This is a genomic window from Halopseudomonas pertucinogena, assembly GCF_014646575.1.
Classification (GTDB): Bacteria; Pseudomonadota; Gammaproteobacteria; order Pseudomonadales; family Pseudomonadaceae; genus Halopseudomonas; species Halopseudomonas pertucinogena.
The window spans coordinates 169829-281727 of the sequence record NZ_BMNN01000004.1 but is presented as its reverse complement, the minus strand read 5'-3'; the positions used below and the strand labels follow the sequence as shown (position 1 = coordinate 281727).

Here is a 111899-nt window from a genome sequence, read left to right as displayed (position 1 = left end):
CCTGCCCGCCGAGCTACCCGACCTGCCCGGCCTCACTGCGTGGCAGCGGGCGCTGGACGCCGAGTACGAGCCGGGTCCGTTGACCGCCGGGCCGGACGACCTCTGTGTAATCCCCTACAGTTCAGGCACCACCGGCAACCCCAAGGGCTGCGCGCACACCCATCACAGCGCCATGGCCACCACGGTCTATCCCTCGGTCTGGGGCAACAGCCAGCACAACGGTGTGCAGTTGGTGTCCGTGCCCATGTTTCACGTCACCGGCATGCAGGTATGCATGAACGCGGCCATCTATCTGGGCGCCACCCAGGTGATCATGACCCGCTGGGACCGGCGCACCGCCGCGCAGCTGATCGAGCGGCACGGCGTGACCGCCTGGCGCAATATCCCGACCATGGTGGTGGACCTGCTGTCCGACCCCGACATCGAACGCTACAACCTGAGCAGTCTGCGGGCGATCGGCGGTGGCGGAGCTGCCATGCCGGCGGCCATTGCCGCGAAGCTCGAGGGCAAGTTGGGTCTGCGTTATTCCGAAGGCTACGGCCTGTCGGAGACCCTCAGCGCCACCCACATGAACCCGCCGCAAGCACCCAAGCCCCAGTGCCTGGGCATCCCTATCATCGGGGTGGACTCCCGGGTGGTCGATGTGGACAGTCTGCGCGAACTGGATGTTGGCGAAGTGGGCGAGATCGTCCTGCAGGGCGAGCAGCTGTTCCAGGGTTATTGGCGCCGCCCGGAAGCGACCGCCGAAGCCTTCATCGAACTGGACGGCAAGCGCTTCTTCCGCACCGGCGATCTGGGTTACTACGACGAGGAGGGTTACTTCTTCCTGGTCGACCGGGTCAAGCGCATGATCAATGCCTCCGGCTACAAGGTCTGGCCGGCGGAGGTGGAGTCACTGCTCTACGGCCATCCGGCGGTGCAGGAGGTGTGCGTCATCTCGGTGCCCGACGAGCGACGCGGCGAGACGGTCAAGGCAGTGATCGTGCCGGCGGCTGGCCACGAAGACGCGGCCGAAGAGGACATCCTCAGCTGGTGCCAGGCCAACATGTCCGCCTACAAGTGTCCGAAACTGGTGGAGTTCGTCGACAGCCTGCCCAAGTCACCGGCGGGCAAGATCATGTGGCGGGCCCTGCAGGAGCAGGAGTGGGCAAAAACCTGACCCTTGGAAGGTCGAGTTCCACCTCGACCAACGAAGGTACTGGCAACCCCAGATGGCCGGGATGGAACCCGGCCCTCCATGAAGTCATGCTCCCTGCATCGAAGGTGCACCTTGGAAGGTCGAGTTCCATCTCGACCAACGCAGGTACTGCCAACCCCGTATGGCCGTGATGGAACCCGGCTCTCCATGAAGTGCTCCCTGCATCGAAGGTGCAACCTGGAAGGTCGAGTTCCATCTCGGCCAGCGCGGGTGCTGGCTACCTCAGATGGCCGGGATGGAACCCGGCCCTCCATGAAGTGCTCCCTGCATCGAAGATGCAACTGGAAGGTCGAGTTCCACCTCGACCAACGAAGGTACTGGCAACCCCAGATGGCCGGGATGGAACCCGGCCCCCATGGGTCAGTCGGCGATGTGCACCAGCTGCTTGCCGAAGTTTCTGCCCTTGAGCATGCCCTTGAAGGCCTCGACAGCATTTTCCAGCCCTTCGGCGACCGTCTCGCGGTACTTGAGGTTGCCGCTGGCCACTTGCTCGGCCAGCAACCTGGTAATCTCCTGGTGGCGGTCCTGCCACTCGGTCACCAGGAAGAAGCGGTGTTCGGGCTTGTTCTCGCCCATGGCGCCGAACACGTGGAAAGGCGTCTCCACCTTGCTGGCATCCTCGGCGTTGTAGGCAGATACATAACCGCAGATAGGCACCCGCGAGCCCTTGTTCAGCAGTTTGGCCACCGCCCGGGTCACCTCGCCGCCGACGTTCTCGAAGTACACATCGATGCCATCCGGGCAGGCAGCAGCCAGGTCGGCCTCCAGGTTCCCGGCCTTGTAGTCGACGCAAGCGTCAAAGCCCAGCACGTCTACCACGAAGCGGCACTTCTCCTCTCCCCCGGCGATGCCCACCACGCGGCAGCCGAGCTGCTTCGCCGTCTGGCCCACCACACTGCCCACCGGACCGGACGCCGCCGACACCACCACGGTTTCGCCGGCCTGGGGCTTGCCGACATAGGTCAGACCACAGTAACCGGTGCGTCCGGGCATGCCGGCGACGCCCAGGTAGGCCTGCAGCGGGACACCGCGAGGCTCGATCTTGTATACCATCGGCGCGTCGCCGGGAATGATGCAGTACTCCTGCCAGCCGGAGTAGCAGGTCACCAGATCCCCTTCGCTGTAATTCGGTGAGTTCGATTCAATGACCCGGCCAACACTTTCGCCGACGATGACCTCGCCGATGCCGATGGGGTCCATGTAGCCCTTGGCATCGTTCATCCGCGGACGCATGTAGGGGTCCAGCGACAGCCACAGGGTGCGGATCAGTACTTCACCGTCGCGCAGTTCGCGCACCGGCTCCTCGACCATCACCAGGTCACCGTCACGGATCTCGCCCTGGGGACGCTGCTGAAGAATGATCTTTCTGTTGTTATAGGCAGACATGGGTGCCTCGCAAGATAGGTGGATTCCCCGGGCTCCGCCCGGCGTGACCCTGATCATAGTCCAGCCCGGCGGGAGTGCGGCCCGTTATTCATGGCAATGATCAGGCGCCAGCAACGCCATGCAGACTAGTGTCCCTGTTGCAGATAGCTGTCCTTCAGCCGCACGTAGTTGGCGGCGGTGTAGGTGAAGAAGGACCGCTCCTTCTCGCTCAGCGGCCTTACCTCCTTCGCCGGGCTGCCCATGTAGAGATAGCCGCTGCGCAGAACCTTATTCGCCGGCACCAGGCTCCCGGCACCGATCACCACTTCATCCTCTACCACCACGCCATCCATGACGATGCTGCCCATGCCGACGAGAATGCGGCTGCCGAGGGTGCAGCCATGCAGAATCACCTTGTGACCGATGGTGACATCGTCACCGATGGTCAGCGGGTAGCCGTCCGGATTGAACGGGCCCGCATGGGTGATATGCAGCACGCTGCCATCCTGAACACTGGTGCGCGCGCCGATACGGATGCGGTGCATGTCACCACGGATGACGGTCGCCGGCCATACCGAGCAGTCATCACCCAGCTGCACATCGCCCAACACCACCGCGCTGGCATCCACGAAAACCCGCTCGCCCAGCTGCGGTGTATGGCCGTCGAATGGACGTATATTCATCAGTTACCCCTTGAATTAAGCGGCCCAAGCCTGCATCTATTGGTTAATGTATGTATTCACGCTATTCAGGAAAGCCCGCCATGTCCAATCCGCTGTTGCAACCCTACGACCTGCCGCCCTTCAGTCAGATCAAGCCCGAGCAGGTAAAGCCCGCCATCGAGCAGATCATCGCCGAGAGCCGGGCGCAGCTGGAAGAGTTGCTCGCCAACCCGCCGGCGCAGTGGAGCTGGAGTACCCTGATCGAGCCGCTGGATGAGCTGGGCGAACGCCTCAGCCAGGCCTGGTCACCGGTCAGCCACCTTAACGCGGTGATGAACACGCCCGAGCTGCGCGATGCCTACAACAGCTGCCTGCCGCTGCTGAGCCAGTTCTCTACCGAGATGGGGCAGAACCAGAAACTCTATGAGGCCTATCGGCAACTGCGCGACAGCGAGGGTTTTGATGCACTGGACCCGGCCCAGCAGACCATCATCGAACATGCCTTGCGCGACTTCCGCCTGTCCGGCATCGCCCTGCCGCCGGCGCAGCAGAAACGCTACGGCGAGCTGAAGATGCGCCTGTCCGAGCTGCAGAGCCGCTTTTCGAACCAGTTGATGGATGCCACACAGGCCTGGACCAAGCATGTCATTGACGCCCGCCAGCTCGACGGACTGCCGGAATCCGCCCTCGCTCAAGCCAGACAGGCGGCCGAGGCGCGCGACCTGGACGGCTGGCTGATCACCCTGGAATTTCCCAGCTACTATGCGGTGATGACCTATGCCAACGACCGCGCGCTGCGGGAAGAGGTATACACCGCCTACTCCACCCGCGCCTCGGACCAGGGCCCCCATGCCGGAGAGAATGATAACGGCCCGCTGATTGCCGAGATTCTGCAGCTGCGTCAGGAGCTGGCCGAGCTGCTGGGCTACGCCAATTATGCCGAGCTGTCGCTGGCGACCAAGATGGCCGAGAGCACCGACCAGGTGCTGGGTTTCCTGCGCGATCTGGCCAGCCGCAGCCGTCCGTACGCCGAAGCCGACCTGCAGGCCCTGCACGACTTTGCCGCCACCAAAGGCTGCACTGACCTGCAGAGCTGGGACACCGGCTACTACGCCGAGCAGCTGCGCCAGCACCGCTACGCCATCTCCCAGGAGGAACTGCGACCCTGGTTCCCGGTGGACAGGGTGCTGCAGGGCATGTTCGAAACCGCCAGCCGACTGTTCGGCATCACCCTTCGCGAAGTCGACGAGTTCGACCGCTGGCACCCGGATGCCCGTCTGTTCGAAGTGCTCGAAGGCGGCGACGTCATCGGCCGCTTCTTCCTTGACCTGTACGCACGCAGCAACAAGCGCGGCGGTGCCTGGATGGACGGCGCCCGTGACCGCCGCCGCCTGCCCGGCGGCGAGCTGCAGCGCCCGGTGGCCTATCTGGTGGGCAATTTCACCCCGGCGGTCGGCGACCAGCCGGCCCTGCTGACCCATGATGAAGTCACCACCCTGTTCCACGAGTTCGGCCATGGCCTGCATCACCTGCTGACCCGGGTCGATTACCCGGCCGCCTCCGGTATCAATGGCGTGGCCTGGGATGCGGTGGAGCTGCCCAGCCAGTTCATGGAGAACTGGTGCTGGGAGCCCGAAGGTCTGGCGCTGATTTCCGGTCACCACGAAACCGGCGAGCCGCTGCCCGCGGACCTGCTGGAGAAGATGCTGGCAGCGAAGAACTTCCAGTCCGGCCTCGGCATGCTGCGCCAGATCGAGTTCTCGCTGTTCGACTTCGAGCTGCACGCCCAGTCGGAACGAGGCGCCCGCGAGGTGCTGCAGGCCGTGCGTGATGAGGTGTCGGTCATGCCGCCGCCCGCCTTCAACCGCTTCGAGAACGGCTTCGCCCACATCTTTGCCGGGGGCTATGCGGCGGGCTATTACAGCTATAAATGGGCAGAGGTACTGTCCGCCGATGCCTTCTCCCGCTTCGAGGAAGAGGGCATCTTCAACAGCGAGACGGGCCAGTCCTTCCGCGATCATATCCTTGCCCGTGGCGGCAGCCGTGAGCCCATGGAGCTGTTCGTGGCCTTCCGTGGCCGTGAGCCCTCCGTGGAAGCGCTGTTGCGCCACAGTGGCCTGACCGAGGAGCAGGCAGCATGAACCAGACCCCAGAACAGCCGATCAAGCGCTTCATTGCCGGGGCGGTATGCCCGGCATGCAGCAAGATGGATACCATCCGCATGTATCAGCAGGACGGCACCATGCACCGCGACTGTGTGGAGTGCGGCTTTGCCGATACCCTGGATGAACGGGGCAACTCGGTGCCCCGGGAGATCCCGACCCGGGTGACGGTGCAGCCGGCGAGCAAGCCCTCACCGACCTCGCATGTGGCGCAGTTCTACCCGAATCCGAAACTGAAGAAAAAGGACAGCTGATGGCGGCGGGGCAATCCGCTCAGAGATTGTCCCTCCAGCTGAGCCCCAGCCCGAGCTCTTCGGCCATGTTCGGCCAGCGGCGCCAGACCTCGTGCCGGTCCTGCTCGCCGATGCCCTCCTTGTAGGCCAGGAACGCGGGGCTGCTGAATACCCCCTCGGGGAGCAGCCCGGCCACGGCCTCGTCCACCGCCCGGTCCAGCCGGCTGGCGTATTCCTCACCCAGCAGGTCGTTGACTATCAGGTTGGCCCGGGTGTTGTTCATCGGGATCAGTGATTCCCCACCGTGCGCAACGTAGCGGTCATTGACCTCCTCTACCAGCCGATGGGCCAGATAGGCCTCGTCCAGCAATACCAGCATGCCCCGGTCCAGCTCCGGGTCCTCCCCCGGTTGCAGGAAGAACTCCTCGGCGACCTTGAGCACTGGGATCAGCTGCGGGCGCATGTTGGCGTGGTTGGCCACCGACTGTGCCGCTTCCAGCATATCCGGCACCCGTTCGATATAGGCCTGCACGAAATTGAACAGGGTGGTGGCGGCGTCCTCCCGTATCCGTATCGTGCGGTGCAGCTTCGGCAGCTTCTGCTCCAGCCACTGGCGCAGCGCACGGTCACTGTCTTCGTGCTCTCGTGCGATCCTTACACGCTCGCGTAACTCCGCAATTTTCATTCGGCAACTCCGATGATGGCGAGCCGGCAGCTCACCTAATGCTCTGGATTGACGGGATTCCAAGCTAGCAGAGTGCCTGCATATCGTCAAAGTGACCCGCAGGCGTGGGGAATGAATATTCTGTCACTTTGCTTTTGCTTACATATTGGAATCTTGACGATCTTGACAATTGATAAAAAAAGCGACTCAAGGGAATTGCCATGATCGCCTTCAGGTCTATACTGCTTTCTGACTGAAGTGGCCCCAGCGGCCCCTGCCGTCGCGATAAAAACAAGAATACAAGGGGAAACCGGGATGTTGCGACATGCACGCACCTGGCTGTATGGCATGCTCCTCATGGCTCTGGCCGGGAATGCCAGCGCCGATTGGACGGTAAACATGAGTCCGGGGGCAACGGAAGTCAGCCGTTCAGTATTCAACCTGCACATGACCATCTTCTGGATCTCGGTGATCATCGGCGCCATGGTGTTTGCCGTGATGCTCTGGTCGATGATCATGCACCGACGCTCCAGGGGCGCGGTGCCGGCCAAGTTCCATGAAAACCTCACCGTCGAGATTCTCTGGACGGTCATCCCTCTGCTGATCCTGGTGGGCATGGCGATCCCGGCGACCAAGACGCTGATCGAGATCTATGACACCGAGGATGCCGACCTGGACATCCTCGTCACCGGTTATCAGTGGCGCTGGCAGTACAACTATATGGGCGAGGACGTGAGCTTCATGAGCAACATGTCCACCCCGCGGGAACAGATCAGCAACCAGCAGGCCAAGGGCGAACATTATCTGCTCGAGGTGGACGAGCCGCTGGTGGTGCCCACCGGGCAGAAGATCCGCTTCCTGATCACCGCTGCCGACGTCATCCACTCCTGGTGGGTACCCGCCCTGGCGGTGAAGAAGGACGCCATCCCCGGTTTCATCAACGAGTCCTGGACCCGCATCGAGGAGCCGGGGATCTACCGCGGTCAGTGCACCGAGCTCTGTGGTCGCGACCATGCTTTCATGCCCATCGTGGTTGACGCCCGCAGCCCCGAGGACTTCGCCGCCTGGCTGGCCGACAAGAAGGCCACCGCCGCTGCCGAGGCCGAGCTCACCGGCAAGGACTGGACGCCTGAAGAGCTGATGGAGCGCGGCGAGCGGGTATATACCGCCAGCTGCGGCGCCTGCCACCAGCCCGGTGGTGAAGGCCTGCCGCCGATGTTCCCGGCGCTCAAGGGCAGCGACATCGTGCTCAACGACGTGACCGCGCATATCGACGTGGTGGTCAACGGGGTGCCCGGCACCTCCATGGCCGCCTTCGGTGCGCAACTGTCGGAAACCGACCTGGCTGCGGTCATCACCTACGAACGCAACGCCTGGGGCAACGATACCGGCGAGGTAGTGACGCCCATGGACATCCTCGACTTCAAGAACGGCCAATAGGAGACCTGTCATGAGTGCAGTGATCGATAATCACGCCGACCATGCCCACGGTCCGGCCAGGGGCCCGATGCGCTGGGTACTGACTACCAACCACAAGGACATCGGCTCGATGTATCTGTGGTTCAGCTTCGCCATGTTCCTGATCGGCGGTACGCTGGCCATGGTCATCCGCGCCGAACTGTTCCAGCCGGGGCTGCAGCTGGTCGACCCCAACTTCTTCAACCAGATGACCACCATGCACGGCCTGATCATGGTGTTCGGCGCGGTGATGCCGGCCTTTGTCGGGCTGGCCAACTGGATGGTGCCGCTGATGATCGGTGCGCCGGACATGGCCCTGCCGCGGATGAACAACTTCAGCTTCTGGCTGCTGCCGGCGGCCTTCGGCCTGCTGCTGTCGACCCTGTTCATGGAGGGCGGCGCACCGAACTTCGGCTGGACCTTCTACGCCCCGCTGTCCACGACCTACGGGCCGGAAAGCACCACCTTCTTCATCTTCGCCATTCACCTGGCGGGTATCAGTTCGATCATGGGGGCGATCAACATCATCGCCACCATCCTCAACATGCGCGCGCCGGGCATGACCCTGATGAAGATGCCGATGTTTGCCTGGACCTGGCTGATCACCGCCTTCCTGCTGATTGCGGTGATGCCGGTGCTGGCGGGTGCGGTAACCATGATGCTGATGGACATCCACTTCGGCACCAGTTTCTTCAATGCCGCCGGCGGCGGGGACCCGGTGCTGTTCCAGCACGTGTTCTGGTTCTTCGGCCACCCCGAGGTGTACATCATGATCCTGCCCGCCTTCGGCGCGGTGAGCATGATCATCCCGGCATTCAGTCGCAAGCCGCTGTTCGGCTACACCTCCATGGTCTATGCCACCGGCGCCATTGCCTTCCTGTCCTTCGCGGTATGGGCGCACCACATGTTCACCGTCGGCATCCCGCTGACCGGCCAGCTGTTCTTCATGTACGCCACCATGCTGATTGCAGTACCCACCGGGGTGAAGGTGTTCAACTGGGCAACCACCATGTTCCGTGGCTCGCTGAGCTTCGAGGCGCCCATGCTGTTCGCCGTGGCCTTCGTCATCCTGTTCACCATCGGCGGCTTCTCCGGGCTGATGCTGGCGATCGCCCCGGCCGATTACCAGTACCACGACACCTATTTCGTGGTGGCGCACTTCCATTATGTGCTGGTACCCGGCGCCATCTTCGGCATCTTCGCCTCGGCCTACTACTGGCTGCCCAAGTGGACCGGGCACATGTATGACGAGGTGCTGGCCAAGACCCATTTCTGGATGAGCTTCATCGGCATGAACCTGGCGTTCTTCCCGATGCACTTCGTCGGCCTGGCCGGCATGCCGCGGCGGATTCCGGACTACAACATGATGTTCGCCAACTTCAACATGGTGTCCTCGATCGGCGCCTTCATGTTCGGCGCCACCCAGCTGCTGTTCCTGTTCATCGTCATCAAGTGCATCCGCGGCGGTCGGCCCGCCCCGGCCAAGCCGTGGGACGGGGCCGAGGGGCTGGAGTGGACGGTGCCATCACCTGCGCCCTACCACACCTTCAGCACGCCGCCGGAAGTGAAATAGGAGTCTGTCATGAGTGAAGAAGGTCTGAGTACCCGCGGTCTGGTCAAGCGACTGATGCTGCTGGTTGTCGGCATGTTCGGCTTCGGCTTCCTGCTGGTGCCGATCTACGACGTGATGTGCCAGGCCTTCGGCATCAACGGCAAGACCACCGGGGTCGCCTGGCAGGGCACCGAGCAGACCGTGGACATGGCCCGGGAGATACGCGTGCAGTTCATCTCCAGCAATGCCGAGGGCATGCGCTGGTCGTTCGGACCGCAGGATAGGGAGATCTTCCTGCACCCCGGCGAGACGCGCACGGTCAACTTCCTGGCGCACAACCCGACCGACCGGGTGATGGTCGCCCAGGCCATCCCCAGCGTGGCGCCTTCCCGTGCCGCCGCCTTCTTCCACAAGACCGAATGCTTCTGCTTTACCCAGCAGGTGCTGCAGCCGGGCGAGAGCATCGAAATGCCGGTGCGCTTCATTGTCGATCCGGCACTGCCCCGCGATGTACACCGTCTGACCCTGGCCTACACGCTGTTTGATGTGACCGAACGCATGGCGCCCAGCCTCGGCCTGGCTGCGGTGCACAGCAACTGAACCGCGACTGCCGATAAGGAGAACAACAGATGGCAAGTCCAGAAAAGCACGAAGTCTACTATGTACCCGAGCAGAGCAAATGGCCCATTGTCGGCTCAATTGCCCTGCTGGTTTCGGTGTTCGGTGCCGGCACCCTGATGAACGGCCTGAGCAGTGGTACGGGTGCAGCCCCGGGCAAGTACATCCTCTATGTTGGCCTGCTGTTGCTGGCCTGGATGTTCTTCGGCTGGTTCGGCAACGTCATCAGGGAAAGCCGCCAGGGACTCTACAGCAAGCAGATGGACCGCTCCTTCCGCATGGGCATGACCTGGTTCATCTTCTCCGAAGTGATGTTCTTCGCTGCCTTTTTCGGTGCACTGTTCTACGTTCGTATCCTGGCCGGTCCGTGGCTGGACGGCGTGGGCGAGAAGGGCTCCTCCAGTCTGTTGTGGCCGGAATTCAACTTCTCCTGGCCGCTGGTGAACAACCCCGACCCCAGTGCCTTCCCGGGGCCCACTGAAACCATCAGCCCCTGGCAGCTGCCGCTGATCAACACCCTGCTGCTGATCAGCTCCAGCGTTACCCTGACCCTCGCCCACCATGCCCTGCGGGCGAACAAACGCACGGCCCTGAAGAACTGGCTGTTGCTGACAGTGGTCCTGGGGGTGATCTTCCTGGGCCTGCAACTCGCTGAATACGTCCACGCATACAACGACCTGGGGCTCACCCTGGCCTCGGGCATCTACGGCTCGACCTTCTTCATGCTGACCGGTTTTCACGGCTTCCACGTGACCATGGGCGCGATCATCCTCACGGTGATGCTGATCCGGGTGCACAGGGGCCACTTCACCCCGGAGAACCATTTCGGCTTCGAGGCGGCGGCCTGGTACTGGCACTTCGTGGACGTGGTCTGGGTGGCGCTGTTCGTGTTCGTCTATGTGCTCTGACCCTAGGGCCGTCAGTGCAGCCAGGGCGCGCCCCACTGCAACTGGCCCGACCACAGCCCCCAGGCAACCAGCAGTACCAGCAGCACGGTGAGCGAGATGCGCACGGACAGAGCGGTGAACAGCCGGCCACCGGAGCTGGCGTTACGGAGAAAGAACGCACCGCTGAACAGGCTGAGAAGGATGGCGGCAAGCAGCAGTACAATGATGGCTTTCAACCACATAAGCGACGGTCCATGGTCAGTAGAGTGAGCACCAGTATAGACCGCAGCAACCGGCGCCGTCGCTTTGCTCCCGGCTGGCCATTGTGGCTGTTTACCCTGACGTTTCTCCCGCTGCTGCTGAGCCTCGGCATGTGGCAGCTCGATCGGGCCGAACAGAAGCGCGCCCTCGCCGCCCAGATGGAACAGCAGCGGCAGTTGCCCGCCGCACCACTGGGTGAGCTGCCTGCGGATACTGCGCTGACGTGGCGCGCTCTGCAGCTGACCGGCCAGTTCGACCCGCAGCATATCTGGCTGCTGGACAACCGCACCCGCAACGGCCAGGCGGGCGTCGAAATCCTGCAGCTGTTCCACGATCAGCCGGGTGACCGCCCGCTTATCATCAATCGCGGCTGGCTGGCCTGGCCTGACCGGCGGCACCTGCCTGCCGTGCCGGTGGCCGAGGGCGAGCTACAACTGCGGGCCGAGGTGCTGCCGCCACCGGGAGAAGGCTTCCGCCTGCAGGGGGGCAGCACCAGCGGCTGGCCGAAGCTGATCACCCATGCGGACCCCGAGGTCCTCGCCAACCAGGCCGTCCTGCCGGACCTGCCGTTGATGGCCCGCCTGCAGCCGGGCAGCCCGGGTGCGCTGCGACTCGACTGGCCAGCGATGCCGATGACCGCCACCAAACACACAGGGTATGCCGTGCAGTGGTTCACGCTGGCGGCCGCTCTGCTGATTCTCTTCATCTGGGCCGGTCTGCGGCCCGCGCATCCGGAAAGCAACCAACATGATGAGCATGACTGAAAGCCACCCGAACAAACCCCGCGGCCAGCTCAAGCTGCTGGGAATCATCGCCATTGTCGTAGGTCCGATATTCATCGCCTGGCTGATGGTGAAATTGCAGATCGGCATTCCCCAGACCCAGACCAACCAGTCCTCCATTGTCGAGCCAGCGCTGGCCGTGACAGACTGGCACCTGCCGTTGGGGCCAATCGGCTATGGCGCCCCCTGGCGGCTGCTGGTCACCGCTCCGGCGGGCTGCGACGACGCTTGCCTGAAGCTGGTGCACGAGGCGCGTCAGATCCACGTGGCAACCGGCCGGGAGGCGGACCGGGTGGAGCACGTGCTGGCGCTGGCCGCACCACTCACCCAGGAGCAGACCGAGCGCATGCAACAGGACTTTCCGAAGCTGAAACAGGTCCCTCTGCCAGTGCATGATTACCAACGCAGCCTGGAAGCACGGCATGCCGACTGGCAGGATGGTCCCCAGCTGTGGGTCATCGACCCGCTCGGTCGGGTCGTCCTGCACCGGGACGCGGACAATCCCGGCAAGCATCTGCTGGACGACCTGCGCCGCTTGTTGAAACTGTCAAAGATAGGCTGATGAGTATGCGTAAACCGGGTTTTCTGTTCGCTGTCGGTGCCCTGGCGCTGGGCTTTGTGGTGGTCATTCTCGGGGCTTATACCCGCCTGGTCCATGCCGGGCTGGGCTGCCCCGACTGGCCGGGCTGCTACGGCTTTCTCAGCGTGCCGCGCAGCGACGCGGCCCTGGAGCTGGCGCAGGCACGCTTCCCTGACTCACCCGTGGAGACGTTCAAGGCCTGGGCGGAAATGATCCATCGCTATGCCGCAGGACTGCTGGGTCTGGCCATTCTCGGCCTGGCCCTGATGGCACTGAAATACCGCGACCGGCAGGGCTACCCACTGAAACTGCCACTGGGCCTGCTGGCGCTGGTCATCTGCCAGGCACTGTTCGGCATGTGGACGGTTACCCTCAAGCTGTGGCCCCAGGTGGTGACCGCTCACCTGCTCGGCGGCTTCGCCACCCTCAGCCTGCTGTTCATCCTGTGCCTGCGCCTGTCCGGTCGCTTCCCTGCCGACGTCGGGCTTACTGCCCTGCGGCCACTGGCCCGCGCGGTGCTGGTGGTGGTCATCATCCAGATCACCCTGGGCGGCTGGGTCAGCAGCAACTATGCCGCGGTCGCCTGCATTGATCTGCCCACCTGCCATGGTGAATGGTGGCCGGACATGGACTTTGCCGCCGGCTTCAATATCTTCCAGGAGATCGGCCCCAATTACCTGGGGGGCATGCTGTACGGCGAAGGTCGCACAGCCATCCACATGACCCACCGTATGGGCGCGCTGGTCACCCTGCTGGCGGTGCTCTGGCTGGCGTGGCGGCTGTACCGGGCAGGCCTGACTGCCACCGCCGCCGCACTGGCCGCCGCGCTGTTCATCCAGCTGGGCCTCGGTATCACCAACATTCTGGCGCAGCTGCCGCTGGCCGTGGCGGTAGCTCACAACGCCTTCGGTGCCGTGCTGCTGCTTACTCTGGTATTCGTGAACTATCAGCTGCGGCCGGTGGCGATCGAAATGAACAGACCCAGCCGCAATGCTGTCGGACACTGGACACCCGGTTGAGCGATGCGGGCGCATTCCCTCGATCGGAGCCATACTGAGGTCAGCCGGACGGCGTGACCAATAAGAACAAGCGCCAGGAGCGCAGGGGGCAGGCATGACAACCTTGATCAGAACCGCAGCAGCCAGCGCAAGCTGGAAGGATTATCTGGAGCTGACCAAACCGAAGGTCGTGGCCCTGATGATCATCACATCGGCCATCGGCATGCTGCTGTCCACACCGGGGGCCATTTCCTGGCAGGTACTGCTGCTGGGCAATATCGGCATCGCCCTGTGCGCCGGCTCGGCAGCTGCGATCAACCATGTGGTGGACCGGCGCATCGACGTGCACATGGCCCGCACCCAGCGTCGACCGCTGGCCCAGGGCCGGGTCAACCCGCTGCACGCCCTGCTGTTTGCGCTGGTGCTGGGCGTGCTCGGCATGGGCATCCTGCTGCTGTGGATCAACCCGCTCACCGCCTGGCTGACCCTCGGCTCCCTGCTGGGCTATGCGGTCATCTACACCTCCTTCCTCAAGCGCGCCACACCGCAGAACATCGTCATCGGCGGGCTCGCAGGCGCAGCGCCACCGCTGTTGGGCTGGACGGCGGTAACCGGCAGGATCGACGCCGAGGCCCTGCTGCTGGTGCTGATCATCTTTGCCTGGACGCCACCGCACTTCTGGGCGCTGGCCATCCACCGCAAGGCGGAATATGCCAAGGTCGCGATTCCCATGCTGCCGGTGACACACGGCGAGCAGTACACCAAGTTGCATATCCTGCTGTATACCTTCATGTTGTTCGCGGTCAGTCTGTTGCCCTATGTGATTCACATGAGTGGCATGCTGTATCTGGTCGCAGCTGTGGGGCTGGGCCTGCGCTTTATCGACTGGGCCTGGGCTCTGTATCGCGACAGCCGAAAACATGCGGCGATCAAGACCTTCAAGTTTTCACTGTGGTACCTGCTGTGGCTGTTCGTTGCCCTGCTGGTGGATCATTACGCGGGAGTAATCGGATGGCTCTGAGTGGAGTGCAGAAGACCGTACTGGTGACGGTGGCTGCCATTGCGCTGGTAGTGGGGTTGACGGTAAACAAGGCGCTGCGCCCGGCGCCGCTGAACGAGGCCGAGCTGCAGGCAGCCGGGGTCTATCTCTTCGACGCGCCACGGCCGGTGCCGGATATCCGCCTCACCTCCTCCACCGGCGCCGATTGGGGCCGCGGCGACCTCGAGGGCCAGTGGAACCTGCTGTTCTTCGGCTATACCTTCTGTCCGGATATCTGCCCGACCACCATGGCCGAGCTGCGCCAGCTGACCCTTTCCCTCCCCGAGGAAGATCGTCGGCAACTGCAGGTCACCATGATCAGCGTCGACCCGAACCGGGACACCCCGCAACAGCTGCACAGCTATCTGAGCTTCTTCGATGCCGGGTTCAACGGCGCCACCGGCGACCCCGGGGAGCTGGCGCGCCTTGCCCAGGCCCTGTCGGTGGCCTATATCGAGCCCGATACCAGTGAGGAGAATTACCTGGTGGATCACAGCGGCCAGGTCATCATGACCGACCCACAGGGGCGCTACGTCGGCTTCATCCGGCCGCCCCTGCGCCCCGCCGAGCTGAGCCAGCTGTTGCCGAGGATCATGGCAAAAGCCGATTGAGAATTGCTCTGGTTACGCTTTACGGCTGCGACAGACTCTCATGCAAGCTGTTGATATTACTGACATTTCTGTCCTCCAAGGTAGCATTCGACGACCCCTTTGGGCACAATGTCATGCATCATCGCTTATCGAATTCTGAGGTAGCACCATGCAGGGCCATCCGGACGTCATCAATTATCTCAACGAACTGCTGCGCGGCGAGCTGGGCGCCCGCGATCAGTACTTCCTGCACTCGCGGCTGTACGAGGATCAGGGCTACAGCAAACTGTACGAACGCATCAACCACGAGATGGAAGAGGAAACCGAGCACGCCGATGCGCTGCTGCGCCGTATCCTGTTCCTCGGCGGCAAGCCGGACATGCGCCCGTCCCCCATCAACCCGGGGTACACCGTGCCGGATATGCTGGCGGCCGACCTCAAACTGGAGTACGAAGTGCGCGAGGCGCTGGCCAAGGGCGTCGCGCTGTGCGAACAGCACCGCGACTACATCAGCCGCGATGTGCTGGTTGCCCAGCTCAGGGACACCGAGGAAGATCACGCCTACTGGCTGGAGAAGCAGCTGGGCCTGATCAAGCTCATGGGGCTGGAAAACTACCTGCAGTCACAGGTCTGACTCAGAAAGGGCCGAGCTCCCTCTCGGCCATTCCGGTTGTGACCCCATCGGACGAAATGGAACTCGTCGCTCCGATCCCGCTGGTTATTGCCGCCTCGGCACCAGCAGCGACAGCATGAACAGCACCGCCGCACTGACCACGATCGAGGGCCCTGCCGGGGTGTCCAGATTCCATGACAGCGCCAGACCACCCAGCACGGCGACACACCCCAGGCAGCTGGCACCGAAGGCCATCTGCTCCGGAGTCCGGGCGTGGCGCTGCGCCGCCGCCGGGGGAATGATCAGCAGCGACGTGATCAGCAGCACCCCGACCACCTTCATCGCCACGGCAATCACGATCGCGATCAGCAGCATCAGCGCCAGCCGTATGCCGCTTACCGGCAGCCCCTCCACCCGTGCCAGCTCCTCGTGCACGGTGACTGACAGCAACGGACGCCACAGGCAGGCCAGCAGTGCTGCCACCACTGCCAGACCGCCGAGCATCCAGCCCAGGTCATGCCGGGTAATGGCCAGCAGATCCCCGAACAGATAGGCCAGCAGGTCGACCCTCACGCTCTCGGTCAGCGCCAGCACCACCAGCCCCAGCGACAAGGTGCTGTGAGCGAGAATGCCCAGCAGCGTATCGCTGGCCAGCCATTTGCGGTTCTGCATGGCCACCAGCAGCACGGCCAGCAGCACGCAGCCCGCCGTTACCGCCAGCGTCAGGTTGATCTGCAGCAGCATGCCCAGGGCGACGCCGAGCAGCGCCGAATGAGCGAGCGTGTCACCGAAATAGGCCATGCGCCGCCAGACCACGAAGGATCCGAGCGGGCCCGCGACCAGTGCCAGCCCGAGGCCGGCAATCAATGCATAGAGAAGAAAGTCAGCCATGGTTGCAGGGTGTTCCGTCCGGGTGCTGGTGAGTGCTGTCGATGATTTCGCCATGCATGTCATGGCTGTGATCGTGCTGGTGGTTGTATACCGCCAGGGCGCTGGCCTGCTCACCGAACAGGGCCACGAAGGCCGGGTCGGTACTCACCTGCTCCGGGCGTCCCGAGCAGCATATGTGACGGTTCAGACAGACCACGGTGTTGGTGGTGGCCATCACCAGATGCAGGTCGTGGGACACCATCAGCACCCCGCAACCGTAACGGTCCCGCAGCCGGGTGATCAGCTGGTAGAGCTCGATCTGACCGTTCACATCGACCCCCTGCACCGGCTCGTCCAGTACCAGCAGGTCCGGTTTGCGCAGCAGCGCCCGGGCCAGCAGGATGCGCTGCAGTTCTCCTCCCGACACCTGCTGCAGCGGTCGCTGGGCCAGATGCGTCGCACCCACTTCGCCCAGTGCCTGCAGCGCCCCCGAACGGTTGACCCCGGGCGCCAGCAGCAGAAAGCGCAGCACATCGAGCGGCAGGGTCGCGTCGATCTGCAGCTTCTGCGGCATGTAGCCGATACGCAGGCGCGGATTGCTGTGAACCTCCCCGCTGTCCGCCCGCAGCAGCCCCAGCACGATGCGCACCAGACTGGTCTTGCCCGCGCCATTGGGGCCGATCAGCGTGACGATCTCACCGCGGCGCACCTGCAGGCTGATGTTCTCCAGAATCCCATTGCCATGCCGCCGAAGGCCGACATCGGTCAGGCTGAGCAGGATGTCGCTCATGCAGCCTCCCGGCAGTGAGCACAGATGCCGGTGATTTCCACGGTTTCAGCCTCCACGCTGAAACCGCGCTGCCTGGCCACCTTGCTGATGGCAGGCTGGATCAGCGACTGATCCAGCTCAAAGGCCACCCGACAGTGGCGGCAGATGAGGAAATGCCCCTGATGGTTGTGCTCCGGACTGGGGCAGCCGATGAAGGCATTCAGCGAGGCGATGCGGTGCACCAGCCCGTGCTCCTGCAGAAAATCCAGCGCCCGGTACACTGTCGGCGGCGCCGGACGGCGGTCGTCCTCCCGGGCCAGGGTGTCGAGCAGATCATAGGCGCCCATGGGCCGGTGACTCTGCCAGACGAGCTCCAGCACTCGTTTGCGCAGCGGCGTCAGCCGCGCACCACTGCGCTCGCAGACCTGCTCGGCGGCGGCCAGCGCATCGCTGACGCACTGCTCGTGGTCGTGCGGGCAATGGGGCGTATCCGAGATTGTCGAATCGTTCATCAGGCACCTTTTTCCAATCCAAGAATGACTGTTATCATATAACACTTCCGTTCCAGAGTATCCGCCATGTTTCCACGATTTCTGCCTGCGCTGCTGTGCGGGCTGCTGCTGTCCTTTCCGATCGCTGCCGCCACGCCCGCAGTGGTTACCACCATCAAGCCCCTGCAGCTGATCGCCGCGGCGGTTCTGGAGGATATCGCCGAGCCCGAGGTGCTGTTGCCACCGGCGGCGTCTCCGCACAACTACGCTCTGCGTCCATCCGACCGTCGCCAGCTGGCTGATGCCGACAGGGTGTACTGGGTCGGCCCGGACCTGGAGCGGTTCCTGCAACGCCTGCTGGAAGACCACAGCAACGCACGCCGGGTTGATCAGGCCACGGGCGTCACTCTGCGCTATTTCACTGAGGATCATGCCCATAACGACCATGGTCATGGCAGCCACGAGCACCACGAGCATGCTCCCGGAACGCTGGATGCGCACATCTGGCTGTCGGTGGCGAACGCCAGGCACATCGCCCGCTGGATGGCCGATGACCTCGGGCAGCTCTACCCCGAGCACCAGCCGCGCCTGCAGGAGAATACGGAGGCCTTCGTGCAGCGCCTGGAGCAGCTCGATGCCCGGCTGCAACAGCGGTTGCGCCCGTTGGCCGGCAAGCCCTACTTCGTGTTCCACGATGCCTATGGTTATCTCGAAGAGCACCTCGGCCTGCAGCCACAGGGAATCTTCACCCTGTCAGCGGAGATCCAGCCGGGGGCCCGCCATCTGCAGGGCCTGCGCAACAAGCTGGTGGAAGCCGGGCCCAGCTGCGTTTTCCGCGAGCCACAATTTCCTGCCGACCGGGTGCGCACGCTGAGCGAAGGCCTGCCGGTACATATTGCCGAACTCGATCCGCTGGGTATCGAAGCCCCGGTCGGGCCTCGTGGTTACGAACAGCTGCTGGCTACGCTCGGGGATGAGCTGGCAGGCTGCCTCGAGCGATTGTGAGCCGACGAAAAACAGATGTTACTCTGCCAGGGTGATGGCTGATGCAGGCGCGGAGCCGCCTACAGAGCCAGCGGTAGCCCCACAGTGATCCGGCGATGCCTCTCCAGCAGCTCCCGGAAGTGCGCCGGGGCCTTGATCAGCACGCCGCCCTGCTCCGCGTAGCGGTCGGCGGCCAGCTGGCGCGACAGCCAGAAACGCAGCGCAGCCACCCGCAGCAGGTCCGGCCAGTTCTCCGCTTCCAGCGGAGTGAAACGGCGCCGGCTAGCGTAGCCGGCCAGTAACGCCTCGGCGAGACGCGCATCGAGTGCACCCTCCGCTGTCAGGCACCAGTCGTTCACGCAGATGGCCAGATCATAGAGCGCCCAGCCGCTGAAGGCGTTGTGGAAATCGATGATTCCGGCCAGATGGTGGCCCTCGAACAGCACATTGTCGCGGAACAGATCACCATGCAGCACCGCCTCCGGTAGTGCCGGGCGCTGGCTGTGCAGGCGCTCCAGCACCGGCACCATTTCCTCCAGCAGCTGCCGCGCCCTGGTATCGCTGCGCTGGCGCAGGCGCTCTGTCTGCTGCAGCATCCAGTCCAGGCCACGATCGCTGCGCCGCTGGAGTCCGCTGCCGACGCTGGCTTCATGCAACTGCGCCAGCGCCCGGCCTACCGCGTGGCAATGGCTGGCATCTGCCGCCCCTACATGTGTGCCGAACAGTCTCGGCTGCAGCAGCGCCGGACGGCCGTTGAGCTGGTGCAGCGCCCGGCCCTGCCGGTCGCGTATCGCGTAGGGCACCGGCAAACCGGCCTGGTGTAGCCGGTCGAGCAGCTCAACCAGAAAAGGCAGGTCGGCAGTCGGGCCGCGCTCGATCAGGGTCAGTACGTATTCGCCCCGCTCGGTCGCCACGAAGAAGTTGCTGTTCTCCGTACCTCCCAGGATATCGCGATGATCGATCAGCCGGCCCAGCTCGAACGCGCTCAGAAACCCGCTCAGCTGCTCAGGGCTTACCGGCGTGAATACGGACACAGCCGGTCTACCATTCGAAGATCTTCCACGACGGGATGCGCATGCCGCTGGGGCTGTCGGCCCGGGCAAAGTTGCCGTCGTCGTCAACCGCTACCAGGAAGTAGGGCGCGCCGTTCTTCGGGGTGATCTTGATCGCGTAGAGAAAGCCGTTGATGCGGTACTCCTCCACCGTCTTGTCCCCCTCGTGACGGATGGTCACCTCCGGCTCGCCGGTCAGTGGCGGCTCCTGTGCCGATACATTCATGCTGCCCAGCAGTAACAGTGCAGCCAATCCGCAGCCTATCAAGCGTGTCATGTTAACCTTGTCCCTAGTGGAATGACGTTGACCCCATTCTAGCCCTTTTACTCTGGATACGCTGAACTGACGCATGACTGATTCGATCGCCCCCCTGGTTCTTGTTGATGGCTCCTCCTATCTGTACCGGGCCTTCCACGCGCTGCCACCGCTGACCACCTCCACCGGCAAGCCGACCGGCGCGGTCAAGGGCGTGCTGAACATGCTGCTGGCCCTGCGCAGGCAGTATCCGGACAGCCCCTTCGCAGTAGTATTCGACGCCAAGGGGCCGACCTTCCGCGACACCCTGTTCGAGAACTACAAGTCCCACCGCCCGCCCATGCCCGATGACCTGCGCAGCCAGGTGGATCCGCTGCATGCCTGCGTTCGCGCGCTGGGGCTGCCGCTGCTGTGCGTCGACAATGTGGAAGCCGACGACGTGATCGGCACCCTGGCCCGGCACAGCGCCGCCGCCGGCTGCCCGGTAGTGATCTCCACCGGTGACAAGGACATGGCCCAGCTGGTCAACCCCTTCGTCACCCTGGTCAACACCATGACCGGCACCAGCATGGATGTGGAGGGCGTGCGCGAGAAGTTCGGCGTGGGGCCCGAACTGATCATCGACTACCTGGCGCTGATGGGCGACAAGGTGGACAACATCCCCGGTGTACCGGGGGTCGGCGAGAAGACCGCGCTGGGCCTGCTGACCGGCCTGGGCGGCGGCATGGATGTGATCTACGCAAATCTGGATAAAATCCCCGAGCTGCCCATCCGCGGCGCGAAGAAACTGCCGGAAAAGCTGCAGGAACACCGGGACATGGCCTACCTGTCCCGCGAGCTCGCCACCATCAAGCTGGATGTCGAACTGGACGTTCAGGTCAGCGAACTGCACCCCGGCGAACCCGATCGCGACGCGCTGATCGAACTGTACCGCGACCTCGAGTTCAAGACCTGGCTGGATGACCTGCTGCGTGAAGCCAGGGCTGCCGGTGACGCCCCGCAGGCCCCCGGCCAGCCGGAAGCGGTGAACACCGAGTACGAAACCATCCTTGACCCGGCACGCCTCGAACACTGGGTGCAGCTGCTGGAGGCGGCACCGCTGTTCGCCTTCGATACCGAGACCACCAGCATAAACGCCCAGCAGGCCGAACTGGTCGGCCTGTCCTTTGCCGTCACCGCACATCAGGCTGCCTATGTGCCGGTAGGCCACAGTTACATGGGCGTGCCGGAACAGCTGGACCGGGATCTGGTGCTGAACAGACTCAAGCCGCTGCTGGAAGACCCGGCCAGACCCAAGCTGGCGCAGAACGCCAAGTACGACATCAACGTGCTCGCCCGTTACGGTGTCGAGGTGCGTGGCGTGGCCTTCGACAGCATGCTCGAATCCTATGTGCTGGACTCCACCGCCACCCGCCATGACATGGACAGCCTTGCCCTCAAGTATCTGGGCATCGGCACCACCCGTTTCGAGGATATCGCCGGCAAGGGCGCCAAGCAGCTGACCTTCGACCAGATCGCCCTGGAGCAGGCCGCGCCCTATGCCGCCGAGGATGCGGACATTACCCTGCGCCTGCACCAGAACCTGTGGCCCCGACTGCAGGAGATCGCGCCCCTGGCGAAGGTGCTGGAAGAGATCGAGATGCCGCTGATGCCGGTGCTGGCACGCATCGAACGGACCGGCACCATGGTCGACGCGAAGCTGCTCGGCGAGCACAGCCGTGAGCTGAGCGACAAGCTGAACGCGCTGGAACGCGAGGCCTTCGAACTGGCCGGCGAAGAATTCAACCTCGGCTCGCCCAAGCAGCTGTGCGCCATCCTCTATGAAAAACAGGGCCTGCCGGTATTGCAGAAAACCGCCAAGGGGCAGCCGTCGACGGCCGAGTCGGTACTTGCCGAGCTGGCCGACCAGGGCCACGAACTGCCCCAGGTGATCATGCAGCACCGTTCACTGAGCAAGCTCAAGAGCACCTATACCGACCGCCTGCCGGAGCAGATCAATCCGCGTACGGGGCGCATCCACACCAGTTACCACCAGGCGGTGACCGCGACCGGCAGACTGTCCTCCTCGGACCCGAACCTGCAGAACATCCCGATCCGCACCGCCGAGGGCCGGCGCATCCGTCAGGCCTTCATCGCCCCGGACGGCTACCGCATCATGGCCGCGGACTATTCCCAGATCGAGCTGCGCATCATGGCCCATCTGGCACAGGACGAAGGGCTGCTGGAAGCCTTCCGCCAGGGGCTCGACGTGCACCGCGCCACTGCGGCCGAGGTCTTCGGTGTACCGCTGGAGGAGGTGACAGCCGATCAGCGACGCAGCGCCAAGGCGATCAACTTCGGCCTGATCTACGGCATGAGCGCCTTCGGCCTGGCCAAGCAGATCGGTGTGGACCGCAAGCAGTCCCAGGCCTATATCGACCGTTACTTCACCCGTTATCCCGGGGTGCTGCGCTACATGGAGGACACCCGCAGGCAGGCCGCCGAGCAGGGCTACGTAGAGACCCTGTTCGGGCGCCGGCTGTACCTGCCGGAGATCCACTCCAGGAACCAGGCCATGCGCAAGGGTGCCGAGCGCACCGCCATCAACGCGCCCATGCAAGGGACCGCCGCGGACATCATCAAGCGGGCAATGGTAACGGTTGACCAATGGCTGCAGGACTCCGGGCTGGATGCACGGGTAGTGATGCAGGTGCATGACGAACTGGTACTGGAAGTGCGGGAAGATCTGATCGAACAGGTCAGCGCCGGCCTGCAGGAACGCATGAGCGCCGCAGCCAGCCTTGACGTGCCCTTGCTGGTAGAGACTGGCGTAGGCGCCAACTGGGATGAGGCACACTGACTTTTCCGTATTTTACCGCTCCGGCTGTTGACGGCGGCATGTCCGGAGCGCCCTGCGCCCGGTGAGAGCTGCCTGTGACACGCCGCGAGCACGTCCCTGTAACCCATGTGACCGGTCTATACAATTGATGCCATCCATGGCATCAAACGGTCACAGTCAGTTCTCCCCGAGCAAAGGAGTACGACCATCGCAGCCGCTGCTTTGAGGAAGACCTTCAGCAGCGCATTACTCGCAGGCGGGGGTGGTCAGTGTCCCTTGCCGGACCGTCTGCGGCCAGGGACGGCCGTAGACGAGCGCCATGGATGGCGGGGTGCGAGTCCGGCGAGGGACACTGACCGCCTCCGCCGGACCACCAATCTCACCGCCATGATCCCACATTCACCGCAAGAAAATACCGAAACACAGCCAACAAAAAACCCGCCAATCAGGGCGGGTTCCTTGTCAGAAAGGGCAGATCTTACTTGATCTTGCCTTCCTTGTAGATCACGTGCTTGCGTACAACCGGATCGTATTTCTTGATTTCGATCTTGTCGGGAGTAGTACGCTTGTTCTTGTCGGTAGTGTAGAAGTGACCAGTACCGGCAGAGGAGATCAGACGAATCAATTCACGCATGGTGCTGCTCCTTAAACCTTGATGCCGCGACCGCGGATATCAGCCAGAACGGCGTCGATACCACGCTTGTCGATGATGCGCATGCCCTTGGCGGAAGTGCGCAGGCGGACAAAACGCTTTTCGGATTCTACCCAGAAGCGATGGTACTGCAGGTTAGGCAGAAAACGACGTTTGGTTTTGTTGTTAGCGTGGGAAACATTGTTCCCAGTCACCGGGCCTTTGCCGGTCACTTGACATACTCGAGCCATGATTAACCCTCTCCAACCACTTGCCCAACCCGAACTGGTTGGAAGTCGTAAAAAATAGAAACTGTAGTCCAGTCGGGGCAACCATAAATGCCTCGCCGTAATGCATGATTACGGGCGCAGCCCCGAGAAGAGCGGAGCTTTATATCAAAAACCGCCCGCCCGATCAATTATTTTTCAGGAAAATCCGCTACAGCAATCCCCGCTCGGCAAAGGAAACCGGTTCCCCGTCACCGACCACCAGGTGGTCCAGCACCCGTATGTCCACCAGCGCCAGCGACTCCTTGAGCCGACGGGTCAGCAGCAGGTCTGCCTGGCTGGGCTCGGAAACCCCCGACGGGTGGTTGTGGGTCAGGATCAGCGCCGCAGCATTGTGCGCCAAAGCGCGCTTGATGACCTCCCGCGGGTAGACGCTGGCACTGTCCAGCGTACCGCGGAACAGCTCCTCGAAGGCGATCACCCGGTGCTGGTTGTCCAGATACAGGCAGGCGAAGACCTCGTGGGGCAGCGCTGCCAGCTGACTGCGCAGGAAATCCCGCACCGCACCCGGAGAAGTCAGGGCATCGCCCCGTTTGAGCTCTTCGAACAGATGCCGCCTGGCCATTTCCATCACCGCCTGCAGCTGGGCGTACTTGGCCGGCCCCAGCCCCGGATGGGCACAGAATTCCTGCTGATCCGCCTGCAGCAGCGCACGCAGGCTGCCGAACCCGGATAACAGTCGTCGGGCAAGATCTACCGCGCTGCACCCCGGAACCCCGGTACGCAGGAAGATCGCCAGCAGCTCGGCATCCGAGAGGCTCGGCGCGCCCTGCAGCAGCAGTTTTTCCCGGGGGCGTTCGGCCGCCGGCCAGTCGGTGATGGGCATGTAGCGGGCTCCCTGTCATGCGCAGAGGGGGCACGTACTTCCCCGCCCGTGCCGACCAGGCGCGGATTATAGGTTTGCCGGTTCGCCGCAGGCCAGCTGCATATCCCAGGGGCGTGACGGGGTCGGCATATGGTATCGTTAACGCCATTTGCCAGGCGCGCTGATGGGCAGCGCGGCGCCGGCCGGAGTTGAAGATGCAGCGGTTGCTCAACAAGCAGATTGTTCTGGGTGTCAGCGGCGGTATCGCCGCCTACAAAAGTGCCGAGCTGGTTCGCCGGCTGAAGGATGCCGGAGCCCAGGTGCGGGTGGTGATGACCCGTGCGGCCCACGAATTCATCACACCGCTGACGCTGCAGGCGCTGTCCGGCAACCCGGTGCATGGCGACCTGCTGGACCCGGCCGCCGAAGCGGCCATGGGGCATATCGAACTGGCCCGCTGGGCAGACATGGTGCTGATCGCACCGGCCACCGCCGATCTGATGGCGCGCCTGGCGACCGGCCGTGGCGACGACCTGCTCACTACCCTGGTGCTGGCCACCGACGCCCGGATCGTGCTGGCACCGGCGATGAATCAGGCCATGTGGCGCGACCCGGCTACCCAGGACAATCTGCGGACCCTGCTGGATCGCGACATGACGGTGATCGGTCCGGCGGCCGGCGAGCAGGCCTGCGGCGATATCGGCCCCGGCCGCATGCTGGAGCCGACCGACATCGCCCAGCGCTGTGCCGACTGCTTCGAGCGCGGCCTGCTGACCGGCCGACATGTGCTGATCAATGCCGGCCCCACCCGCGAAGCGATAGACCCGGTCCGCTACATTTCCAATCACAGCTCCGGGAAGATGGGCTTCGCCCTGGCCGAAGCGGCCGCCGAGGCCGGGGCCCGGGTGACGCTGGTGGCCGGCCCGGTCAGCCAGCCGACCCCGGCCCGCGTCGAGCGGGTGGATGTGATCAGCGCCGTCGAGATGCTGGCCGCCTGTGAGTCCGCGCTGCCGGCGGATGTGTTCATCGCCTCAGCGGCGGTAGCCGACTACCGCCCCGCCAGCTGCGCGCCGGGCAAGCTGAAGAAGGACCCCGGCAGCGACGACGGTATGACCCTGCACATGGTGCGCAACCCCGATATTCTCGCGACCCTTGCCAACCACGCCCAACGGCCCGGCCTGTGCGTGGGCTTTGCCGCCGAGACCGATGACGTGCTCGGTTACGCCAGCGACAAGCTGACCCGCAAGAACCTCGACCTGATCATTGCCAATGATGTCAGCCAGCCGGGTATCGGCTTCAATGCCGATGAAAACGCCGTCACCCTGATCGACCGCAGCCTGGCGCCGCAGCCACTGGCGCAGGCCAGCAAACAGAAGCTGGCGCGCCAGATCATCGCTGTCGTGGCCGCGCGCCTGACCAATCCATCCTGAGGACAACCCATGCACGCCCTGCAAGCCCGCATTCTCGACCCCCGCCTCGGCCAGCAGTGGCCGCTGCCCGCCTATGCCACCGAAGGTTCAGCCGGCCTCGACCTGCGGGCGATGCTCGACGCTCCTCTGGTGCTCGAGCCCGGCCAGACCAGCCTGCTGCCTACCGGTCTGGCGATCCATATTGCCGACCCCGGACTGGCCGCGATGATCCTGCCGCGCTCCGGCCTGGGCCACAAGCACGGCATTGTACTGGGCAATCTGGTGGGGCTGATCGATTCGGATTACCAGGGCGAGCTGATGGTGTCCTGCTGGAACCGCGGCCATCAACCCTTCACCATCGAGCCGGGTGAGCGCATCGCCCAGCTGGTGCTGGTGCCGGTGGTGCAGGCGCAACTGGAAATTGTCAGCGAGTTCGATGGCAGCCAGCGTGGTGCTGGCGGCTTCGGGCATACCGGCAGTCACTGATCGACGGACCATGCACGGAGGCATGACCTGAAATGAAGCTGAAAAAACCATCCCTGGGCCGGCAACGCGAGAACGCCGGGCTGCCCGCCACACTGATACCTCTGCTGCTCATGCTGACCGGCCTCGCCGCAGCCCTCGGGCTGCTGTGGTCGCTGGTATTCGCCCCGGCTGCGGAAAACTACCGCCGCGACCTCGGCCAGGCCTACGCCAGCCAGCAGCAGAGTGCGCTCAACCGCGCGCTGGCCCGGCTGGATGCGGACCTGGCACGGGTAGCCTCCAACCCCCAGCTGCAGGTCACTCTGCAACAGGGCGGCAGCCCCACCCTGAATCGCCTGCTTCATTATCAGTTTGCCGACAGCCTGGCCGTGCATACCTATCTGCCAGGACAGGCACGACAGCTGGACCACGCCGACGCGCCGCTGAGCTTTGCCGCGCTGGACATGATCCGCCGCGCCGAGCAGGGCCAGGCGGTTCCTGTAGAGGCTCACCGCGTCGGTGACCACTGGCGCCTGTATGCGGTGCAGCCCCTGCGCGCCTCGGCCCAGGCGCCTGTCGGCGGGACCATGCTGGTGGTGTTCGACATGCAGCGGCTGCTCGGCCTGCTGCCCCAATTGCCGGTGGATGCCGGACAGCTGAGCCTGGTGCAGCAATTCCCGGGTGGGCCGGCCCAGACCCTGTACCAGACCGGCAGCGGCAATGGTCCGGTCATCACCCTGCTTAGCAGCAATCCGGCCTGGTCGCTCCACCTGCGCGAGGGCGCGGCCATGGGCGCCGGGGCGCCCAACCCCCTGTTCCTGTTCGGCGCTATCCTGCTGGCGCTGGCCGGTGCGCTGGCCAGTCTGTTGTTTCTCCAGCGCAGCTGGACCCGTGCCCTTGAAGCGGATGCCGATACCCTCGATCAGCTGACCCGCGGGCACAAGGCGGCCGGCCTGCAGCTCGGCCCGCTGGAGCCCGTCGCCCAGAGCATCATGCAGGTGGCCAGCCGCAATGCAGTACGCCAGCCGAACCCGGCACCGCAGCCGGCAGCCGCCGCCCGGGGAGCGCCAGACACGGCACCCGCCAGCACCGCAGCGGCCGAATCGGCGAAGCAGGAACTGCCCCCGCTGGATGACGTGCTCGATATCGATTTTCTCGACGAGATCCCCGATGACAGCCCGCTGGGCCCGCCCGCGCTGCCGGCGGAAATCTTCCGCGCCTATGACATCCGTGGCGTGGTCGGCAAGACCCTGACGCCCGAGTATGTCTACTGGCTGGGTCGCGCCATTGGCAGCGAATCCATCGACCAGGGCCAGTATCAGGTCGCCACCGCCCGCGACGGCCGGCTGTCCGGCCCCGAGCTGATGGAGGAGCTGATCCGAGGCCTGATCGACAGCGGCTGCGAGGTGCACGATCTGGGCATGGTACCGACGCCGGTGCTCTACTACGCCACCCACACCACCGCAGCGCGCTCCGGCATCATGCTCACCGGCAGCCACAACCCGCCCGACTACAATGGCCTGAAGATCGTCATTGCCGGCCAGACCCTGGCCGACGAACGCATCACCGCGCTGCATCAGCGGCTGCAGGACAACCGGCTGCATCAGGGCAGCGGCAGCCGCAGCACGGTCGACATTCTTGATGACTACTGCCGGCGCATCGTCGATGACGTGCTCCCTGCCCGCCCGCTCAAGGTGGTCGTCGACTGCGGCAACGGCGTCGGCGGTGTCGTCGCCGAGCAGCTGTTCAGCCAGCTCGGTTGCGAGGTGATCCCGCTGTACTGCGACGTGGACGGCAACTTCCCCAACCACCATCCGGACCCCGGCAAGGCGGAAAACCTGCAGGACCTGGTTCTCATCGTCCGGCAGCAGGGAGCGGATCTGGGGATCGCCTTCGATGGCGATGCCGATCGCCTCGGCGTGGTTACCCCGGCCGGGGAGATCATCTGCGCCGATCGGCTGCTGATGCTGTTCGCCGAGGACATCGTCACCCGCAACCCCGGCGCCGACATCGTCTTCGACGTCAAGTGCAGCCGCCAGCTGCCCCAGCTGATCAGCCGGCTCGGCGGCCGGCCGGTCATGTGGAAGTCCGGCCACTCCATGATCAAGGCCAAGATGCAGGAAACCGGCGCCCTGCTCGGCGGCGAAATGAGCGGCCATGTTTTCTTCCAGGAACGCTGGTACGGCTTCGACGATGGCCTGTACGCCGCCTGTCGGCTGCTGGAGCTGGTATCCATCCTCAGCGGCACTCCGGAGCAGACCAACGAGCTGTTCGCCCGCCACCCGGCAGGCTGGAGCACCCCGGAAATCAACATCAGCGTCGGCGAGCAACGCAAGTTCCAGCTGATCGAAGCCCTGCATGGCGCAGCGGACTGGGGGCAGCAGGCACGGGTAACCACCATCGACGGCATCCGCGTCGACTACCCTGATGGCTGGGGACTGGTGCGGGCCTCGAATACCACGCCGGTGCTGGTGCTGCGCTTCGAAGCCGATGACGCCGCCGGGCTGGAGCGCATCCGCCAGACATTCCGCCAGCAGCTCGGTGCTGTGGCGCCCGATCTTGAACTGAACCTGTAAACCCGGAGAACACCATCATCATGCTCAACCGTGACGCCGCCACCCAGGTATCGCGCATCCTCACCGAAGCGCTGCCCTATATCCAGCGCTTTACCGGCAAGACCATCGTCATCAAGTACGGCGGCAATGCCATGGAAAGCGAGGAGCTGCAGGCCAGCTTCGCCAAGGACATCGTGCTGATGAAGACCGTCGGCATCAACCCGGTGGTGGTGCACGGCGGTGGCCCGCAGATCGGCGACCTGCTCAAGCGCCTGAACATCAACAGCGAATTCATCGAGGGCATGCGGGTGACCGACAATGCCACCATGGACGTCGTTGAAATGGTGCTCGGCGGTCAGGTGAACAAGAACATCGTCAACCTGATCAACCAGCATGGCGGCCAGGCCCTGGGCCTGACCGGCAAGGACGCCAACCTGATCCGCGCACGCAAGCTCAAGGTCACCCGCAAGACGCCGGGCATGGACAAGCCGGAGATCCTCGACATCGGCCGTGTCGGTGAAGTGGCCGGGGTCAACGTCAACCTGATCAACCGGCTGATTTCCGACGATTTCATTCCGGTGATCGCTCCGATCGGCGTGGGCGAGGACGGCCAGTCCTATAACATCAATGCCGATCTGGTGGCCGGCAAGGTGGCCGAGGCCCTGGGCGCGGAGAAGCTCATGCTGCTGACCAACATCGCGGGGCTGATGAACAAGGAAGGCAAGGTGCTGACCGGACTGAGTACCGCCCAGGTCGATGAGCTGATTGCCGATGGCACCATCTATGGCGGCATGCTGCCCAAGATCCGCTGCGCGCTGGACGCGGTGCAGGGTGGCGTGGGCAGCGCGATCATCGTCGATGGACGGGTACCCAACGCGGTACTGCTGGAAGTCTTCACCGATACCGGTGTGGGCACCCTGATCACCAATCAGCAGGACTGAGCCGATGCAGCAGGAAGATTTCCGTTTCAGCACCTCGTTACGGGTTCGCTGGGCCGAGGTGGACATGCAGGGCATCGTGTTCAATGGTCACTATCTGACCTATGCCGATGTCGGCATCACCGAATACTTCCGCGCCCTGCGCGAGGCGAACCCTGCCGGGGACATCACCGGCAGCGAGTTCTTTGCCGTACGCACCCTGCTGGAATACCAGGCCCCGGCCCGGTTCGACGACCTGCTGGACGTCCGCGTGCGCCTTGCCCGACTGGGCAACAGCAGCATGCAGTTCGCCATCGGGATCTATCGGGATCAGGAACTGCTGGTGAAGGGGGAGATCGTCTACGTCCACGCGGATACCGAAAGCCGACGCCCGCAGACCATAGGCCAGCGCTTCCGGGACACCATCCATGCCTTCGAGGCGGTGGCTCCGGTCGATACGGCGTCAGCCCAGGCCTGAGTCAGCTCCGTTCGGCTGGCTGCCGGCGTCAGTCCGGCAGCAGTTGCGCCAGCCGTTCACGGCGACTGGTGAAAGCCGTGTTGACCGCGTCGATTTCCGCGCGGTTGCTGCGGATCTGCCGCTCCAGCCGGCGCCGCTCGGCCTCGATATTTTCAAGCTGCTGCAGCAGCAGCGGGTCCACCTTGCGACCGGCCCGCTCCTGACTGGCTGCGCGGCTCTGCACATCGTCGCGCTGACTGCGCAGGGTCATCAGCCCGGCTTCAGCGGTGGCGATCAGCGTCTCGATCTGCTGGATCTGGCGCTGGTGGGCACGGTCGAGGTCGGCGACACTGGAATACAGCCGCAGCAGGGTTTCATCCGAACTGCGCTGGCGGCGCTGCTCCTTCTCTGCCTCGCGCATGGCACGCAGCTCATCGGGGGTTGGGGCAGCAGGGACGACCTGCTTGACCCGGCCATCCTTGTCCAGCACCTCATAACCCCGGCTGACGAACTGGGGCGGCACGCTGCGATCCAGCACGGTAATGCCCTTGTCGTTGACGTAGCGATACAACTCGGTGGCGTCGGCTGTCACCGCCATACCCCCGAGCATCAATCCCAGCGCTGGATACAGAACCCTCTTGTACATAACGGGACCACCCTGTCCTGACTGATTGGTTTACGGCCTCCGCTCAGATGCCGTATTCATCACGATAGGCCTGCACCGCAGGCAGAAACCTGTGCAACTGCTCGTCGCCTTCCAGAAACTCGAGAATCTGGTCGAGGGAAACGATGCTGATCACCGGAATGCCGAAATCCCGCTCCACTTCCTGGATGGCAGACAGCTCGCCCTGGCCGCGCTCCTGACGGTCCAGCGCCACCAGCACCGCTGCCGGCTCGGCACCGGCAGCCTTGATGATCTGCATCACCTCGCGGATGGCGGTGCCGGCGGTGATCACGTCATCGATGATCGCCACCCTGCCCTGCAGCGGCGCGCCGACCAGCGCGCCACCCTCGCCGTGATCCTTGGCTTCCTTGCGATTGAAGCAGTATGGCAGATCAATATCAAAGCTGTCAGCCAGCGAGACCGCCGTGGACGCGGCGAGCGGAATGCCCTTGTAGGCCGGGCCGAAGAGCAGATCGATGTCCTTCGGGCCATTGTGTATCAGTGCCTGGGCATAATAGCGGCCCAGCCGGGACAGGCTGTTGCCGGTGTTGAACAGGCCGGCATTGAAGAAGTAGGGGCTCTTGCGGCCGGACTTGAGGGTAAATTCGCCGAAGCGCAACACGTTGCGATCCAGCGCGAAGCGAATGAATTCCCACTGATACTCGTGCATCTATTACCCTCTGAATTAACAAAACTTTGTTGAGCTCAGGTATCATACACGCACGTTTTTGAGGGAGCCATGTATGCGAATCATCAGTCTGAATGTCAACGGTGTCGAGGCCGCAGCGGCCCGGGGTCTGTTTGACTGGCTGCGCACGCAGGACGCTGACGTCATCTGCCTGCAGGATATTCGCGTCACCGCCCCCGAACTGGAACAGGATCCCTACTGGATCGACGGCTACTGGCAATATTGCTTCGAGTCCGAAGTACCCAGCCAGGGCGGTGTCGCCATCTATACCCGCACCGCGCCCAAGGCCATCATCATGGGTCTGGGTTTCGAGCTCGCCGACCGTTACGGGCGCTATATCCAGGCTGACTTCGACAAGGTCAGCATCGGCTGCCTGCTGCTGCCCTCCGGGCGCAACGGTGACGCCGACCTGAACCAGAAATTCAAGTTCATGAACGACTTCACCACCTACCTGCAGAAGCAGCGGCGCAAGCGCCGGGAGTTCATCTACTGCGGCTCCCTGCATACCGCCCATCTGAAGCTGGACGTGAAGAACTGGCGCGACTGCCAGCACCAGCCCGGCTTCATGGCGCCGGAACGGGCCTGGATGGACGAGATCTTCGGCAACCTCGGCTATGTCGATGCACTGCGCGAAGTCACCCGCGAATCCGATCTGTACAGCTGGTGGCCCGACAGCGAGCAGGCCCAGGACCTGAACCTGGGGTTGCGCTTCGACTATCAGATTCTCACCCCGGGGCTGCGGCGCTTCGTTCGCCATGCCAGCATCCCGCGCAAGGTGCGCTTCTCCGAGCATGCGCCGGTGATTGTCGACTACGAGTGGACGCTGAGCATCTGATCCCGGATTGCGCGTGGCCTCCGGCACTGCTCCACCAGCATACCGACAGCCAGTCTTGACCGCGATCAAGGTCAGCGCGTGCAGTAGTCTCCAGACTGGAACACATCTGGTGTCAGCCATTCTGTGAACCTGCAGGGCTGCCTTTCAGCGGCGGCCCGCCATCTGGATATTGCCCATGTCTTCAATGCCTTCCGCGGACTGGGATCCGCGATCTCCCGCCGTACTGGCCGACCAGCGCCGCGCCTACGACCGAATGCGTGAACGGTGCCCGGTGGCGCACAGTGATTATCTGCAGTGGAGCGTATTCCGCCACGCCGACGTCCTTCGCATCCTGCATGACCATGCCACCTTCAGCAGCCAGGCGTCGAGCCACCTTTCCGTGCCCAACAGCATGGACCCGCCCGAGCACAGCGCCTACCGCGCCATCATCGAACGTTACTTCACGGCCGAACGCATGACCGCCTTCGAGCCGGTCTGCCGGGCGATTGCCGACGAGCTTGCCGCAGTGGCCCTGAGTGGTGAGGAGGTCGAGCTGATGGGCAGCTTCGCCCAGCCCTTTGCGCTGCGCATACAGTGCGCCTTCATGGGCTGGCCGCTCAGTCTGCAGGAGCCGCTGCTGAGCTGGGCGACCCGCAACAGCCAGGCGACGCTGCAGCGCGACCGCACCGCGCTGGCCGCCCTGGCCGCTGAATTCGAGGAGTTGGTGGCAGGGTTGCTGGCGCAGCGCCGCAGCACCGAGGGTCCGGCGCCGGGTGTCACAAGCGAACTGATGAACGAGCGCGTTCACGGCAGGCCGCTGAGCGACGGCGAGATCGCCAGCATCCTGCGCAACTGGACGGTGGGAGAGGTAGGCACCATCGCCGCCTCCGTGGGCATCATCGGCGAATTTCTGGCCAGCCATCCGCAGGTCCAGCAGCAGCTGCGCGACGATCCATCACTGCTGTGGAAGGCCAATGACGAGATACTGCGCATTCACGGCCCGCTGGTGGACAACCGCCGACGCACCACCTGCCCGGTGCAGATCGGGGAGCGTCAGCTGGCGGCCGATCAACGGGTAACCATCAACTGGATCAGCGCCAACCGCGATCCCGACGTGTTCGCCGACCCGGATCAGTTCTCGCTGGAGCGCGACCCATCATTGAACCTGCTGTACGGAGCGGGCGTGCACGTCTGCCCGGGCGCGCCGCTGGCACGCATGGAGCTGGTGATCATCATCGGGAAATTGCTGGAACACACCAGCCAGCTGGCGCTGATCGAAGATCAGCCGCCGACACTGGCCAGCTACCCTTCCAGCGGCTTCGCCAGCCTGCCGTTGCGGCTGGGCCGGCGGTAGGACAGGCCGCCTCGCGGCGGCCATGCCCCATCTATTTGATCAGCCGCAGACAGAACGGGTAACGATAGGGTGCCCCTTCGTTTGCCTTGATTGCCGCGATGATCATCAGCACGATGGCGCCCACCGCCACCACCCAGATCAGCAGAAAGCCGACCGCGATCAGCATGAGCAGCACGCAGACCAGCGCGGCGATCATTACCGTGATCTGGAAGTTCAGCGCCTCCTTGCCCTGCTCGTCCACATAAGGGTGCAGGTCCTTCTTCAGCTGCCAGACGATCAGCGGCCCGATCAGGCTGCCGATCACCGGCAGGAAGTACCCCAGAAACCCGGCCAGATGGGCGATCATCGCCCAGAGCCGGGCGTCCGAATCGGGCTCCTGCACCTCCACACGCGTTTCATTGTCAATCATGTTCCCTGTTCCTCGTGCTATCGACAGTTACATCTTAGGTCAGCGGCGGCGAACATGTGAGGCCTGGCTGCCCGGGATCAGGCCTCCAGCGCCGCCGCCTGATGGGCGAACAGCTCGGCAATACCCTTGCGCGCGAGTTCAAGCATGGCATTGAGTTCCTCTGCCGTGAACGGCGCTGCCTCGGCAGTGCCCTGCACCTCGATGAAGCCGCCCTTGTCGGTCATCACCACGTTGAGATCGGTATCCGCTGCCGAATCCTCGGGGTAGTCGAGATCCAGCACCGGCTCGCCCTGATAGATGCCCACCGAGATCGCCGCGATCATCTGCACCGGCGGCACCCGCTTGATCAGCTTGCGCTGCTTCATCACGCCCAGCGCGTCCACCAGTGCCACGCAGGCACCGGTGATGGCCGCGGTGCGGGTACCGCCATCGGCCTGGATGACGTCGCAATCGATATGGATGGTATTTTCCCCCAGATTTTTCAGATCCACCGCCGCACGCAGCGAACGGCCGATCAGACGCTGGATCTCCAGCGTACGACCACCCTGCTTGCCGCGGCTGGCCTCGCGCTGCATGCGCTCGCCGGTGGAGCGCGGCAGCATGCCGTACTCGGCAGTGATCCAGCCCTGCCCGGTACCCCGCAGGAAGCGCGGCACGCCGCCTTCCACACTGGCGGTACAGATCACCTTGGTATCGCCGAACTCGACCAGTACCGAGCCCTCCGCATGCCGGGTGTAGTGACGGGTCAGGGTTACCTGACGAAGCTGATCGGCGGCGCGGCCACTGGGTCGTGTCATTTCCAAATCCTTGTCCTGCGTGTGTGTGCGGCGATTATACGGGGCCGGGTCGGCGGCACAAGGCGCTGTACCGTCACTGCGACTGGCGGAGTACAATGCCGGTCGCCAACAGAAGAACCGACGATCAGGAGCGCACCCCATGGTTTACAGCATGACGGCCTTTGCCCGCAGCGAACAGAGCACCCGGCAGGGCAGCCTCGTATGGGAGCTGCGCTCGGTAAACCATCGCTACCTGGAAGCCAGCCTGCGCCTGCCCGAAGCCTTCCGCGAGCTGGAGGGCCCGCTGCGCGAGCGGCTGCGCAAACAACTCGCCCGGGGCAAACTGGAGTGCACCCTGCGCTTCAATCCCACCAGCGACAGCAATCAGCAACTGAGCCTGAACCAGCCCCTTATCAGCCAGCTGCTGGAAGCGGCCGGACAGATCAGCAGCCAGCTGACCAATCCCGCTCCCATCAACCCGCTGGAACTGCTGGCCTGGCCCGGGGTACTGGCTGGCGGCGAAGCCCAGCAGAGCGACCTGGTGAAGCAGGCCGATCAACTGTTCAATGAGGCGCTGGAGCAGCTCAAGCAGAGCCGGGCTCGGGAGGGTGCCGAGCTGGGCGGGCTGATTGAAGAGCGTCTGCGCAGCATGGAGGAGCGTGTCGCCACCCTGCGGGAAATGATGCCCGAGCTCCTGGCCGCCCACCGCCAGAAACTCATCGACCGCTTCCACGAAGCGAAGCTGGAATTGGATAGCACACGCGTTGAACAGGAGCTGGTGATCCTCGCTCAGAAGATCGATGTGGCAGAAGAACTTGACCGCCTGACCACCCACATCAACGAAACCCGCAACGTGCTGAACAGCAGGGGCGCCATCGGCCGGCGCCTGGACTTCCTCATGCAGGAATTCAACCGCGAGGCCAACACCCTCGGCTCCAAGGCCATCGACATCCGCAGCACCCAGGCGGCGGTGGATCTGAAGGTGTATATCGAGCAGATGCGCGAGCAGGTGCAGAATATCGAATAACACAAGCGGATTGCCCTGGCGCCAGGCGGCTGCCCAGGATTGACCTCCAGCCCATTTCCGAGAAGGATTCAGCACATGCCCGGCGCACTATCCACTATCCGTGTTCTGGATTTATCCCGGGTCCTTGCAGGACCCTGGGCGGGTCAGATCCTGGGTGACCTGGGCGCCGATGTCATCAAGGTGGAGCGCCCTGAAACGGGGGATGACACCCGTCACTGGGGCCCGCCCTTCCTGACCGATGATCAGGGCAGGGAAACCACGGAGTCCGCCTATTACCTGAGCGCCAACCGCAACAAGCAGTCCATTACCGTGGACTTCACCAGGCCGGCTGGCCAGCAGATCATTCGCGAACTGGTACAGCAGTCAGATGTGCTGATCGAGAACTTCAAGGTGGGGGGGCTGGCCGCCTACGGCCTGGACTATCAGAGCCTGAAAACGACCAACCCGAAACTCATCTACTGCTCGGTGACCGGATTCGGCCAGAACGGCCCCTACGCCCAGCGTGCCGGTTACGACTTCATGATCCAGGGGCTGGGAGGTCTGATGAGCCTCACCGGCCGGGCTGACGACGAGGAAGGCGCCGGTCCGATGAAGGTCGGTGTGGCGCTCACCGACATCCTTACCGGGCTGTATGCCACCATCGGCATCCTTGCCGCGCTCAACCACCGCAGCGAAACCGGCCAGGGCCAGCATATCGACACCGCGTTGCTGGACGTACAGGTGGCCTGCCTGGCCAACCAGGCAATGAATTACCTGACCACGGGCAAGGCCCCGGCGCGGCTGGGTAACGCCCACCCCAACATAGTGCCTTATCAGGACTTTCCCACTGCCGACGGGGACCTGATTCTTACCATCGGCAACGACACGCAGTTCCGCAAGTTCGCCGAGGTAGCCGGCCACCCCGAATGGGCTGACGACCCACGCTTTGCCAGCAACCAGGCGCGGGTAGCCAACCGCAGCGTGCTGATTCCGCTGATCCGTCAGACCACCGTGTTCAGGACCACCGATGAGTGGATGGCGGCGCTGGAGCCGGCCGGTGTGCCCTGTGGTCCGATCAACAGCTTGGACAAGGTGTTTGCCGACCCGCAGATCAGGGCCCGCCAGATGCAGATAGCGATGGAGCACAGCCTCGCCGGCAGCGTGCCGCTGGTAGCCAGCCCGCTGCGCCTGTCAGCCACCCCGGTGCACTACCGCCAGGCCCCGCCGCTGCTGGGCGAGCACACCGACAGCGTGTTGATGCAGCGCCTGAATTTCAGCCCCGAAGATATCGCGCGGATGCGCGCCAGCGGCATTCTCTAGGCCCGACGCAGGTGGCGCAACGCTGTCAGGCGGCAGTGGTCAATTGCAGTCCCACCACCGACAGCACCAGGGTGGTCAGAAAGAACATCCGCCAGAAGGTCACCGGCTCGTTGAACAGGGCGATGCCGGCTACCACGGTGCCGAAGGCGCCGATAGCGCCCCATACTGCGTAGGCGGTACCCACCGGAATGGCCTTGGGCCCACCCATGGCCTTGAACAGCAGGAACATGCTGATCGCCACGCAGACGGCGAAGGTGGTCAGCCACAGGGCCAGGGCCTTGCCGCTGGATTGCTGGGCCTTGCCCAGGCTGATGGCAAAGCCGGTTTCGAACAAGCCGCCGATGATCAGCATCAGCCAGTTGATGGACATGACACCCCCCCTTGAGATCGGATAACCGCCGCAAGCTACCGCAATCGGGGCGCAAATGAAAATGCCGCGACATCCCGCCGGCGCCGGATAATGCTCGCCCGCCCCGAGCAGGGCGCTGCAGGCGGGCCCCATGACTGCTATGATTGCCGGTCCCGTCACCCCACCCGAAGATGTCAGCTTGCGCTTACTTCCCAGCCGTTTGAACCTGTTCCGTCAGCCGGGTTTCATGCCCTTTGTCATCGCCCGGCTGCTCGCGGTGTTCGCCATGCAGATCCAGGCCATCGTGGTGGCCTGGCAGGTCTACGAGATCACCGGCGATCCGCTGTCACTGGCCTGGGTGGGTCTGGCGCAATTTCTGCCGATGCTGTTTCTGCTGATGCCGGCCGGCGATCTGATCGACAGGTACAGCCGCAAGATGATCCTCAGCCTGTCCTGGCTGGGCGCGGCGGCGTGCAGCGGGATTCTGTTATGGCTGTCGACGCTGGATGAGCCCCACCTGGCCTGGCTCTACGGGGCGCTGGTGCTCTACGGCTGCTCGCGGGCATTCATCGGCCCGGCGCTGCAGAGCCTGCTGCCGCAGATCGTGCCGCGCGATCAGTTGGCCCAGGCGATCGCCACCAACAGCACCATCATGCGCGCTGCCACCATTCTCGGTCCGGTGCTTGGCGGTGTCCTGTATGCCATCGGCGGTGGTGAACTGACCTACACCGTTTGCCTTGTCTGCTTCACCGGCAGCCTGGCGTTGCTGAGCCGCGTACCGGTGCTGTATGCCGAGGCCATGCAGGTCACCGAGACGTCCGGCTGGAAGCGCTTCACCGCCGGGCTGCATTTCATCCGTACCAGGCCGATCATCCTGGGCACCATCTCGCTGGATCTGTTTGCCGTGCTGCTCGGCGGCGTGGTGGCGCTGCTGCCGATCTATGCCAGCGATGTGCTGCAGGTGGGCTCAGAGGGGCTCGGCCTGCTGCGCAGTGCCATGGCCATCGGCGAGATCGTCGTCGGGCTGTACCTCAGCGCCCGGCCCTTCAATCGCAATGTCGGGCGCACCATGTTCATCGCGGTGGCGCTGTTCGGCGTGGCCAATCTGGTGTTTGCCCTGTCCACCCTGTTCTGGCTGTCCTTTGCGGCCCTGCTGATTGCCGGGGCGGCGGACATGGTCAGCGTCTATATCCGCTCGGCGCTGATCCAGTTCTCCACGCCGGATGCCATGCGCGGACGGGTGAATGCGGTCAACATGCTGTTCATCAGCTCGTCGAACGAGCTGGGCAATTTCCGCGGCGGGCTCAGCGCCGCCTGGTTCGGCGCGGTACCGGCAGCGCTGATCGGCGCGTTCTCCACCCTGGCGGTGGTGGGCGGCTGGGCGGCAGCCTTCCGCACCCTGCGGCAGGTCGACCGGTTCGAGGACGCCTCCCCCGCCGAAGCCACGCCGCCCGCCTCCGCCATGCGGAAATGACCTGGGGCGCGTTACGTTTTATACTGCGCCCCATCCCCAATCTACCCCCAGGAAAGAACATGACCCAGGCCGCCGGCACCCTTTACATCGTTTCCGCCCCCTCCGGCGCGGGCAAGACCACCCTGGTAAAGGCACTGATCGATCAGATCGAGACCCTGCGCGTGTCGGTTTCCCATACCACCCGCCCCATGCGGCCGGGCGAGGTGGATGGGGTCAACTATCACTTCACCACCCGCGAGCAGTTCCTCAGGCAGGTCGGTGAAGGGGACTTCCTGGAACATGCCGAGGTGTTCGGCAACCTGTATGGCACCTCGCAGAGCGCGGTTGAGCGCACCCTGGCGGAAGGCCATGACCTGATTCTGGAGATCGACTGGCAGGGCGCCCAGCAGGTGCGCCGTGCGCTGCCCCAGGCCCGCTCGATCTTCATCCTGCCACCAAGCCGCGAAGCGCTGAACGAACGACTGAACAACCGCGGGCAGGACGCCGACGAGGTGATTGCCTCGCGCATGGCGCAGGCGGTAGCGGAGATGAGCCATTATGTGGAATACGACTATATTGTCATCAATGACGACTTCCAGACCGCACTGGATGACATGAAATCGATATTGCGCAGCAACCGCATGACCCTGGCGCACCAGCAGGTAACCCACCGGGACCTGCTGAACGCGCTGTTGTCAGACTGAGCCCTGACCCAGTAAACTGTCCGGTCCTGCGTTGCTTTACACGCTTCCCCGATTTTTTTCATCTGCCGTTTCGGAGTATCACCATGGCCCGTGTCACCGTTGAAGACTGCCTGGAAAACGTAGACAACCGCTTTGAGCTGGTCATGCTGGCCACCAAGCGTGCCCGCCAGATCGCCACTGGCGGCAAGGAACCCAAGGTTGCATGGGAAAATGACAAGCCCACCGTCGTCGCGCTGCGCGAAATCGCCGAGGGTCTGATCAGCGACGAGATCCTTGCCGAGGAAGCCCTGCACGATCAGCAGGAACCCCTGTATTCGCTGGAAAGCGAACTGCCGGAGTAACGCTATACGATGGCCGTGCAATCTGCATCGAATCGCCCGCCCGTCAGGCTGCAGGAGGGTTGCATGTCCGGAATAGAAGTACTTGCCGATCGGCTCGACAGTTACCTGGAGCCCGATCAGGTCAACCTGGTGCGCCGCGCCTATTTCTATGCAGAGCAGGCGCATGACGGCCAGACCCGCCGCAGCGGTGAGCCCTACGTCACCCATCCGCTGGCGGTAGCCAATATTCTTGCCGAAATGCACATGGACCATCAGAGCCTGATGGCGGCCATGCTGCACGACATGATCGAAGACACCGGCATTCCCAAGGAAGCGCTGGTCAGTCAGTTCGGCGACACCGTGGCCGATCTGGTGGACGGGGTCAGCAAGCTGACCCAGATGACCTTCGAGACCAAGGCCGAGGCCCAGGCGGAAAACTTCCAGAAGATGGCGCTGGCCATGGCCCGGGATATCCGGGTGATCCTGGTCAAGCTCGCCGACCGCCTGCACAACATGCGCACCCTGGGTGCGCTGCGGCCGGACAAGAGCCGCCGCATCGCCCGCGAGACCCTGGAAATATACGCTCCCATCGCCAACCGGCTGGGCATGCACAGCCTGAGCACCGAATTCGAGGACCTGGGTTTCAAGGCGATGTACCCGATGCGCTCGCGGATGATTGCCCAGGCCGTGCGCGATGCCCGCGGCAACCGCAAGGAGCTGCTCAACCAGATTCTGGAGTCGCTGCAGGCCTGCCTCGAACGCGAGGGCCTGGAGGGCAAGGTGCTGGGGCGGGAGAAGCACCTGTACGGCATCTACGAGAAGATGCGCGAGAAGCGCAAGGCGTTCAGCGAGATCATGGATGTCTACGCCTTCCGCATTATCGTCGACAAGGTCGATACCTGCTACCGGGTGCTGGGCGCGGTACACAGCCTGTACAAACCCTTCCCCGGCCGCTTCAAGGACTACATCGCGATCCCCAAGGCCAACGGTTACCAGTCCCTGCACACCACCCTGTTCGGTCTGCATGGGGTACCGATCGAGATTCAGATCCGTACCCAGGAGATGGAAGACCTGGCCAACAATGGCATTGCTGCGCACTGGGTGTACAAGTCCAAGGACGACGTGATCAACGGCAACCATGCCCGCACCCGGCAATGGCTCAAGGGCGTGCTGGAACTGCAGCAGCACGCGGGCAGTTCGCTGGAGTTCATCGAGAACGTCAAGATCGACCTGTTCCCCGATGAGGTCTACATCTTCACGCCCAAGGGCCGGATCATGGAACTGCCCAAGGGCTCGACCCCGGTGGACTTCGCCTACGCGGTGCACACCGACGTCGGCAACAGCTGCATTGCCTGTCGCATCAACCGGCGCCTGGCGCCGCTGTCCGAGCCGCTGGAAAGTGGCCAGACGGTAGAGATCATCACCGCTCCGGGCGCGCGGCCCAATCCCGCCTGGCTCAATTTCGTCACTACCGGCAAGGCGCGCAGCAACATCCGCCATGCCCTCAAACACCAGCGCCAGTCCGAAGCCATCGCCCTCGGCGAGCGGTTGCTCGACAAGGTACTGGTCAGCTTCGATACCACCCTCAAGCAGATTCCCGAGCGGCGCATCAAGGCGATTCTCCAGGATTACGGCATGGAGAACCTCGAGGACCTGCTGGCCGACATCGGTCTGGGCAACCGCATGGCCTACGTCATCGCCCGCAACCTGCTGAGCAATGACGCACCGGCGCAGGCGGAAATCATTCAGGCTGACACAGCCCAGCAGCCGAGCACTGAAGAAGCGCCACTGGCAATCCGTGGCACCGAAGGAATGGTGGTCAGTTTTGCACGCTGCTGTAACCCGATCCCCGGCGACCCCATCGTCGGCTTCATCACCACCGGCAAGGGCATGGTCATCCACCAGGAGACCTGCAACAACCTGGCGGAACATCGGGGCAACAGCGAGAAGATCCTCCATCTGACCTGGGACAAGAACGTCAGTGGCGAATTCACCGTGGAACTGCGGGTCGAACTGGAACATCAGCGCGGCATCATCGCGCAGCTGGCTACCAGCATCACTGTCGCGGACGCCAGCATCGACAAGATCAGTGTTGACGAACGTGACGGCAAGATCAGTGTTGTGCAACTGGCTCTGCGCGTGCGCGGCCGCCTGCATCTGTCACAACTGATCAAACGCATCCGCGCCCTACAAGGGGTAACGCGGATCACCCGCTTGAAGAACTGAATCCAATGGAGACACCATGAACAAGCAAGTCATCACCAGTGAACACGCCCCTGCCGCCATCGGCACCTACTCCCAGGCCATCAAGGTAGGCAACACCGTCTACCTGTCCGGACAGATCCCGCTGGATCCGGCCACCATGGAAGTGGTTGAGGGCTTCGAGGCCCAGGTCTGCCGTGTATTCGACAACCTGGCACTGGTGGCCGAGGCCGCAGGCGGCAAGCTGCAGGACATCGTCAAGCTGAACATTTTCCTCACCGACCTGAACAACTTCGCCAAGGTCAACGAGATCATGGGCCGCTACTTCGAGCAGCCCTATCCGGCCCGTGCCGCCATCGGTGTGGCCGCCCTGCCCAAGGGCGTGCCGGTCGAGATGGACGGCATCCTGGTCGTAGGCTGATCAGCCCGGGGCTACCCGAGCATGCTCGCGTAGCCCTCCCGATAACTGGGATACTGCGGTTCCCAGCCCGACTCCCTGGCCAGGGCATTGCTGCAGCGCTTGCTGCCGATCCGGTTGGCCGTCGCCCCTTCCTCCAGCAGACTGACCCCCAACCGTCCCGCCAGCCAATCGGCGACTTCGCGCAGCGATGCCGGTTCATCGTCGACACCGATATAACACGGCGCCAGCAAGTCTCCCCTGTCAGCCGATAGCAGCAGATGCGCCAGCAGTCCGGCGGCATCGTCGCGGTGAATACGGTTGGTGAACTGCTCAGGCTCCTCCGGTACGTACAGACCGTTGCGCACCTGTTCGATCAGCCGGGTCCGGCCGGGACCATAGATACCTCCCAGCCGCACCACCGACGCCGGCATCCCGCTGCGCAGGGCAATGTCCTCGGCCTCCAGCAGTATCGGGGCTGTGGGCGTGGCGGCCACCGCCGGGCTGTTTTCCGTTACCCATTCACCGGCACTCTGGCCGTACACGGCCGTGCTGGACACCTGCAGCAGGTGGCGTGGCCGCTGTCGGCTTTGCTGCAGCCAACCCAACACATGCCTGAGGCCGTCTGCATAGAGTGCGCGGTACAGCTCGGGATCACGCCGGCCGGCAGCGGGGCAGAAGACCACATAATCCACCCGCTCCGGCCAGTCGGCGGGACGCTCGTCGAGGATGAGATCCGCCGCAATACGCCCGAATCCGTCGGGCAGGCCAGTGGGGTCACGACGCAGACCGCTGACCTGCCAACCGTGCTCCAGCATGCGCAGGCCCAACGCCGTGCCCACGTCACCGCAACCTGCAATTACCAGATGCTTCATCCTGATTGTTTTCCTCTATCAGAGACCGCTATGCTTGGGGAAATTTTTTGCATGAGCAGTATATACCCCATGACACTGACCGAACTCCGCTACATCGTCACCCTCGCCCAGGAGCAGCACTTCGGCCACGCGGCCGAGCGTTGCCACGTATCCCAGCCGACCCTGAGCGTGGGCGTCAAGAAGCTCGAGGAAGAACTCGGCGTGCTGCTGTTCGAGCGCACCAAGAGCGCGGTCCGGGTCACTCCTATCGGGGAGAAGATCGTCGCCCAGGCGCAACGTGTGCTGGAGGAGGCCATGACCATCCGCGAGCTGGCCAACGCGGGCAAGAACCAGCTCTCGGCGCCGCTCAAGGTCGGTACGATCTATACCATCGGACCCTACCTGTTCCCCCACCTGATCCCGCAGCTGCATCGGGTCGCACCGGAGATGCCGCTGTATATCGAAGAGGACTACACCCACAACCTGCGGGACAAGCTGCGCAATGGTGAGCTCGACGCGATCATCGTGGCGCTGCCCTTCAGCGAGCCGGACATCTTGACCAAACCGCTGTACGACGAGCCGTTCAGCCTGCTGATCCCCGCTGATCACCCCTGGGCAGATCGCCAGGATGTCAGCCTGGACGATCTGGACGACGACCGTCTGCTGCTGCTCGGCGAGGGTCACTGCTTCCGTGAGCAGGTACTGGAAGCCTGTCCCACCACCCGCCGGGGTGACGAGCCGAAACACAGCACGATCGAGTCCAGCTCGCTGGAGACCATTCGCCACATGGTCGCCTCCGGCATGGGCATGACGGTGCTGCCGATGTCCGCGGCAGATGACCGTTATTACAGCTCCGATCTGCTGGTCACCAAGCAGTTCCGCTCGCCGGTACCTTTCCGGACTGTCGCCATCGCCTGGCGCGCCAGTTTTCCGCGGCCCAAGGCTGTGGATATCCTCAGCGACTCCATCCGCCTGTGTTCAGTGGCCGCCCCGGCTGACAAGGCCTGATCATGCGTGCGACGTCTGAACATACGTCGCTGACGGTGCTCAAGGGTATCGGTCCGGCCATGGAGGAGAAACTCAACCGCCTGGGCCTGCGCAGCGTGGAAGATATCCTCTTCCACCTGCCGCTGCGTTATCAGGACCGGACCCGGATTACTCCCATCGGTGCCCTGCGCCCGGGGCTCGACGCGGTGATCGAAGGCGTCATCATGGGCGCCGATGTGGTCATGGGCCGGCGCCGCAGCCTGCTGTGCCGGATACAGGATGGCAGCGGTACGCTGAGCCTGCGCTTCTACTATTTCAGTGCCGCGCTCAAGGCCAGCCTGCAGCGCGGCAGCCGCTGGCGCTGTTATGGCGAGGTGCGACCGGGCGCGTCGGGCCTGGAAATCTATCATCCCGAACTGCAAAGCCTCGACCGCCCCCAGCAGGCGCCAGTGGATACCACCCTAACGCCTATCTATCCGGCGACCGAGGGGCTGTCGCAGCAACGTCTGCGCAACCTCAGCGAGTCGGCCCTGGGCTGGCTCGAGCAGGGCAACACCCTGCCGGACCTGTTGCCGCCGGAGCTGATCAGCGAATACCGCCTGCCACCGCTGCATGAAGCCATCCGCACCCTGCACCGGCCTCCGCCGGACATTGACCTGCAGGCGCTGGAGGACGGCCGGCACTGGGCCCAGCATCGGCTGGCCTTCGAAGAGCTGCTGGCACACCAGCTGACCATGCTGCGGCTGCGTGCTGAACTGCGCGCCTGGCACGCACCGGTGATGCAGGCACCAGGTGAACTGGCACAGGCTTACATCGTGCAGCTGGGCTTTCCCCTTACAGGCGCCCAGCAGCGGGTGGCGGAAGAGATTCGCGCCGACCTGGCGCAGCCGCGCCCCATGCTGCGTCTGGTTCAGGGCGATGTCGGGGCCGGCAAGACCGTGGTCGCAGCCCTGGCCGCCCTGCAGGCACTGGAAGCCGGCTGGCAGGTCGCGCTGATGGCGCCCACCGAGATCCTTGCCGAGCAGCATTTCAACAACTTCCAGCGCTGGTTCAGCGCACTGGGCATCTCGGTGGCCTGGATGGCGGGCAAGCTCAAGGGCAAAGCCCGGGCCAACCAGCTACAGATGATCGCCACCGGCGAGGCGGCGATGGTGGTCGGTACCCACGCGCTGTTCCAGGACGAAGTCCGCTTCCACAATCTGGGCTTGGCGATCATCGACGAGCAACACCGCTTCGGCGTGCAGCAACGCCTGGCATTGCGCGACAAGGGCGCAGCCGGGCGCTTCTCTCCGCACCAGCTGATCATGACCGCCACCCCCATCCCGCGCACCCTGGCGATGAGCGCCTACGCCGATCTGGACACCTCGGTACTGGACGAGCTGCCACCGGGACGCACGCCCATCAACACCGTACTGGTGTCCGACAGCCGCCGTGACGAAGTGGTCGAGCGCGTCCGCGCCGGCTGCGCCGAAGGTCGCCAGGCCTATTGGGTATGCACCCTGATCGAGGAATCCGAGCAGCTGCAGGCTCAGGCCGCCGAGGTGACCTGGCAGACACTCTGCGAGCAGCTGCCGGACCTGTCCATCGGTCTGATCCATGGCCGCATGAAACCCGCCGAGAAAGCCGAGATCATGCAATCGTTCAAGGACGGCGATCTGCATCTGCTGGTGGCCACCACGGTCATAGAGGTCGGCGTCGACGTGCCCAACGCCAGCCTGATGATCATCGAGAACCCTGAACGCCTTGGCCTGGCACAGCTGCACCAGCTGCGCGGCCGGGTCGGCCGGGGCAGTACTGCCAGCCACTGCGTGCTGCTGTACCAGACGCCGCTGTCCGCACTGGGCCGCGAGCGACTGAGCATCATGCGGGAAAGCTCGGACGGTTTTGTCATTGCCGAAAAGGATCTCGAGCTGCGCGGTCCCGGCGAGGTATTGGGTACCCGTCAGACCGGTCTGGTGCAGTTCAGGGTGGCCGACCTGGTGCGTGACGCCGACCTTCTGCCACTGGTTCAGCAGGCCGCAGCAGACCTCGCCAACGCCCATCCAGAGCGGGTCGGCCCGCTTATCGACCGTTGGCTGGCGGAAGGTCAGCAGTTCGCCCAGGTATAACCTGCCCATGCTAAGATCGGCCGGCACGTACCAAGAGAAAAAGGAAGCGCGATGACTGCCACAGCCACACTGCCCGACCTGCTGGAAAAACAGCTGGAACGGCACGCCATAGCGTACCAGCTGCGCCAGGCGCATGAGATCGGGCCTGCCGGGCAGCGGGTGGAGGCATGTTTGCTCGGCGATGCTGACGGCATGGTGCTGACGCTGATCCCTTCCAATCATATGCTGGACCTGCGCCAGCTCCAGCAACTCACCCAGCGTGAGCTGCAACCTATCCGCGACCGGCAGCTGCAGCAGATCCTCAGTCACTATCAGCTGAGCCAGCTGCCCGGCCTGCCGACACTGGTGGATGCGACCTGCATCATCGAGAACAGATTGCTCGGCGAATCGAAGGTATGGCTGCGCAGCGGTCTGCCCGGCTGGTGGCTGGAACTTGACCGCAAGGCGCTGACGGCCCTCTCCGCCTCGGCTACCGCCGCCTCCTTCGCCGTGCCGCTGGACAGCATTCACAGCCCAGCCGAAGATCCCGAGCAGGACCGCGAGGACATCAGTGCCGCGGTGAGCAACTTCACCGCGCTGCGCATGCGTCAGCGGCTGGAAGAGACCATCGAGATTCCACCGCTGCCCACCACGGCCCAGCGGATCATGGCCCTGCGGGTGAATCCCAATGTGACGGTCGAGCAGCTGACCGACGTAGTGGAAACCGACCCCAGCCTGGCCGCACAGGTGGTCAGCTGGGCCTCATCCTCGTTCTACGCGTCCTCAGGCAAGGTCCGTTCGGTGGAAGACGCCATCGTCCGGGTGCTGGGCTTCGAGCTGGTGATCAACCTGTCCATCGGTCTGGCGCTGGGCAAGACCTTCAGCCTGCCCAAGGACGCGCCGGAGCGCACCACTCCCTATTGGGAGCAGTCCATCTACGCTGCCGCGGTGATCGAGGGCCTGGCCCGGATCATGCCCCGGGACCGCCGCCCTGAGCTGGGCCTGAGTTACCTGGCCGGTTTGCTGCACAACTTCGGCTATCTGGTGCTGGCGTACATCTTCCCGCCCTACTTCCAGCTGATCTGCCGGCATATGGAAGCCAACCCGCATGTGCCCGCCTGGCAGGTGGATCAGCATCTGCTGGGGGTCAATCGTGACCAGATCGGCAGCTGGCTGATGCGTTACTGGGACATGCCGACGGAAATCTGCACCGCCATCCGCCACCAGCACGACCCGGACTTCGACGGCGAACATCACGTCTACGCCAATCTGGTGTACCTGACACTGGCTACCCTGCGCGAGCGGGGCATCGGCAGCGGTCCGGAGATGCCGATACCGGAGGCACTGCTGGAGCGACTGGGTCTGACGGAGGATGCCGTCCACCAGGCGGTGGACAAGGTGCTGGATGCGAGGGATGCGCTGCGCAAGCTGGTGAACGAGTACCAGCTGGGGTTCAAGCGCAAGGAGTGATGTCGTCTGGCCGGAGGGCCCCGGGCCCTCCGGCTGCGAGCCTCAGTTGACCGAGTCTTTCAGACCCTTGCCCGGTTTGAAGGCGACGGTGTTGCTGGCCTTGATCTTGACTGGCTCGCCGGTCTGCGGGTTCTTGCCGGTGCGGGCGCCGCGATGACGCTGCAGGAAAGTGCCGAAGCCAACCAGAGTGACGGTGTCCTTGCGGCTCAGGGCCTGGGTGATTTCATCGAGAATTGCGTTAAGCGCGCGGTTAGCCTGTTCCTTGCTCAGGTCTGCCTTTTCGGCGATGGCCGCTGCGAGTTCCGGTTTACGCATATGAAGCCTCACTTTCAGTGTTGTTTTTGTTTTTCGCTGCTGCGCAGCACTGCTTCCGGCCCGCCTTGCCTGGCTCTGGGCCGCTTCGAGCTCGCACAGCATCGCACGACTCAAACATGTGCGCCAGCCATTTACCCGCCGACGCCCGCCTGTTATCGCCCATTTGGCGGAAAAAGCCAAGAATGTCTCACTACTATTTCTCTAGCCGATCAGCTCGAAGTCATCCTTGCCCACGCCGCAATCCGGACACTGCCAGTCCTCCGGAACGTCCTCCCACGCCGTACCCGGGGCGATGCCATCTTCCGGCCAGCCCTCGGCCTCGTCATAGATGAAACCACAGACAATGCACTGCCACTTTCTCATGCAACCGGCTCCCCAACTGAGATCCGCTACAGGTTAGCTGCTTCGCGCGGGCGCAGCCAGCAGCACAAAGCCCGGGCCAATCATGCTACCCTCTGCTCTCGCTTCAACACCGATACAGCGCCAAGGACTTCCATGTGCATCCCCGACTGGCAACCTGCCTCCCTTCACCCGCAGCGCCCCGGCGGTGCCCTGCTGGACTGGCTGGTTGATGAGGGCTCGCTGACCCGTCGGTTGATTGCTGCAGGACGCGACGATTTCCGGGTAGAAGTGCTGACCCAACAGCAGCAACCGGCCCGGGCCGACGAGGCTGCTGCGCTCGGCCTGTCCGCCGGGCACCCGCTGTGGATCCGCGAGGTGCTGCTGCACACGGCAGGAGCGCCCCGCGTGTTTGCCCGCACCGTCGCCGACCTCCAGGCCTTCCGCGCCGCGGGCGTGCACCTGGAGGACCTCGGAAGTCGCAGCCTGGGAGAGCTGCTGTTCAGCGATCCGCGCATCCGCCGCGAGCCGATCGAGATCAGCCCCTACCCGGCCGACTGGCTACCCTCGCCCCTGCGGGCCGAGCATTGCTGGGCAAGACGTTCACGCTTCAGCAGCGAACGCCTGCAGCTGCTGGTGTGCGAAGTCTTTCTTCCCGGCTGGCCGCCTGCGGCCTGATACACCCACCCCGTTTCGGAGATCATCGTGACCGGCCTGCTGATCAAACCCCTCGCCCGCCTGCATCCCCGCGCCATGGATTTCATCCAGTTGATGCGGCTGGACAGACCCATCGGCATCTATCTGTTGCTGTGGCCCACGCTCTGCGCGCTGTGGCTGGCGGCAGGCGGTATTCCGGACCCTGTGCTGCTGGCGGTGTTCGTCGCCGGCGTGGTGCTGATGCGCTGCGCCGGTTGCGTGATAAATGATTTTGCCGACCGCAAGGTGGATGGCCATGTCAGCCGCACCCGCAACCGACCGCTGGCCACCGGACGCATCAGTTCACGGGAAGCCCTGGTCACCTTCGCCATTCTGGTGGCACTCAGCGCCTCGCTGCTGCTGTGGACCAACCTGCTGACCTTCAAGCTGGCCCTGATCGCCGTGGTGCTGGCCACGGTCTACCCCTTCTGCAAGCGCTTCACCTTCTATCCCCAGGTGGTACTCGGCGCCGCCTATTCCATGGCCATCCCGATGGCCTTTGCCGCCCAGGCCGGCGAGCTGCCCCCGGCGCTCTGGCTGCTGTATATCGCCAATCTGCTGTGGACAGTGGCCTATGACACCGAATACGCCATGTGCGACCGTCCGGACGACCTGGTGATCGGGGTCAAGTCCACCGCCATCCTGTTCGGCGAAGCGGACCGGTTGATGGTCGGCCTGCTGCAGGGCCTGACGCTGCTGTGCCTGCTGCTGGTAGGCAGTCGTTTCGAACTGGGCCTCTACTGGCTGCTCGGGCTGCTGGCGATGGCGCTGAGCTTCGGCTGGCAACACTGGCTGATCCGTGACCGCGAGCCCCAGGCCTGTCTGGCGGCGTTCCTGTCGAATCACTGGAGCGGCATGCTGGCTTTCATCGGTCTGGCGCTGCATTTCCAGTTCGGCTGAGCCGCCGCCGGCGCAGTAATACAACTGCAACAAAATTGTTATCTAATCGTCTCGTCAGAAATGCAACCGGACGGAGCACCATGGCAGACAAGACCATACTGATCGTTGACGACGAAGCCCCCATTCGGGAAATGATTGCCGTTGCGCTGGAGATGGCCGGATACAGCTGCCTTGAAGCGGAAAATGCCCAGCAGGCCCGTGCGGCGATCATCGATGCCCAGCCGGACCTGATCCTGCTCGACTGGATGCTGCCGGGCACCAGCGGCATAGAACTGGCCCGACGGCTCAAGCGCGACGAGTTGACCAGCAGCATCCCGATCATCATGCTCACCGCCAAGGGTGAAGAGGACAACAAGGTCCAGGGGCTGGAGGTGGGTGCAGACGATTACATCACCAAGCCCTTCTCCCCCCGTGAGCTGGTGGCGCGCCTCAAGGCAGTACTGCGCCGGGCCGGCGCGATGGATGACGAGACACCCATCGAAATCGGCGGGCTGTGCCTGGATCCGGTGAGCCACCGGGTCACCATCGATGGCAAGCCGGCCGAGATAGGCCCTACCGAATACCGGCTGCTCCAGTTCTTCATGACCCACCAGGAGCGCGCCTATACTCGCAGCCAGTTGCTGGATCAGGTGTGGGGCGGCAACGTGTATGTCGAGGAGCGCACGGTCGATGTACACATTCGTCGCCTGCGCAAGGCGCTGGGCAGTGACTATGAAGGGCTGGTCCAGACCGTACGCGGAACCGGATACCGGTTCTCCACCAAGAGCTGATCACAGGACGGATCACTCACCACCTATCGGGAAGCACGGGTGAAGACGAACTGGTTTACTGCCATCCTCGGCAGACTGTTCTGGCTGCTGGCGATCTGCGTCGCCGTTGGCTGGGCCGTGGGTCAGCCGGCCTGGGCACTGGTGATCGGCCTGGGCGCGTACCTTGCCCATACCCTGCGGCAGACCCAGCGGCTGCAGAACTGGCTGCATACCCGCCCGGGCGAACCGCCGCCCGAGGCCCGGGGGCTGTGGGGCAACATCTTTGATGATATCTACCGCATCCAGCGCCGCGATCAGCGGGCGCGCGCCCGGCTGCAGGGGATCATCGAGCGCATCCAGACCTCCACCGCCGCTCTGCGCGACGGTGTGGTCATGCTTGATAAGGAAGGCCACCTCGAGTGGTGGAACCACTCCGCCGAGCAGCTGCTGGGGCTGCGCGCGCCCGATGACAGCGGTCAGCACGTGCACAACCTGCTGCGCGATCCCCGCTTCGTCACCTATTTCGACAACGGCGATTACCGCGAACCGCTGAACATCCCCTCTCCGCTGCGCACCACCACCTGGCTGCAGTACAACATCACCCGCTATGGCAACGGCGAGCGGCTGATCCTGGTCCGCGACGTGACCCGGCTGCACAACCTCGAACAGATGCGCAAGGACTTCGTAGCCAATGTGTCCCACGAGTTGCGTACGCCGTTGACGGTGCTGGTGGGGTATCTGGAAACCATGATCGACGCCGATGACGGCAGCCATCCCCGCTGGACGAGACCGCTGGTCCAGATGCAGCAGCAGGCCCAGCGCATGCAGAGCCTGCTGAACGATCTGCTGATGCTGTCGCGACTGGAAACAGCCAATGTGCGCGCCGACGAGAAGCCGGTCCGGATCGATCTGATGCTTCCCGGCATCCGCAAGGATGCACTGGCCCTGTCAGGCGACAGGCAGCACCAGATCACCCTGGAATGCAGCACCCAGGCGCCCTTGCGCGGCCTGGAGACCGAATTGCGCAGTGCCATTTCCAACCTGGTGTACAACGCCGTGAAGTACACCCCCGAGGGTTCCAGCATCCACGTCAGCTGGAGTCGGGACGAGACGGGAGCACGCCTGAGCGTGACGGATAACGGCCCGGGGATTACTGCAGACCACCTGCCGCGGCTGACCGAGCGCTTCTACCGAATCGACTCAAGCCGCAACAGCAGCACCGGCGGCACCGGGCTGGGTCTGGCCATCGTCAAGCACGTGATGATGCGCCATCAGGGCGAACTGAAGATCACCAGCACGCCGGGCAAGGGCAGCACGTTCACCTGCCTGTTCCCCGCTGAACGTCTGATCGAGGAAAGCGAAGACTAGCCGGCACCCGCGATCATCAGCGACAGTTTCTCCAGCTTGTCGGGGTCCTGGTCCACGAAGCGGATCACCACCAGCAGCCATTCGCTGTCCAGCCGCTCCTCCAGCGCCGACAGCGAATGCAGATATCCGTTGATCCGCGCCACCGCACTTCCCTCGCTGCCCTGCTCAAGATCCAATACCGCACTCTCGAACAGACTGGGAATCTGCTCACCGCGACGCACCAGCAGCTGGGCATCTCGCAGGCTCAGGCGCCGGATCACGCAGGCGTGCTGCTGCCCCGCGACCCGCAGCTGAGCGCGGGCCGGCGAGCGCAATACCACTTCCTGGGGCTCCTCCACGGCTGGCTCTGCCGACGGCGCCGCCTTGCGTGCGCCCAGCAGCGCATTCACCGACTCCTGGGCATGGCCGGTGCTGGCCTGCACCGGTCGGCCACGCAGCTGCTGCAGCTTGCCACTGCGCTGCAGGGCCTTGCTGACCTTGGCTATCAGCTGTTCGTTGCTGAACGGCTTGCCGACATAGTCACTGACGCCGGCCTGAATGGCCTGAACCACGTTGTCGCGGTCGCCGCGACTGGTGACCATGATGAAGGGGGTCTTCTCCTGACCGGGTTGCGCCCGCAGCCACTGGAGCAGCTCCAGACCGCTGAGTTCCGGCATTTCCCAGTCACAGAGAATCAGGTCGAATGTCACGCGCCCGAGCACCTGTCGGGCCTTGCTGCCGTTTACCGCCTCTTCGATCTGCAGCCCGGGAAAATGACTGCGCAACGCCTTCTTGATCAGGTCGCGGATGAAGGGTGCATCATCCACCACCAGAACGGACACATTTGCCATGGAACTTCTCTCGATCGGTCAGGGCTCAAGCTTAGCCCAGACCGATCGCAAAAACCCAGCATTGCGCGCCGGCGCTTTTACAGCTTGCCGGTCAGCGCATTGAGGAACAGCTGACGGTATTCGCCGGCGTCGAGCTGACGGGCGTTGGTCCGCGCAGTGACGTCCTTGACCGACATCTCGCCGACCAGGTCGGCGCGGGCGTCGTCGATACCGATCTCTGCCAGGGTATGCGGCAGTTCCAGCTCCGCACGCAGGCTCAGCACCCAGTCCAGCAAACCGTTGAAGTCGGCGTTGGGCAGGCCCAGATAGCGGGCCGCGCGGGCGGTCTCGGCCTCGATCGCCGGTCGGTTCATCTGCATCACGTAGGGCATGACGATGGCATTGAGCAGGCCGTGGTGCGAGTCGTACAGCGCGCCTATGCTGTGCGACACCGCATGAATCGCGCCCAGGCCTCGCTGGAAGGCGGTGGCCCCCATGCTGGAGGCGACCAGCATCTGCAGCCGGGCGTCGATATCCTCGCCGTTGCGCACCGCGCGGGGCAGGTATTCCTTGACCAGACGCATGCCTTCCAGGGCGATGCCCTCTGCCATCGGATGGAAGGTCGGCGCGAGGAAGGCCTCGAGGTTATGGGCCAGCGCATCCATACCGGTGGCGGCGGTGAGCTTCGCCGGCAGCCCCACGGTCAGCAGCGGGTCGAGGATGACGATGGAGGGAAGCATGCGCGGATGGAAGATGATGCGCTTGGTGTGGTTCTTCTCGTCGGTGATCACCGAGGCATTGCCCACTTCCGAGCCTGTGCCTGCGGTGGTGGGCACGGCCACTACCGGCAGCATGCGCGATGCGTCGACGTTCGCCGGGTTGCGCGCTTCCCAGAGGGAGCAGTCCTGACGGGCCACCAGGGCCACCGCCTTGGCCGCGTCGATGGCCGAGCCACCACCAAAGGCGATCACCCCGTCATGGTTGCCGGCCTGGAGCGCCGCCACGCCATCGAGTACGTTGCCGCCGGTGGGGTTGCCCTTCACCGCGCTGAACAGCCCCACCTGCAAGCCGGCTTCACGGCACGCCTGCAGTGCCTGCTCGGTCACCGGCAGCGCCGCCAGGCCCGGGTCGGTGATCAACAGGGGAGCCTGCATTCCCAGCTGCTTGCAGCACTTGCCCAGCTCCTGCAGCCGGCCGGCGCCTACACGGACGTTGGTGGGGTAGGTCCAGTTATTACTGTAAGAAGCAATTTCCATGTAGACTCCAATTCATCCAATATGACGGTGGGATCGTTCATTTCCGGTGGAACGACCGTTTCGATACACAGTCTATTTGTGTATCGGCATATACTCAAATGCCCCGAGCACATTTCACACACGCTGTATGTGTGTCGATTTGTCACTTGAATAATCGTTCTTAATAAGCCATTTTTGTCAGCATACCTGCCGCGAAAGCGTGAGCGCCAAGCAGGAGCTGCTTTTCCGATTAGTCTTTCGAGGATACACCATGAAATCTTACCTGATGCCCCTGGTTGCTGTAGCCGCACTGACAGCCGCCCACACCGCTACCGCCGCCACCGGCGAAGAACTGCTCCAGAGCAAGGCCTGCGTTGCCTGCCACCAGGTAGACACCAAGATGGTCGGCCCGGCCTATAAGGAAGTGGCTGCCAAGTATGCAGATCAGGAAGACGGTCGGGAGCATGTGATCAACAGCATCAAGAATGGCTCCTCCGGGGTGTGGGGTCCGATCCCGATGCCGCCGAACGCGGTGACCGATGAAGAAGCCGAGATCCTCGCCGACCACATTCTGTCGCTCAAGTAGGTCTCACGCTTCCAGAACCCCGACGGCCAGAGCCCTCGGGGTTTTTTGTGTCCGGCAATAAAAAGCCCGGAACTGCAGTTCCGGGCTCTGGAAGTCAAAGCGGGATTACTTCGGTCTGCCCGACTTTTCCACTTCCTCGGCCATGCGCGTGAGGCCGATGTGCCGCACGTTGGTGCCTTCGACCATGTGGATGACGTGCTCGGCCACGTTGCGCGCATGATCACCCACCCGCTCCAGGGAGCGCAGGATCCAGAGGATGTTCAGCACCCGACTGATCGAGCGCGGGTCTTCCATCATGTAGGTGACCATTTCGCGCATGGCGGTCTTGTATTCCCGGTCGACCACCTTGTCTTCGCGGGCAACTTCCAGCGCCTGCTGGCTGTCGTAGCGGGCGAATGAGTCCAGCGACTGCTGCACCATCTTGTGTACGTGGTAGCCGATATGACGGCATTCGACGTAGCCCCGTGGCGCCTGGCCCTCCTCGATCAGCTGCAGTGCCCGGCGGGCAATCTTCGAGGCCTCGTCGCCGATACGCTCCAGATCGACGATGATCTTGCTGATGTTGACCACCAGGCGCAGGTCGCTGGCAGCCGGCTGGCGGCGGGCCAGGATGCGCATGCACTCCTCGTCGATCTGCCGCTCCATGGCGTTGGTGGCCTTGTCGTTCTCGCGGACCTTCTCCGCCAGCTCGCCGTCTGCCTCGATCAGCGCGGTCAGCGCATCGTGCACCTGCTTCTCCACCAGCCCGCCCATCTCCAGCAGACGAGTGCGCAGGGATTCCAGCTCATCGTTGAACTGCTGGGAAATATGCTGGGCGAAGCCCTCCGTATCTCTTGTCATGGCATCATCCCCCTGGTTAGCCGTAGCGACCGGTAATGTAGTCTTCTGTCTGTTTCCTGCTCGGGTTGGTGAACAGCGTATTGGTATCGCCGAACTCCACCAGTTCGCCCATATACATGAATGCGGTGTAATCGGACACCCGCGCCGCCTGCTGCATGTTGTGGGTAACGATGACGATGGTGTACTCGTTCTTCAGCTCGTTGATCAGCTCCTCGATCTTGAGCGTGGAGATCGGGTCCAGCGCCGAAGCCGGCTCGTCCAGCAGCAGTACCTGCGGCTGGATGGCGATCGCCCGGGCAATGACCAGACGCTGCTGCTGACCGCCGGACATGCCGAAGGCGTTGTCATGCAGACGGTCCTTGACCTCGTCCCACAGGGCTGCCGAGCGCAGCGACTGCTCAACCACTTCGTCCAGCGTACGCTTGGAACGCACACCCTGCAGGCGCAGACCGTAGGCCACGTTCTCGTAGATGGTCTTGGGGAAGGGGTTGGGCTTCTGGAACACCATGCCGACATTGCGGCGCAGCTCGGCCACATCCACGTCGCGGTCATAGATGTTCTTGCCACCGATCAGCACCTCACCGGTGATGCGGCAGATATCCACCAGATCGTTCATGCGGTTGAAGCAGCGCAGCAGGGTCGACTTGCCACAGCCGGACGGACCGATGAACGCCGTCACCTTGCGCTCGGGGATGACCATATTGATGCCCTTGAGGGCCTGATCCTCACCGTAGTAGAGCTTCAGGTCGTTGACCTGGATCTTGGTTGTTTCGTTCTCCATGGACAGTCTGTCTCCCATTTCGGGCAATGCCTGGGCTGCGGAAATGGTCATCTTATCCGTTTGCGGAGCGGTTGTTTGCATATTCATGTTCGACTCGATATTCATCTGGGGTTACCCGTATTCGTTCGGCAGCGGCGCTGTCAGGAGCTGGTCTTGTAGCGTTTCTGCAGCTTGTTGCGCAGCAGGATCGCAAACAGGTTGAGCACCACCACGATCAACAGCAACAGCAGCGCCGTGCCGTACTGCAGATGACGGGTCTGTTCGATATTGGTACCCGCCGTGGCCAGCACATAGATGTGATAGGGCATGGCCATGACCTCGTCGAAGATCGAGTCGGGCAGTTTGGCCGTGGAAAACACCGCAGCGGTGAACATGATCGGCGCGGTTTCACCGGCGGCGCGACTGATGCCGAGGATGAAGCCGGTCAGCATGCTCGGCAGCGCCGGCGGCAGCACCACCCGGTAGATGGTCTGCCAGCGCGTAGCGCCCAGCGCCATGGAAGCCAGGCGCATGTTCTTGGGTACCGCACGCAGGGCCTCCTCGGCGGCACCGATCACCAGCGGCAGAATGAACGCCGCCAGGGTCAGGGAGCCGGCGATGATACTGACGCCCAGATCCATGATGATGACGAAGAAGGCCAGACCGAACAGACCGTAGACCACCGAGGGTACACCGGCCAGGTTGACCACACCCTGGCGGATCATGCGGACCCAGAACCCGTCCTTGGCAAACTCGTTGAGGTAGATTGCCGTGCCGACACCGATCGGGAAGGCCACCAGGATGGAACCCAGGCTCAGATAGATGGTGCCCAGGATGGCCGGCAGGATGCCCCCTTCGGTCATGGCGTTGCGCGGCATCTCGGTGAGGAATTCCCAGTTGATCGCGGAAATGCCGTTGACCGCGATGAACAGCAGGAAGCCCACCAGCGCCAGCAGGTTGAGGATGGCCGTGGCGCCCAGAATGCCGAATGCCACCTTCTGGACATTGCGTCTGCGCTTGTTGCGACTCTCGGAAGCGAACATCAGATGGCCTCCCCGACGCGGCGATATTTGTTGGCGAAGTAGGACGCCAGCAGGTTGAACAGGAAGGTGATCAGGAACAGCACCAGACCGATGGCAAACAGCGCGTGGTAGTGATCACTGCGGAACGCGGCGTTGCCCATCTCGGCGGCGATGTTGGCAGGCATCGGCCGCACCGGGTCGAAGATCGACTCCGGAATCATTGCCGCGCCACCGGCGACCATCAGCACCACCATGGTCTCGCCGATCACCCGGGCGATGCCCAGCACCACCGCGGTGGCGATCCCGGTGATCGAAGCGGGGAACACCACACCACAGATCGTCTCCCAGTGGGTGGCGCCCAGGGCCAGCGCACCGTCCTTCATGGACTTGGGCACGCTGTAGATGGCGTCTTCGGCAATACTGGCAACGGTCGGCACGGCCATCAGCGCCAGCAGCACACCGGCGTTGAACACGTTGAGGCCGGTATCCAGATTGAATACGTTTTGCAGCAGGGGGGCTATCACCGCCATGCCGACGAAGCCGATCACCACGGTCGGCAGACCTTCGATCAGCTCGATCACCGGCTTGAGGATGCCGCGCATTCTCGGCGAGGCAATCTCCGCCAGATAGAAGGCGGTGCCCACGCCCAGGGGTACGGCAATCAGGGTCGAGACCACCACGACGCTGATGCTGCCGACGATCATCGGGAAGATGCCGTAATCCGCCGGATCATAGGTGGGATACCAGGCCGAACCGAGGAGGAAGTCCTTGATCGAGATCTTCTCGAAGATCGGCAGGCCTTCCATGACCAGGAATACCAGGATGAGGCCGAGAATGATGACGCCGGTGGCGCTCACCACCAGAAAGAACAGATGCACCAGCAGATCCATCGCGCGGCTGCTGATCAAAGGCTTTTTCTGGGCCTGAAAGGTGATAGGTGACGTTGCTGTTGACATGATTGCTCTCTGTTTCAAGGCTCCGGATGCAGCCTCAGCCAAGGCGAACGCCAGGCTGAGCCTGGCGTTCGGTAAGACCTTGATTGGAAAGGGCTTTTCCCAGCCCTGCCCTATCAGTACATCGGCACGTAGCCAGTCGATTCGACCGCCTTCTGACCGTGCTCCGGGTGCAGCACATACTGGATGAACTTCAGCGTCTCGCCCTGCGGCCAGTTGTTGGTGAAGATCCACAGGGTACGGGCAACCGGCCAGCTGCCGTCACGTACGGTATCGTGGCTCGGCTCAACACCGTCCAGGGTTACCGGCTGCAGCTTGTCGTTCAGGTAGCCGATGCCGACATAGCCGATGGCGTTGCGGTTGCTGGTAACGGCCTGGGCAATGGCGCCGTTGGACGGCAGCAGCTGGGTAGCCGGGCTGACACGATCCCCCTTGAGCACCCGCTCGACCCATACACCGTAGGTGCCGGAAGAGGAGTCGCGGGAGATGGAGACGATGCGCTTGTCTTCGCCACCCACTTCGCTCCAGTTGGTGATGGAGCCATTGTAGATGCCGCGCAGCTGCTCGGAGGTCAGTTCCTTGACCGGGTTGTCAGGGTGAACCACCGGCACGATGCCGTCGGAGGCTACGGCGAAGGGTACAATGTACACACCGTTGTCATGGGCCTGCTGAACTTCGCTGTCCTTGATCCAGCGCGAGGACATGCCGATGTTGGCCATGCCGTCGATCACTGCACGGATACCATTACCGGAGCCGGTGCCGGCAACGGAGAAGGTGGTGCCCGGGTTGTCCTTGGTGTACGCCTCGGTAGTGGCCTGCATGATCGGCAGTACAGTGGTGGAGCCATTGACGCTCAACTGCTCGGCGAACACCGGGCTGGCCAGTAGGGCGCATCCGGAAATGGCAACTGCTGCAAATTTCATCAAACGTTTCATTCCAGTCTCCTCAGACTTAGCGTGAACTACTTGTGTCAGCAGCACTTTCCGACTCCCTCCCCTGAGGCACCGCCAGAAGCCCGCTTTTTACAACTCCTTTCCAGGACAGGGGCCATTATGTCCACGCTTTATTGCAGGAATGTTTCAATGAAAAAAACCAGCCAAGGGCCACCAGTGCAAGGGCAGCGACTCCTTGCAGCGCCCCCCGTAGCACCGTAAGATTGCGCTTTCTCGAGAGCATCCGTCGACGCTGGCGGAACACCAGAACAACAACATCTGCAGAGCAGTTCATGCAAGACCTAGATCAAGATCCCGTGCCCCAGGGTGAACTGGCACTCAAAATCACCACCTTACCCCGCGACTGCAACAGCTTCGGCGATATCTATGGTGGCTGGCTGGTCGGTCAGATGGATATCGCCGGCACCAGCACCGCCGCGCGCATTGCCCGTGGCCGCGTGGCAACCGTTGCCATCGACCGCATGGGCTTCATGGTCCCCGTGCCGGTGGGCGCCCAGCTGGGCTTTCATTGCAAGGTGCAGGATATCGGCCGCAGCTCGATCACCATTCTGGTGGAAGTGTGGAGCGACGCCCACAACTACAGCGAAAGCCGCAAGGTGACCGAAGCTACCTTCGTATTTGTCGCGATTGACGATCGCGGACGCACCCGGGTCATTCCCAACTGAGTCTGCACGGGCAAAGACCGGAGTGATGAAGTACTGAGGGGAGTTGATGGTAATCGCCGCCGTGCGGCGGCGTACTGGCCACCCATAACGGGCGGCCAGGTAGTGCATCAGCGGTCAGCAGCGTCTTCCAGCTTTTCACCCCCTCGCTGAATGTCCTGCCCTGCTCCCTGCATGGTGTTACAGCCGGCCATGAACAGAACCATCATTCCGAGCAATACTGATTTCAGTGTCAGACTCATAATTGACTCCAGCATTTTTATTGAGCATCAGTCACGCGCTAATATCGGCGTGGGTCAGGCTGAATGAAGCGCAGCCACACTTATTGACAGCGAAGGGGCTGGGCTGGTTCAGCCGGGATATGTCGGAACAAATGCGCACATGATCTGCCGCCCGCCCCCGGGCGGCGGGTCGGCTACATGCGCTGGTTCAGGCCCATGTCCCAGAAGTCGATTTCCAGGCGGGTAGCGTCGCGGAAGATGCGCACCAGCTGCTCGAAACGCCGCGGCGAGACTTCCGCCAGCTCGCGGTTGAGCCACTCCAGTTCCATGGCGGCGGCCTGCTGGAACGCCTCTCCTTCGTACATCCGCATCCAGTGCTCGTAGGGGTTGCTGTCGCCGCGCACCGTCTCGCTGCGTTGTGCCAGCCACTTGCCGATCTGGGCATAACCGATCAGGCAGGGCACCAGCGCCACATGCAGGTCAAGCAGGTCCCCACGGTTGCCAGTGTCCAGTACGTAGCGGGTGTAGGCCAGGGTGGCGCGGGCTTCGGGCAGGGCCTGCAGCTCCGCTTCGGAGATGCCCCACTGACGGCAATATTCGATGTGCAGCCCCAGCTCCAGACCGATGATCGCTTCCAGACCAGCCTTGGCCTGGCGCAGGTCGTCGAGGGTCGGGCTCTTGTAGGCCGCCAGGGCATAGGCGCGGCCGAACTGGATCAGGAACAGATAATCCTGTTTCAGGTAGTGGCGAAAGGCATCCTCTGCCAGAGTGCCGTTGCCCAGCTGCTGGACGAAATCATGCTTGATATAGGCATCCCACTCGCTCTGACAGGCCTGCCGAAGATCTTCAAAAGTAAATGCCATTTCTTATCTCACTGATTCTGGTGGGTTTTTTGTGGCCCATACGATAACCCGGGCGGGGTGGAAAGCAAGTTGCCACCCCGCAGGCCATCAGGATGCGGGGGTACTGCTGCCCTCCGGCACCTCCGGACGGCGGGCATAACGCTCCGCCAGCACCGCGCAAACCATCAGCTGAATCTGATGGAAAACCATCAGCGGCAGGATCATCGCGCCCATGCTGCCCCCGGCAAACAGCACCTGGGCCATGGGCACGCCAGTCGCCAGGCTCTTCTTCGAGCCGGCAAACAGGATGGTGATGCGGTCTTCGGTGTTGAAGCCCAGCCGCCGTGCCAGTTGCTCCACCAGCACCAGCACCAGCGCCAGCAATATGCAGCAGGCGATCAGCAGCCCACCCAGTTGCGTCAGCGGGATGGTCTGCCACAGCCCCTCCACCACCGAGGCGCTGAACGCACCGAACACCACCAGCAGGATCGACCCCTGGTCAACGTTTTTCAGCCAGCTCTTGTTCTGCTCGACCCAGCTGCCGATCCAGCGCCGCGCCACCTGGCCGGCAACGAAGGGCAACAGTAACTGCACGGTGATCTGGCCGATCGCTCCCAGGGTGTCACCACTGCCGCCCTCGGCACCCAGCAGTAACACGACCAGAAACGGCGTGATGAAGATACCCAGCAGGCTGGAGGTGGCCGCGCTGCACACCGCCGCTGCCACATTACCACGCGCCAGCGAGGTGAAGGCGATCGCCGACTGCACCGTGGCGGGCAGCGCGCAGAGAAACAGCATGCCCAGATACAGCTCGTGCCCCATCAGCGGCGCCAGCAGCGGCTTCAGCGCCAGCCCGAGCAGTGGAAACAGGATGAAGGTGCAGGAAAACACCAGCAGGTGCAGCCGCCAGTGCATCGCGCCGGCCCAGATGGCATCCCGGGACAGCTTGGCGCCATGCATGAAGAACAACAACCCGATAGCCAGGTTGGTGATCCAGCCAAATACCACCGCCGCCTGGCCCTGGACCGGAAGCAGGCTGGCCAGGACCATGGCGGCAATGAGGCACAGGGTGAAATTGTCGGGTAACAGGCGCGGGCGGGCCATTCGGACGGCTTCCTTCAACAACTGTTGGAAGCCGCCGAGTCTACCCGTGTCAGGCGTCGGAGGCCATCCGGTTCATGCCGCTCAGCTGGCGCTGCTCTCCGCGAGGTAAACGAACCAGCCCCCGCCTGAATCCTGTCGGACTTCCAGCAGGTCATAGGTCTTGAGCATGTCCAGCAGACCGGAATGGCCGTATCCCTTGGGCGTGAATGCAGGGTCAGTGCGCTTGAGATATTGCCCCAACGGCCCCAGGCCGACCTTGCCATCGGAGGACTCGCTGGCCAGCAGCGATACAGCTTCCACCACGAAACGTGGGCGCCGCTTGGCTGGTTTGCCGGCATCTCTGGCAGCATCCTTGCCGGGTTCGGCTTTCACCGGCTCGGTCCGGGCGGGCGTTTCCTTTCTGACCGGAGCCTTCTCGTCGGAATCGCCCGCCTCGGTGTCCATTTCGGCCAGTGACCATTCGAAGAACTGGTCGCTGGCGTTGCGCAGGGCTTCCGGGGTTTTCCCTTCACCGACGATGCATACCCGGGCCCCGCGCTCACGCAGCTTGCGGCAGAGATAGGCGAAGTCGGAATCGCTGGTAACGAGGCAGAATACATCCGCCCGTTGATCGAACATGATTTCCAGCGCATCCAGCGCCAAGGCGATGTCCGCCGTGTTCTTTCCTGATGCGTACTGATACTGGAGGTGTGGCGTGAACGCCAGTCGCACCAGCGCTTCCTGCCAGCGATTGGCGAGCGTCGAATGGTTGCCATAGCCCCGGCGCAGCACGACCCGACCGAACTGGGCCGCCATACGCAGGGCATAGGGAAGAATCTCCGGAGACACGTTGTCGCAATCAACCATGATTGCGACCGATACGTCCGTGCCATTGGAGAAGTCCTGTACCGTAGCGGATCGAGGTGTGCTGGCCATGGTCTGTCCCGTTTTCATGTTGTTGGTTGGGGTCGGTCGAGGCTGCGTCAGATCGCCTCCAGCTTCGCATAGGCCACCATCAACCACTTGCTGCCTTCGTCATCGAAGTTCACCTGAATCCGTGCCTGGGCGCCGTGGCCTTCGTAGTTCAGCACTACGCCCTCGCCGAACAGGGAGTGCTGCACCCGCTGGCCCAGGGCGAAGCCGGTGCTTTCACTGGCTTCCTGGGCAAACATGCTGCCCTTGCCCTTGCCGGGCCCGAAGGGGCGACTGACCTGATTGCCCAGACGCACTTCGCGGATCAGCTCGGCAGGAATCTCGCGGACGAAGCGCGAGACCTTGTTGAAGGTCTCGCTGCCGTACAGCCGGCGGGTTTCTGCCCAGGTGATGATCAGCTGCTGCATGGCCCGGGTAATGCCGACATAGGCCAGCCGCCGCTCTTCCTCCAGCCGGCCCGGTTCTTCCAGGCTCATCTTGTGCGGGAACAGCCCCTCCTCCATGCCGCTGAGGAACACCAGCGGGAATTCCAGTCCCTTGGCGCTGTGCAGGGTCATCAGCTGGACGCTGTCCTCGAACCGGTCGGCCTGGGTTTCGCCGGCTTCCAGCGAGGCGTGGGCGAGGAACGCCAGCAGCACATCGCCTTCCTCCTCGAACTCGATCATCTCGTTCTCGAAGGCCCGGGCAGCCGATACCAGTTCCTCAAGGTTCTCCACCCGCACCTGGCCCTTCTCGCCCTTCTCGTTCTCATGGAACGCCAGCAGGCCGCTGTGCTCGATCACCTGCTGGGCCATGCTGTACAGCGGCACGCCTTCGACCCGCTCGGCCAGATTCTCGATCAGTTGCAGGAATCCCTGCACGGCATTGGCGGCGCGGCCGGGCAGGCCCTTGTTGTCGAGCAGGTCGCAGGCGGCCTGCCACATCGAGACGTCCTGTTCACGGGCATGCTGGCGCAGGATTTCCACCGTGCGGTCACCGATGCCCCGGGCCGGCACGTTGATGATGCGCTCCAGCGCCCCGTCATCGCCGCGGCTGGCGACCAGCCGCATGTAGGCCATGGCGTTCTTGATCTCGGCGCGTTCGAAGAAGCGCTGACCGCCGTAGATCCGGTAGGGAATGGCCGCCCGCAGCAGCGCCTCCTCCAGCACCCGGGACTGGGCGTTGGAGCGGTAGAGAATGGCGATCTCACTGCGCGCCATGCCCTGGCCAACGGCTTCGCTGATCCGGTCGACGATGAACCGCGCTTCGTCCTGCTCATTGAAGCCGGCATACAGCGAAATGGGCTCGCCCTCGCCGCCGTCGGTCCACAGCTCCTTGCCCATGCGCCCGGCGTTGTTGGTGATCAGTGCGTTGGCCGCGTTGAGGATGGTCGCGGTGGAGCGGTAGTTCTGCTCCAGCCGGATGAGGTCGGCGCCCGGATAGTCCTGATGAAACTGCTGAATATTCTCGATCCGCGCGCCGCGCCAGCCGTAGATGGACTGGTCATCATCACCCACCACCATCAGGCTGGGATTGTTCCCGGCGATCAGTCTCAGCCAGGCATACTGCACCGCGTTGGTGTCCTGGAACTCATCAACCAGCAGATGACGGAAACGCGCCTGGTACTGCTCGCGCAGGGAGGGGTTGTCCCGCCACAGTTCCAGCGAGCGCAGCAGCAGCTCGGCGAAATCGATCACCCCGGTGCGGGCGCAGGCCTGTTCGTAGGCGCTGTAGATGCGCAGCATGGTGGTCAGGTACAGGTCACCGGCGGGCTGGATGTGCTGCGGACGGACGCCTTCGTCCTTCTGCCCGTTGATCCACCACTGGGCCTGACGCGGTGCCCACTGGTTCTCGTCCAGCCCCAGCTCGCGCACCACCCGCTTGACCAGCCGCAGCTGGTCGTCGCTGTCGAGGATCTGGAACTGCTCGACCAGCCCGGCCTCGCGCCAGTGGGCGCGCAGCAGCCGGTGGGCCAGCCCGTGAAAGGTGCCGACCCACATGCCCCGGGGCGAGATACCGAGCAGCTGCTCGATGCGCTCGCGCATCTCGGCGGCGGCCTTGTTGGTGAAGGTGACGGAGAGAATGCTCCAGGGCGAGGCCTTTTCCACCTCCACCAGCCAGGCGATGCGGTGTACCAGTACCCGGGTCTTGCCGGAGCCGGCGCCGGCCAGCACCAGCTGTTGCCCCGGCGCGGCGGTGACCGCCTGGCGCTGGGCGTCGTTGAGCGAATTGAGCAAATGAGAGATATCCATTGGCGGCATTCTACCCCGCCCGTCGTCTGGCTGAAAGAAACCGCCGAACGACCGGGCTTTCGTCACCGGGGGGATATGCCGGCCGGGTGCTCTGGTGTATGGTCTGCAATGGAAATGCCACTATTTCACGGATGAAAAGATGAGTCGGGATATCACGCCTTACCCGGGTATACACCAGCATGTCTGACCGCGACAGGGGCCGGAAGGCGTCCCGTGAGCTGCTCCTGCGTCAGCTCGATCTGCTCTTTGCCCACGCGCGGCTGACCCAGTGGCTGGTGCTGCTGGCTGCCGCCGTGCTGGCGATGCTGGTATGGGATCACACGCCGCGGCTGCTTCTGCTGTCCTGGCTGACCATCATCTGCACCCTGGCCCTTCTGCAGCTGCGTACTGCTGACCGCTTCAACCGTTGCCCGGCCGAGCAGCGTCTCGGACGCCGCTGGCCGATCCTGTTCCACCTCGGCAGCTGTCTGTCCGGTCTGGCCCTGGGACTTGCGCTGGTGTTGCTGGTACCGGTCAACACCTTCAGCATACAGACCGGCGGCTATGCGGTGATTGCCGGTGTGGTGCTGTGTGTCAGCATCATTCATGCGCATCGCTTCAGCGCCTGTCTCAGCTTCGCCATCCCGGGCTGGCTGCTGCCGACCGTGTTCCTGTTTTTCCAGGACGATCCGACCAGCCCCTACTGGGGACTGATGGGCATCACCCTGTTCGGCTGCATGCTGCTGGCCGGCGCGCTCATCCACCGCTCCTCCACCCGTACCCTGCAGAGCAACCTGCGCAACCGGGCGCTGCTGTTCCGGCTCGACGAGGCCCGCCAGCAGGCGGAAGCGCTGAACATTCAACTGACCGGAGAGATCGAGCATCGGCGCCAGGTAGAGCAGGAACTGCGCCACAGTCACGAGGTGCTGGAGCACCGGGTCAATCAACGCACCATCGAGCTGCAGCAGACCCAGGCGAGGCTGAGCATGGCGCTGGAAGCGAGTGCCCTGGGCCTGTGGGACTGGGACCTGGAAAGTGACCTGGTCTATCACTCCCATCTGGAAGAAATCTTCGGGCTGTCCGAGCCCCAGCTGACCATGCGCGGCGTGCTCAAGCCACGGCTCCACCCGGATGACGTCGAGCGCGTCAACCGCGCGCTCATCGATCATTTCAAGCATGGCACGCCCTACTGCGTGGAATACCGCGTGCGGCACCAGCAGGGGCATTGGGTGTGGGTGGAGGACAATGGCCGGGCGGTGCAGCGCGACATCAACAACCGCGCCATCCGCATGATCGGTACCCGCCGGGACATCACCGCCCGGCGCCAGCGCCATGAACAGGAACGGCTGGCCGCGACCGTATTCGAGGCCACCTCGGACGGCATCTTCATTCTCGATCCGGATCAGCAGATCCTGGCGGTGAACCAGGCATTCAGTGTGATCACCGGCTATCCTGCCCGGGATGTCATCGGTCGCAAGCTGACCTCCCTCAGCAACGACCCGGAAACCCTGGACACCTACGCCCGGATGCGCGCTGCGCTGCGCAGCCAGGACCGCTGGCAGGGCGAAGTGATGGAACAACGCCGCAGTGGCGAGCGCTACCCCCAATGGCTCCAGCTGGCAGTGGTGCGCGATACCCTTGGTGAAGTGACCCATTATGTGGGCTTCTTTGCCGACCAGAGCATCAGTCGCAAGAACGAGGAACGGCTGCGCTACCTGTCCGACCACGACCCGCTTACCCACCTGGCCAACCGCAGTCTGTTCACCCACAGCCTGGACGAAGCCACCGGCATGGCCCGCAGCCAGGGGCACAGCCTGGCGCTGCTGCACGTGGACCTAGACCGCTTCAAGTACATCAACGACACCCTGGGCCACATCCAGGCCGACACCCTGCTCTGCGAGATAGCCGACCGGCTGCGCGCGCTGCTGCCGGACGCCTTCGTCATTGCCCGCCTGTCCGCCGATGAGTTCGTGGTGGTCAAGCAGAACGTGCCGCGGGAGCAACTGGGTGAGCTTGCCGAGCGGCTGCTGGTCAGGCTGGCCCAGCCGATCACCCTCGGCGACAACGAGCTGATCGTATCCGCCTCGATCGGCATCAGCCTGTTCCCCGACGATGCCGGTAACAGTCTGCAGCTGATCAACCGCGCCAATCAGGCCATGCAGCACGCCAAGCAGATGGGCGGCAACTGCTTCAAGTTCTATTCCGCCGACCTGCCGGATCCGAAGGTCGACCGGCTGCATCTGGAAAACGAGCTGCGCAGGGCAATTGCCGAGGACCAGCTGCTGGTGCATTACCAGCCCAAGCTGCACCTGACCTCGAACATGATCACCAGTGCCGAAGCGCTGGTGCGCTGGCAGCACCCTGTCAGGGGCATGCTGCCGCCCGCCGATTTCATCGCCATCGCAGAAGAAACCGGGCTGATCCTGCCACTGGGCCACCTGGTGTTGCGCCTGGCCTGCTACCAGGCCAGCAGGTGGCTACACCAGGGCCCGGCAGCCATCCGCATTGCCGTGAACATGTCGGTGCAGCAGCTGCGCCAGCCGGAATTCAGTGCCCAGGTGGCAGACATCCTGCGCGAGGCAAGGCTGCCGGCCAATCTGCTGGAACTGGAGCTGACCGAGAGCATGCTGCTGGAACAGAGCGCAGCGGTCACCGCCAACCTGTCTGCGCTGCAGGATCTGGGCGTCAAACTGTCGGTGGACGACTTCGGTACCGGCTACTCGTCACTGGCCTATCTCAAGCACTTCCCGATTCACAGCCTGAAGATCGACCGTGCCTTCATCAGCGAACTGGACGACCATTCCCGGGATTCGGCCATTGTCCGTGCCATCGTCGCCATGGCTCACAGCATGCAGCTGCAGGTGGTGGCTGAAGGGGTGGAGCAGGAAAGCCAGCTGGCCTTCCTGCGGACCCAGGGCTGCGACGAAGTGCAGGGCTACCTGATCAGCAAGCCGGTCTCCGCCGAGGCGCTGACCCAGCTGCTGGAGCGCCGCCACCGGGACAGCCAGCGACAGCTGGCCGGCCGCGCTCAGCGCTCATCCAGCCAGATATGACCGTAGCGCTCGAGCAGGCTGTCGGCCGCCTCCGGTCCCCAGCTGCCCGCTGCATAACGCCTGGGTGAACGATAGACTTCGTGCCAGCCGCCGATGATCGGGTCCATCCAGCGCCAGGCGGCCTCGATCTCGTCCCGACGCATGAACAGGGTGGCATCCCCCTCGATCACATCGAGCAACAGCCGCTCATAGGCATCCCAGCGGCGACGCTTGAACGCCTCGTCAAAATGCAGATCCAGCTCCACCTCCTGCAGGGTCATGCCGCGCCCCGGCGATTTGGCCATCAGCGCCAGGCTGATGCTCTCGTCCGGCTGCAGGCGGATCACCAGGCGGTTGCCCTCCGGGGTGGTACCCGGAAACAGCCGGTGCGGCACCGTCTTGAACTGGATGACGATTTCGGATTTGCGCTGCGCCAGCGATTTGCCTGTGCGCAGATAGAATGGCACACCCGCCCAGCGCCAGTTGTCGATCTCGGCACGCAGCGCCACATAGGTTTCGGTGCTGCTGTCATGGTCGACACTTTTTTCAAAGTAGTAGGCCGGCAGCGTCTCGCCGGCGCGCTTGCCCTTTGAGTACTGGCCGCGGACCGTCTGGTCCTGCACATCCATACCGGTGATCGGGCGCAGTGCTTCGAGGATCTTCAGCTTCTCGTTGCGCACGGACTCCGGCTCGAAGTGCACCGGTGCTTCCATGGCCACCAGGCACAGCAGCTGCAGCAGGTGATTCTGCACCATGTCGCGCATTGCGCCGGCCTCATCATAATAGGCGCCGCGCCCCTCTACTCCGACAGTTTCCAGCACGCTGATCTGTACATGATCGATATGCCCGTTGCGCCACAAGGGCTCGAACAGGGCGTTGCCGAAACGCAGCGCGAGCAGGTTCTGCACCGCCTCCTTGCCGAGAAAGTGGTCAATGCGAAAGACCCGCGATTCATCGAATACGCTGCCGATCTGCTCGTTGATTCTCCGGGCGGTCTCCAGACTGTTGCCCAGCGGCTTCTCCAGCACGATACGGGCTTCGGCGTTCACCAGCCCGGCCGATTGCAGGTGCAGCGCAGCCGGGGCGAAAAGGTCCGGCAGGGTGGCGAGATAGAAGACCCGGACACGTTCGGGGTGATCACCGAGGTGACGGGCCAGCCGATTGAACTCCAGCCGCTGAGACAGATCCAGCGTTAGGTAATCCAGCCGAGCGGCAAAGCTTTCCCATCCGGCCTCGGTCAGGTCACCGCGGGCTACATGCTGGCTCAGATGCCGGCGTACCAGTTTGCGGTACTCCTCCAGCCCATGGCGGCTGCGCGCCAGCCCCAGAATGCGCGTCTGCGGATGCAGATGACGGTCACGGTGCAGGTAGTATAACGCGGGCAGGAGCTTGCGCATGGCAAGATCTCCGGTCCCGCCGAAAACCACAATGTCACAGGCATTGCCATGGCGCGCAGGCACTTGAAATCCTCCCATCAAGGCGGTGGGGTGGTTTTTGTAGTATAACTACAACCCATCAGCACCCCCGATCCGCAGACTATCATGAAGCCGCCGTGAACTTGCTCCAACATATTGCAGGCAATCGCCAGTCCCTCCGCAAGTCGGAGCTGAAGGTTGCCGACCACGTTCTCGCCAACGCCGCCCAGGTGATGCACTCCTCCATGGCCGACCTGGCGCGGGAGGTGGGCGTCAGCGAGCCGACCATCGTGCGCTTCTGCCGTGCCATCGGCTGCAGCGGCTTCCAGGATCTGAAACTCAAGCTGGCGCAGAGTCTGGCCGCCGGCGCCAGCTTCGGCCAGTTCTCGATCAGCGAGGACGACAATATCGAAGAGCTGTCGCAGAAGATCTTCGATACTACCCTGGCGACGCTGATGGATGTGCGCGAGAGTCTGGATGCCGATGCGATGGAGCAGGCCATTCTGGCGATGGCCGAGGCCCGGCGGGTGGAATTCTACGGCTTCGGTGCCTCCGGTGCGGTGGCCAGCGATGCCCAGCACAAGTTCTTCCGGCTGCAGGTGTCCACGGCCGCCTACTCTGATCCGCACATGCAGGCGATGTCTGCGGTGACCCTCGGACCCTATGATGTCGCCGTGGCAATCTCCCAGACCGGCCGCACCAAGGACCTGCTTCATACCTCCACGCTGGTGGTGGAAGCAGGGGCCACGTTGATCGCCCTGTGCCCGAGCAATACACCGCTGGCCGACCTGGGCCAGATACACATTCCCATCGATGTGACGGAGGACACCGATATCTATACCCCCCTGTCGTCCCGCATCGCCCATCTGGTGGTGATCGACGTACTGGCCATGGGCATGGCCATGCGTCGCGGACCGGAGCTGGTCCACCACCTGAAGAACGTCAAGCGGAGCTTGCGCGGGTTGCGCTTGTCCAACAAGGTCACACGCAGCAACGAACCTCAGGACTGAACCCCATGCAAGACGTCAGCCGCGGCCCCGCGCCCACCGAGCACGACGCCAGCCCCTTCTCCCGGCACCCCGCCCAGCGGTTGCGCTTTGCCGAACTGGCCGTACCCCGGCCGCCGGTCTCGGGCATCAACGTTCAATGCCAGCTCAAGCACTTCGCGATCATCACCTATGCCATCGATCCGGCCAGGCTGACCGGGATGATCCCGCCGCGCTTCCGGCTCGACACCATTCTCATCGGGGGACGGGAGCAGGCGCTGGTATCGGCGGTACCCTTTCTCAACGTCAATTTCCGCCTGGCGGCCCATTCCTCGCCCCGACTGGAAATGGCCCAGGTGGACTACCGTGCCTACATCATCGACCAGCACACCGGTGAAAGGGCGGTGTGGTTTTTCGGCACCACCCTGGACTCCTGGACCCTGCCGGTGCCGCGGTACGTCTGGCAACAGCCCTGGCATGCCGCCCGTACCCGCTTCGATTGCCAGCTGGACGGCAGTGGGCAGCGCTACCAGCGCTACCACATGCATACCGCTTCGGCGTGGGGCCACGCCCAGCTGCAGTTGCGTCAGCACACCGGCCACACCGAGGCCTACCCCGGTTTCGCCGATGAGGAGACCGCGCTGTTCTATCTGACGCACCCGCTGGTGGGCTTCTACCATCGTTTGCGCGACCGCCAGCTGGGCGCCTATCGTGTCTGGCATGACCGACTGCGGGTGCAGCCGGCGCAACTGATCAACGCCCGCTTCGCGGTGTTCGACCGGCTTGGGCTGGTCAGCCAGGCCGAGCAGCAACAGCCGTACAGCGTACTGGTGCAGCCGATCAACGACTTCACCGTCTACCTCCCACCCACCCGCCTGGAATAAGGAGCAGCCAGCCAATGCCGATTGCCATGGCCCGTCACATTCTGGTCGGTACCGAGGCCGAAGCCCTGGCGCTGAAGAAGCGCCTTGCCGCCGGCGAGGCATTCGATGTGCTGGCGCGCAGGCACTCCACCTGCCCCTCGAAAAAGCGCGGCGGCGACCTCGGCGAGGTGCGTCCAGGACAGATGGTACGCGCCATCGACCAGATCATTTTCCGAAAGCCGCTGAAGGTGATTCACGGCCCGGTGAAAACCCAGTTCGGCTGGCATCTGGTGCAGGTGTTCTACCGCGACTGACCATCCGGGCATCCATCAAGCGCCCTGCTCCTGCCGATTCCTGCGGAAATGCGATTAGCGTCTATCCTGTAGACCAATAATCAAAAAAAGCTGCACCTTACGCCAAGGAGTACGGTATGCAACTCAAAGACCTGTACAAACCCGTGCGCATCCTGAGCTTCGCTGTACTGGCCCTGATGCTGATTTCCGCCCTGTATGCCTTCATCATGACCGGCCTGCACTGGACCGGCATCAACGTCTGACGGGGCCGCCATCATGAACAACCGCCAAGCCAGAATCTTCGCCTGGGGCGCGACCATTGCCGCGGCAGTGGTATTCCTCGGGCTGACCCTCGACAGTCACCGCCAGTTTCCCGACCTGACCAATGCCGAGAACATCACCCCCGAGGTGACCCACGGCAAGGACGTGTGGCACAAGTACAACTGCATCAACTGCCATACCCTCTTTGGCGAGGGCGCCTATTATGCCCCGGACCTGACCAAGATCACCCAGCACCGCGGCGAAGCCTACCTGCAGGCGTACATGCGTGATCCCGCCGCTTTCTATGACGAGCAGAAGCATCGGCGGCTGATGCCCCAGCAGAACCTCAGCGATGAGGAGATCACCAACCTGATCAGATTCCTCGACTGGGTCGCCAATGTTGACAATCAGGGCTGGCCACCCAGGCCGATCCTGGTGACGGGCGGCTTTACCGCCGTGGCCGGATCCGGTGGTGCCGGCGATGCTGCAGCACTGCAGACCGGCTCCACTTCCGTAGGTGTACGCCCGGTCGGCCCGGATGATGATATCCGCGCGCTCGGAGAGAACGTATTCCGCACCGCCGTGCCGGGCTGCGTGGCGTGCCACTCCCTGGCTCCGGGCGCCGATGGCGCCGGTCCGAGCCTGGCGGGTGTCGCCACCCGCGCCGAGCTGCTGGTGGGCTCCTCCGATTACACCGGCCAGGCGACCGATGTGGAAGGCTACATCCGCGAGTCGATTATCGAGCCCAGCGCCCACATCAACATCGGTGGGATGTATTCGGCCAACGGGACCTCGTTCATGCCGAACACCTATGGTGAAAGCCTGAGCGAGGACGAGATCGAGCAGCTGGTCGCCTTCCTGGCCACGCTCAAGTGACGCCCGCGACGGCCGCGCCAGACCCGGCGCGGCAATATGGAAATGACGGAGAATAACAATGCGCTACAAGTCACAGTCAGTCGCCTACTGGTACTTCGCTGTAGCCATGGTGCTGTTCGGCCTGCAACTGGTGTTCGGTCTGTTGTCTGCCACCAAGTACCTCGGCCCCGACCCGCTGCTGTACATACTGCCCTTTGACGTGACCAAGACGATCCACACCAACCTGCTGATCGTCTGGGTGATCACCGGATTCATGGGCGCCACCTACTGGCTGGTGCCGGATGAATCGCGCACCGAACTGCACAGCACCAGGCTCGCCTATATCCAGCTGGTGCTGTGGACCGGCATGGGCGTGGCGGCGGTCATCGGTTATCTGTTCCGCTATGGCACTGGCAACAAGTTGCTGGAACAGCCCCTGCCGCACAAGCTGATCATGGTCGTGTGCTTCGCGATCTTCATCTACAACATCGGCATGACCATCAAGAGGTCGGGACGCTTCACCACCACCGAAGGGGTACTGGTACTGGGGATCGTCAGCACCGCCGTGCTGTTCGTACCGGCACTGCTGCATTACGAGAACTATACCGTTTCGATCTTCTATCGCTGGTGGACCATCCACCTGTGGGTGGAAGGGGTATGGATGATGATCATGGGGGCCTTCCTTGCCTACCTGCTGATCCGCCTGTCCGGCGCCGACCGCGAGGTACTGGAGAAGTGGCTCTACGTGATCGTCGGGCTGGTATTCCTGGCCGGCATTCTCGGTACCGCCCACCATTACTACTGGGTCGGCGTCCCCTATTACTGGCTGCCGATCGGCGGGTTCTTCAGCGCGCTGGAGCCGCTGGCCATCGTCGGCATGGCCATGTACGCCTACGGCGCCATGCGCCGCTCGGGCATGTCCCACCCCAACGTGCTGGCGCTGCACTGGACCCTGGGCAGCACCATCTTCACGCTGTTCGGCGCCGGCTTGCTGGGTCTGGCCCATACCTGGCCGAGTATCAACAAGTGGACCCACGGCACGCTGATCACGGCCATGCACGGCCATGCAGCCTTCTATGGGGCCTATGCGATGATCTGCCTGGCCATGATCACCTATGCCATGCCGTCCCTCACCCACGGGCGCCCGGAGAAGGGCACCAGCATCGGCTACTGGGCATTCTGGCTGCAGCTGGCCGGCATGTTCGGGATGACCATCTCCTTCGCTACCGCCGGTATCGGTCAGGTCTATCTCGAGCGGATCATGGGCATGGGCTATCTCGATGCCCAGCTGAAGATCCAGATCCACTTCGTCATGCTGATCGTCTGCGCCAGCCTGTTCTCCACCGGCGTCGGACTGTTCATCTACGACTTCTTCCGTTACCGGCCGCGGCTGGATGTCACCGAACCGGGCGTCGCTGACAATGACATTGCCGTCGGCCGCGTGGTGTGAGATGGGCATGAATGAACCGGTACCGGGACTCGCTGCCGGTGCTGTCGAGGGGCCCTGGTATCATCCCACCGGCAACGAGGTGGCGCTGTTCGAGCAGTGTCACGCCCGCGGTCTGGCGGTCATGCTCAAGGGGCCGACCGGCTGCGGCAAGACGCGCTTTGTCGAACACATGGCCTGGAAGCTGGGCCGCCCGCTGATCACCGTGCCCTGCCACGATGATCTGGCCGCCAGCGATCTCATCGGACGCTTTCTCATCCAGCATGACGGCACCGTATGGCAGGACGGTCCGCTCACCCGGGCGGTGCGCGAAGGCGCCATCTGCTACCTGGATGAAGTGGTCGAGGCCCGACAGGACACCGTGGTGGTGCTGCACGCCCTGACCGACCATCGACGGATCCTGCCGATCGACAAGACCGGAGAGGTACTGCAGGCCGCGCCCGGATTCCAGCTGGTGATTTCCTACAACCCCGGTTACCAGCGCATGCTCAAGGATCTCAAACCCAGCACCCGTCAGCGCTTTGTCGCCATGGATCTGGACTTTCCGCCGCCGGAGCTGGAAGCGCGCATCGTCCAGCATGAAAGCGGCGTGGACCAGGCCGCTGCCAACGGGCTGGTATCACTGGCCGAACGTATCCGCCAGCTGCGTGACCGCGGTCTGGCCGAGGTGCCCAGTACCCGCCTGCTGATTGCGGCGGGCACCCTCATGGCCTCCGGCATCCCCCTGCGTGAGGCCTGCTACGCCGCCATTGTCTCGCCGCTGTCCGACGAGTCCTCAATGGTCGACGCCCTGCGTGATCTGGTCGACGCCACCTTTGTCTGAGCGGAGGACAGGCCGCCATGGCTGAACCGGAGGACCTGCTCAGCGACGCCGCCCGCCATGCCACCATCCATATCCGCAGACTCTGGCTGCGCTACCGGCCACCGCCGCCCGGCCCGCCCACCGCCATGCTGGTGGATGTCGCGCCGCGTCTGGACCTGCTGATCACCGCGCTGTGCGGCACCACCCTGCAGATCCGCGCTGCCCAGCGGCCGCCGCACCCGACCATGCTGGCGCGGTTCTTCCGCCGCGTGCAGGCCCCCTGGCTGAAACAACCGATCCCCGCCACCAACGGCGAGCGGCTGTGGTTGCCGGTGGATTCCGGCATCGAGGATCTCGCGCTGGGCAATGAGCTGTACCGGGTCATGGCCCTGCAACAGGCGGCCCGTGCCCAGCGCGGCAGCGCCGGGCTGGTCGATCCGCAATGGCCGGCGCTGCAGGCGGATGCGTTTCTGCTGCTGGAAGCCTGGGCGGCCGACTTCGATCTGCTGCGCCAGCTTCCCGGGATGGCACCGGGTATCGGCCGGCTGCGGCAGTTCGCGCTGCAGCGCCGCCCCGAACTGCGCACCTTCTCGCCGGTCCGGCGGCCGCTGGAGGCTCTGCTGCAGCAACTGTTGCGCACCTCTCCCGGTGCGGCCTGCGCTGCGCTGCCGCACAGCCCCTCGCCGCTGGAGTCGGTCAGGCTGTCGCTTGACGTGCTGCAACGCCTCGGCCTGGACCCGCAGGACAGGCGCGGTGGCGATGCCCCCCTGCTCAGGGACTGGTGGACCGGCGAGCTGCGGTCACCCGCCAGCGCCAGTCGCAATGACATGCCGGCCGAGGGCGAGCCAGGCGAGCCACAGGTCTCCAGCGAGCCCTCCCGCAGTTCCCACCTGCTGCGCCGGCCGGAAGTGCGCGAGGCGAAAGAAGGTGAAGATGATGACAGGGACCCGGGCATTCTCATGGTCCAGCTGGACGAGCCGCACCAGCAGGCGGAAGATCCGCTGGGTCTGAACCGCCCGGTGGACAGGGACGAGGACATCAGCGCAGACGAGTATGGCGACATGCTTTCCGAGCTCTCCCAGGCCCGCCTGGTGTCCACACCCGGAAGCTCGAAGGAGGTGCTGATTTCCGACGATCCACCGGATACCAATACCGCCATGCAGCTGAAGACCGCCATCCGCGAGGGCGGCGGCCTGCAGTATCCCGAATGGGATTGCCGCATCCAGGCCTACCGCCAGCCCGGCGCCACCCTGCATGTGCTGCCCAATCTGCCCGGCTCGCAGCAATGGGTCGATGAGACGCTGGAGGAGCACCGCAGCCTGCTGAACCAGATCCGCCGCCGCTTCGAGATGCTCAGCGCACGGCGCGTTACCCACCGCAGGCAACTGGACGGTGACGACATCGACCTGCAGGCGTATATCGACAGCTACGCAGACTTCCGTGCCGGCGGCAGCCTGTCCGATGCGCTGTACCAGACCCGCCGCACCGCGGAGCGCCACCTTGCGATCACGCTGCTGATCGATATCAGCGGTTCCACCGACAGCTGGGTCTCCACCAGCAAGCGCATCATCGATGTGGAGCGCGAAGCCCTGCTGCTGGTGAGTTTCGCTCTGGACGGGCTGGGCGAGCCCTGGTCGATCCAGGCGTTTTCCGGGGAGGGACCGGATGCGGTGATCGTCCGGCAGATCAAGACCTTCGATGAGCCATTCGGTAACGATGTGGCGCTGCGCATCAGCTCACTGGAGCCGGAGCACTACACCCGCGCCGGCGCCGCCATCCGTCACGCCAGCCAGGATCTGCTGCGCCAGCAGGCCAGCCACCGGTTGCTGCTGGTGCTGTCCGACGGCAAGCCCAATGACAGGGATATCTACGAAGGCCAGTACGGCGTGGAGGACATGCGCCAGGCCGTCACCGAGGCCAGCCTGCAGGGCATTTCCGCCTTCTGCCTGACCATCGACCGCCAGGCCCCGGCCTACCTGCCGCGCATCTTCGGCGCACGGAACTACGCCCTGCTGCCGCGCCCGGAGCTGTTGCCTACGGTATTGCTGGACTGGATGAAGCGGCTGGTGGTGCGCTGAACAATAAGTGACGGCAACGGCAACCCTATGCAGGTGCGAGTTCCATCTCGCACAGTGGGTCGGACTGAGGCGACTACAAAGGTCAGATCACCCCACAGGCCACCCGCGCTCCGCCACCACCCAGCGGTTCCGGATGATCAGCGTGGTTGTCGCCCCCCGCATGAATCATCAACGCCTTGCCCTTGATCTCATCCAGCTTCTTGATGCGCGGAGCCAGCACCGGGTAGTCCGCCGTGCCGTCCTCGTTCACGTACAGCGCGGGCAGGTCGCCCAGATGGCCGTCACCGTAGGGCCCTGCATGTTTGCCGGTGTCCTGCGGATCATAATGCCCGCCAGCGGCCTGGGCGGGGACCATCTTGCCGTCCTTCTCCGCCGCATCGCAGCTGCCGTTTTCATGCACATGGAAACCATGCACACCGCCCGGCAGGGATTTCAGATCGGGGGTAAACAGCAGGCCATGTTCGGTTTCGCTGATCTCGATGGTGCCGATGGCCTCCTGGGTGCCCTCGGCATCCACCAGGTTGATGGTCACTTCCTGCGAAGCGGCGTGGACACTGCCTGCGGCCAGCGCCGCCGCCACTATCAGCCAGTTCTGCGGTTTCATGTGCTACCTCCGGTGATGGGTTGCTATTCCGTGATCATGAGACAGGCCGGTGTTGCGGTCGTTCCGGCTTTCAACCCGGGTGCTCGGTCGAACGGCCGAACAGTCTGCTGCCCAAGGTGACGACGCCGAAGATCACCGCCCCCGCCACAACGCCGACCGCCGCCGACATCAGGGTCGGGAGCAGACCGCCCAGTACCGAGCCGATCCATGGCAGATCCAGCGTGTGTTCGGCCGTGTTCTCGATCCAGTGGCCCAGCGCATGGTAACCATGGGTGAGGATGCCGCCGCCGACCATGAACATGGCCGCAGTGCCTACCACCGACAGCGTTTTCATCAGCCAGGGCGCCAGCCACAGCAGGCCGTGCCCCAGTTTCTGCAATGCGGCGCTGTCGCGCTCGGTCAGCGCCAGCCCGGCGTCGTCGATCTTCACGATGCCGGCGACCAGGCCATACACCCCAACGGTGACCGCCAGGGCGATGGTCGACAGTACCAGCACCTGGGTGGTGAAGGTGGCGGCAGCGACGGTCCCCAGAGTGATGGCGATGATCTCCGCTGACAGAATGAAGTCGGTGCGCACCGCGCCACGGATCTTGGTCCGTTCAAAGGCAACCATGTCGGTGGCGGGGTCGGCCAGCGCCGCCAGCTTCTCGGCACGCTTTTCGGTATCGTCGTGCAGGAACCGGTGCGCCAGCTTCTCAAAGCCTTCATAGCAGAGAAAGGCGCCGCCCAGCATCAGCAGCGGGGTGACCAGCCAGGGGATGAAGGCACTGATCAGCAGGGCACCGGGCACCAGGATGAACTTGTTGCGGAACGAGCCCTTGGCCACCGCCCAGACCACCGGCAGCTCGCGCTCGGCCCTGACGCCGGTGACCTGCTGGGCGTTGAGTGCCAGGTCGTCACCCAGCACCCCGGCGGTTTTCCTTGCCGCCACCTTGCTCATGACCGAGACGTCATCGAGCAGGGTGGCAATATCGTCAAGCAGGGCCAGCAGACTGGAAGCCAAGGGCAATACCTCTCATCGGAAGATGTAGCTGATTATTGACCCTTGTTGCGGACCCGGCCAGTGACAAGCTGCAGAACGCGCTGCGCCCCCATGGTGGGGGCGCAGCGATGCAGATCATTGCCGGTCAGAGCATGCGCCGCAGCACGCCATCCTTCTTGACGAAGTGGTGCAGCAGAGCGATCCCCACATGGCCGATGACCAGGATCAGTAGTGACCAGGCGAGCAGCGAATGCATGCTGCCCAGCGTGGCCATCCAGCCGATCTCCGGCCCGTCTCCGGCGACGATTTCCATGCCGAAGGGCGCCCAGCCGAAACCGTTGCCGATCATGATCATGACCCCGGTAACGGGCAGCAGCAGCATGGCCAGATAGAGCAGACCGTGGCCGGCCTTGACCAGCAGCGCGGTCGCCGGATCCTGCTCGGGGCGGTTATTCCTCTGGGTAGCGGCCCAGAGGATGCGCAGCACGATCAGCACCAGCAATACCGAGCCGATGGAAATATGCCAGGACACCAGGTTCTGGCCCACCCAGTGCTCACCATCGTTGATGCGGTCGAAGAATTTCAGGAATTGCCAGACGATCAGCAATCCCATGCCCCAGTGAAACAACCGGGTAATGCCGCCGTAGCGCTCTTTTGAATCATTCATGTTCTGTTCCTTTCCCACCTTCGGTCATTTTCAGGCCCGGCTGTCGCCAGTCAATGGTCAGCTGCTCCGAACCCGCCATGCGTGACAGATGATCAGCAACTACCTGCTGCAGCTGCGCCATCTGCTGGTCATCGCTGTGCAGGTCCACCCGCAGTATATCCGTACAGACCATACGGCATATACCCAGCGGCAAGGTGATGGTGCTTTGCTGTTCACCGAGCTCGACCGGAAACTTGTGTCCCCAGTGCCTGCACAGGCGATTCATTATCCGGACCGGCTGCCCGGTCCGGATGTCTGCACTGGCGGTGCTCATCCCGCTATGCTCTCGGCGATGGCCAGACCGATACCGCCAGTGGAACCGGTTACGATGGCTGTCTTGCCTGAAAGATCAATGATCATTTTATGTATCTCCATGTCTTGTGGATGCGGTTATCAACCGAAGCGGAATGCTGAAATGACGGTCTGCATGACCGTTTCCGAATAGATCTTCTGCCCCGGCTCGCCACCACCGGCGCCGGCGGCCACCATCAAAGGGATCAGGTGCTCCTCATCTCCCCGGGGGTGACATTGGTAGGCCTGGGGCGCCTTCGCCCAATTGCGCAGCAGCTCGTCGCGCTCCTGCGCCGGGCTTTCCACCGTACTGGTCAACCACTCATCGAACTCGGCGGATACCGCAGTGAAACGCGCATCGCCATAGGCCCGCATGTTGTGAAAGCTCATGCCGCTGCCGATGATCAGCACGTTCTGATCTCGCAGACCGGCCAGGGCCCGGCCCACCGCCAGGTGCGCGGCAGGATCCAGATCCCGACGCAGGGACAGCTGGATGACGGGGATATCCGCCGCCGGGAATACCAGCTTCAGCGGAATGAACATGCCATGGTCAAAGCCCCGCTCGGGATCGACTGCGGCTTCCAGCCCTTCGTCGTTCAGCGTCTGTACAATCTGCTCGGCCAGTTGCGGTGCACCCGGAGCTGGATAGGTCAGCTCATAGGTATGCTGCGGGAAGCCGTAATAGTCGTAGATCAGTTCCGGTCGGGCATGACCGGTCACGCGGAACTGCGCTTCTAGCCAGTGGGCCGAGACCATGACAATGGCGCTGGGCTTGCGCGGCAGGGTGCTGGCCACGCTCCTGAGAAAATGACCCATGCCCACCCAGGTATCGGCGGGATTCCAGTCCATGAAGAAACAGGGGCCGCCGCCATGTGGAATGAACAATACCGGTTGGCGTGTTGCCTGGTCAGTTTGCATGATGACTACCTCCTCATTTGCATGGCTGTAGTATCTCCCCTAGCTTGAGGTAGGAGAACCGGCCAGTTCAGACCAACACTTTATACTCTGGGTAGGAAATAGAGATGGATCGTATAACCAGTATGCGGGTGTTCGTGCGCGCCGCCAGCGCCGGCAGTCTATCCGCCGCTGCACGCCATCTGGGCATGTCACCGGCTATGGCAACCAAGCACGTCAACGCGCTGGAGGCACGGCTGGGGGTCAAGCTGTTCCATCGCACGACCAGACGCCTGAGCCTGACCGAGGCCGGCAGCAACTACCTTGAAGCCTGCCAGCGCATCCTGCCGGAGATTGACGAGGCCGAGGCGGAGGCCGCTTCCCAGCGCATCAAGGCTACCGGGTTGCTGCGCATGAACCTGCCGCTGTCCTTCGGTACCCGTTTCATAGCGCCGCTGATTCCTGCCTTCAGCCACCTGCATCCCGAGGTCCGGGTCGAGCTTGGCCTGAGCGACACCCATGTTGATCTCATCGAGGGCAGCTGGGACCTGGCCATTCGCATCGGACGGCTGGCCGACAGCCCGCTGCAGACCCGCCAGTTGGGTGACAGCTGCATGAAGGTGTGCGCAGCACCGGACTATCTCGATCAACGGGGGCTCCCACGCACCGTGAACGATCTGGCCCAGCACAACTGTCTGAGCTACACCCTGTCAGCCATGCAGGACAGTCACCACTGGGCGTTCGGGACGGAGGGGGAATTCAGGGTGCCGATCAACGGTGATCTGCTGGCCAACAATGGCGACGCGTTACTGGCCGCGGCGGTGGCCGGCCAGGGCATCATCTATCAGCCGCACTTCATCGTCGGCACGGCGTTGAAACAGGGGCAGCTGGTGGAGCTGGAACTGGACAAGCCGGTGGTGAAGCTGGGCGGCATCCATGTGCTCTATCCGCCGGATCGCCGCCCGCCCGCCAAGGTGCGGGTGATGATTGATTATCTGGCGGCGGCGTTCGAGCGGACACCGCCGTGAGGCGAGCTGCGCACGCCATCGTCCCGGGCTCTGGTCCCTACGTCGGGGTACGCTGGTGGGTGCTGCAATCGCCCGTCCATCTGCAGAAGCAACCTCTGCTATTCCTGCGACGCTGCAGCCTTTACAATGCGCCGCCGCCCCTCGCGGACCGTCCATCCCTTTCTGCCGCAGGTACTCGTCCCTTGATTTCCACCGCCAATATCACCATGCAGTTCGGCGCCCGCCCGCTGTTCGAGAATGTCTCCGTCAAATTCAACAACGGCAACCGCTACGGTCTGATCGGCGCCAATGGCTGTGGCAAGTCGACCTTCATGAAGATTCTCGGTGGCGAGCTGGAGCCCTCCTCTGGTCAGGTAATGCTCGAGCCCAACACCCGTCTGGGCAAGCTGCGTCAGGACCAGTTCGCCTATGAAGACTCCAGCGTGATCGACACGGTGATCATGGGCCACGCCGAGCTGTGGCGGATCAAGGCCGAGCGCGACCGCATCTATTCGCTGGCGGAAATGAGCGAGGAGGACGGCATGGCCGTGGCTGAGCTGGAGGTGCAGTTTGCCGAGCTGGACGGCTATACCGCCGAGTCCCGTGCCGGTGAGCTGCTGCTGGGTCTGGGTATCCCGCTGGAACAGCACTTCGGCCCGATGAGCGAGGTGGCCCCCGGCTGGAAGCTGCGGGTGCTGCTGGCCCAGGCGCTGTTCTCCGATCCGGATGTGCTGCTGCTCGACGAGCCGACCAACCACCTGGATATCCACACCATCCGCTGGCTGGAAGACGTGCTGAAGACCCGCAACAGCACCATGATCATCATTTCTCACGACCGCCACTTCCTCAACAGTGTGTGCACGCACATGGCGGACCTGGATTACGGCGAGCTGCGGCTGTTCCCCGGCAATTATGACGAGTACATGACCGCTGCCACCCAGGCCCGGGAGCGCCTGCTGTCGGACAACGCCAGGAAGAAGGCGCAGATCGCCGAGCTACAGCAGTTCGTCAGCCGTTTCTCGGCCAACGCCTCCAAGGCCAAGCAGGCCACCAGCCGCGCCCGGCAGATCGACAAGATCCAGCTTGATGAGGTCAAGCCCTCCAGCCGGGTCAGCCCGTTCATCCGTTTCGACCAGCACAAGAAGCTGCACCGTCAGGCGGTGACGCTGGATCAGGTCAGTCAGGGTTATGACGGTGAGGTGCTGTTCAGAAACCTCAGCCTGCAGATCGAGGCGGGCGAGCGGGTGGCGATCATCGGCCCCAACGGTATCGGCAAGACCACCCTGCTGCGTACCCTGGTCGGCGAGATGGCGCCCATGGCGGGCGAGGTGAAATGGGCAGAAAGTGCCGATATCGGCTACTTCGCTCAGGACCATGCCGATGACTTCAGGGATGACTGGACGCTGTTCGAGTGGATGGCCCAGTGGACCCAGGGCGGCGAACAGGTAGTGCGCGGCACCCTGGGGCGGATGCTGTTTTCCAACGATGAGATCCAGAAATCGGTGAAGGTGATTTCCGGGGGTGAGCAGGGCCGCATGCTGTTCGGCAAGCTGATCCTGCAGCGGGCCAACGTGATGGTCATGGACGAGCCGACCAACCACCTGGACATGGAGTCCATTGAAGCGCTGAACCTGGCACTGGAGAACTACCCCGGCACGCTGATCTTCGTCAGTCATGACCGGGAATTCGTCAGCTCCCTGGCCACCCGCATCATCGAGCTGTCCGCCGATGGGGTGACCGATTTCAGCGGCAGCTACGATGATTACCTGCGCAGCCTGGGCGTACCCGCCTGACCAGACGCTGACCTTCTGTCCACTGGCAACATGAGGGCCGTCACGGCCAACATGTGGCGCAGGGGGTCACTTCACCAGGGTACGGGTGCTCTGCAGATACACCTGGCCTTTTTCCTTCACCACCTCGGGCTTGTTGGTTTCGGAGGCGATGTGCACTTCCTCGAGCACCGCGGCTGTTTCCTCCAGGTCTGCCTGGATCTTCTGCAGGGCGTTTTCCAGCGTGTAGGTCAGCATGTGCACCTCATGCATGTCCTGGGCGTTCAATTCGCCCTTCGCCAGCAGCGTGTCGAGTTTGTCGTTGTATTCGCTCAGATTGCTGACGGCCTGCTGCAGCGTTTCCGACGGCTCGCCCTTGGCGTGGGCCGGACGGTCGCTGTCGGCCCAGCTGGCGGCGCTGAGGCTGATGGCAACAGCGGCAACAAACAGACGAAACGGGTTATGCATTTCTTGTTCTCCTGTCATGCCCCGGGATGGGGACTGACAGAAATATACTCTCAGTGATAATCATTCGCAATTGATAATCGGCACGCTGTCGACGCCGTCACGGAAGTTCAGCGACGGGCGGCAAGACGCCACAGGCGGGCTATATCACCGGCGCGGGCCTGGAGCTGCTGCTCGCCCTCCAGCATGGCCTGCTCCAGACTGAGCGGGCCGGGTACCAGACTGAAGGCCGCGTCTATGCCCGCCTCATACAGCCGCTGATATCCCTCCCCCAGACTGCCCGCCAGGGCTATCACCGGCACGCCGGCGGCGCGGGCGATACGGGCGACACCGACGGGCGTCTTGCCGTGCAGACTCTGACCATCCAGGCGCCCTTCTCCGGTAATCACCAGATCCGCCCCCTGCACTGCCTCGGCCAGCCCGGACAGCTCAGCCACCAGCTCTATCCCCGGACGGAACCGGGCACCCAGCACCGCACGGGCGGCAAATCCCAGCCCGCCGGCGGCGCCGACGCCCGGCACATCCCGGTAGTCCTGGCCCAGCGCAGCCGCCATGACATCGGCAAAGTGACTCAACGCGTGGTCCAGCTGCTCCACCTGGTCGGCACTGGCGCCCTTCTGCGGGCCAAACACATGGGAGGCTCCGTGCGGTCCGCAAAGCGGGTTATCCACATCCGCAGCGATGATGATTTCGGTAGCAGCCAACCGAGTATCCAGCCCCGCCAGCTCGATACGCTGCAGGTCGGTCAATGCCGCTCCGCCGCGGTCGATGGGTTGCCCTTCTTCATTCAGCAGCCTGGCCCCCAGGGCCTCCAGCAACCCCGCCCCGCCGTCATTGGTAGCGCTGCCACCGATGCCCAGAATGATGCGCCGCGCCCCTGCTTCCAGCGCGGCAAGCACCAGTTCGCCAGTACCGTAAGTGGTGGTGACGCGGGCATCGCGCTGGTCTGGGGCTACCCAATGCAAACCGCTGGCAGCCGCCATCTCGATCACCGCCTGCCGCTCGTCCGGCAGCCAGCCCCAATGGGCCGTCACTGGGATACCGAGCGGGCCGCATACCTGCAGTTCCCGCCGCTCACCGCCGGTGGCGGACAGCACAGCCTCCACCGATCCTTCCCCACCATCGGCCATGGGGCACAGCCGTATATCCGCCTCGGCAAATACCTCGCGCCAACCCGCAGCGATGGCCAGGGCGACCCGTTCGGCCGATATACTTTCTTTGAACGAGTCGGGAGCGATAACCAGTTTCATCACAGCAGCACCAAGCTGAGCAGCCACACGGTGAGCATGCCCACCACGCCCTGGATCAGGGTGGCCGCAGTCTGCGCTTGATACCCCGTGGCAACCTTCATCCGGCTGAACTGGGTGACCACCCAGAAGAAGCTGTCGTTGGCGTGGGAGACGGTCATCGCGCCAGCGCCGATCGCCATAACGGTAAGCACCCGGCCCATCTCGCTGTCCAGACCGAGCTGACCGAGTAGCGGAGCGACCAGGGCCGAGGTGGTGACCAGGGATACCGTGCTGGAACCCTGAGCCGTTTTCAGACCGGCCGCCACCAGGAACGGCATGAACAGGCCAATACCCAGCCCGGACAACGTCTGACCCAGATAATCACCCAGCGGCGTGGCGCTCAGGATCGCGCCAAAGGCACCGCCGGCGCCGGTAATCAGCAGGATGGGCGCCGCCGCGATGATACCCTCGGTTACCCGGTCCTGCAGTTCCTGACGCTTGTTGGAGGATTTGAGCAGGGTGCAGGCCAGGCCCAGGCCGATCGCCAGGGCGACTACCGGCTGGCCCAGGAAGGCGAACAGGGTATAGATCATTCCCTCACCCACCGGGCGAGCCGGCAGGTTGACCACCGTGCCCAGGCAAATCAGGGCAATGGGCACGAAGATGGGAGCGAAAGCCTTGGCCGGGCCCGGCAGCACGCCGTAGCTATCGCGCATGGTCTGATAGGCGTCGCTATCGATGATCGGCGCGCCATCTTCCACCAGTTCGATTTCCTTGTGGATAAAACGATTGGCCCAGAACATACCGGCCAGGGCAGTGACCAGGGCTACCAGCAGGCCGACACCAATCACCAGCCCGAGATTGGATTCCAGCCCCAGGTTGCCCGCCGCGGCAATCGGGCCGGGGGTCGGTGGCACAAAGGTATGGGTGGCATACAGGCCGGTAGCCAGGGCCACGCTCATTGCCACAACCGAGATCTTCATGCGCGCGGCCAGGGCATTCTTCAGCGAGTTGAGAATGACGTAGCCCGAGTCGCAGAACACCGGAATGGAGACCAGGTAGCCGGTAATGGACATGGTCAGGGTGGGAAAGCGCTCTCCCAGCAGGCGGATCACCGTTTCAGCCATGGTGATGGCGGCGCCGCTGCGCTCGAGGATGACCCCGATGATGGTTCCGAAGACGATGACGATACCGATGTAACCGAGGATGTTGCCGAAGCCCCGGGTGATGTGGCCGGTGATTTCCAGGGTCGGTAACTGGTAGGCAAAACCCGCCAGCAGGGCCGCACCGAGCAGAGCCAGAAAGGGATGCAGCTTCCAGCGTGTGGTCGCCATGACGATAAAGACAATCAATGCGATCAGTATCAGGACCAGACCCATTATCGTATTTCCTATTCGAATGTGAGATGACGCCCGCGTCTGCAGCACGCGCCTTGTCGTTATTCCGCATGGAGCGCATTGCTTCAATTCAAGCACGCCGCCGCCACGCTGTCAGCTGGCACCCGGCGGCAGGCTTCGGTCAGGCAAACGGTTCAGCCATTTGCTTGATCAGCGTCCGCTCCTCGCGCAGGAAGTTGAGGAACGCCTCGGCCACCGGACTGAGCCGTTTCCCCCGGGCATGAACCGCGCACCAGCTGCGATACAGCGGCAGATCGATGAAATCCAGCCGCACCAGCTGGCCGTTCTGCACCCAGGGCGCGGCACTATGCCCGGAAACCAGCCCGATGCCCAGCCCGGCGATCGCCGACTGCACCACGGTTTCCTCCGAGCCCATCTGCATGACGTGCTGCAGGTGAACGCGCTTTTGCTGGAAGAACTCGTCGCAAGCCTTGCGCACCCCGGACCCGACTTCACGCAGCAGGACCATCTGCGACTCCAGCTCAGCCAGCTTCAGCTGCGCGGCACTGGCCAGGGGGTGATCCGGGGCGGCCACCGCGATGACCGGGTTGTTCAGGAAAGGGAAGAAATCCAGCGCCCGGTCCGCCGGTACCATGCCCATCAGTACCACATCGTCGCGATTTTCCCGCAGGCGTCGAATGACCTCGGCGCGGGTGCTGACCTCCAGACGGAAGCTCACCTGCGGATGCCGCTGTCGAAAGGCGGCCAGCAGATGGGGAGTAAGGTACTGGATACTGCTGGCCACCGCGAGGCGCAGCTCGCCCTGCAGGGTGCCCTGCAACGCAGCCAGCTGCATGTCGAGAATTTCCAGACGCTTGAACATTTCCTCGCTGGCGGCCAACAGTAGATTGGCCGCCTCGGTCAGATAGAGCTTGCGCCCGACATATTCGAACAGCGGCTGGCCTACCAGCTCCTCCAGCTGGCGCATCTGCAGACTCACCGCTGGCTGAGTAAGGGCCATTTCCTCCGCGGTACGGCTGTAGGACAGGTTGCTGCACAGCGCCTGGAATACCTGCAGCTGGCGCAGGGTTATCCGCTGTAATTCCTTGCGCATGCCGAATCTCTCTCATGGGTACGTTGACCTATATTAGTAATTACTTATGCCACGTCCAACTATTATTCATTTTTCATCATTTGCGCAGCGGCGGTATGTTTGGTTACCCCCGATCACCAACAGAGGAAAGGGACGTGATCAAGAAAATCCTGATTGCCAACCGTGGCGAGATTGCAGTGCGTATTGTCCGCGCGTGCGCGGAGATGGGCATTCGCTCGGTGGCCATCCACTCCGATGCGGATCGCTATGCGCTGCATGTGAAGCGCGCGGACGAATCCTACAACGTCGGCAGTGACCCGCTGGCCGGCTACCTGAACGCCCGCCAGCTGGTCAATCTGGCGGTGGAGACCGGCTGTGATGCGCTGCACCCGGGCTACGGCTTCCTGTCCGAAAATGCCGAGCTGGCGCGGGTCTGTGCCGAGCGCGGCATCAAGTTCATTGGCCCCTCGGCCGAGGTGATTGCCCGCATGGGTGACAAGACCGAGGCCCGGCGCAGCATGATTGCTGCCGGCGTACCGGTCACCCCGGGTTCGGAAGGCAACCTGGAGAGTCTCGAGGACGCGTTGGCCGAAGCCGAGCGGGTCGGGTATCCGGTCATGCTCAAGGCTACCTCTGGCGGCGGTGGTCGCGGTATCCGCCGCTGCAACAGCAAGGAAGAGCTGACCCAGGCCTGGCCCCGGGTGATCTCCGAAGCCACCAAGGCGTTCGGCTCCGCTGATGTGTTCCTGGAGAAGTGCATCGTCAATCCCAAGCACATCGAGGCGCAGGTCCTGGCCGACAGCTTCGGCAATACCGTGCACCTGTTCGAGCGCGACTGCTCGATCCAGCGGCGCAACCAGAAGCTGATCGAAATCGCTCCCAGCCCGCAGCTGACGCCGGAGCAGCGCGCCTACATCGGCGACTTAGCGGTGCGCGCCGCCCAGGCGGTGGGCTACGAGAATGCCGGCACCGTGGAATTCCTGCTGGCGGACAACGAAGTCTACTTCATGGAAATGAATACTCGGGTGCAGGTGGAGCACACCATCACCGAACAGATCACCGGGATCGACATTGTCCGAGAACAGATCCGCATCGCCTCCGGCCTGCCGCTGTCGATGAAGCAGGAGGATATCGAGCATCGCGGCTACGCCATCCAGTTCCGCATCAATGCCGAGGACCCGAAGAACGACTTCCTGCCGTCGTTCGGCAAGATCACCCGCTACTACGCGCCGGGTGGCCCGGGCGTGCGGGTGGATACGGCGATCTACACCGGCTACACCATTCCCCCGTACTACGATTCGATGTGCCTGAAACTCATCGTCTGGGCGAACAACTGGGAAGACGCCATTGCCCGCGGCTACCGGGCGCTGGACGACATGCACCTGCACGGGGTCAAGACCACCGAGCTGTATTACCAGGAAATCCTGAAGAACCCGGACTTCCGCAGCGGGGTATTCGACACCAGCTTCGTCGAGACCCACCCGGAGCTGACCAATTACTCGACCAAGAACAAGCCCGAGGCCCTGGCCCTGGCTATCGCCGGCGCCATCGCAGCCTACGCCGGTCTTTGATTTCGAGCCGCAAGCCAGCCGCTTGCCGCTGATGAGGAACGCACCATGAGCAAGAAACGCATCAACGTTACCGATACCATCCTGCGCGACGCCCACCAGTCGCTGCTGGCCACCCGCATGCGCACCGAGGACATGCTGCCGATCTGCCCGAAGCTGGACCAGGTCGGCTACTGGTCGCTGGAAGTCTGGGGCGGCGCCACCTTTGACGCCTGCGTGCGCTTTCTCAAGGAGGACCCCTGGGAGCGGCTGCGCCAGCTGCGTGCAGCGCTGCCCAATACCCGCCTACAGATGCTGCTGCGCGGCCAGAACCTGCTCGGCTACCGCCACTACAGCGATGATGTGGTGCGCGCCTTCGTGGCCAAGGCAGCGGTCAACGGCATCGACGTGTTCCGCATCTTCGACGCCATGAACGACGTACGCAACCTGCGCACCGCCATCTCCGCCGTCAAGGCGGCGGGCAAGCATGCCCAGGGCACCATCTGCTATACCACCAGCCCGGTGCATACCGTCGATGTATTCGTCGAGCAGGCCAAGACCCTGGAAGCCATGGGCGTCGACTCGCTGGCCATCAAGGACATGGCCGGCCTGCTGACCCCCTACGCCACCGGGGAGCTGGTCGAGGCGTTGAAGGCGGCCACCAGCCTGCCGGTATTCATCCACTCCCATGACACCGCCGGTCTGGCCGCCATGTGCCAGCTCAAGGCCATCGAATGCGGCGCCGACAATATCGATACGGCGATCGGCTCCATGGCCTGGGGCACCAGCCACCCGGGCACCGAGTCGATGGTCGCCGCCCTCAAGGGCACGCCCTATGACACCGGCCTGGACCTGGAGCTGATCCAGGAGATCAGCATGTACTTCATGGAAGTGCGCAAGAAGTACCACCAGTTCGAGAGCCCCTTTACCGGCGTGGACACCCGCGTGCAGGTCAATCAGGTACCGGGCGGCATGATGTCCAACCTGGCCAACCAGCTCAAGGAGCAGGGTGCGCTGAACCGGATCAACGAAGTGTTCGAGGAGATTCCCCGGGTCCGGGCCGACCTCGGCTATCCGCCGTTGGTGACCCCGACCTCGCAGATCGTCGGCACCCAGGCGGTGTTCAACGTGCTGGCCGGCGAGCGCTACAAGACCATCACCAACGAGGTGAAGCTGTATCTGCAGGGCCGTTACGGCCAGGCCCCGGGCGCCATCAACCCCGAGGTGCAGGTGCGCGCCATCGGGGACGAGCAGGTGATCGAGGTACGGCCGGCGGATCTGCTGAAGCCGGAGATGGATCGCCTGCGCAATGAAATCGGCAGCCTGGCCAAGAGCGAGGAAGATGTGCTGACCTACGCCATGTTCCCGGATATCGGGCGCAAGTTCCTTGAGGAGCGGGCCGCCGGTACCCTTGAGCCGGAGGTGCTGCTGCCGGTACCCAATGGCGACGAGCGCCCGGCTGCAGCCGAGGGTGTCGCCACCGAGTTCATGATCGATGTACACGGTGAAAGCTACCGTATCGATATCACCGGCGTGGGCGTCAAAGGGGATGGCAGTCGTCACTTCTACCTGAGTATCGACGGCATGCCGGAAGAAGTGGTTCTCGAAGAGCTCAATACCTTTGTCGGCGGTTCGGGCAAGAGCCGCGAGCGCGCCAGCAAGCCCGGCCATGTGACCACCAGCATGCCCGGCAACGTCGTCGAGGTGCTGGTGGCCGAAGGCGACAGGGTCAAGGCCGGTCAGGCCGTGCTGGTCAGCGAGGCGATGAAGATGGAAAGCGAGATTCAGGCTGCCATCGACGGTACCGTCAAGGCCGTGCATGTGGCCAAGGGCGACCGGGTCAACCCTGGCGAGATACTGATCGAAATCGAGAGCTGAGACAAAGGGGGAGCCTCTGGCTCCCCGTAACCAAACCAGAGATCGAGCGCATGCCCTACAAGAAGCTGAAGAGCACGGACGATGCCATCGAACAGATCGTCGATGGCTACATGCATTTTCACGAGGTGGTCTATCCGGACCAGCAGGAGCTGTTCCACAAACTGGCCTTTGAACAGACTCCCAAGGCGATGTTCATCACCTGCGCCGACTCCAGGGTGGTGCCCGAACTCATTACCCAGAGTTCGCCGGGGGATCTGTTCGTGACCCGTAACGTCGGTAATGTCGTGCCACCGTACGGGCAGATGCTCGGCGGTGTGTCCACTGCCATCGAGTACGCCGTCGTCGCCCTGGGCGTGAAGCACATCATCGTCTGCGGTCACTCGGACTGCGGCGCCATGAAGGCGGTGCTCAACCCCGAGCAGCTGCGCGGCATGCCCACGGTGCGGGCCTGGCTGCAGCATTCCGAGGTCGCCAAGATCGTGGTGCAGGAAAACTGCGGTCACGAGCACTGCGATACCCTTGGCGTGCTCACCGAGGAAAACGTGGTGGCACAGCTCGGCCACCTGGCAACCCACCCGTCGGTGGCATCCCGGCTGGCCAGGGGCGACCTGTTCATCCATGGCTGGGTGTATGACATCGAAACCAGCCAGATCCGTGCCTACGACACCGAGAAGGGCGAGTTCCGCCGTATCGGTGACGGTCCGCTGCCCATGGCCACGCCTCGACCGCGTTACTGACCGATTGACAGCCGGACTGGTCCACGCGTCGCTTTGCGTTATAATCGCTGCTTTCCGGCCGCATGGCCTGCAGCACACCCCGAGCCACGCCATGCCGCGTGGCTCTTTATTTTCAGTCATCAAGAGGCACGACAATGACCGCACTGGTTGGCGTGATCATGGGCTCCAGGTCCGACTGGTCCACCATGAGCCATACGGCTGACATGCTGGAGCAGCTGGGCATTCCCCACGAGGTGAAGGTGGTATCCGCCCACCGTACGCCGGATCTGCTGTTCGATTATGCCGCCGCGGCTGCCGACCGGGGCATCGAGGTGATCATCGCCGGCGCCGGTGGCGCGGCGCATCTGCCGGGCATGTGCGCCGCCAAGACCCATCTGCCGGTACTGGGTGTGCCGGTGCAGTCATCCATGCTGTCGGGCGTTGACTCGCTGCTGTCCATCGTGCAGATGCCCGCCGGCGTGCCGGTCGCCACGCTGGCCATCGGCAAGGCCGGCGCGATCAACGCCGCGCTGCTGGCTGCCAGCATTCTGGGCGGCCGCCACCCGCAGTTCCATGAGGCGTTGCTGAGCTACCGCAGCAACCAGACCGAAACCGTACTGGACAACCCGGATCCACGACAGGCGTGAGGAAGTGAGCATGAAGATCGGCATCATTGGTGGTGGACAGCTGGGTCGCATGCTGGCACTGGCCGGGACCCCGCTGGGACAGCAGTTCGCCTTCCTCGACCCGGCGGCCGATGCCTGTGCCGCCGCGCTCGGTGACCACCTGTGTGCCGAATACGACGACCGCGAACAGCTCAGGCGGCTGGCCGAAAGTGCCGACGTGGTGACCTTCGAGTTCGAGAGCGTGCCCGCGGAAACCGTGGCCTTCCTTGCCCAGTACGTGCCGGTGTATCCGGATGCGGAATCCCTGCGTATCGCCCGGGACCGCTGGTTCGAGAAGTCCATGTTCCGCGATCTGGGCATCCCCACCCCGGAATTTGCCAATGTGCTGTCCCAGCAGGATCTGGACGAGGCAGTACGCCAGATCGGTCTGCCCGCTGTGATGAAGACCCGCACCCTGGGCTATGACGGCAAGGGTCAGAAGGTATTGCGTAAGCCGCAGGACGTTGTCGGCGCCTTTGCCGAGCTGGGCAGTGTGCCCTGCATTCTCGAAGGGTTCGTCCCCTTCACCGGCGAGGTGTCACTGATCGCGGTACGCAGCCGTACCGGGGATACCCGCTTCTATCCGCTGGTCCACAACACCCATGAAGACGGCATCCTGCGGCTGTCGGTAGCCAGCAGCGATCACCCCCTGCAGACCCAGGCAGAGAACTACGCGGAGCGGGTGCTGGACAAGCTCGATTATGTCGGCGTGCTGGCCTTCGAGTTCTTCGAGGTGGACAGCGGTCTCAAGGCCAACGAGATCGCGCCCCGGGTCCACAATTCCGGGCACTGGACCATCGAGGGTGCCGGATGCAGCCAGTTCGAGAACCATCTGCGGGCGATCACCGGGCTGCCGCTGGGCGCCACCGGCAAGATCGGTGAAAGTGCCATGGTCAACTTCATCGGCGAAGTCCCGGCCATGGCCCGACTGACCGCCATTGCCGACTGCCATCCACACCATTACGGCAAGGCCTTCAAGCCGGGGCGCAAGGTAGGCCATGCGACGCTGCGCTCTGCCGATCCTGCCCGACTGCGGGCCGGTATCGCCGCCGTCCAGGCGCTGATCGACTGAGCGGAGAAGCCGATGCTGCGTTGTCTGCTCGCCCTGGCCTTGACCTGCTGTCTCATTGCACCAGGTCACGCCGCGCCACAGGAAGTGGACTGGCTCGACCTGCTGCCCGAGGAAGATTATCAGGCCATGCTGGACATGCCGGAAATCGGCCATGACTGGGGCGAGGAAGCTCCCGGCGACTTCACCAGCAATCTGCGCAACGATGACCGTGAGCTGCCCGAGGTCATGTACTCGACCCGCGTGGTAGCCGAGATGCATGATCGTCAGGTGCAGATCGGCGGCTATCCGGTACCGCTGGAGACCGATGAACACGGCCGCTACATCAGTTTCTTCCTGGTGCCCTGGCCGGGCGCCTGCATCCACGTTCCGCCCCCACCACCCAACCAGATCATCCTGGTGGACTACCCCCGCGGCATCGCCATCGAAGACATCTATCAGCCCATGTGGCTGACCGGTCTGTTGCTGGTTGACCAGACCAGCAACGAGCTGGCCGATGCCAGTTACCGGCTGCGCGCCGAGCGCGTGGATCTGTAATCCCGGCGCCGCAGACCAGTCGCCCACACGGGTGAGCGCTCTACGACGGGCGTTACGCTAAGATCTGACCCTCACGCAAGGCAGCAGTTACACGATACCCATGCAGCGGAGGCATAATGGCGGTATATATCTGGCTGACACTGACGGCGCTTGCGCTGGTCGGTACCTATCGATGGCTTCTGGTTCGCCAGGTGCCTTCACCGCCCCGGCAGTCCATGGATGCGGACTTCTATCCGGTCAACGGTGGCTGGATCGTCCACCGCCACGCCGAGCATGAGGCCGAAGCCACGGTCGTGGTGATGCATGGCTTTCTGGAGAGCCCGCTGTATTTCGCGCGCTTCTACGATGACCCGCGGATCGAGCTGATCATGCTGGTCGCCACCGGCTATCAACTGCCCTTTCACCCTAGCAAAACCTGCAATGCCCCGTGGGCGACCGGCAACCACCACCGGCCCGGCACCATCGCCGCCGATGCCGAACTGGTCAATCTCGCGCTGGAGCATCTGCCCTCCACTCGCAGCCTGCAGGTACATGGCCATTCCCGTGGCGGTGCGGTGGTACTGGAGGCGGCACGCCAGCGCCCGGATCTGTTCAGCACCGTCGAGGTGCTGCTGGAGGCCCCCGCGTTGCCCCAGGGGCGGCCATGGAAGCCTCAACCGGCGATCGCCCGTTGGTTCCTTCCGCTGGTTCATCTACTATGGCAGGGCAGGCCGGACGCCGTGTTCTCCCGGCCGATCTGGGGGCCGCTGAAGAAGGGCGAAAAGCGCGAGCTGATCATGGCCATGCCGTTCAACCCGGCCAGCAGCCGCTTGATGATGAGCAACCTGCGGGATCTGCTGAACTGGATGGAGACCACCGGAACCGATATCTATCTCCACGTTCAGCGGGGTGCGATACTGGTCCCCGAGCGGGATCGCATCCTGCACAGCGGCGCCATGCTGGAAAGCGCGCGGCAGGCGGAGAACCTGCAGATCATCGAAGTGGCTGACGGCAGCCATTTCGTGCTGCTGGATAACCCGCAGTCGATACCACCGTTACTACGGAACCCCTGATGTCCTTCAGTTTCGACCCCATCGGCGTGGTACATTCCGGCTTCGCCGAGAAGTTTGCCATTCCCCGCCAGCCCAGTCTGGCACCGGCAGCCCGGGGCACCGTCGAGCTGTACCCTCCCTATGACCGCGCCGAAGCGGTGGAAGGTCTCGAGAGTGTCAGCCACCTGTGGTTGCTGTTCGTGTTCCATGCCGCCGCCAGCGGACCCGATCACCTGCGGGTGCGTCCGCCCCGGCTGGGCGGCAACCGCCGCATAGGCGTATTCGCCAGCCGGGCCACCCATCGCCCCAACCCGATCGGGCAGTCGGTGGTGCGGCTCGATCGCGTCGAGCCCGGTCGCCTGCACATTTCCGGCATCGATCTGCTCGATGGCACCCCCGTGCTCGACATCAAACCCTATGTTCCCTATGCCGATGCCGTCGCCGAGGCCAGCAACGCCCTGGCGGATGCGCCGCCCGCGCTGCTCCCGGTGGTCTGGGATGACCAGGCGCTGATCCAGGCCCGGACTCACGCGCAGCGCCTCGGCCAGCCGCTGGTCGAACTGATCCAGCAGTGTCTGGCGCAGGATCCCAAGCCGGCCTATCAGCAGCCGCCCCCCGAGCGCCGGTATGCCGTGCAATTCTGGGACGTGGATGTATGCTGGCATTATCCGGAGCGAGATTGCATCCGGGTAATGGAGGTGAGATACCGTGGTGTTTGAACTAGAACACATGGCGCTGATCATCCTGGCCGCTGCCCTGGGTGCATGGATATGGCGCGCCATGGGCCTGCACGACCGGGCGCTGCACATGGCCCGCCAGCATTGCAGTCGGGCGGGCGTACAGCTGCTGGATGAAAGCGTGGCGCTCAGCCGCATCCGGCCCGGACGCGGGCGTTACGGCCGCCCCGGCATCAGTCGCCGCTACGCCTTCGAATTCACCGTTACCGGTGAACGCCGTTATCCCGGCTTCGTCGAGCTGCATGGCCAGACGCTGGTCAGGGTCGAGCTTGCGCCCCATCCCTTTCCCGGTGACGGCCCTGATGGCCCGGACACCGTGTCCCATCTGCGTCTGTTGTGACTCCCGCTTCGTTTCACGTGGAACATCCCTTGCATAGCGCAATCGGCACAATTAAGGTGGCCAGCATGACCCTTGGGAATCCTGTCTGATGCTGCGTTTGCTGATTGCCTCCATACTGTTTGGTTTTGCCAGCCCGGCGCTGGCCGACGCCTGCCTGATCGAGTCCGATGACGATCAACTGCCCATCCGCATGTGCCAGCAGAACATCAGTATCCCGCCGCAGCTGTTCAGAGACAGTTTCTGCCAACCGCAGATTGCCGATCGCAGTTTCGAGGTGAGCTTCATGGACAACTGTCCGGAAGGGGCCTACGGCATCTGTGCCGATGCACGGAGCGAGGGGGTGGCCTACCGGCAATCGATCCATTATTACAGCGAACCGGATGACGGCCCGGTACTGAAGGCCTATTGCGAACAGTTCAGTGATGGCAGCTGGCAGTCGCCCCCGTTCAGAGGGGCGGCGCCGGCCTCAGCTGATAGCCGCTGAGATCGATTCTGTCCCCGGGCGCCAGGCCCAGCCGTTGCACGGTCCCGGCAGGTACCTCGATCACGAACCGCAGCGGCTGGCTTGCCTGGTAGATCTCGCAGGGCTGGCCCGTGCAGGGGGGCACCTCGGTAAACACATCGACCAGCGTCCCCAGCCCGTCGACGAAGAGCAGATCCAGCGGTATATGCATGTTGCGCATCCAGATCGACGGGGTGGTCCCCGCGGGAAAATCGAACAGCATGCCCGTGTCCGGGGCCAACTGTTCCCGCCCCATCAGGCCCTTGCGACGGTCTTCCGGCTCTCTAACCAGTTCCAGTTCGAATCCGTGCCCGCCCAGCCTGGCCTGTATCCGCTCCTGAGCAGATACGCTGCTGCACAGCAGCACAAGCATGACGGCGCTTATCCATCGCCACATCATTACAGCTTCTCCCTCAGCAGATGCTGGTAGACCATGTTACTCAGATAGAGGTTATCCGTTTCACTCAGGTCGATGAATTCCACTCCGGTGGTGATCTGGCCCTGTTCATCGACCACCGTGCGCACCAGCGCACGGGGGCGCAGGTAGATCTCCGTCCCGCCGGGGTTGATGCGAAAGGCCAACTGGACCTGGTCGCCCACCGCGCCGAGTGGTACCCGCGACAGCAGACGGGCGCCGCCCTGACTCAGATCGATCATCCGGGCCGAGTATTGTGCATCGGCGGCAATCACAGCGCATACCAGCTCCACCGGTACTCTGGCCGAACCGCGGATGCGCATGGTCTGGACTTCATCCGGCCAGGCCAGGTGAAGATAGGCGAAGGGCGAGAGATTGGACTTAAGAACCCGGGTGCTGTAACCCACCGCGTCCCGCCCGACGAATCCGCGTACCAGCAGGCGCTGGCCTTCCTTGATGAAGACCAGCCTGCCGTTGGCCAGGGGCGCGGACACCAGTACGCTGACCGGACTGTGATAGCCGATAAGCCTGACCGGATAACGCTCGCCCTGGCCGCTGCCGGTGGTCTGCAACTGAAGAATATCTCCCGGCGCGAGCAGCATGTCCGGCAGGCCCACATCCGCCGTATCACGGCTCTCCGGCGATTCATTGATCCGGTAGAGTCCGCGTTCGATCAGACGGTCCAGTCTGGGCCCTGCTTCCAGCACCTCGCCCCGATGCACGATCACCCGGCCTTCGGCGTCGAGCAGATCCCAGGGCAGCGCTTCGTCAGTGTTCAGGTCATCCTGCTTCAGCCGTTTCAGGGGCACGTCGGCACTCCCGCCAGGGACCGGACCGGGGAGTTCATCATCACCATGGGGCCTGAGCCCATCCATACTCATTGGCCATAGATATCGTCCCGGGTCCAGGGTACGTGATGGCTGCCGTCCGGCAGGGGTTTGACGGCCAGAATCTGGTGAATGTTCATCCAGTTGCGCCGGAATCCGTAGGCACAACCGGCCAGATAGACCCGCCAGATGCGCAGCGCCTTGTCCGATACCAGCTCCCGGGCCTGCTCCAGGCGCTGCTCCAGATTATGGCTCCAGTGTTCCAGCGTGCGTGCGTAATGCAGGCGCAGCCCTTCTACGTCCAGCACCTCAAATCCCTGTTCGCTCATGCGGGCGATGGCCATGGACAGGTGCGGCAGCTCGCCGTGAGGAAAGACATAGCGCCCGATGAATTTGCCCGCACCCTGGCCCACCTGCCGCCCATCGACATATTTGGCGGTGATGCCATGGTTCATCACCAGGCCGCCCGGCTTGACCTGGTCGTAGAGGATCTTGAAGTAACTGCCCAGATTGGCATGTCCCACATGCTCGAACATGCCGACGCTGACCACCTTGTCGAAGCGCTCGTCGCCGGGCAGATCCCGGTAATCAAGCAGCTCCAGGGTGACCTGATCGGTCAGCCCCGCCGCCTCGGTGCGCGCCTGTGCCCACTCGAGCTGCGCCTTGCTCAGGGTGATGCCATGCACACGGGCGCCGTAGAACTTCGCTGCATGCCGGGCCAGTCCCCCCCCAACCGCAGCCAACGTCCAGCAACCGCTCCCCGGGCTTCAACCGCAGCTTGCGGCACAGGTGATCCAGTTTCTGGGTCTGGGCGGCCGCCAGGCTGTCCTCCGGGCTGCGGAAGTAGCCGCAGGAGTAGACCATCTGCGGGTCCAGCCAGAGCTCGTAGAATTCATTGGAAAGGTCGTAGTGATAGGAGATGGCTTCGGCGTCCATCTTCCGGTCGTGCTCGGTGCGCTCGACCGGAGGGGATGGCTGGTCGCCGATCAGCCCCTTGCTCAGGCGATCGGCCACCTCTATGACATCCATGATGTTGCCCTGGATTTCCAGGCGCTGGTCGATGTAGGCCTCGCCGAGCTTGTCCAGGGTCGGATGCTGCATTTCCTGCAGCAGCTCGAGGTCGTTGATCTGCAGGGTCACTCGCGGTTCGGCGGCCAGGTCCAGCGTCGGTCCGCCCTTCACCACCACCCGCAGCGGCAGTTGCAGACCGCCCAGGGTTTCGGAAAATTTAGCAAACATCCCTTCTTCTCCTGTGTCCAGCGCTGAAAGACTCAGAACACTATAGGACACAGGGGGACAACTTGCCGCCTACTCGGGCTTCGCTTGTCGGGCGGGGCGCTTCCAGCCTTCCACGTTGCGCTGGCGGGCTCTGGCCACACCCAGCGTGTTGTCCGGGACATCCTGAGTAATGGTCGAGCCTGCGGCGGTGGTCGCCATTGCACCCACCGATACCGGCGCCACCAGCGCCGTGTTCGAGCCGATGAAGGCACCGTCGCCGATACGGGTCATGAACTTGTTCACCCCGTCGTAGTTGCAGGTGATGGTACCCGCACCGATATTCGCGCTGCTGCCCACCTCCGTGTCACCGACGTAGGACAGGTGATTGATCTTCGAGCCGGCGCCCAGCACGGTCTTCTTGGTCTCGACAAAGTTGCCGACCTTCGCCCCGGTAAGCAGCCGGGTACCGGGACGCAGTCGGGCATACGGACCGACGTCACACTGCTCGCCGACCTCTGCGCCGTCCAGGTGGCTGAACGCCTTGATCACCGAGCCGGCCTTGATCACCGAATCACGGATCACGCAGTTGGACTCGATGATCACCCCATCCTCGATCACCACCCGACCTTCCAGCACCACGTTGACGTCAATGCTGATATCCCGGCCGATGCTTACCTCGCCCCGTACGTCGAGTCGTGCAGGGTCAGCCAGGGAGGCGCCCTTGGTCATCAACCGCTCGGCTTCACGGGCCTGCCAGCCGCGCTCAAGCACCGCCAGCTGAAGACGATTGTTGGCGCCCAGCACCTCCAGCTCGTCCTGCGCCTGGGCCACTTCCACCGGCACCCCGCCGGCGACCGCCAGCTCCACCACATCGGTCAGGTAATACTCGCCCTGGGCATTGTGGTTGGACAGGCTGTTCAGCCAATCGGCTGCCCTGGCGCCTGGCAGGACCATGATGCCGGTATTGCCTTCGTTGATCAGCAGCTGCTCGGCAGAGGCATCCTTCTGCTCGACAATGGCTCGCACCCGGCCCTGATCATCACGGATGATGCGGCCATAGCCGGTAGGATCCTGCATCAGCACTGTCAACAGACCCAGCGCCTGGCTGCCCGCCTGATCCACCAGCGCGCGCAGCGTCTCCACCCGAATCAGCGGGACGTCACCGTACAGCACCAGTACCTGGTCCGCGCCGGTGATGTGCGGCAGCGCCTGGGCAACGGCGTGGCCGGTGCCCAGCTGTTCGGTCTGCAGCACCCAGTTCAGGTCCGCGCTTTCCAACCGCTCGCGGACCTGCTCGGCACCATGGCCGATAACCACGTGGATGCCCTCAGGCAACAGTGCGCGAGCCCCGTCGATCACATGCTCCAGCATGGGTTTGCCTGCAACGGGATGCAGAACCTTGGGAAGCGCAGAACGCATGCGGGTGCCCTGACCGGCGGCGAGAATAACGACGTGGAGATTCATGAAAGCGGATCCTGGGAATTATCTTGGGTGTTGAATGATAGAGGCTGGCAACGATTACCTGCAAACAGACAAAGGGGAGCGGTAACGGGTTCCTGCAGCGGCTCGATTCCGGAAAACAAAAAAGGCAGCCGAAGCTGCCTTTTCCGTCACGCTGATCAGCGATTGATCGCTGGTCCACCGTATTTCTTGCGAAGTTCCTGCACGGTCCGCAATTGGGCTGCGGCTTCGGCGAGACGGGCGGAGGCCGAACCGTAGTCGAACTCGGCACCTTTCTCGTTGAGAGCCTTCTCTGCGGCCTTCTTCGCTTCTTCTGCAGCTGCTTCGTCAATGTCACCGGCACGGATGGCCGTGTCGGCAAGCACCTTGACCATGCTCGGCTGAACTTCCAGGAAGCCACCGGAGATGTAGAACACCTCCTCGGTCTTGTCCTGCTTGATCACCCGGACCGGGCCTGGCTTGAGATCGGTCAACAGCGGCGTGTGACCCGGCAGAACACCGATGTCACCCATGTTGCCGTGTGCCACGACCATCTCGACCAGGCCGGAAAACAGCTCTTCTTCCGCGCTTACGATATCGCAGTGCACTGTCATAGCCATTCACATTGCCTCGGTTCAGCGCCCGCCGCAGCGGGCGCGGCCCATTACATTTTGCTTGCTTTCTCTACCGCTTCGTCGATCGTGCCGACCATGTAGAAAGCCTGCTCCGGCAGGTGATCGTAATCACCGTTGAGGATGCCCTGGAAGCCACGGATGGTTTCCTTCAGGGACACATACTTGCCGGGTGCGCCGGTGAAGACTTCGGCCACGTGGAAGGGCTGCGACAGGAAGCGCTGGATCTTACGGGCGCGGGCTACCAGTTGCTTGTCTTCCTCGGACAGTTCGTCCATACCCAGGATCGCGATGATGTCCTTCAGCTCCTTGTAGCGCTGCAGAACATACTGCACACCGCGGGTCACGTCGTAGTGCTCCTGGCCGATCACCAGCGGATCCAGCGAACGGCTGGTGGAATCCAGCGGGTCAACCGCCGGGTAGATACCCAGGGAAGCGATGTCACGGCTCAGTACCACAGTCGCGTCAAGGTGGGCGAAGGTGGTGGCAGGCGACGGGTCAGTCAGGTCGTCCGCAGGTACATAGACGGCCTGGATGGAGGTGATGGAACCGGTCTTGGTGGAGGTGATACGCTCCTGCAGAACACCCATCTCCTCGGCCAGTGTCGGCTGATAACCTACCGCGGACGGCATACGACCCAGCAGGGCGGATACTTCGGTACCGGCCAGGGTGTAACGGTAGATGTTGTCGATGAACAGCAGTACGTCCTTGCCTTCCTCACGGAATTTCTCGGCCATGGTCAGACCGGTCAGGGCCACGCGCAGACGGTTACCCGGCGGCTCGTTCATCTGGCCGTAGACCATCGCAACCTTGTCCAGAACGTTGGAGTCCTTCATCTCGTGGTAGAAGTCGTTACCTTCACGGGTACGCTCACCCACACCGGCGAACACGGACAGACCGCTGTGCGCCTTGGCGATGTTGTTGATCAGCTCCATCATGTTCACGGTCTTGCCGACACCGGCACCACCGAACAGACCCACCTTGCCGCCCTTGGCGAAGGGGCAGACCAGGTCGATGACCTTGATACCGGTTTCCAGCAGGTCGCTGCCGCCAGCCTGTTCGGCATAGCTCGGCGCGGCGCGGTGGATGCCCCACTTCTCTTCATGCTCGACCGGGCCGGCTTCGTCGATCGGCTCGCCCAGTACGTTCATGATGCGGCCCAGGGTGCCGGCGCCAACCGGTACGGAAATCGCGGCACCGGTGTTGTTGACGTCCAGGCCACGCTTCAGACCTTCGGTACTGCCCATGGCGATGGTACGGACAATGCCGTCGCCCAGCTGCTGCTGGACTTCCAGGGTAGTTTCCGCGCCGATGACTTTCAGCGCGTCATATACGTTCGGCACCTGATCGCGCGGAAATTCCACGTCGATGACGGCACCGATGATTTGAACGATACGTCCGCTACTCATTGTAGGTTCCTCTAAGTGGTATGAAACCGTTTCGTCTGGCCGGGGTTTACACCGCGGCGGCGCCGCCGACGATTTCCGAAATTTCCTGGGTGATCGCAGCCTGACGTGCCTTGTTGTAGATCAGCTGCAGGCTGTCGATGATGTCGCCCGCATTGTCAGTCGCATTCTTCATCGCGATCATCCGTGCCGCCTGTTCGCTGGCACTGTTCTCGACGACAGCCTGGTACACCTGCGACTCGATATAACGGGTCAGCAGGCCATCCAGCAGCCCCTGGGCATCGGGTTCATAGACATAATCCCAACGTTCCTGCAGCTCGGCGGTGTCCGAGGGCACCAGCGGGATCAGCTGCTCCACCTTGGGCTTCTGCACCATGGTGTTGACGAATTCGTTGGAAACCAGATACAGACGATCGATCCGGCCCTCGTTGTAGCCGTCAAGCATGACCTTGACGCTGCCGATGAGGTCGTTCAGTGCCGGCTGTTCACCCAGGTTGCTGATTGCCGCGACAACGTTGCCACCGTAGCTGCGGAAAAACGCAGCACCCTTGCTGCCGATCACGCACAGCTCGGTTTCGACGTTACGGTCACGCCACTCCTTCATGTTTGTTACCAGTGTCTTGAACAGGTTGGTGTTCAAGCCACCGCAAAGACCACGATCCGTGCTGACCACGATATAGCCGACCCGTTTGACTTCACGCTCCTGCATGAAGGGGTGGCGATATTCGGGGTTGGCATTGGCCAGATGGCCAATGACCTGACGAATCCGCTCAGCGTAGGGACGGCTGGTCGCCATGCGCGCTTGTGCCCTGCGCATCTTGCTGACCGCCACCTTTTCCATGGCGCTGGTGATCTTCTGAGTACTCTTGATACTCGAAATTTTACCGCGTATCTCTTTTGCGCCTGCCATGTCACACCTTTCAGGTTAGCCCGTGGCCGTATCGCACGAAGCGGGACAGGATTGCCTCCCGTCCCGCCCTCGGCTTACCAGCTCTGGGTCGCCTTGAAGTTCTCGATGCCAGACTTGATACCGGCTTCGATCTCGTCGTTGTAGTCGCCCTTCTCGTTGATCTTCGCGAGCAGGTCGGCTTTCTCACGCTTGAACCAGGCCAGCAGGGCAGTTTCGAAGGCACCGATCTTGCTGATTTCAACGTCAGTCAGGAAGCCCTTCTCGGCGGCGTACAGGCTGATCGCCATTTCCGCCACGGACATCGGCGAGTACTGCTTCTGCTTCATCAGTTCGGTCACGCGCTGACCATGTTCCAGCTGCTTGCGGGTGGCCTCGTCCAGGTCGGAAGCGAACTGGGCAAAGGCGGCAAGCTCACGGTACTGGGCCAGTGCGGTACGGATACCACCGGACAGCTTCTTGATGATCTTGGTCTGCGCCGAACCACCTACCCGGGATACCGACACACCGGCGTTGACCGCAGGACGGATACCGGAGTTGAACAGGTCGGACTCCAGGAAGATCTGACCGTCGGTGATGGAGATCACGTTGGTCGGAACGAAGGCGGATACGTCACCGGCCTGGGTCTCGATGATCGGCAGCGCGGTCAGGGAACCGGTCTTGCCCTTCACTTCCCCGTTGGTGAACTGCTCGACGTACTCCTCGGAAACGCGGGAAGCGCGCTCCAGCAGACGGCTGTGCAGATAGAAGACGTCACCGGGGTAGGCTTCGCGGCCCGGCGGACGACGCAGCAGCAGGGAGATCTGACGGTAGGCAACGGCCTGCTTGGACAGGTCGTCGAACACGATCAGCGCGTCTTCGCCACGGTCGCGGAAGTATTCGCCCATGGTGCAACCGGAGTAGGGTGCCAGGAACTGCAGGGCAGCCGATTCGGAAGCGGAGGCGGCAACGATGATGGTGTTGGACAGAGCGCCATGCTCTTCCAGCTTGCGCACCACGTTGGCGATGGTGGACTGCTTCTGGCCCACCGCAACGTAGACACACTTGATGCCACTGTCTTTCTGGTTGATGATCGCGTCGATCGCCATGGCGGTCTTGCCGATCTGGCGGTCGCCGATGATCAGCTCACGCTGGCCACGGCCGATCGGGATCATCGCGTCAACCGACTTGTAGCCGGTCTGCACCGGCTGGTCTACCGACTTGCGCCAGATCACGCCGGGGGCTACCTTTTCAACCGCGTCAGTCAGCTTGGCCTCGACCGGGCCCTTGCCGTCGATCGGGTTGCCCAGTGCGTCGACCACGCGACCCAGCAGTTCCGGACCTACCGGCACTTCCAGGATACGGCCGGTGCACTTGGCTTCCATACCCTCGGCCAGGGTCAGGTAGTTACCCAGAATTACCGCACCGACGGAGTCCTGCTCCAGGTTCAGTGCCATACCGTATACGCCGCCGGGGAACTCGATCATTTCCCCGTACATTGCGTCGGCCAGGCCGTGAATACGTACGATGCCGTCAGATACGCTGACGACGGTGCCGACATTGCGCGCTTGCGAGCTAACATCGAGTTTCTCGATGCGCTGCTTGATAATTTCGCTAATTTCGGAAGGATTCAGTTGCTGCATGCCATGTCCCTCAAATCAGGATTTCAACGCCTCGGCCAGCTTTGCAAGCTTGCCGCGGACCGAACCGTCGATGACCAGGTCACCCGCACGAATCAACACACCGCCAATCAGAGACGGGTTGATGGTCACATGGGGAGTTACTGTGCGGTCTAACCGCCTGGTTAAAGCGGTTGCCAGCGTTTTCTGTTGATCGGCAGACAGTTCGAAGGCGGACTCCACCTCGACTGTGATGCTGCGATCGTGTTCCGCCTTGTACTGCTCGAAGAGCTCGGCGATGTCCGGGATCAGGAGCAGACGGTCGTTGTCAGCCAGAGTACGGATGTAGTTTCCGAACTCGGGAGTGATCTGACCTTCACACACCATGAGCAGATCATCGGCCTTGCGCTCCCGGGTCAGAGCCGGGTCACGCATCCTCTCGACAAAAACGGGGTCGGCGGCTACGGCGGCTGCGACAGCCAGCATGCCTGACCAGGCATCCAGCGCAGCAGCAGAAGTAGCAAACTCGAAAGCCGCTTTTGCGTAAGGCCGAGCCAGCGTAGTGATTGTAGCCATGCTCGCCTCGCTTAGAGTTGTGAGGCCAGTTTGTTGACCAGCTCACTGTGGGCCGCGGAATCCACTTCGGATTCGAGGATCTGCTCGGCACCCTTGATCGCCAGCGTGGCAACCTGGGCGCGCAGCTGATCCCTGGCGCGATTCATTTCCTGTTCGATTTCAGCCCTGGCGGCTGCAACCAGACGTTCACCCTCGGAACGTGCCTGCTCTTTGGCTTCCTCGATGATGAGGGTGGCACCCTTGTTGGCCTGCTCGAGGATCTGAGCAGCCTGTTCCTTGGTCTCACGCAGGGTCTGGGCGGCTTTTTCCTGGGCCAGGCTCAGGTCACGCTGGGCGCGGCCAGCCGCATCCAGGCCTTCGGCGATTTTTTTCTGGCGTTCCTGCATGGCGCGGGTTACCGGCGGCCATACGAACTTCATGGTAAACCAGACAAAAATAGCGAAGGCAATCGTTTGACCAAACAGCGTCAGATTAATATTCACAGCGATTTACCTCGTGCTATTTCGTTGTGTCCCGGGGACAAGATCGACACGGCAGGACCAACGTCCTGCCGTTCATCATTACCAGCTATCGATTAACCGGCAACGCCAGGGGCAACAACGAAGATCAGGTACATCGCGATACCAACACCGATCATCGGTACGGCGTCGAGCAGACCGGCCATCAGGAAGGTCTTGGTTTGCAGTTGCGGAGCCAGCTCAGGCTGACGGGCAGTGGATTCCAGCAGCTTGCCACCGAGGATGGCGAAGCCGATGCCGGTACCCAGGGCGCCCAGACCGATCATGATAGAGGCTGCGATGATGACGAGTTCCATAATTACTCCTAAAGATCAAGGTTGTAGTTCAAGTTTGTCGTTGGTTGAACAAGGGCTCGCGGCTGCTTAGTGGTTATCCTCATGGGCACCGCTCAGATACACCACAGTCAGCACCATGAAGATGAAGGCCTGCAGCGGAATTACCAGAATATGGAAGATTGCCCAGGGCACGTTGAGTACCCACTGCACGTAGAAGGGCAGCAGTGCAATCAGGATGAACACCACCTCGCCGGCGTACATGTTGCCGAACAGACGCAGAGCCAGGCTCAGCGGCTTGGTCAGCAGTCCCAGCACTTCCAGGAAGAAGTTGAAGGGAATCAGTGCCCAGTGGTTGAACGGGGTCAGGGTCAGCTCACGGGTGAAACCGCCCACGCCCTTGATCTTGAGGCTGTAGTAGATGATCAGCGCAAACACCGCAATGGAGATGCCGAAGGTACCGTTGGGGTCGGTGGTCGGCACGATCTTGAAGTAGACGTCCTCGGGAGCCATGCCCAGCACATGCTGGCCGAACAGGGTGGCCAGTTGCGGGATGTAGTCGACGGGTATCCACTTCAGGGAGTTCATCAGGAACACCCAGACAAAGATGGTCAGCGCCAGGGGGGCGACAAGGGCATTCTTCCCGTGGAAGGTATCCTTGACGATGCCCTGGACGAATTCGACGATGATTTCCACGAAGTTCTGCAGACCGCCGGGGGTATCCACGGTGGCGCGGGTGGCGACGAAGCGGAACAGGCCGATGAAGATCAGGCCCATCAGGACAGACCAGCCCAGGGTGTCCACGTGCAGCGCCATGAAGCCCATGTCGGCAGCTTCCACACCGCTGCGGGCAAAGGTCCAGGTGGATTCGTTGACGATGGTGCCGTCCGCGCGTTCGTAGCCTGCCGGCAGCTTGCCGAAGGTCAGGTTCTGCAAGTGGTGCTGAATGTATTCAGCTGATGTAGTTGCCATATTTGCCTCAGACACTAATGCTTTGGAAAGCCTCTGACGATCAGCAGTGCGCTGGCTCCTGTTGCCAGCACCGCAAGGTAGCCGCCGAATACGGCCGCCACCACCAGCGGTTCCACTACCAGCCATACCGCGATGAACAGCACGGCCGTCAATATCAGTTTGCCTGCCTCGCCGGAGTAAAACTCACCGACGATGGCGCGGGCCGAACGGGCTCCGCTGTAGCGGTACACCCGGTAGGCGAAATAGCAGTTGGGGATCAGCGCCACAAGTCCCCCCAACAAACCCGAGTAGCCAGCTGTCAAGCCCTGGACCATCCACAGGACGAGCGCTACTGCGAGCGTCACAACACTTTGCGCTACCAGAACCGGAAATGCGGGAGTTTGCTGAAACGGGGACTTTCTGGGCGTACGTGCGTCCATTCCGACCCTCTTTCTCTCAACTGCTCGACCGCGCGCTCTGTGCAACAGACTGATGCATTTTTGCCCAGCCAAAATAGCGCGAGGAGTATAGGTGCATTACGTAGTCGATTCAACTACAGCGGTTGATTTCCGTGGTGCGCCGCAATGTCGCAGTTGTTACTTGATGTGCATGAGGACGCCATCGAGTTCGTCCAGCGAATTGTAACTGATGACCAGTTTGCCCTTGCCCCGGGCGCCGTGCTGGATCTTCACCTCCGCACCGATGCGCTCGGCCAGGTCCTGTTGCAGTCGTTCTATGTCGGGGTTGTTCTGCACCGTGCCCGATTCGCGCGGTGGATTCAGCCACTGCCGGACCAGCGCCTCGGTCTGACGGACGGTCAATCCCCTGGCGACAACCTGACGGGCGGCTTCGCTCTGGCGCTCGGCGGGCAGGCCGAGCAGCGCCCGGGCATGGCCCATCTCGATATCGCCGCGCTCGAGCAGCAGTTTCACGTCATCGGCCAGGGACATCAGGCGCAGCAGGTTGGTGATGGTGACCCGGGATTTGCCCACCGCATCGGCCACCTGCTGCTGGGTCAGTTCGAATTCCTGTTGCAGGCGCTGCAGGGCAATGGCTTCTTCAATGGGGTTGAGATCTTCGCGCTGGATGTTCTCGATCAGCGCCATGGCGATGGCGGCTTCGTCCGGGACCTCGCGCACCACGGCCGGAATGGTGTCCAGTCCGGCCTGCTGGGTCGCCCGCCAGCGCCGTTCGCCGGCAATGATCTCGTAGCGGTCGGAGCCGATCGGGCGCACCACGATCGGCTGCATCACTCCCTGGGCCTTGATCGAGCTGGCCAGCTCTTCGAGGGCCTGGGGGTCCATGTCGCGGCGGGGCTGATATTTGCCGCGCTGGATGAGATCGACCGGCAGCTGCCGCAGCTGCTGATCCTCACTGCCCTGGGCAGTGTCGTTGTTGATGCCGGTCTGCCCCAGCAGCGCATCCAATCCCCGTCCCAAGCCGCGTTTCTTGACCGCCATGCCCGTCCTGTCCTTCTACCAGAAAATGATTAGATTGCCACCGGGCCCGCTGCCTTGCGGTGGCGTCTGACCAACTCGCCGGCCAGTGCCAGATAGGCTACCGCTCCGCGGGACTGCTTGTCATAGACCAGTACCGGAAGACCGAAACTCGGTGCCTCGGCCAGCCGTACGTTGCGCGGGATGACCGTCTGGTACAGACGGTCGCCGAAATGCTCGGTGAGCTGCTCGGACACCTCGCGGGTCAGGCTGTTGCGCGGATCGTACATGGTCCGCAGCAGCCCTTCGATCTGCAGGCCCGGGTTGAGCACCGAACTGATCCGCTGGATGGTGTTGATCAGCGCCGACAGCCCCTCCAGCGCGTAGTACTCGCACTGCATGGGAATGATCACGCCGTCGGCCGCAACCAGGCCGTTGACCGTAAGCATGTTCAGCGACGGCGGGCAATCGATGAGGATGTAGTCGTAGGCCTCCCGGGCGCTGGCCAGCGCGTAGCGCAGGCGGCTTTCCTTCATCTTCATGTCCAGCAGCTCGACCTCGGCAGCAGTAAGATCGCCATTGGCCGGCAGCAGATCGTAGCCGCCGGCTTCGGAGCGCTGCACCGCTTCATCCAGACTGCAGCCATCGGTCAGAACGTCATATACCGAACGCTCCAGCTGCGACTTGTCGATGCCGCTGCCCATGGTCGCGTTGCCCTGGGGATCAAGATCGATCAACAGCACCCTGCGCTTGGTAGCCGCCAGCGAGGCAGCCAGATTCACCGAGGTCGTGGTCTTGCCGACACCGCCTTTCTGGTTGGCAATAGCCAATACCTTGCCCACAGCGAATCTCCTCTCGGTTATTGCCCGCAGCCTAGGCCGCCCGCTGCAGTATCAGCAGGTGCCGGCTGGCGACGCAGCCGGGCACCGCCAGCTCGATACTGCTCTGCACGCTGAAGTCCTCGGCCAGCGCCTGGAGCTCTTCCTCCGGGTACAGCCCCTTCATCGCCAGCCAGCGGGTGTCGGCGGTGCTCAGGTGGCGCGTCAGATTGGTGAAATCGGCCAGCGAACTGAATGCCCGGGACACTATACCGTCAAATGGAAGATCAGGGGAAAAGGCTTCCACCCGGCTGTTCACCACCTGCATGTTTTCCAGGCCCAGTTCAAGTTTCACCTGGGTGAGGAAGCGGGTCTTCTTGCCGTTGCTGTCGAGCAGGGTGAACCGGTTTTCCGGCAGCATGATGGCCAGGATGACACCCGGCATGCCACCGCCGCTGCCGACATCCAGCCAGCGTCCGCTACCCACCAGCGGCAGGATGCTCAGGCTGTCCAGCAGATGGCGGCTGACCATCTCGTCGGGGTCCCGCACGGCGGTCAGATTGTAGGCCTTGTTCCACTTGTTCAGCAGCGCCATGTAGTCGAGCAGCTGCTGCGCCTGGCTGTCGCTGAGGGCTATGCCCATTTCCTTCGCACCACGGGTCAGCTGCCCGGCGTGATCTACCATGCCTGTCAGGCCTCCTTCGATAATTTGCCGTCACCCAGCGCATTGCGCTTTTTCAGGTGAATCAGCAACAGACTGACCGCCGCCGGGGTAACGCCGGGAATGCGCGACGCCTGGCCCAGGGTCTGGGGCCGGATGCTGGCGAGCTTCTGACTGATTTCCTTGGACAGGCCGTTGAGCGCCAGGTAATCCAGATCCGCCGGCAGCAGGGTTTCCTCGTGCTGACGCAGCCGGTCGATCTCGTCCTGTTGACGCTCGATGTAGCCGGCGTAGCGGGTCTGGATCTCCACCTGCTCGGCCGCATCGGCCGGAATGTCACTGGCACCGGTCAGCTCGACCAGGGTGGCATAGTCCACTTCCGGACGGCGCAACAGGTCCAGCAGGCTGTATTCGCGGGTCAGTGGCGTGTTGAAACGGGCGGCGAAGGCCTGGCCGGTTTCACTGCCCGGCTGTACCCAGGTCGAGCGCAGGCGCTGGGTCTCTGCCTCGATGGCCTCGCGCTTGGCATTGAAGACCGCCCAACGCTCGTCGTCGACCAGCCCCAGTTCGCGGCCCTTTTCGGTCAGGCGCAGGTCAGCGTTGTCCTCGCGCAGCACCAGCCGGTATTCGGCACGGGAGGTGAACATGCGGTAGGGCTCGCGGGTACCCATGGTGATCAGGTCATCCACCAGTACCCCGATGTACGCCTCATCCCGGCGAGGGCACCAGCTTTCCAGACCCTGGGCGCGGCGGGCAGCGTTGAGACCGGCCAGCAATCCCTGGGCCCCGGCCTCCTCGTAGCCGGTGGTGCCATTGATCTGGCCGGCAAAGAACAGGCCGCCGATAACCTTGGTTTCCAGCGAGTATTTCAGATCCTGGGGATTGAAGTAGTCGTATTCGATGGCGTAGCCCGGACGCAGGATATGCGCGTTCTCCATGCCACGGATCGAGCGCACCAGTTCCAGCTGCACATCGAACGGCAGCGAGGTGGAAATGCCGTTGGGATACAGCTCGTGGGTGGTCAGCCCCTCGGGTTCG

The 111899-nt window shown here is 63.2% G+C and carries 117 protein-coding genes and 2 pseudogenes (2 of these 119 running past the window's edge); 59 read left to right on the top strand and 60 right to left on the bottom strand.

The annotated features are described in order from the left end of the window. Positions 1-1159 carry the 3' portion of a long-chain-fatty-acid--CoA ligase gene (locus tag IEW63_RS10835; protein WP_188636627.1) on the top strand. The gene continues 500 nt to the left of window position 1, outside the view, so only the last 1159 of its 1659 coding nucleotides appear in the window; the start codon falls outside the window, past its left edge; its stop codon occupies positions 1157-1159. Positions 1160-1558: 399 nt separating this feature from the next. Here the strand turns inward: IEW63_RS10835 and IEW63_RS10830 are convergent, their stop codons facing one another. Together IEW63_RS10830 and IEW63_RS10825 are read right to left on the bottom strand one after the other, a co-directional pair. Then, positions 1559-2584, bottom strand: coding sequence for an NADP-dependent oxidoreductase (locus IEW63_RS10830; RefSeq protein WP_188636626.1), 1026 nt, complete (start codon positions 2582-2584; stop codon positions 1559-1561). Between the two features lie 125 nt (positions 2585-2709). Then, positions 2710-3246: a gamma carbonic anhydrase family protein gene (locus IEW63_RS10825; protein ID WP_188636625.1), complete on the bottom strand. Its 537-nt coding sequence runs from the start codon at positions 3244-3246 to the stop codon at positions 2710-2712. 80 nt (positions 3247-3326) lie between these two features. Between IEW63_RS10825 and prlC the strand changes: the two genes are divergently transcribed. After that, the gene (prlC, locus tag IEW63_RS10820) at positions 3327-5366 is read left to right on the top strand and encodes an oligopeptidase A (RefSeq protein WP_229710455.1); all 2040 of its coding nucleotides are present in this window, start codon (positions 3327-3329) and stop codon (positions 5364-5366) included. Next, positions 5363-5641: a YheV family putative zinc ribbon protein gene (locus IEW63_RS10815; RefSeq protein ID WP_188636623.1), complete on the top strand. Its 279-nt coding sequence runs from the start codon at positions 5363-5365 to the stop codon at positions 5639-5641. The genes prlC and IEW63_RS10815 overlap by 4 nt, the downstream gene beginning before the upstream one ends. A gap of 19 nt (positions 5642-5660) precedes the next feature. Here IEW63_RS10815 and IEW63_RS10810 read toward each other — a convergent pair whose 3' ends face one another. Next, entirely contained in the window at positions 5661-6305 is a 645-nt protein-coding gene (locus IEW63_RS10810) for a hypothetical protein (protein WP_188636622.1), read from the bottom strand. 294 nt (positions 6306-6599) lie between these two features. Between IEW63_RS10810 and coxB the strand changes: the two genes are divergently transcribed. From coxB to IEW63_RS10790, 4 genes are read left to right on the top strand one after another with little or no spacing between them, the layout of a single operon-like run. Next, complete coding sequence (gene coxB, locus IEW63_RS10805; RefSeq protein WP_188636621.1) at positions 6600-7724, top strand: cytochrome c oxidase subunit II; 1125 nt, start codon at positions 6600-6602, stop codon at positions 7722-7724. A gap of 10 nt (positions 7725-7734) precedes the next feature. Next, positions 7735-9315, top strand: coding sequence for a cytochrome c oxidase subunit I (gene ctaD, locus IEW63_RS10800; RefSeq protein WP_188636620.1), 1581 nt, complete (start codon positions 7735-7737; stop codon positions 9313-9315). A gap of 9 nt (positions 9316-9324) precedes the next feature. Beyond that, positions 9325-9894: a cytochrome c oxidase assembly protein gene (locus IEW63_RS10795; RefSeq protein WP_188636619.1), complete on the top strand. Its 570-nt coding sequence runs from the start codon at positions 9325-9327 to the stop codon at positions 9892-9894. 29 nt (positions 9895-9923) lie between these two features. Beyond that, positions 9924-10820, top strand: coding sequence for a cytochrome c oxidase subunit 3 (locus IEW63_RS10790; protein WP_188636618.1), 897 nt, complete (start codon positions 9924-9926; stop codon positions 10818-10820). Positions 10821-10831: 11 nt separating this feature from the next. Here IEW63_RS10790 and IEW63_RS10785 read toward each other — a convergent pair whose 3' ends face one another. Continuing rightward, positions 10832-11041 carry a DUF2909 family protein gene (locus tag IEW63_RS10785; protein ID WP_188636617.1) on the bottom strand — a complete coding sequence of 70 codons (210 nt, stop codon included), beginning with the start codon at positions 11039-11041 and terminating at the stop codon, positions 10832-10834. Between the two features lie 24 nt (positions 11042-11065). On the opposite strand from IEW63_RS10785, the gene IEW63_RS10780 reads away from it, so the two are divergent. The 6 genes from IEW63_RS10780 (at position 11066) to bfr (ending at position 15683) form a co-directional block, all read left to right on the top strand. Continuing rightward, positions 11066-11824 carry an SURF1 family protein gene (locus IEW63_RS10780; RefSeq protein ID WP_188636616.1) on the top strand — a complete coding sequence of 253 codons (759 nt, stop codon included), beginning with the start codon at positions 11066-11068 and terminating at the stop codon, positions 11822-11824. Continuing rightward, on the top strand, positions 11808-12404 hold the full coding sequence (locus tag IEW63_RS10775; protein ID WP_188636615.1) for a redox-active disulfide-containing membrane protein: 597 nt from the start codon (positions 11808-11810) through the stop codon (positions 12402-12404). The genes IEW63_RS10780 and IEW63_RS10775 overlap by 17 nt, the downstream gene beginning before the upstream one ends. A gap of 5 nt (positions 12405-12409) precedes the next feature. Continuing rightward, positions 12410-13441 carry a COX15/CtaA family protein gene (locus tag IEW63_RS10770; RefSeq protein WP_373288228.1) on the top strand — a complete coding sequence of 344 codons (1032 nt, stop codon included), beginning with the start codon at positions 12410-12412 and terminating at the stop codon, positions 13439-13441. A 94-nt stretch (positions 13442-13535) separates the two neighbouring features. Beyond that, the gene (cyoE, locus tag IEW63_RS10765; protein WP_188636613.1) at positions 13536-14441 is read left to right on the top strand and encodes a heme o synthase; all 906 of its coding nucleotides are present in this window, start codon (positions 13536-13538) and stop codon (positions 14439-14441) included. Then, a complete protein-coding gene (locus tag IEW63_RS10760; protein ID WP_188636680.1) occupies positions 14438-15070 on the top strand; it encodes an SCO family protein in 633 nt (210 codons plus the stop codon). Before cyoE ends, IEW63_RS10760 begins: the two co-directional genes overlap by 4 nt. A gap of 148 nt (positions 15071-15218) precedes the next feature. Next, complete coding sequence (gene bfr, locus IEW63_RS10755) at positions 15219-15683, top strand: bacterioferritin (RefSeq protein WP_188636612.1); 465 nt, start codon at positions 15219-15221, stop codon at positions 15681-15683. 84 nt (positions 15684-15767) lie between these two features. Here bfr and znuB read toward each other — a convergent pair whose 3' ends face one another. Genes znuB through IEW63_RS10740 form a run of 3 tightly spaced genes read right to left on the bottom strand, consistent with a single transcriptional unit; the run spans position 15768 to position 17798 of the window. Further along, a complete protein-coding gene (gene znuB / locus IEW63_RS10750) occupies positions 15768-16553 on the bottom strand; it encodes a zinc ABC transporter permease subunit ZnuB (protein WP_188636611.1) in 786 nt (261 codons plus the stop codon). After that, positions 16546-17322, bottom strand: coding sequence for a zinc ABC transporter ATP-binding protein ZnuC (gene znuC, locus IEW63_RS10745; protein WP_188636610.1), 777 nt, complete (start codon positions 17320-17322; stop codon positions 16546-16548). The genes znuB and znuC overlap by 8 nt, the downstream gene beginning before the upstream one ends. Further along, a complete protein-coding gene (locus tag IEW63_RS10740) occupies positions 17319-17798 on the bottom strand; it encodes a Fur family transcriptional regulator (protein ID WP_188636679.1) in 480 nt (159 codons plus the stop codon). The genes znuC and IEW63_RS10740 overlap by 4 nt, the downstream gene beginning before the upstream one ends. A gap of 81 nt (positions 17799-17879) precedes the next feature. On the opposite strand from IEW63_RS10740, the gene IEW63_RS10735 reads away from it, so the two are divergent. After that, positions 17880-18797 (top strand): zinc ABC transporter substrate-binding protein, encoded by a 918-nt coding sequence (locus IEW63_RS10735; protein ID WP_188636609.1) that lies wholly within the window; start codon positions 17880-17882, stop codon positions 18795-18797. A 59-nt stretch (positions 18798-18856) separates the two neighbouring features. Here IEW63_RS10735 and IEW63_RS10730 read toward each other — a convergent pair whose 3' ends face one another. Both IEW63_RS10730 and IEW63_RS10725 read right to left on the bottom strand, forming a co-directional pair. Next, positions 18857-19810 (bottom strand): homoserine kinase, encoded by a 954-nt coding sequence (locus IEW63_RS10730; protein WP_188636608.1) that lies wholly within the window; start codon positions 19808-19810, stop codon positions 18857-18859. 7 nt (positions 19811-19817) lie between these two features. Beyond that, complete coding sequence (locus IEW63_RS10725; RefSeq protein ID WP_188636607.1) at positions 19818-20105, bottom strand: DUF2782 domain-containing protein; 288 nt, start codon at positions 20103-20105, stop codon at positions 19818-19820. A 73-nt stretch (positions 20106-20178) separates the two neighbouring features. Here IEW63_RS10725 and polA point away from each other — a divergent pair, with 73 nt between their 5' ends. Next, on the top strand, positions 20179-22923 hold the full coding sequence (gene polA, locus IEW63_RS10720) for a DNA polymerase I (protein ID WP_188636606.1): 2745 nt from the start codon (positions 20179-20181) through the stop codon (positions 22921-22923). Between the two features lie 457 nt (positions 22924-23380). On the opposite strand, the gene rpmG is transcribed toward polA, so the two are convergent. From rpmG to radC, 3 genes are all read right to left on the bottom strand, one after another. After that, positions 23381-23536 (bottom strand): 50S ribosomal protein L33, encoded by a 156-nt coding sequence (gene rpmG / locus IEW63_RS10715; RefSeq protein ID WP_003177274.1) that lies wholly within the window; start codon positions 23534-23536, stop codon positions 23381-23383. Between the two features lie 11 nt (positions 23537-23547). Then, positions 23548-23784: a 50S ribosomal protein L28 gene (rpmB, locus tag IEW63_RS10710; protein WP_188636605.1), complete on the bottom strand. Its 237-nt coding sequence runs from the start codon at positions 23782-23784 to the stop codon at positions 23548-23550. A 187-nt stretch (positions 23785-23971) separates the two neighbouring features. Further along, complete coding sequence (gene radC, locus IEW63_RS10705) at positions 23972-24646, bottom strand: RadC family protein (protein WP_188636604.1); 675 nt, start codon at positions 24644-24646, stop codon at positions 23972-23974. 194 nt (positions 24647-24840) lie between these two features. On the opposite strand from radC, the gene coaBC reads away from it, so the two are divergent. Genes coaBC through IEW63_RS10680 form a run of 5 tightly spaced genes read left to right on the top strand, consistent with a single transcriptional unit; the run spans position 24841 to position 30446 of the window. Further along, complete coding sequence (gene coaBC / locus IEW63_RS10700) at positions 24841-26055, top strand: bifunctional phosphopantothenoylcysteine decarboxylase/phosphopantothenate--cysteine ligase CoaBC (protein WP_188636603.1); 1215 nt, start codon at positions 24841-24843, stop codon at positions 26053-26055. A 9-nt stretch (positions 26056-26064) separates the two neighbouring features. Further along, positions 26065-26520: a dUTP diphosphatase gene (gene dut / locus IEW63_RS10695; RefSeq protein WP_188636602.1), complete on the top strand. Its 456-nt coding sequence runs from the start codon at positions 26065-26067 to the stop codon at positions 26518-26520. A gap of 32 nt (positions 26521-26552) precedes the next feature. Further along, positions 26553-29072, top strand: a complete 2520-nt coding sequence (locus IEW63_RS14735) for a phosphomannomutase/phosphoglucomutase (protein ID WP_188636601.1) — start codon at positions 26553-26555, stop codon at positions 29070-29072. A gap of 17 nt (positions 29073-29089) precedes the next feature. Further along, positions 29090-29992, top strand: coding sequence for an acetylglutamate kinase (gene argB / locus IEW63_RS10685; protein ID WP_188636678.1), 903 nt, complete (start codon positions 29090-29092; stop codon positions 29990-29992). 4 nt (positions 29993-29996) lie between these two features. Beyond that, positions 29997-30446 carry an acyl-CoA thioesterase gene (locus IEW63_RS10680; RefSeq protein ID WP_188636600.1) on the top strand — a complete coding sequence of 150 codons (450 nt, stop codon included), beginning with the start codon at positions 29997-29999 and terminating at the stop codon, positions 30444-30446. 28 nt (positions 30447-30474) lie between these two features. Here the strand turns inward: IEW63_RS10680 and IEW63_RS10675 are convergent, their stop codons facing one another. Both IEW63_RS10675 and pyrE read right to left on the bottom strand, forming a co-directional pair. Further along, positions 30475-31071 (bottom strand): DUF4124 domain-containing protein, encoded by a 597-nt coding sequence (locus IEW63_RS10675; RefSeq protein WP_188636599.1) that lies wholly within the window; start codon positions 31069-31071, stop codon positions 30475-30477. 43 nt (positions 31072-31114) lie between these two features. Continuing rightward, positions 31115-31759, bottom strand: a complete 645-nt coding sequence (pyrE, locus tag IEW63_RS10670) for an orotate phosphoribosyltransferase (RefSeq protein WP_188636598.1) — start codon at positions 31757-31759, stop codon at positions 31115-31117. Between the two features lie 73 nt (positions 31760-31832). On the opposite strand from pyrE, the gene IEW63_RS10665 reads away from it, so the two are divergent. Both IEW63_RS10665 and IEW63_RS10660 read left to right on the top strand, forming a co-directional pair. Beyond that, complete coding sequence (locus IEW63_RS10665) at positions 31833-32612, top strand: exodeoxyribonuclease III (RefSeq protein WP_188636597.1); 780 nt, start codon at positions 31833-31835, stop codon at positions 32610-32612. A gap of 175 nt (positions 32613-32787) precedes the next feature. Then, complete coding sequence (locus IEW63_RS10660) at positions 32788-33945, top strand: cytochrome P450 (RefSeq protein WP_188636596.1); 1158 nt, start codon at positions 32788-32790, stop codon at positions 33943-33945. A gap of 31 nt (positions 33946-33976) precedes the next feature. Here the strand turns inward: IEW63_RS10660 and IEW63_RS10655 are convergent, their stop codons facing one another. Then, positions 33977-34354: a DUF4870 domain-containing protein gene (locus IEW63_RS10655; RefSeq protein WP_373288224.1), complete on the bottom strand. Its 378-nt coding sequence runs from the start codon at positions 34352-34354 to the stop codon at positions 33977-33979. 77 nt (positions 34355-34431) lie between these two features. Further along, positions 34432-35151 carry a ribonuclease PH gene (rph, locus tag IEW63_RS10650; RefSeq protein ID WP_188636595.1) on the bottom strand — a complete coding sequence of 240 codons (720 nt, stop codon included), beginning with the start codon at positions 35149-35151 and terminating at the stop codon, positions 34432-34434. A 139-nt stretch (positions 35152-35290) separates the two neighbouring features. Between rph and IEW63_RS10645 the strand changes: the two genes are divergently transcribed. Beyond that, positions 35291-36157 carry a YicC/YloC family endoribonuclease gene (locus IEW63_RS10645; protein WP_188636594.1) on the top strand — a complete coding sequence of 289 codons (867 nt, stop codon included), beginning with the start codon at positions 35291-35293 and terminating at the stop codon, positions 36155-36157. Between the two features lie 75 nt (positions 36158-36232). Continuing rightward, positions 36233-37456 (top strand): CaiB/BaiF CoA transferase family protein, encoded by a 1224-nt coding sequence (locus IEW63_RS10640; protein ID WP_188636593.1) that lies wholly within the window; start codon positions 36233-36235, stop codon positions 37454-37456. Positions 37457-37481: 25 nt separating this feature from the next. Here IEW63_RS10640 and IEW63_RS10635 read toward each other — a convergent pair whose 3' ends face one another. Further along, complete coding sequence (locus IEW63_RS10635) at positions 37482-37826, bottom strand: DMT family transporter (RefSeq protein WP_229710453.1); 345 nt, start codon at positions 37824-37826, stop codon at positions 37482-37484. Between the two features lie 130 nt (positions 37827-37956). On the opposite strand from IEW63_RS10635, the gene IEW63_RS10630 reads away from it, so the two are divergent. The 5 genes from IEW63_RS10630 (at position 37957) to ridA (ending at position 42905) form a co-directional block, all read left to right on the top strand. Next, positions 37957-39279, top strand: coding sequence for an MFS transporter (locus IEW63_RS10630; protein ID WP_272872594.1), 1323 nt, complete (start codon positions 37957-37959; stop codon positions 39277-39279). A gap of 59 nt (positions 39280-39338) precedes the next feature. Then, positions 39339-39962: a guanylate kinase gene (gene gmk, locus IEW63_RS10625; protein ID WP_188636592.1), complete on the top strand. Its 624-nt coding sequence runs from the start codon at positions 39339-39341 to the stop codon at positions 39960-39962. 83 nt (positions 39963-40045) lie between these two features. Continuing rightward, entirely contained in the window at positions 40046-40303 is a 258-nt protein-coding gene (gene rpoZ, locus IEW63_RS10620) for a DNA-directed RNA polymerase subunit omega (protein WP_188636591.1), read from the top strand. A 63-nt stretch (positions 40304-40366) separates the two neighbouring features. Further along, entirely contained in the window at positions 40367-42508 is a 2142-nt protein-coding gene (gene spoT / locus IEW63_RS10615; protein ID WP_188636590.1) for a bifunctional GTP diphosphokinase/guanosine-3',5'-bis pyrophosphate 3'-pyrophosphohydrolase, read from the top strand. Positions 42509-42524: 16 nt separating this feature from the next. Then, positions 42525-42905 carry a deaminase RidA gene (ridA, locus tag IEW63_RS10610; protein ID WP_188636589.1) on the top strand — a complete coding sequence of 127 codons (381 nt, stop codon included), beginning with the start codon at positions 42525-42527 and terminating at the stop codon, positions 42903-42905. Positions 42906-42916: 11 nt separating this feature from the next. Here the strand turns inward: ridA and IEW63_RS10605 are convergent, their stop codons facing one another. After that, positions 42917-43756, bottom strand: a complete 840-nt coding sequence (locus tag IEW63_RS10605; RefSeq protein WP_188636588.1) for an NAD-dependent epimerase/dehydratase family protein — start codon at positions 43754-43756, stop codon at positions 42917-42919. A 69-nt stretch (positions 43757-43825) separates the two neighbouring features. Here IEW63_RS10605 and IEW63_RS10600 point away from each other — a divergent pair, with 69 nt between their 5' ends. The 3 genes from IEW63_RS10600 to IEW63_RS10590 are packed head-to-tail and all read left to right on the top strand — an operon-like array spanning position 43826 to position 48279. Continuing rightward, positions 43826-44743 (top strand): hydrogen peroxide-inducible genes activator, encoded by a 918-nt coding sequence (locus IEW63_RS10600; protein WP_188636674.1) that lies wholly within the window; start codon positions 43826-43828, stop codon positions 44741-44743. 2 nt (positions 44744-44745) lie between these two features. Further along, complete coding sequence (gene recG / locus IEW63_RS10595) at positions 44746-46830, top strand: ATP-dependent DNA helicase RecG (protein ID WP_188636587.1); 2085 nt, start codon at positions 44746-44748, stop codon at positions 46828-46830. 51 nt (positions 46831-46881) lie between these two features. Next, complete coding sequence (locus IEW63_RS10590) at positions 46882-48279, top strand: aminoacyl-tRNA deacylase and HDOD domain-containing protein (RefSeq protein ID WP_188636586.1); 1398 nt, start codon at positions 46882-46884, stop codon at positions 48277-48279. A gap of 42 nt (positions 48280-48321) precedes the next feature. On the opposite strand, the gene IEW63_RS10585 is transcribed toward IEW63_RS10590, so the two are convergent. Then, a complete protein-coding gene (locus IEW63_RS10585) occupies positions 48322-48594 on the bottom strand; it encodes an HU family DNA-binding protein (protein WP_188636673.1) in 273 nt (90 codons plus the stop codon). Between the two features lie 201 nt (positions 48595-48795). Continuing rightward, the gene (locus IEW63_RS10580) at positions 48796-48957 is read right to left on the bottom strand and encodes a rubredoxin (protein ID WP_188636585.1); all 162 of its coding nucleotides are present in this window, start codon (positions 48955-48957) and stop codon (positions 48796-48798) included. Positions 48958-49089: 132 nt separating this feature from the next. On the opposite strand from IEW63_RS10580, the gene IEW63_RS10575 reads away from it, so the two are divergent. The 4 genes from IEW63_RS10575 to phoR all read left to right on the top strand — a co-directional run bounded on the left by IEW63_RS10575 (position 49090) and on the right by phoR (position 52646). Continuing rightward, positions 49090-49611: a chorismate--pyruvate lyase family protein gene (locus tag IEW63_RS10575; protein WP_188636584.1), complete on the top strand. Its 522-nt coding sequence runs from the start codon at positions 49090-49092 to the stop codon at positions 49609-49611. Positions 49612-49686: 75 nt separating this feature from the next. Further along, positions 49687-50529 carry a 4-hydroxybenzoate octaprenyltransferase gene (ubiA, locus tag IEW63_RS10570; RefSeq protein WP_373288227.1) on the top strand — a complete coding sequence of 281 codons (843 nt, stop codon included), beginning with the start codon at positions 49687-49689 and terminating at the stop codon, positions 50527-50529. An 80-nt stretch (positions 50530-50609) separates the two neighbouring features. Beyond that, the gene (phoB, locus tag IEW63_RS10565; RefSeq protein ID WP_188636582.1) at positions 50610-51299 is read left to right on the top strand and encodes a phosphate regulon transcriptional regulator PhoB; all 690 of its coding nucleotides are present in this window, start codon (positions 50610-50612) and stop codon (positions 51297-51299) included. A gap of 39 nt (positions 51300-51338) precedes the next feature. Further along, complete coding sequence (gene phoR / locus IEW63_RS10560; protein WP_188636581.1) at positions 51339-52646, top strand: phosphate regulon sensor histidine kinase PhoR; 1308 nt, start codon at positions 51339-51341, stop codon at positions 52644-52646. Here phoR and IEW63_RS10555 read toward each other — a convergent pair. Both IEW63_RS10555 and IEW63_RS10550 read right to left on the bottom strand, forming a co-directional pair. Next, on the bottom strand, positions 52643-53476 hold the full coding sequence (locus IEW63_RS10555; protein ID WP_188636580.1) for a response regulator: 834 nt from the start codon (positions 53474-53476) through the stop codon (positions 52643-52645). The two genes, phoR and IEW63_RS10555, sit on opposite strands and share 4 nt — an antisense overlap. 77 nt (positions 53477-53553) lie before the next feature. Beyond that, positions 53554-54711, bottom strand: a complete 1158-nt coding sequence (locus IEW63_RS10550) for an iron-containing alcohol dehydrogenase (protein ID WP_188636579.1) — start codon at positions 54709-54711, stop codon at positions 53554-53556. 250 nt (positions 54712-54961) lie between these two features. Between IEW63_RS10550 and IEW63_RS10545 the strand changes: the two genes are divergently transcribed. Continuing rightward, the gene (locus IEW63_RS10545; protein WP_188636578.1) at positions 54962-55276 is read left to right on the top strand and encodes a c-type cytochrome; all 315 of its coding nucleotides are present in this window, start codon (positions 54962-54964) and stop codon (positions 55274-55276) included. A 105-nt stretch (positions 55277-55381) separates the two neighbouring features. On the opposite strand, the gene phoU is transcribed toward IEW63_RS10545, so the two are convergent. The 5 genes from phoU to IEW63_RS10520 all read right to left on the bottom strand — a co-directional run bounded on the left by phoU (position 55382) and on the right by IEW63_RS10520 (position 59774). Then, a complete protein-coding gene (gene phoU, locus IEW63_RS10540) occupies positions 55382-56116 on the bottom strand; it encodes a phosphate signaling complex protein PhoU (RefSeq protein WP_188636577.1) in 735 nt (244 codons plus the stop codon). A gap of 16 nt (positions 56117-56132) precedes the next feature. Continuing rightward, on the bottom strand, positions 56133-56915 hold the full coding sequence (gene pstB / locus IEW63_RS10535; RefSeq protein ID WP_229710470.1) for a phosphate ABC transporter ATP-binding protein PstB: 783 nt from the start codon (positions 56913-56915) through the stop codon (positions 56133-56135). A gap of 122 nt (positions 56916-57037) precedes the next feature. Beyond that, complete coding sequence (pstA, locus tag IEW63_RS10530; protein WP_188636575.1) at positions 57038-57919, bottom strand: phosphate ABC transporter permease PstA; 882 nt, start codon at positions 57917-57919, stop codon at positions 57038-57040. Then, positions 57919-58854: a phosphate ABC transporter permease subunit PstC gene (gene pstC / locus IEW63_RS10525; protein WP_229710452.1), complete on the bottom strand. Its 936-nt coding sequence runs from the start codon at positions 58852-58854 to the stop codon at positions 57919-57921. The genes pstA and pstC overlap by 1 nt, the downstream gene beginning before the upstream one ends. Before the next feature lie 113 nt (positions 58855-58967). Beyond that, positions 58968-59774, bottom strand: coding sequence for a phosphate ABC transporter substrate-binding protein (locus IEW63_RS10520; protein ID WP_229710451.1), 807 nt, complete (start codon positions 59772-59774; stop codon positions 58968-58970). Positions 59775-60076: 302 nt separating this feature from the next. Between IEW63_RS10520 and IEW63_RS10515 the strand changes: the two genes are divergently transcribed. Continuing rightward, positions 60077-60469 (top strand): acyl-CoA thioesterase, encoded by a 393-nt coding sequence (locus IEW63_RS10515; RefSeq protein ID WP_188636573.1) that lies wholly within the window; start codon positions 60077-60079, stop codon positions 60467-60469. Positions 60470-60576: 107 nt separating this feature from the next. On the opposite strand, the gene IEW63_RS10510 is transcribed toward IEW63_RS10515, so the two are convergent. The 5 genes from IEW63_RS10510 to uvrD form a co-directional block, all read right to left on the bottom strand. Then, entirely contained in the window at positions 60577-60708 is a 132-nt protein-coding gene (locus IEW63_RS10510) for an entericidin A/B family lipoprotein (protein WP_188636572.1), read from the bottom strand. A 173-nt stretch (positions 60709-60881) separates the two neighbouring features. Then, the gene (gene tenA, locus IEW63_RS10505) at positions 60882-61550 is read right to left on the bottom strand and encodes a thiaminase II (RefSeq protein ID WP_188636571.1); all 669 of its coding nucleotides are present in this window, start codon (positions 61548-61550) and stop codon (positions 60882-60884) included. Positions 61551-61637: 87 nt separating this feature from the next. Next, positions 61638-62633, bottom strand: a complete 996-nt coding sequence (locus tag IEW63_RS10500) for a bile acid:sodium symporter family protein (protein ID WP_188636570.1) — start codon at positions 62631-62633, stop codon at positions 61638-61640. An 81-nt stretch (positions 62634-62714) separates the two neighbouring features. Next, positions 62715-63479, bottom strand: coding sequence for an NYN domain-containing protein (locus IEW63_RS10495; RefSeq protein ID WP_373288226.1), 765 nt, complete (start codon positions 63477-63479; stop codon positions 62715-62717). A gap of 116 nt (positions 63480-63595) precedes the next feature. After that, complete coding sequence (gene uvrD / locus IEW63_RS10490) at positions 63596-65776, bottom strand: DNA helicase II (protein ID WP_229710450.1); 2181 nt, start codon at positions 65774-65776, stop codon at positions 63596-63598. A gap of 179 nt (positions 65777-65955) precedes the next feature. On the opposite strand from uvrD, the gene IEW63_RS10485 reads away from it, so the two are divergent. Further along, entirely contained in the window at positions 65956-68808 is a 2853-nt protein-coding gene (locus IEW63_RS10485) for a putative bifunctional diguanylate cyclase/phosphodiesterase (protein WP_188636567.1), read from the top strand. Here the strand turns inward: IEW63_RS10485 and zwf are convergent. Further along, positions 68784-70262, bottom strand: coding sequence for a glucose-6-phosphate dehydrogenase (gene zwf / locus IEW63_RS10480; protein ID WP_188636566.1), 1479 nt, complete (start codon positions 70260-70262; stop codon positions 68784-68786). The two genes, IEW63_RS10485 and zwf, sit on opposite strands and share 25 nt — an antisense overlap. 77 nt (positions 70263-70339) lie before the next feature. Here zwf and hexR point away from each other — a divergent pair, with 77 nt between their 5' ends. The 8 genes from hexR to IEW63_RS10445 all read left to right on the top strand — a co-directional run bounded on the left by hexR (position 70340) and on the right by IEW63_RS10445 (position 77787). Continuing rightward, entirely contained in the window at positions 70340-71212 is an 873-nt protein-coding gene (gene hexR / locus IEW63_RS10475) for a transcriptional regulator HexR (RefSeq protein WP_188636565.1), read from the top strand. A 5-nt stretch (positions 71213-71217) separates the two neighbouring features. Further along, positions 71218-72072 carry a DUF2071 domain-containing protein gene (locus IEW63_RS10470; RefSeq protein ID WP_188636564.1) on the top strand — a complete coding sequence of 285 codons (855 nt, stop codon included), beginning with the start codon at positions 71218-71220 and terminating at the stop codon, positions 72070-72072. A gap of 14 nt (positions 72073-72086) precedes the next feature. Continuing rightward, positions 72087-72365: a peptidylprolyl isomerase gene (locus IEW63_RS10465; protein ID WP_188636563.1), complete on the top strand. Its 279-nt coding sequence runs from the start codon at positions 72087-72089 to the stop codon at positions 72363-72365. Between the two features lie 116 nt (positions 72366-72481). Then, the gene (locus IEW63_RS14730; RefSeq protein ID WP_272872592.1) at positions 72482-72607 is read left to right on the top strand and encodes a hypothetical protein; all 126 of its coding nucleotides are present in this window, start codon (positions 72482-72484) and stop codon (positions 72605-72607) included. Between the two features lie 13 nt (positions 72608-72620). Continuing rightward, the gene (locus IEW63_RS10460; RefSeq protein ID WP_188636562.1) at positions 72621-73481 is read left to right on the top strand and encodes a c-type cytochrome; all 861 of its coding nucleotides are present in this window, start codon (positions 72621-72623) and stop codon (positions 73479-73481) included. Positions 73482-73539: 58 nt separating this feature from the next. Next, a complete protein-coding gene (locus tag IEW63_RS10455; protein ID WP_188636561.1) occupies positions 73540-74910 on the top strand; it encodes a cbb3-type cytochrome c oxidase subunit I in 1371 nt (456 codons plus the stop codon). Between the two features lie 7 nt (positions 74911-74917). Continuing rightward, on the top strand, positions 74918-75730 hold the full coding sequence (locus tag IEW63_RS10450) for a CbbQ/NirQ/NorQ/GpvN family protein (RefSeq protein WP_188636560.1): 813 nt from the start codon (positions 74918-74920) through the stop codon (positions 75728-75730). A gap of 17 nt (positions 75731-75747) precedes the next feature. Continuing rightward, complete coding sequence (locus IEW63_RS10445; protein WP_188636559.1) at positions 75748-77787, top strand: nitric oxide reductase activation protein NorD; 2040 nt, start codon at positions 75748-75750, stop codon at positions 77785-77787. A gap of 82 nt (positions 77788-77869) precedes the next feature. On the opposite strand, the gene sodC is transcribed toward IEW63_RS10445, so the two are convergent. From sodC to IEW63_RS10415, 6 genes and pseudogenes are all read right to left on the bottom strand, one after another. After that, positions 77870-78391, bottom strand: a complete 522-nt coding sequence (gene sodC / locus IEW63_RS10440) for a superoxide dismutase family protein (RefSeq protein WP_188636558.1) — start codon at positions 78389-78391, stop codon at positions 77870-77872. A 70-nt stretch (positions 78392-78461) separates the two neighbouring features. Continuing rightward, on the bottom strand, positions 78462-79394 hold the full coding sequence (locus tag IEW63_RS10435) for a DUF808 domain-containing protein (RefSeq protein ID WP_188636557.1): 933 nt from the start codon (positions 79392-79394) through the stop codon (positions 78462-78464). Positions 79395-79518: 124 nt separating this feature from the next. Beyond that, the gene (locus IEW63_RS10430; protein ID WP_188636556.1) at positions 79519-80040 is read right to left on the bottom strand and encodes a cytochrome b; all 522 of its coding nucleotides are present in this window, start codon (positions 80038-80040) and stop codon (positions 79519-79521) included. Beyond that, on the bottom strand, positions 80033-80305 hold the full coding sequence (locus IEW63_RS10425) for a DUF2218 domain-containing protein (protein WP_229710447.1): 273 nt from the start codon (positions 80303-80305) through the stop codon (positions 80033-80035). Before IEW63_RS10425 ends, IEW63_RS10430 begins: the two co-directional genes overlap by 8 nt. A 50-nt stretch (positions 80306-80355) precedes the next feature. Beyond that, positions 80356-80439, bottom strand: a pseudogene (locus IEW63_RS14750) (oxidoreductase); the annotation flags it as partial. 33 nt (positions 80440-80472) lie between these two features. Beyond that, positions 80473-81288, bottom strand: a complete 816-nt coding sequence (locus tag IEW63_RS10415; RefSeq protein WP_188636554.1) for a DODA-type extradiol aromatic ring-opening family dioxygenase — start codon at positions 81286-81288, stop codon at positions 80473-80475. A 104-nt stretch (positions 81289-81392) separates the two neighbouring features. Between IEW63_RS10415 and IEW63_RS10410 the strand changes: the two genes are divergently transcribed. Continuing rightward, positions 81393-82292, top strand: coding sequence for a LysR family transcriptional regulator (locus IEW63_RS10410; RefSeq protein WP_188636553.1), 900 nt, complete (start codon positions 81393-81395; stop codon positions 82290-82292). A gap of 182 nt (positions 82293-82474) precedes the next feature. Beyond that, the gene (locus tag IEW63_RS10405; RefSeq protein WP_188636552.1) at positions 82475-84064 is read left to right on the top strand and encodes an ABC-F family ATPase; all 1590 of its coding nucleotides are present in this window, start codon (positions 82475-82477) and stop codon (positions 84062-84064) included. Positions 84065-84130: 66 nt separating this feature from the next. On the opposite strand, the gene IEW63_RS10400 is transcribed toward IEW63_RS10405, so the two are convergent. The 4 genes from IEW63_RS10400 to IEW63_RS10385 all read right to left on the bottom strand — a co-directional run bounded on the left by IEW63_RS10400 (position 84131) and on the right by IEW63_RS10385 (position 88185). Continuing rightward, positions 84131-84508, bottom strand: coding sequence for a DUF6746 family protein (locus IEW63_RS10400; RefSeq protein ID WP_188636551.1), 378 nt, complete (start codon positions 84506-84508; stop codon positions 84131-84133). 107 nt (positions 84509-84615) lie between these two features. Beyond that, positions 84616-85755 (bottom strand): glycerate kinase, encoded by a 1140-nt coding sequence (locus tag IEW63_RS10395; protein ID WP_188636550.1) that lies wholly within the window; start codon positions 85753-85755, stop codon positions 84616-84618. Further along, complete coding sequence (locus tag IEW63_RS10390) at positions 85755-87113, bottom strand: GntP family permease (RefSeq protein ID WP_188636549.1); 1359 nt, start codon at positions 87111-87113, stop codon at positions 85755-85757. The genes IEW63_RS10395 and IEW63_RS10390 overlap by 1 nt, the downstream gene beginning before the upstream one ends. Positions 87114-87252: 139 nt before the next feature. Next, complete coding sequence (locus IEW63_RS10385; protein WP_188636548.1) at positions 87253-88185, bottom strand: LysR family transcriptional regulator; 933 nt, start codon at positions 88183-88185, stop codon at positions 87253-87255. Between the two features lie 134 nt (positions 88186-88319). On the opposite strand from IEW63_RS10385, the gene IEW63_RS10380 reads away from it, so the two are divergent. The 10 genes from IEW63_RS10380 to IEW63_RS10335 all read left to right on the top strand — a co-directional run bounded on the left by IEW63_RS10380 (position 88320) and on the right by IEW63_RS10335 (position 97168). Next, on the top strand, positions 88320-89735 hold the full coding sequence (locus tag IEW63_RS10380; RefSeq protein ID WP_188636547.1) for an acetyl-CoA carboxylase biotin carboxylase subunit: 1416 nt from the start codon (positions 88320-88322) through the stop codon (positions 89733-89735). A 45-nt stretch (positions 89736-89780) separates the two neighbouring features. After that, positions 89781-91589 carry a sodium-extruding oxaloacetate decarboxylase subunit alpha gene (gene oadA / locus IEW63_RS10375; RefSeq protein WP_188636546.1) on the top strand — a complete coding sequence of 603 codons (1809 nt, stop codon included), beginning with the start codon at positions 89781-89783 and terminating at the stop codon, positions 91587-91589. 50 nt (positions 91590-91639) lie between these two features. Continuing rightward, positions 91640-92326, top strand: coding sequence for a carbonic anhydrase (locus IEW63_RS10370; RefSeq protein WP_188636545.1), 687 nt, complete (start codon positions 91640-91642; stop codon positions 92324-92326). Positions 92327-92460: 134 nt separating this feature from the next. Beyond that, positions 92461-92952 carry a 5-(carboxyamino)imidazole ribonucleotide mutase gene (purE, locus tag IEW63_RS10365; protein WP_188636544.1) on the top strand — a complete coding sequence of 164 codons (492 nt, stop codon included), beginning with the start codon at positions 92461-92463 and terminating at the stop codon, positions 92950-92952. A gap of 10 nt (positions 92953-92962) precedes the next feature. After that, positions 92963-94042 carry a 5-(carboxyamino)imidazole ribonucleotide synthase gene (locus tag IEW63_RS10360; RefSeq protein ID WP_188636543.1) on the top strand — a complete coding sequence of 360 codons (1080 nt, stop codon included), beginning with the start codon at positions 92963-92965 and terminating at the stop codon, positions 94040-94042. Positions 94043-94057: 15 nt separating this feature from the next. Beyond that, positions 94058-94576: a DUF3299 domain-containing protein gene (locus IEW63_RS10355; protein WP_229710468.1), complete on the top strand. Its 519-nt coding sequence runs from the start codon at positions 94058-94060 to the stop codon at positions 94574-94576. A gap of 116 nt (positions 94577-94692) precedes the next feature. Then, positions 94693-95628: an alpha/beta hydrolase gene (locus IEW63_RS10350; protein ID WP_188636541.1), complete on the top strand. Its 936-nt coding sequence runs from the start codon at positions 94693-94695 to the stop codon at positions 95626-95628. Further along, positions 95628-96326: a tRNA (N6-threonylcarbamoyladenosine(37)-N6)-methyltransferase TrmO gene (gene tsaA, locus IEW63_RS10345; RefSeq protein ID WP_188636540.1), complete on the top strand. Its 699-nt coding sequence runs from the start codon at positions 95628-95630 to the stop codon at positions 96324-96326. Before IEW63_RS10350 ends, tsaA begins: the two co-directional genes overlap by 1 nt. Next, entirely contained in the window at positions 96316-96684 is a 369-nt protein-coding gene (locus tag IEW63_RS10340; RefSeq protein WP_188636539.1) for a DUF3301 domain-containing protein, read from the top strand. Before tsaA ends, IEW63_RS10340 begins: the two co-directional genes overlap by 11 nt. An 88-nt stretch (positions 96685-96772) precedes the next feature. Next, entirely contained in the window at positions 96773-97168 is a 396-nt protein-coding gene (locus IEW63_RS10335; RefSeq protein ID WP_188636538.1) for an NADH:ubiquinone oxidoreductase, read from the top strand. Here IEW63_RS10335 and IEW63_RS10330 read toward each other — a convergent pair. The 17 genes and pseudogenes from IEW63_RS10330 to mnmG all read right to left on the bottom strand — a co-directional run. After that, complete coding sequence (locus tag IEW63_RS10330) at positions 97131-97586, bottom strand: DUF192 domain-containing protein (protein ID WP_188636537.1); 456 nt, start codon at positions 97584-97586, stop codon at positions 97131-97133. The two genes, IEW63_RS10335 and IEW63_RS10330, sit on opposite strands and share 38 nt — an antisense overlap. After that, positions 97586-98410, bottom strand: a complete 825-nt coding sequence (locus tag IEW63_RS10325; RefSeq protein WP_188636536.1) for a flagellar brake protein — start codon at positions 98408-98410, stop codon at positions 97586-97588. The genes IEW63_RS10330 and IEW63_RS10325 overlap by 1 nt, the downstream gene beginning before the upstream one ends. A gap of 68 nt (positions 98411-98478) precedes the next feature. Next, positions 98479-99667 (bottom strand): annotated as a pseudogene (gene cfaB, locus IEW63_RS10320) (C17 cyclopropane fatty acid synthase CfaB). A 69-nt stretch (positions 99668-99736) separates the two neighbouring features. Beyond that, on the bottom strand, positions 99737-101110 hold the full coding sequence (gene glmU, locus IEW63_RS10315) for a bifunctional UDP-N-acetylglucosamine diphosphorylase/glucosamine-1-phosphate N-acetyltransferase GlmU (RefSeq protein WP_188636535.1): 1374 nt from the start codon (positions 101108-101110) through the stop codon (positions 99737-99739). Positions 101111-101265: 155 nt separating this feature from the next. Next, entirely contained in the window at positions 101266-101706 is a 441-nt protein-coding gene (locus tag IEW63_RS10310; protein ID WP_188636534.1) for a F0F1 ATP synthase subunit epsilon, read from the bottom strand. Positions 101707-101750: 44 nt separating this feature from the next. Further along, positions 101751-103127, bottom strand: a complete 1377-nt coding sequence (gene atpD / locus IEW63_RS10305) for a F0F1 ATP synthase subunit beta (protein WP_188636533.1) — start codon at positions 103125-103127, stop codon at positions 101751-101753. Positions 103128-103173: 46 nt separating this feature from the next. Beyond that, the gene (gene atpG, locus IEW63_RS10300; protein WP_188636532.1) at positions 103174-104034 is read right to left on the bottom strand and encodes a F0F1 ATP synthase subunit gamma; all 861 of its coding nucleotides are present in this window, start codon (positions 104032-104034) and stop codon (positions 103174-103176) included. A gap of 74 nt (positions 104035-104108) precedes the next feature. After that, a complete protein-coding gene (gene atpA / locus IEW63_RS10295) occupies positions 104109-105653 on the bottom strand; it encodes a F0F1 ATP synthase subunit alpha (RefSeq protein ID WP_188636531.1) in 1545 nt (514 codons plus the stop codon). Positions 105654-105668: 15 nt separating this feature from the next. Continuing rightward, entirely contained in the window at positions 105669-106205 is a 537-nt protein-coding gene (locus IEW63_RS10290; RefSeq protein ID WP_188636530.1) for a F0F1 ATP synthase subunit delta, read from the bottom strand. A gap of 11 nt (positions 106206-106216) precedes the next feature. Continuing rightward, positions 106217-106687, bottom strand: coding sequence for a F0F1 ATP synthase subunit B (locus IEW63_RS10285; protein ID WP_188636529.1), 471 nt, complete (start codon positions 106685-106687; stop codon positions 106217-106219). A 92-nt stretch (positions 106688-106779) separates the two neighbouring features. Next, positions 106780-107019, bottom strand: a complete 240-nt coding sequence (gene atpE, locus IEW63_RS10280; protein ID WP_044499327.1) for a F0F1 ATP synthase subunit C — start codon at positions 107017-107019, stop codon at positions 106780-106782. Between the two features lie 66 nt (positions 107020-107085). Beyond that, positions 107086-107967, bottom strand: coding sequence for a F0F1 ATP synthase subunit A (gene atpB, locus IEW63_RS10275; RefSeq protein ID WP_188636528.1), 882 nt, complete (start codon positions 107965-107967; stop codon positions 107086-107088). A gap of 14 nt (positions 107968-107981) precedes the next feature. Further along, positions 107982-108386: a F0F1 ATP synthase subunit I gene (locus tag IEW63_RS10270; RefSeq protein WP_188636527.1), complete on the bottom strand. Its 405-nt coding sequence runs from the start codon at positions 108384-108386 to the stop codon at positions 107982-107984. Positions 108387-108542: 156 nt separating this feature from the next. Beyond that, positions 108543-109406, bottom strand: a complete 864-nt coding sequence (locus IEW63_RS10265) for a ParB/RepB/Spo0J family partition protein (protein ID WP_188636526.1) — start codon at positions 109404-109406, stop codon at positions 108543-108545. A gap of 29 nt (positions 109407-109435) precedes the next feature. Then, positions 109436-110224 (bottom strand): ParA family protein, encoded by a 789-nt coding sequence (locus tag IEW63_RS10260; protein ID WP_188636525.1) that lies wholly within the window; start codon positions 110222-110224, stop codon positions 109436-109438. Positions 110225-110255: 31 nt separating this feature from the next. Continuing rightward, positions 110256-110894 (bottom strand): 16S rRNA (guanine(527)-N(7))-methyltransferase RsmG, encoded by a 639-nt coding sequence (gene rsmG, locus IEW63_RS10255; protein ID WP_229710466.1) that lies wholly within the window; start codon positions 110892-110894, stop codon positions 110256-110258. After that, positions 110891-111899, bottom strand: partial view of a tRNA uridine-5-carboxymethylaminomethyl(34) synthesis enzyme MnmG gene (mnmG, locus tag IEW63_RS10250; protein WP_188636523.1) — the 3' portion only. The gene runs 890 nt beyond the window's last position; the window shows 1009 of its 1899 coding nt (coding positions 891-1899); the start codon falls outside the window, past its right edge; its stop codon occupies positions 110891-110893. The genes rsmG and mnmG overlap by 4 nt, the downstream gene beginning before the upstream one ends.

Excerpts from the sequence above, each read along its gene's own strand:
- IEW63_RS10675 (WP_188636599.1), bottom strand. The coding sequence starts at position 31,071 with ATGTACAAGAGGGTTCTGTATCCAGCGCTGGGATTGATGCTCGGGGGT.
- coaBC (WP_188636603.1), top strand. The coding sequence starts at position 24,841 with ATGCAGCGGTTGCTCAACAAGCAGATTGTTCTGGGTGTCAGCGGCGGT.
- IEW63_RS10725 (WP_188636607.1), bottom strand. The coding sequence starts at position 20,105 with ATGACACGCTTGATAGGCTGCGGATTGGCTGCACTGTTACTGCTGGGC.
- IEW63_RS10465 (WP_188636563.1), top strand. The coding sequence starts at position 72,087 with ATGCCGATTGCCATGGCCCGTCACATTCTGGTCGGTACCGAGGCCGAA.
- IEW63_RS10310 (WP_188636534.1), bottom strand. The coding sequence starts at position 101,706 with ATGGCTATGACAGTGCACTGCGATATCGTAAGCGCGGAAGAAGAGCTG.
- IEW63_RS10350 (WP_188636541.1), top strand. The coding sequence starts at position 94,693 with ATGGCGGTATATATCTGGCTGACACTGACGGCGCTTGCGCTGGTCGGT.
- IEW63_RS10265 (WP_188636526.1), bottom strand. The coding sequence starts at position 109,406 with ATGGCGGTCAAGAAACGCGGCTTGGGACGGGGATTGGATGCGCTGCTG.
- IEW63_RS10460 (WP_188636562.1), top strand. The coding sequence starts at position 72,621 with ATGAACAACCGCCAAGCCAGAATCTTCGCCTGGGGCGCGACCATTGCC.
- rph (WP_188636595.1), bottom strand. The coding sequence starts at position 35,151 with ATGACACGACCCAGTGGCCGCGCCGCCGATCAGCTTCGTCAGGTAACC.
- IEW63_RS10585 (WP_188636673.1), bottom strand. The coding sequence starts at position 48,594 with ATGCGTAAACCGGAACTCGCAGCGGCCATCGCCGAAAAGGCAGACCTG.
- IEW63_RS10735 (WP_188636609.1), top strand. The coding sequence starts at position 17,880 with ATGTTTCCACGATTTCTGCCTGCGCTGCTGTGCGGGCTGCTGCTGTCC.
- IEW63_RS10270 (WP_188636527.1), bottom strand. The coding sequence starts at position 108,386 with ATGGACGCACGTACGCCCAGAAAGTCCCCGTTTCAGCAAACTCCCGCA.
- IEW63_RS10575 (WP_188636584.1), top strand. The coding sequence starts at position 49,090 with ATGTGCATCCCCGACTGGCAACCTGCCTCCCTTCACCCGCAGCGCCCC.
- IEW63_RS10640 (WP_188636593.1), top strand. The coding sequence starts at position 36,233 with ATGCCCGGCGCACTATCCACTATCCGTGTTCTGGATTTATCCCGGGTC.
- IEW63_RS10520 (WP_229710451.1), bottom strand. The coding sequence starts at position 59,774 with ATGAAATTTGCAGCAGTTGCCATTTCCGGATGCGCCCTACTGGCCAGC.
- IEW63_RS10785 (WP_188636617.1), bottom strand. The coding sequence starts at position 11,041 with ATGTGGTTGAAAGCCATCATTGTACTGCTGCTTGCCGCCATCCTTCTC.
- IEW63_RS10400 (WP_188636551.1), bottom strand. The coding sequence starts at position 84,508 with ATGCATAACCCGTTTCGTCTGTTTGTTGCCGCTGTTGCCATCAGCCTC.
- IEW63_RS10825 (WP_188636625.1), bottom strand. The coding sequence starts at position 3,246 with ATGAATATACGTCCATTCGACGGCCATACACCGCAGCTGGGCGAGCGG.
- IEW63_RS10495 (WP_373288226.1), bottom strand. The coding sequence starts at position 63,479 with ATGGTTGATTGCGACAACGTGTCTCCGGAGATTCTTCCCTATGCCCTG.
- IEW63_RS10665 (WP_188636597.1), top strand. The coding sequence starts at position 31,833 with ATGCGAATCATCAGTCTGAATGTCAACGGTGTCGAGGCCGCAGCGGCC.
- uvrD (WP_229710450.1), bottom strand. The coding sequence starts at position 65,776 with ATGGATATCTCTCATTTGCTCAATTCGCTCAACGACGCCCAGCGCCAG.
- IEW63_RS10430 (WP_188636556.1), bottom strand. The coding sequence starts at position 80,040 with ATGAATGATTCAAAAGAGCGCTACGGCGGCATTACCCGGTTGTTTCAC.
- IEW63_RS10360 (WP_188636543.1), top strand. The coding sequence starts at position 92,963 with ATGAAGATCGGCATCATTGGTGGTGGACAGCTGGGTCGCATGCTGGCA.
- rpoZ (WP_188636591.1), top strand. The coding sequence starts at position 40,046 with ATGGCCCGTGTCACCGTTGAAGACTGCCTGGAAAACGTAGACAACCGC.
- IEW63_RS10415 (WP_188636554.1), bottom strand. The coding sequence starts at position 81,288 with ATGCAAACTGACCAGGCAACACGCCAACCGGTATTGTTCATTCCACAT.
- IEW63_RS10515 (WP_188636573.1), top strand. The coding sequence starts at position 60,077 with ATGCAAGACCTAGATCAAGATCCCGTGCCCCAGGGTGAACTGGCACTC.
- oadA (WP_188636546.1), top strand. The coding sequence starts at position 89,781 with ATGAGCAAGAAACGCATCAACGTTACCGATACCATCCTGCGCGACGCC.
- pstA (WP_188636575.1), bottom strand. The coding sequence starts at position 57,919 with ATGTTCGCTTCCGAGAGTCGCAACAAGCGCAGACGCAATGTCCAGAAG.
- IEW63_RS10600 (WP_188636674.1), top strand. The coding sequence starts at position 43,826 with ATGACACTGACCGAACTCCGCTACATCGTCACCCTCGCCCAGGAGCAG.
- IEW63_RS10370 (WP_188636545.1), top strand. The coding sequence starts at position 91,640 with ATGCCCTACAAGAAGCTGAAGAGCACGGACGATGCCATCGAACAGATC.
- IEW63_RS14730 (WP_272872592.1), top strand. The coding sequence starts at position 72,482 with ATGCAACTCAAAGACCTGTACAAACCCGTGCGCATCCTGAGCTTCGCT.
- pstB (WP_229710470.1), bottom strand. The coding sequence starts at position 56,915 with ATGGGAGACAGACTGTCCATGGAGAACGAAACAACCAAGATCCAGGTC.
- IEW63_RS10385 (WP_188636548.1), bottom strand. The coding sequence starts at position 88,185 with ATGCGCAAGGAATTACAGCGGATAACCCTGCGCCAGCTGCAGGTATTC.
- znuB (WP_188636611.1), bottom strand. The coding sequence starts at position 16,553 with ATGGCTGACTTTCTTCTCTATGCATTGATTGCCGGCCTCGGGCTGGCA.
- IEW63_RS10580 (WP_188636585.1), bottom strand. The coding sequence starts at position 48,957 with ATGAGAAAGTGGCAGTGCATTGTCTGTGGTTTCATCTATGACGAGGCC.
- glmU (WP_188636535.1), bottom strand. The coding sequence starts at position 101,110 with ATGAATCTCCACGTCGTTATTCTCGCCGCCGGTCAGGGCACCCGCATG.
- IEW63_RS10500 (WP_188636570.1), bottom strand. The coding sequence starts at position 62,633 with ATGGCCCGCCCGCGCCTGTTACCCGACAATTTCACCCTGTGCCTCATT.
- IEW63_RS10550 (WP_188636579.1), bottom strand. The coding sequence starts at position 54,711 with ATGGAAATTGCTTCTTACAGTAATAACTGGACCTACCCCACCAACGTC.
- ubiA (WP_373288227.1), top strand. The coding sequence starts at position 49,687 with ATGGATTTCATCCAGTTGATGCGGCTGGACAGACCCATCGGCATCTAT.
- IEW63_RS10395 (WP_188636550.1), bottom strand. The coding sequence starts at position 85,755 with ATGAAACTGGTTATCGCTCCCGACTCGTTCAAAGAAAGTATATCGGCC.
- zwf (WP_188636566.1), bottom strand. The coding sequence starts at position 70,262 with ATGGGAGGATTTCAAGTGCCTGCGCGCCATGGCAATGCCTGTGACATT.
- IEW63_RS10445 (WP_188636559.1), top strand. The coding sequence starts at position 75,748 with ATGGCTGAACCGGAGGACCTGCTCAGCGACGCCGCCCGCCATGCCACC.
- spoT (WP_188636590.1), top strand. The coding sequence starts at position 40,367 with ATGTCCGGAATAGAAGTACTTGCCGATCGGCTCGACAGTTACCTGGAG.
- IEW63_RS10470 (WP_188636564.1), top strand. The coding sequence starts at position 71,218 with ATGCAAGACGTCAGCCGCGGCCCCGCGCCCACCGAGCACGACGCCAGC.
- dut (WP_188636602.1), top strand. The coding sequence starts at position 26,065 with ATGCACGCCCTGCAAGCCCGCATTCTCGACCCCCGCCTCGGCCAGCAG.
- IEW63_RS10290 (WP_188636530.1), bottom strand. The coding sequence starts at position 106,205 with ATGGCTACAATCACTACGCTGGCTCGGCCTTACGCAAAAGCGGCTTTC.
- rpmB (WP_188636605.1), bottom strand. The coding sequence starts at position 23,784 with ATGGCTCGAGTATGTCAAGTGACCGGCAAAGGCCCGGTGACTGGGAAC.
- IEW63_RS10655 (WP_373288224.1), bottom strand. The coding sequence starts at position 34,354 with ATGATTGACAATGAAACGCGTGTGGAGGTGCAGGAGCCCGATTCGGAC.
- atpB (WP_188636528.1), bottom strand. The coding sequence starts at position 107,967 with ATGGCAACTACATCAGCTGAATACATTCAGCACCACTTGCAGAACCTG.
- IEW63_RS10795 (WP_188636619.1), top strand. The coding sequence starts at position 9,325 with ATGAGTGAAGAAGGTCTGAGTACCCGCGGTCTGGTCAAGCGACTGATG.
- atpG (WP_188636532.1), bottom strand. The coding sequence starts at position 104,034 with ATGGCAGGCGCAAAAGAGATACGCGGTAAAATTTCGAGTATCAAGAGT.
- recG (WP_188636587.1), top strand. The coding sequence starts at position 44,746 with ATGCGTGCGACGTCTGAACATACGTCGCTGACGGTGCTCAAGGGTATC.
- IEW63_RS10815 (WP_188636623.1), top strand. The coding sequence starts at position 5,363 with ATGAACCAGACCCCAGAACAGCCGATCAAGCGCTTCATTGCCGGGGCG.
- atpD (WP_188636533.1), bottom strand. The coding sequence starts at position 103,127 with ATGAGTAGCGGACGTATCGTTCAAATCATCGGTGCCGTCATCGACGTG.
- IEW63_RS10830 (WP_188636626.1), bottom strand. The coding sequence starts at position 2,584 with ATGTCTGCCTATAACAACAGAAAGATCATTCTTCAGCAGCGTCCCCAG.
- purE (WP_188636544.1), top strand. The coding sequence starts at position 92,461 with ATGACCGCACTGGTTGGCGTGATCATGGGCTCCAGGTCCGACTGGTCC.
- znuC (WP_188636610.1), bottom strand. The coding sequence starts at position 17,322 with ATGAGCGACATCCTGCTCAGCCTGACCGATGTCGGCCTTCGGCGGCAT.
- IEW63_RS10485 (WP_188636567.1), top strand. The coding sequence starts at position 65,956 with ATGTCTGACCGCGACAGGGGCCGGAAGGCGTCCCGTGAGCTGCTCCTG.
- atpA (WP_188636531.1), bottom strand. The coding sequence starts at position 105,653 with ATGCAGCAACTGAATCCTTCCGAAATTAGCGAAATTATCAAGCAGCGC.
- IEW63_RS10455 (WP_188636561.1), top strand. The coding sequence starts at position 73,540 with ATGCGCTACAAGTCACAGTCAGTCGCCTACTGGTACTTCGCTGTAGCC.
- IEW63_RS10810 (WP_188636622.1), bottom strand. The coding sequence starts at position 6,305 with ATGAAAATTGCGGAGTTACGCGAGCGTGTAAGGATCGCACGAGAGCAC.
- IEW63_RS10590 (WP_188636586.1), top strand. The coding sequence starts at position 46,882 with ATGACTGCCACAGCCACACTGCCCGACCTGCTGGAAAAACAGCTGGAA.
- IEW63_RS10660 (WP_188636596.1), top strand. The coding sequence starts at position 32,788 with ATGTCTTCAATGCCTTCCGCGGACTGGGATCCGCGATCTCCCGCCGTA.
- IEW63_RS10775 (WP_188636615.1), top strand. The coding sequence starts at position 11,808 with ATGATGAGCATGACTGAAAGCCACCCGAACAAACCCCGCGGCCAGCTC.
- IEW63_RS10425 (WP_229710447.1), bottom strand. The coding sequence starts at position 80,305 with ATGAATCGCCTGTGCAGGCACTGGGGACACAAGTTTCCGGTCGAGCTC.
- IEW63_RS10555 (WP_188636580.1), bottom strand. The coding sequence starts at position 53,476 with ATGGCAAATGTGTCCGTTCTGGTGGTGGATGATGCACCCTTCATCCGC.
- IEW63_RS10680 (WP_188636600.1), top strand. The coding sequence starts at position 29,997 with ATGCAGCAGGAAGATTTCCGTTTCAGCACCTCGTTACGGGTTCGCTGG.
- IEW63_RS10630 (WP_272872594.1), top strand. The coding sequence starts at position 37,957 with ATGACTGCTATGATTGCCGGTCCCGTCACCCCACCCGAAGATGTCAGC.
- tenA (WP_188636571.1), bottom strand. The coding sequence starts at position 61,550 with ATGGCATTTACTTTTGAAGATCTTCGGCAGGCCTGTCAGAGCGAGTGG.
- IEW63_RS14735 (WP_188636601.1), top strand. The coding sequence starts at position 26,553 with ATGAAGCTGAAAAAACCATCCCTGGGCCGGCAACGCGAGAACGCCGGG.
- IEW63_RS10450 (WP_188636560.1), top strand. The coding sequence starts at position 74,918 with ATGAATGAACCGGTACCGGGACTCGCTGCCGGTGCTGTCGAGGGGCCC.
- IEW63_RS10330 (WP_188636537.1), bottom strand. The coding sequence starts at position 97,586 with ATGATGTGGCGATGGATAAGCGCCGTCATGCTTGTGCTGCTGTGCAGC.
- bfr (WP_188636612.1), top strand. The coding sequence starts at position 15,219 with ATGCAGGGCCATCCGGACGTCATCAATTATCTCAACGAACTGCTGCGC.
- IEW63_RS10605 (WP_188636588.1), bottom strand. The coding sequence starts at position 43,756 with ATGAAGCATCTGGTAATTGCAGGTTGCGGTGACGTGGGCACGGCGTTG.
- ridA (WP_188636589.1), top strand. The coding sequence starts at position 42,525 with ATGAACAAGCAAGTCATCACCAGTGAACACGCCCCTGCCGCCATCGGC.
- tsaA (WP_188636540.1), top strand. The coding sequence starts at position 95,628 with ATGTCCTTCAGTTTCGACCCCATCGGCGTGGTACATTCCGGCTTCGCC.
- coxB (WP_188636621.1), top strand. The coding sequence starts at position 6,600 with ATGTTGCGACATGCACGCACCTGGCTGTATGGCATGCTCCTCATGGCT.
- ctaD (WP_188636620.1), top strand. The coding sequence starts at position 7,735 with ATGAGTGCAGTGATCGATAATCACGCCGACCATGCCCACGGTCCGGCC.
- IEW63_RS10790 (WP_188636618.1), top strand. The coding sequence starts at position 9,924 with ATGGCAAGTCCAGAAAAGCACGAAGTCTACTATGTACCCGAGCAGAGC.
- atpE (WP_044499327.1), bottom strand. The coding sequence starts at position 107,019 with ATGGAACTCGTCATCATCGCAGCCTCTATCATGATCGGTCTGGGCGCC.
- IEW63_RS10510 (WP_188636572.1), bottom strand. The coding sequence starts at position 60,708 with ATGAGTCTGACACTGAAATCAGTATTGCTCGGAATGATGGTTCTGTTC.
- IEW63_RS10545 (WP_188636578.1), top strand. The coding sequence starts at position 54,962 with ATGAAATCTTACCTGATGCCCCTGGTTGCTGTAGCCGCACTGACAGCC.
- rpmG (WP_003177274.1), bottom strand. The coding sequence starts at position 23,536 with ATGCGTGAATTGATTCGTCTGATCTCCTCTGCCGGTACTGGTCACTTC.
- IEW63_RS10410 (WP_188636553.1), top strand. The coding sequence starts at position 81,393 with ATGGATCGTATAACCAGTATGCGGGTGTTCGTGCGCGCCGCCAGCGCC.
- IEW63_RS10635 (WP_229710453.1), bottom strand. The coding sequence starts at position 37,826 with ATGTCCATCAACTGGCTGATGCTGATCATCGGCGGCTTGTTCGAAACC.
- IEW63_RS10770 (WP_373288228.1), top strand. The coding sequence starts at position 12,410 with ATGCGTAAACCGGGTTTTCTGTTCGCTGTCGGTGCCCTGGCGCTGGGC.
- pyrE (WP_188636598.1), bottom strand. The coding sequence starts at position 31,759 with ATGCACGAGTATCAGTGGGAATTCATTCGCTTCGCGCTGGATCGCAAC.
- phoU (WP_188636577.1), bottom strand. The coding sequence starts at position 56,116 with ATGACAAGAGATACGGAGGGCTTCGCCCAGCATATTTCCCAGCAGTTC.
- prlC (WP_229710455.1), top strand. The coding sequence starts at position 3,327 with ATGTCCAATCCGCTGTTGCAACCCTACGACCTGCCGCCCTTCAGTCAG.
- phoB (WP_188636582.1), top strand. The coding sequence starts at position 50,610 with ATGGCAGACAAGACCATACTGATCGTTGACGACGAAGCCCCCATTCGG.
- polA (WP_188636606.1), top strand. The coding sequence starts at position 20,179 with ATGACTGATTCGATCGCCCCCCTGGTTCTTGTTGATGGCTCCTCCTAT.
- sodC (WP_188636558.1), bottom strand. The coding sequence starts at position 78,391 with ATGAAACCGCAGAACTGGCTGATAGTGGCGGCGGCGCTGGCCGCAGGC.
- pstC (WP_229710452.1), bottom strand. The coding sequence starts at position 58,854 with ATGTCAACAGCAACGTCACCTATCACCTTTCAGGCCCAGAAAAAGCCT.
- cyoE (WP_188636613.1), top strand. The coding sequence starts at position 13,536 with ATGACAACCTTGATCAGAACCGCAGCAGCCAGCGCAAGCTGGAAGGAT.
- IEW63_RS10335 (WP_188636538.1), top strand. The coding sequence starts at position 96,773 with ATGCTGCGTTTGCTGATTGCCTCCATACTGTTTGGTTTTGCCAGCCCG.
- IEW63_RS10645 (WP_188636594.1), top strand. The coding sequence starts at position 35,291 with ATGGTTTACAGCATGACGGCCTTTGCCCGCAGCGAACAGAGCACCCGG.
- IEW63_RS10390 (WP_188636549.1), bottom strand. The coding sequence starts at position 87,113 with ATGGGTCTGGTCCTGATACTGATCGCATTGATTGTCTTTATCGTCATG.
- radC (WP_188636604.1), bottom strand. The coding sequence starts at position 24,646 with ATGCCCATCACCGACTGGCCGGCGGCCGAACGCCCCCGGGAAAAACTG.
- gmk (WP_188636592.1), top strand. The coding sequence starts at position 39,339 with ATGACCCAGGCCGCCGGCACCCTTTACATCGTTTCCGCCCCCTCCGGC.